This window comes from Streptomyces sp. NPDC043726 (assembly GCF_056436565.1).
Genome location: NZ_JBWKCI010000004.1, coordinates 113819 through 229161 on the forward strand (window position 1 = coordinate 113819; position 115343 = coordinate 229161).

The following is a 115343-nucleotide window of genomic DNA, read 5'->3' on the forward strand; positions in this document are numbered from 1 at the left end:
ACCCGGTCCTGGGGCCGCGGCCCTTCGTGGCCACCTTCTCGATCAGGGCCCGCGCCTCGGCCCGGTCGGCGTCCGAGGTGATGGCCGCCAGGCCCGGCTCGGTTCCGTCGGGGTTGTCCAGCGGACTGACGGCCCGGCCCTCCCCGGCCTCCGGGGCGGCACCCGAGGCGGCGTCGTCCAGGGGCAGATCGCCCATGTCGTCGCAGCCCGTGAGTACGAGCATCGTGCCGAGCACCGCGGCGCAGACCGCCGTCCCGCCCCTCAGACGCGTCACGATGCGCCCCTCCCCTGTGTGCCTGTCTTCTCGTCCCACGGTAGCGGCCGAGAGGTCCAGACCACATCGGCTGAAAATGCGCATTACACGCACAGCGGGCGTATCGTCGATTTGAGTCGCCTCGGAAGGAGCTCTGGATGGGCATCTTCGACAGGTTCAAGAGCCACCGCGGAATGCAGGACAAGTCCAAGGACATGTCCGACACCGCGGAAAAGAAGGTCAATGAGAGGACGGGCAACAAGTACGAGAGCCAGGTCGACGACGCGCAGCAGAGAGCTGAGGGCGCGCTCGGCATGGACCGTGACAGGCCCGACCAGCCATAGGACCGAAGACCGACGGAGGTCCTGAGGCCCGCCCCGCGGCCCACCCCTTCTGGGCCGCGCCGAGCGGGCCCCCTGAACCATCCTGGAAACAGAGGCCGTCCGCGGAGACCCACCACCCGCGGGCGGCTTCGTTTACCCAGCCGCCCAGGAGGGCCGCACCGCCTCCTCGGTGTTCAGACCTTGCCTATCCCCAGCGTCGTCTCCGAGGGCAGCAGCCCCGAGGAGAGCACCGCGACCCAGAACTCGCCCAGCAGTTGAGTGAGCCGGTCCAGGTCCTGGGGTGCGAGCGCGCGCCAGGGGTCGGCGGCGAGGCGGTCGGTGTGCTCCTCTATGCCACGGCGCAGGTCGCGGCCCGCATCCGTCGCCGTGCCGTCCGCTTCCACCAGTCCGCGCGCGACCAGGCGTTCGCGAGCCGCAGCCCACTCCCCCGCGCTCCACCCGCGGCTCTCGAAGCGCTGGACGGAGGCGGCGCCGATCGCGGCGAAGGAGACGAGCGACTCGACCGGGTCGAGGCCGGCCACGAGCAGGGCGGCGAGGTGTCCGTCGCCGCGGTGCTCGCGCAGGATCGTCGCCGCGTGCCACAGCTGGAGGTGGGGCGGTTCGGGCCAGGCCAGTTCGGCGTTGGCCGCGGCGAGCGGACGGCCCGCCGTGTTCGCCGCCTCGGCCGCGCGCCGAACGAGGGCGGCGGCCTCCGCCAGTTCCGCGCTGTCGGTACGGTCACCGAATATCGCGCGGTAGGTCCGGTCCATGCCGCGCAGTCTCGCCGCCAGGACGTCCTCGGCACGCGCGGTCCGCCATGCCGGGTCGATGTGCTCGGCGACCATGCGCGGGCTGAAGCTGTAGAAGGCGGAGGCCACGCGCTCGCCGCCGACCGCGCCCAAGGGCGCCGCGCGCAGCGGGAAGTAGCTCGGCCAGCGCTCCTTCGTGTCGTACCCAAGCGCGGCGGCCTCCTCGAAGACCTCCGGCGCGTAGTACAGCACCGCGTGCAGCGGCTCCAGCAGATGCCAGAGCTGACGGACGCGGCTCGGCTCGATGGCGTCCACGCCCTCCTCGTACATCGACATGCCGATTCCCCCTGTCACTCCAGGCCGTGCACGACGAAACCCGGCTCCGGCTCATAACTTGACACTGACAAGATTGCCCGAGCCGCCCGAACTTGTCAATGCCTAGATTCCGCGTACGCTGCTGGACATGACCCCCGCTCCGGCCAAGAAGTCCGCCGAACGCCCGTACCACCACGGCGATCTGCGGCGCGCCATCGTCACCGCCGCGCTCGACGCCATCGCCGCCGACGGGCCCTCCGGTCTGAGCCTGCGCGACCTGGCCCGCCGCGCCGGGGTCTCGCACGCGGCGCCGGCCCATCACTTCAAGGACCGCACCGGCCTGCTGACGGCGATCGCCGCGGAGGGCTTCGGACTGCTCGCGGCCACCCTCACCGAGGCCTCGGACCTGAAGGACGCGGGCGTGCGTTACGTACGCTTCGCCCGCGAGCACCCGGCGCACTTCCAGGTGATGTTCTCGCCGGACCTCCTGCGCCCCGACGACCTGGAACTCACCACCGCCCGCGCCCTCGCAGGCGACGCCCTGCGCGGAGCCGTCGCGACCGTACGCCCCGACGCACTCGGCCTCGACCCCCGCCTCGCCGGAGTCGCCGCCTGGTCCCTGGCGCACGGCTTCGCCACGCTGCTCCTCGGCCACAACCTGGACGGTCCCGTTGGCGACCAGGACCCCGAGGAGGTGTTCCGGACGCTGGCGGCGATGCTGTTCCGACGGGAGTCCTGAGCAGAAATACCGCCCCCTCCGACCCCAGGCCTCCGACCCCGGACCCCCGACCCCCGCCCTACGACCCCAGAATCGAAGCCAGGAACTCCCCCACCCACCCCAGCAGTTCCCGGCCGACCAGTGGCTTGCCGCCCACCTTCGCCGTCTTCGGGCGGGGCACCAGGAGTTGGTGGACCGCCGGCTTGATGACCGTCCCGGGGTACAGGCGCTTGACCCTCAGTTCCTGCGACTCGCGCAACTCCACCGGCGCGAAGCGGATGTTGTTGCCCTGGAGGACGATCTCGCCGACGCCGCACGCGCGTGCCAGCATGCGCAGGCCCGCCACCAGCAGGAGGTTCTCCACCGGCTCGGGCAACTTGCCGTAGCGGTCGACGAGTTCCTCGCGTACGGCCTTGATGTCCTCCTCCGTGTTGGCGGAGGCGATCGCGCGGTAGGCCTGCAGCCTGAGCCGCTCGCCCGGCGCGTAGTCGTGCGGGACGTGCGCGTCGACCGGGAGCTCGATCTTGACCTCCAGCGGCGGCTCCTCCTCCACGCCGCCTTCGAGGGAGGCGCGGTAGTCCGCGACCGCCTCGCCCACCATGCGGACGTACAGGTCGAAGCCGACGCCCGCGATGTGCCCGGACTGCTCGCCGCCCAGGAGGTTGCCCGCGCCGCGGATCTCCAGGTCCTTCATCGCCACGTACATGCCCGCGCCCATCTCCGTGTGCTGGGCGATCGTGGCGAGGCGTTCGTGGGCCGTCTCCGTCAGCGGCTTCTCCGGCGGGTACAGGAAGTAGGCGTAACCCCGTTCGCGGCCTCGGCCCACCCGGCCGCGCAGCTGGTGCAGCTGGGAGAGGCCGAAGTTGTCGCCGCGCTCCACGATCAGCGTGTTGGCGTTGGAGATGTCGATGCCGGACTCGACGATCGTCGTCGACACCAGGACGTCGAACTTCTTCTCCCAGAAGTCGACCACCACCTGCTCCAGTGTCGTCTCCGACATCTGGCCGTGGGCCGTGGCGATCCGCGCCTCGGGGACGATCTCGCGGAGTCTCGCGGCCGCGCGGTCGATCGACTCGACCCGGTTGTGGATGTAGAAGACCTGGCCCTCGCGCAGCAGTTCACGGCGGATCGCCGCGCCGATCTGCCTCTCCTCGTACGGGCCGACGAAGGTCAGCACCGGGTGCCGCTCCTCCGGGGGCGTGGTGATCGTGGACATCTCACGGATGCCCGTCACCGCCATCTCCAGCGTCCTCGGGATCGGCGTCGCCGACATCGTCAGGACGTCCACGTTGGCGCGCAGCTTCTTCAGCTGCTCCTTGTGCTCGACGCCGAAGCGCTGCTCCTCGTCGACGATGACCAGGCCGAGGTCCTTGAACTTCGTCTCCGAGGAGAACAGCCGGTGGGTGCCGATGACGACGTCCACGGAGCCCTCGCGAAGGCCCTCCAGAACCGCCTTCGCCTCGGTGTCCGTCTGGAAGCGGCTGAGCGCGCGCACGTTGACCGGGAACTGGGAGTAGCGCTCGGAGAACGTCCCGAAGTGCTGCTGCACCAGCAGCGTCGTCGGCACCAGCACCGCCACCTGCTTGCCGTCCTGTACGGCCTTGAAGGCGGCGCGGACCGCGATCTCCGTCTTGCCGTAGCCGACGTCTCCGCAGATCAGGCGGTCCATCGGGACCGACTTCTCCATGTCCTCCTTGACCTCGGCGATGGTGGTGAGCTGGTCCGGGGTCTCCGCGTAGGGGAAGGCGTCCTCCAGCTCGCGCTGCCAGGGGGTGTCGGGCGCGAAGGTGTGGCCGGGGGCGGCCATCCGGGCGCTGTACAGCTTGATCAGGTCGGCAGCGATCTCCTTGACGGCCTTCTTCGCGCGGGCCTTGGTCTTCGTCCAGTCCGCGCCGCCCAGCCGGTGCAGCGTGGGCGCCTCGCCGCCGACGTACTTGGTGATCTGCTCCAGCTGGTCGGTGGGGATGTAGAGCCGGTCCCCGGGCTGGCCGCGCTTGGCGGGGGCGTACTCGACGACCAGGTACTCGCGCGTGGCGCCCTGGACCGTGCGCTGCACCATCTCGATGTAGCGGCCGACGCCGTGCTGCTCGTGGACGATGTAGTCGCCGGATTCGAGGGTCAGCGGGTCGATGGTCTTGCGGCGCCGCGCGGGCATGCGGGCGCCGTCCTTGCCGGCCGCCTTCTGGCCGGACAGGTCGGTCTCGGTCAGCACGGCGAGCTTGAGCACCGGGTCGACGAAGCCGTAGTCGATGGATCCGCACGCCACATGCACGACGGACGGGCTCAGGGCGGCCAGGTCCGCGTCCAGGCGGGCGGCGATGCCCTCGCCGCCGAGCACCTCGACGGTGCGGGCGGCCGGGCCGTGGGCCTCGGTCACGAACACCGTGCGCCAGCCGTCGGCGAGCCAGCCCTTGGTGTCGGCGAGCGCCTTGGCGGTGTCGCCGCGGTAGGTCTCGGGCGCGTGCATGCCCAGCTGGAGGGTGTCCGCCTCCAGTTCGAGGTCCGCCGCGAACGGCGACACCGACCACCACATCATGTCGAGCTCGCGCGCGCGGTCGCGGACGTCCGCGATGGACCACAGGGAGGCCGCGCCGACGTCGATGGGCGCCTCGCCGCCGCCGGCGGTGGCGGCCCAGGACGCCTGGAGGAACTCCTGCGAGGTGGCCACGAGATCGGCGGCACGCGTGCGTACCCGCTCGGGATCGCACACGAGGGCCATGGCGCCCTTGGGCAGGACGTCGAGCAGCAGCTCCATGTCGTCGACCAGGACCGGCGCCAGGGACTCCATCCCTTCCACGGCGATCCCCTCGGCGATCTTGCCGAGCAGCTCGCCGAGCTCCGGGTGCTGTTCGGCGAGGGCACGCGCGCGTGCGCGGACGTCCTCGGTGAGCAGCAGCTCGCGGCAGGGCGGCGCCCACAGGCCGTGCTCGGCGACCTCCAGGGAGCGCTGGTCGGCGACCTTGAAGTAGCGGATCTCCTCGACGTCGTCGCCCCAGAACTCGATGCGCAGGGGGTGTTCCTCGGTGGGCGGGAACACGTCGAGGATGCCGCCTCGTACGGCGAACTCGCCGCGCTTCTCGACCAGCTCGACACGGGAGTACGCGGCCGCCGCGAGGGCCTCGACGATCTCGTTCAGGTCCGCGGTCTGGCCGGTGCGCAGGGCGACCGGTTCCAGGTCTCCGAGGCCCTTGACCTGGGGCTGGAGGACCGAGCGGACCGGTGCGACGACGACGGAGACCGGGCCGGTCTCGGGGTCGTCGGGGCGGGGGTGGGCGAGGCGGCGCAGGACGGCGAGACGGCGGCCGACGGTGTCGCTGCGAGGGCTGAGGCGCTCGTGCGGGAGGGTCTCCCACGAGGGGTACTCCACGACGCCCTCCGAGGGGAGGAGGGAGCGCAGGGCGGCCGCCAGGTCCTCGGCCTCCCGGCCCGTCGCCGTCACCGCGAGCACGGGGCGGGAGGCCTCGCGGGCCAGGGCGGCGATCGCGAAGGGGCGGGCCGCCGGGGGGCCGACGAGGTCGACGTGCATGCGGTTGCCGTCGGCGGCCGCGGTGATCGCTTCCGCGAGGGCGGTGTCCTTGACGACGGCGTCGAGCAGACCGTGCAGGCTCATGAAGGGCATCCATCCCGGAGGTAAGGGCAACGCGAAGGGCCCGACTCGTCGCACGGGCCGGGGGTCTCCAGCGTACGACGGGGCACCGACAGGCGCGGGGGCTGTGGACAACGCCGACAGGCCAGGACCCCTGCGCCGGAGTGGGAAACAGCCGGTGCCGGGAAGCCCCCCAAGGCTTCCCGGCACCGGTTCCCCCGCAACCCCCGTATGCGGTGGCTACTCCGTCGACCCCCGTCCGCGGTGGCTACTCCGTCGCGATGGCGTTCAGGACGTTCATCCGGCCCGCCCGGAACGCCGGGATCAGTGCGGCGAACAGGCCCACGAAGGCCGAGCCGATGAAGACGCCGCCGATGGTGACCCAGGGGATCTCCAGGACCTTCAGGCCCTCCAGGGCGAGCAGCTTCTGTGCGGTCGCGCCCCAGCCCATGCCGAGCCCCAGGCCGAGCAGGGCGCCGAAGAGGGCGATGACCACCGACTCCAGGCGGATCATGCGGCGCAGCTGCCGCCGCGAGAGGCCGATGGCGCGCATCAGGCCGATCTCCCGGGTCCGCTCCACCACCGACAGGGCGAGGGTGTTCACCACACCCAGGATCGCCACGATGATCGCGAGGGCGAGCAGGCCGTAGATCATGTTCAGGAGCTGGCCGATCTGGTCCTTCAGCGCCTCCTTGTAGTCGGTCTGGTCACGCACGGTGTACTGCGGGTAGTCGCGCAGCTCCGCCTTCAGCGCCTGGTACGCCGCGTCCTGCTGGTCGTCCTTCGCCGAGGCGAAGACCAGCTGGTCCAGCGGCATCTTGTCGGCCGGGACGTACTTGGCGAGCGTGGCGATCGAGGTGTACTTGGAGCCCGCGTCGATGACGACGTCACTGCTGGTGATGGCCCGGACGGTCAGCTCGGCCGTCTCGCCGCCCTTGAAGGCGACCTTGATCTTCGAGCCGAGCTCGATGTCGTGGTCCTTGGCGAACTTCTCGTGGACGGACATCGAGTCGGGCTGGTAGGCGTCGGCGAGGTTGCCCGCGACCGTCTTGGTGCGCAGGTCCTGCGCGTAGGTCGGATCGGCGGCCGTGATGTCGGTGTCCTTGAGCGTCTTGCCGTCGGGCGTGGTGTAGTCCGCCTCGGCGATCTTGTACTCGGTGACGTGGTCGAGACCCGGCGTCGCCTTGACCGCCGCGACCGCCTCCGGGGTGACCAGCTGCCCGCTGTCGGACTGGATGATGAAGTCCGTGCCGACGGTCTTGTCGAGCTGGTCCGTGGCCGAGGCGACCATGGAGGAGCCGACGACCGACAGACAGGCGACCAGCGCGAGGCCGATCATCAGGGCGGCGCCCGTGGCACCCGTACGGCGCGGGTTGCGCAGTGCGTTGCGCTCGGCCATGCGGCCGACGGGGCCGAAGATCCGCAGGATCAGGGCGCCCAGGACCCGCACCACCGCGCCGGCGAGCAGCGGGCCGATGACGACGAAGCCGATCAGGGAGAGCACGATGCCGAGGCCGAGCCAGAGCGAGCCCTCCTTGGCCTTGTCCGCCGACGCGGCCAGGTAGAGGCCGTAGCCGCCGCCCGCGGTGAGCAGCGTGCCCAGCACGGCCCGCACCACGCCCGCCTTGGCGTCCGCCGGGGCGCCCGCGTCGCGCAGGGCGGCCATCGGGGAGACCTTGCCCGCGCGGCGGGCCGGCAGATAGGCGGCGAGGACGGTGACGACCACGCCGAGCACCAGGCCGATCGCCGGGGTGGTCCAGGCGATCGTCAGGTCGGCGGTGGACAGCTCCATGCCCATGGAGCCCATGAGCTTCATCAGGCCGATCGCGAGGCCGACGCCCGCGCCGACGCCCAGCAGCGAGCCGACGACGCCGAGCAGCAGCGCCTCCACCAGCACCGACCGGTTGACCTGCTTGCGGCTGGAGCCGATGGCCCGCATCAGGCCGATCTCCCGGGTGCGCTGGGCGACCAGCATGGAGAAGGTGTTGATGATCAAGAAGATGCCGACGAGGAAGGCGATCCCGGCGAAGCCGAGCATCGCGTACTTCATGACGTTCATGAAGCCCTCGACGTCCTTCTGGTTGGCGTCGGCGGTCTCCTTGGCCGTCTGCACCTTGTAGTCGCCGCCGGTCGCGGCGAGCACGTTCTTCTTCAGTTGCTCGTCGGTGACCCCGCTCGCCGCCGTGACGTTGACGTTCGTGTAGACGTCCGGCTCGCCGACCAGCGTCTGCTGGGCCGTCCTGGTGTCGAGGAAGAAGATCGCCGCACCGGGGTTGGTGATCTCGAAGTCGGCGATGCCGGAGATCTTCGCCGTGTGCGTGCCGACGGCGCTGATCACGCCGATCTCGTCACCGAGCTTCAGGTCGTGCTTGTCCATGGTGTCCGCGTCCACCATGACCTGGTCGGGGCCCTTCGGCGCCGCACCGGAGGTGATCTTCATGGTGCGGGCGTCGTTGCTGTTCCAGCTGCCGACGATGGTCGGGGCGCCGCTGGAGGGCGAGAGGTTGTCCTTGTCGCCGTCGACGACGGTCACCGAGGTGGAGAAGACGGTCCCCTCCGCCGACTTCACGCCCTGCGCGCCCTTCACCTTCTCGACGACGGAGGCCGGCATGACCGGCGGCTTGCCGGTGTCGTCGGTGGTCTCGCCGGTGTCGGAGGCCGCCTTCGAGCTCACCGTCACATCGGAGGAGGTGGCGGCGAAGAGCTTGTCGAAGGTCGTGTTCATGGTGTCGGTGAACACCAGCGTCCCGCAGACGAAGGCCACCGACAGCAGCACGGCCACGGCCGAGAGGGCCATGCGCCCCTTGTGCGCGAAGAAGTTGCGCATCGAGGTCTTCAGGACGGTCATGACGTACGCCCCCGGGCGTCGAAGTCCTTCATGCGGTCCAGGACGGCCTCGGCGGTCGGCTTGTACATCTCATCGACGATGCGTCCGTCGGCGAGGTACAGCACGCGGTCCGCGTAGGAGGCGGCGACGGGGTCGTGGGTGACCATCACGATGGTCTGCCCGAGCTCGTCGACCGAACGGCGCAGGAAGCCCAGTACTTCGGCTCCCGCGCGGGAGTCGAGGTTTCCGGTCGGCTCGTCCCCGAAGATGATCTCCGGCCGGGCCGCCAGCGCGCGGGCCACGGCGACGCGCTGCTGCTGGCCGCCGGAGAGCTGGGTGGGCCGGTGCTTGAGTCGGTCCGAAAGTCCAACGGTGTCCACCACGCGGGAGAGCCACTGCTTGTCCGGCTTGCGGCCGGCGATGTCCATGGGCAGCGTGATGTTCTCGAGCGCGTTCAGCGTCGGCAGCAGGTTGAACGCCTGGAAGATGAACCCGATCCGGTCCCGGCGCAGTTGGGTGAGCTTCTTGTCCTTCAGACCGGTGATCTCGGTCTCGTCCAGGTAGATCTGTCCGCCGGTGACGGTGTCGAGACCGGCGAGGCAGTGCATGAGGGTGGACTTGCCGGAGCCCGAGGGACCCATGATCGCGGTGAACTGCCCGCGCGCGATGTCCACGTCCACATGGTCCAGGGCGACGACCCGGGTCTCCCCGGACCCGTACGCCTTGACGACCTGCCGCGCCCGCGCGGCAACGGCCGTACGCCCTCCAGTGCCCCCGTGCCTGGGAATGGTCACGGCCGATGTCATGGCATATCTCCTATGTCGGTCAACAAGTAAGTCGCGTGAAGTGGTACGACGTTGAGTCTGGCGTCGGGAGGGGGCTCGGCGCGCTGGTGCCCAGCGCAGTCTTTTGCGGGGGAAAACCCCACCCCCGTGAGGCCGGTTGGCCGCCCCCCAGCGGCGTAAAGCCAGGTTAAGGACGGCACCCCGGCCGTCTCGTCCTCCGCCGGTACGAACCCTCCCCGACCCCTGATACGGAGGTACCCCTAGGGGCAGTGCACCTTTCGGCGGAGTCCGTCTCGGGGTCGCCTCCTCCCTCAGCCTCATCCCTCCCGCCACGTGAGGTTCAAGTGGGATGCTGTCGGGCGGCAGATAGGTGCAAGGGGAAGGGATCCGGTGGGCGGCGACACGAGACCTGCGATACGCGACTCCGCACAGCGCACCGGGACCGGGCGCCGCGGTGCCGTCGTGGCCGCCCTGATGCTGTCGATGGCGCTGGCCGCGCTGGACTCCACGATCGTCTCCACCGCCGTCCCGCAGATCGTCGGGGACCTCGGCGGCTTCTCGTACTTCTCCTGGCTCTTCTCCGGCTATCTGCTGGCCGTGACGGTCACGCTCCCCGTCTACGGCAAGCTCTCCGACACCTTCGGCCGCAAGCCGGTGCTGGTGGCGGGCGCGGCGGTGTTCCTGCTGGGCTCGCTGCTGTGCGCGCTCGCGTGGAACATGGGGGCGCTGATCGCCTTCCGGATCGTGCAGGGCCTCGGCGGCGGCGCGCTCCAGGGCACGGTCCAGACGCTCGCCGCCGACCTGTACCCGCTGAAGGAGCGCCCCAGGATCCAGTCCAAGCTGTCCACGGTGTGGGCGGTGTCCGCGGTCGCGGGTCCCGGTGTGGGCGGCCTGCTGGCGGCGTACGCGGACTGGCGGTGGATCTTCCTCGTCAACCTGCCGGTCGGGGCGGTGGCGTTGTGGCTGATCGTGCGTCATCTGCACGAGCCGGAACGGAAAACGCCCCCCACGCGCGGGAGCGTCGACTGGACGGGCGCCCTCGCGGTGTTCGCCTGCGGCGGGGTCCTGCTGACGGCGCTGGTGCAGGGCGGGGTGGCCTGGCCCTGGCTGTCCGCGCCCTCGATCGCCCTGCTGGCCGCGGGGCTCGCCCTCGCGGCGGCGGTGGTGCTGGTGGAGCGCCGGGCGGCGGAGCCGATCATCCCGGGCTGGGTGTGGCGCCGCCGGACGATCGCCGCGGTGAACCTCGCGCTCGGCGCGCTGGGCCTCCTGATGGTCGCCCCGACCGTCTTCCTGCCCACCTACGCCCAGTCCGTGCTGGGCCTCGGCCCGGTGGCCGCCGGATTCGTGCTGTCCGTGTGGACGCTCAGCTGGCCGGTGTCGGCCGCGTTCAGCCAGCACGTGTACCGCAGGATCGGCTTCCGTGACACCGCGATGCTCGGCATGGGAATGGCGGCGCTGATCCTGTTCGCCTTCCCCTTCCTGCCGTATCCGGGGCAGGCGTGGCAGCCGACGCTGCTGATGCTGCTCCTGGGCGGGGCGCTCGGGCTCTTCCAGCTCCCGCTGATCGTGGGCGTGCAGTCGACGGTGGGCTGGTCGGAGCGCGGGACCACCACGGCGTCGGTGCTGTTCTGCCGGCAGACCGGGCAGACCATGGGCGCGGCGGTGTTCGGCGCCATCGCCAACGGCGTGCTCGCGGCGCGCCTCGGCGGGGCGGGCGACCTGGACTCGGTCACGCGCGCCCTCGACTCCGGTACGGCGGGCTCCGGTACGGCGGCTTCCGGTACGGCGGCCTCGAGTACGGCGGCGGAGGCGACCCGGCACGCCATCGCGGAGGCCGTGCACGCGGTGTATCTCGGCGCGGCCTGCGCGGCGGCGCTGGCGTTCCTGGTGCTGCTGTTCCTGGCGCCGCGGAAATTCCCGGTGCTGGCGGACTGAGCCTGCCTACCCTGGGCCGCATGGTGAGGCTGGAACGGCTGCGGGAGAACCACGCGCGCGTGCTGCTCGCTTTCGAGCGGGAGAACCGGGAGTACTTCGCCCGGTCGATCCCGGACCGCGGGGACGACTACTTCACCGACTTCGCCGCGCTGCACGCCGACCGGCTGGCCGAGCAGGCCACCGGAGCCTGCCATTTCCACGTCCTGCTCGACGACGAGGGCCGGCTGATCGGCCGTATCAACCTCGTGGACGTCGAGCACGGCAGCGCCGAACTCGGTTACCGCGTGGGGGAGAGCGCGGCGGGCCGGGGCGTGGCGACGGCGGCGGTCGGGCAGATGTGCCGGCTGGCGGCCACGGCGTACGGGCTCACGGCCCTCACCGCGCGCACCACGCTGGACAACCGCGCCTCGCGGACCGTCCTGGAGCGCAACGCCTTCACGCCGACCGGCGACCTCGTCGTCGGCGGACGGCCGGGCATCGCCTTTCACCGCGCGCTGGCGCCCTCTCCACAGGTGTGAAAAGTCTGAGTTAACGGGGGTAACACCCGAGGTCAGAGCGGGCGGACCGAAAGCAAGCGCATACCGACCACTCAGTTCGTCGAAACCCTCGCGCAGTTGGCTACCAACAAGTAACGTGCGTCACCCGCTCAACCGCCCCCCACCTCCCTGCGGTCCGTCACCGGACCCGAGCCGCCATGCAAGGAGCACGGGATGTCGCACCATCCGTCCCCCCACCATCCGTCCGCCCACGATCCGTTCACCTATCCCTGGCAGCCACCCGCGCCCGCCGAACCGCCCCCGCACCGCGCTCCGCGCCATCCCCCGCTCGGGCACCACAGCGATCTGCGGATCCTGCGCAGCGCCTACCGCTGGCAGCGGCGCACCGCCACGCTCACCGCGCTCGGCTACTTCGTGCTGTTCCTCGTCCTGTCGGCCACCGCGCCGTCCTTCATGACGAGCACGGTCACCGACGGCCTGCCCACCGGGCTGCTCCTCGCCCTGGTCCAGCTCCCCGTCACCTGGCTGGCGATCGCCCTGTACGAGCACACCGCGCGCCGTTACGTCGACCCACTCGCGGACCGCATCCGCCGGCAGGCCGAGGTCGACGCCCGGCGCGAGGAAGCGGCGGGCCGATGACCTCCCAGTTCAGCGGCGACACCCAGACCATGTCCCTGGTGGCGTTCTCCGCCGTCGTCACGATCACCCTGCTGCTGTGCGTGATGACCGGCCCCGACCGGGACGACCTGGACGAGTTCTACACCGGCTACGGGTCGCTGTCCCCCATGCGCAACGGCCTGGCCATAGGCGGCGACTACATATCCGCCGCGACCGTGCTCGGCACGACCGGCGTCATCGCCCTGTACGGCTACGACGGCGTCGTCCTCGCCCTCAGCACCGCCCTGTCACTGATGCTGCTGATGTTCCTGCTGGCCGAACCCCTGCGCAACGCGGGCCGGTTCACCATGGGCGACGCACTCGCCCGGCGCATGCCCGGCCGCGGCGTCAGGATCGCGGCCTGCGCGGTGACGATCGCCGCGCTGCTGCCGCTGATGCTCGTCCAGCTGGCCGGCACCGGACAGCTGATGGCCTTCCTGCTCGGCTTCTCCGGCGAGTCCCTGAAGACGGGCTGCATCATCGGGCTCGGCGCGCTGATGATCAGCTACGCGGCCATCGGCGGCATGAAGGGCACCGCGCTCATCCAGATCCTGAAGATGGTCATGCTGCTCGGCTCGGGCGCCGTCGTCGCCGCACTGGTGCTCAGCCGGTTCGACTGGAACCCGGGCGCCCTGTTCGACGCGGCCGCCGAACGCAGCGGGGTGGGCTCCGCCTTCCTCAACTCCGGGCTCCAGTTCTCCGGCGGCCCCCACGGCGGCCTGGACATGGTCAGCTCGCAGCTCGCCGTCGTCCTCGGCGGTGCCGTCCTGCCGCACGTCACCATGCGCACGTACACCGCCGCCAGCGCCCGCCAGGTGCGCCGCTCCATGTCCTGGGCGGTCTCCACGGTGGTGCTGTTCGTCCTGGTCATCACCGTCGTCGGCTTCGGCGCGACCGCGCTGATCGGGCGGGCGGTGATCGCCGAGGCCGACCCGCAGGGCAACACCGCCTATCTGCTCGGCTCGCAGGCCGCGTTCGGCACCGAGGTCTCCACGGCGGAGACCTTCCTGTTCACGACGGTCACCACGGCGATCTTCCTCACCGTGCTCGCCTCGGTCGCCGGGATGATCCTCGCCTGCGCCAACTCCCTCGCCCACGACGTGTTCGCCACGCGACTGCGAGAACTGTCGGGCCGCCGCGAGATGATGCTGGCGCGGCTGTGCGCGCTGGCGGTGGGAGCGCCGACGATCCTGCTGGCCACGATGGTCCAGCACCGCAGCCTGCAGCCCCTGGTGACGCTGTCGGTGTGCATCGGCGCCTCGGCCATCGCGCCCGCCCTCGTCTACAGCCTCTTCTGGCGCCGCTACACCCGAACCGGCCTGCTCAGCACGCTGATCGGCGGCACTCTGGTGGTGCTGCTGCTGATGCCGGGCACCAACCTGGTCTCCGGGTCGCCCTTCTCCGCCTTCCCCGAGGCGGACTTCAACTGGTTCCCGTTCACCACGACCGGGCTGGTCTCCATCCCGGCCGGGTTCCTGTTCGGCTGGCTCGGAACCGTCGCGTCGGGCCGCCGGAAGGCGGAGGAGCAGCGCCGGCAGTACGAGGCCGTGGAGGGGTGGATCCTGGCGGGGGCGGTACGGCGACGGGGGTGAGGAACCTCGAAGGGGCGCGCCCGGACTCGGGCGCACCCCTTCGGTCGGCCGGTCCGTCCGCTCGGACCGTTCGGCCTACTCCGCCGCCGCCCGTCCCGTCAGGGTGATGAGGCTGTTGCGCACGTGGTCCATATGGGCGCGTACGTCGTCCCAGCGCTCCCCGTGCTCGCGCAGCACGCGCTCGGTCTCGCGCGCGATCCGCTCCTCGTGCACGCGCGCCCCGGCGATCACCTCCGCGGCTCGCGCCCGCGCCTCCTCCTGGCGCCGCCGCGCGGCCACCTCGGCGTCGGCGAGTGCCTGCTTGGCGTCGGAGAGCGCTGCCTCCGCGCGGGCGACCTGTTCGGCGTGCCGGGCTTCGGCGGCGATCGCGCGCGCCTCGGCCTCGCGCTCGAACCCCTCCCATCGCTCGGCGTGCTCCTTGGCCTGCTCGGCGAGCATGCCCGTGGTGCGCTGGCGCATCTCGCGCAGGGCGGCGAGCGCTTCGCCGCGGCTCTCCTTGACCTCGCGGCGGGCCGCGATGCGGGTCTCGTCCGCCTCGGCGCGCGCCGCGAGGAGGCGCTGGCGGGCGCGTTCCTCCGCCTCGGCGCGTACCTCGTCGGCGTGCGCCCGTGCCGCGCCCTGCACGCCGTCCGCGTACGCCCGCGCCGCCTCCGCGAGGCACCGCGCCTCCTGGCGGGCACCCTCACGCAGGGCGGCCGCCTCCTCGACGCCGAGCTCGAAGATGCGCCGCGCGCGCTCCCCGAGCGCGTCGTACGACTGCGGCGCGAGCCCCGCCACGGTCTCGCGCAGCCGTACCGCCTCCGCCTCCATCTCCTTGGCGAGCACGGTCAGCCGGGCGGCGCGCTCCCAGGCGGCGTCCCGGTCCTGGGAGAGCGCTGCGGCGTACGCGTCGACCTGTTCGGGACGGTAGCCACGCCCTCGTACGGCCGTGAAGCCGTAGGGCGGGACCGGTGTGCCGCTCATGCGGGAACCCCTCTCCATCAGACGGACGCACAATCATGATTTTGCGGACATCTTGATGGATCGGAAAGAAAGGTTCATAACGCGACACTCCGGGCGAAGGTCACGGGCACCACCCTTCGGCGGTACCCGACGCGGCCATGTCCGCGCACGAAGAAGCCGGGCCCGGTCACCCGACCGAACCCGGCTCCACGCGCGCGTGCCCGCCGCTCAGCGGCGGTGCGTCACAGCAGTCCGTCCCACATCTGCTCCAGCAGGACCGACCACCAGCTCTCCGGCGAACCGAGCGCCGCCGGGTCGAGGGAGGCCAGCTGCGCCTGGAAGTCGACGGTCCAGCGGCCCGCCTGCTCCTGGTTCAGCCCGAACCTGAGCCGCCACATCCGGCCCAGCAGCGCCAGGCAGCGCTGGAACTCGGGCAGCCCGGTGTTCACGAACTGCGGCGGCACCGGAGCACCGCCCGGACCGGCCTCCACCGGTACGGCGACGATGTTCGCCGTCCCGTACTGCACACAGATCGCCCGGCCGAAGTCGCTGCCCATCACCAGGTACGAGCCCGCGTCCGGGGCCGGCTGCACCCCGCGCTCGGCCGCCAGCTCCGCCAGCGTCGGCACCGGCCGCCCCGGCTGCGCCTGCGCCCAGAAGAAGGGGCCCATGTCCATCGGCAGCCCCGCCGCGACCAGCGAGTGCGCCACGACCGGCGGGACGCCCTGCCGGGACACCGCGGCCTGCTCGAACCGGAAGATCCCCGGCCCGAACGCCCCCGCCAGCTCCTGCGCGATCCCCTCCGGCGGAAGCGGCGGCGCGGGCTGCACCGGCGGCAGCGGCGCCCGCACCGGCGCGGGCCGCGCGGGCCCGTCCGCCACCTGGTGCAGCTCACCCTGGTGCGCCAGCAGTTGGCTCATGCCCTGCTGCCGGCTCGCGTGGTCCGTGCCGTACGGCGCGATGCTCGCGAGCCGCGCCTGCGGCCACTGCTCCCGGATCATCCGTGCGCAGTAGGCGCCCGGCAGCTCGCACGACTCCAGCTCGGTGTGCAGCTCCAGGACCTGGTCCGGCGGCACGTTCATGGCGCGCAGCTCGTGGAAGATCTGCCACTCCGGGTGCGGCGTGCCCGGCGCGGAACGCCGGATCAGCTGCTGCTCGGAACCGTCCTGCGCGCGGTAGCGCAGCACGGCCTGGTAGCCCGGGCCCACGGTCGGCTGACCGGTGGGCTGCTGCGGATAGCCGTACGCCGGCGGCTGCTGACCGGGCATCGGCTGCCCGGGCATCGGCATCGCGCCGGGCGGCATCGGCGGCTGGGGAGCGCCCGGCGCCATACCGGGGGCACCCGGAACACCGGGGGCGCCCGGGGCGTGCGGCGCACCCGGGGCGTGCGGCGGCGGAGGCGCGCCGGGGCCGCCCACCGGGGGCGCGGACAGCACGGTCTCCGCGTGGTGCACGGCTCCGCGCCCCCCACCGGGAGCGCCGACCGCGCCGGGGGCACCCGGAACGCCCGGGGCGCCAGGGTGCTGCGGCGCGCCGGGGGCGCCAGGTGCACCGGGGGCGCCCGGAGCGTGTGGTGCGCCGGGCGGGTTCGGCATACCCGGGGCGCTCGGTACGCCCTGTGCGCCGGGCACGCCGGGCATTCCAGGGGCGCCCGGAGGCTGCGGCGCGCCTCCCAGTTGGCTCGGGTCCGCCAGCATCGTCGCGGCATGGTGGACACCGCCCGGAGGCGTTCCGCCAGGCGCACCCGGCGCACCGGGCGGCTGGGGGGCGCCCGGCGGAGTCGGTGCGCCGGGGGGCTGCGGCGCGCCCGGACCGGCAGGTCCCTCGGGCCCGTCGGGGCCGAGCGCGGATACGAGCTGCGTGGGCACGTATCCGCCCGCCGGAGTCCCCGGCGCACCCGGACCGGACGGCGCGGGCGGCGGCGTCGCACCACCCGGTCGCGCGCCCGGCGCTCCCGGGGCGCCCGGCGGAGGCGGCGGATTCGACCCGCCCCGACGCGGCGGAGGCGCCGCCTTGCTCGTCGCGGCGTCGGCGATGTCCCCGGCGTTCGGCGCGAGCGGCCGACCCGGCGCACCGTCGGCGGCACCCGGGCCGCCCGGGTGACCGTAGGAAGGCCCTGCCCCCGGAGGCGGAGGCGTGGCACCCTGCGCAGAGGCGCCCGGAGGGGGCGTGCCCGGCACACCCGCACCACCGGCGCCGCCCTGCGGGTACCCGTAAGCCGACGCACCCGGCGCGGGCGTACCGCCGACCACCCCGTGCGGCGCACCAGGAACCCCGGGCGCCGGAGTGGCCGTACCACCAGGCGCACCCGGCGCCCCGTGAACCCCCGGCACCGGCGTACCGGTCGACGCGCCCGGCGCACCCGGAACCCCGGGCGCCGGCGCACCAGCGGACGCACCCGGCCCACCCGGCGCGTTCGGATCGCCGAGCGCCGGAGCGACCGTCGTGCGCGGAAGCTGGCTGCCCCCCGACATCAGCGCCGTCTTCGCGTCCGGCGCGGCAGGCGGCGGCGTGCTGTCGTCGACCTCGCTCAACGGCGGCGCGAACACGGTCGCGGGCAACGGGACGGAACGGTCGTCACCGGCGTCCCCGTTGGTGTCCGTACCGGCCCAGGGCGTCGCCCCCGCCGGCGCCCCCGGCGCACCCGAGACACCGGACGCCCCCACAGAAGCCCCCGCGCCCCCCTGCGCTCCGGCACCATCGTGACCACTACCACCGTCACCACTACCCCCGGCGTCCGGCCAAGCCGTACTCCCTCCGGCGGCAACAGGCGCCCCCGGCACGGGAGTCGGCGCCCCCCGACCGGCCGCACCACCAGCACCGGCACCGGCACCGGCACCGGCAGCAGAAACCCCCGAACCCGGCACCCCGGCCTGCGTCTCCGGAAGAGCCCCGGCCGAAGAGCCCACCGAGCCCGAAGCCGCCGCAGAGCCCGCGGAACCCACCGAGCCCGAAGCCGCCGCACCCCCCGAGGTGTCCCCACCCCGGCGCCCGGGAATCCCCAGCTGATCCGCCGCCTCCTGCAACCACTCCGGCGGCGTCAGCAAGAACGACGTCTGGTTCAGATCCACCCGCGCCGGAGCCGCCGGCGCCGGCTCCGGCGCCGCGTCGGGCAGGCCGTACTCCTCCTCGTACCGGCGGATCACCTCGCCCACCGGCAGCGACGGCCACAGCGTCGCCTCGCCGCTGTCCCGGGCGATGACCAGCCGCTGCCCGCCACCGTCCGAACGCGGCCCGTCCAACCGGTCCTCGGCCCAGACCACGAAACCGAGCTCGAACTCCCGCACCCGCACCTCACGATGCTGGTACGACGGCACATCGCCGTTGACCCACTCCTCCGCGCGCTCCTGCGCCTGAGCGAACGTCACCATCGCGAAACTCACTCCCCCGACACGGAATCGGACACCGGCACGGCATGCGCGAAGCCGCCGTCGACCATCAGGTTCGCCACCGTCTCCAACTCCGGCGGAGAACCCGCCAGACGGGACAGGAACACGTCGAAGTCCTCGCCGCAGGGCAGCAACAGCCGCTCCACACGCTCCGCGGGAGCCCACGCCGGATCGACGTCCCGCGCGTCGTCGTACGCGCAGAACCACACCGAACCGATCCGCTCGCCCTTCACCTTCACGGCCAGCAGACCGCCCTGGACGAAACCGACGCCCAGATAGTCCTTGGTCAGATGGTCACGCAGGCACTTGTTGACGTAGACCAGGTCATTGACCGCCGCCTCGTCCCGCACCGTGAAGAACGGCTGGTCGATCAGCAGCCCCAACTCCGCGTCCAGCGCCGTCCCCACCGGCGCGCAACCACCCGCCGCCTTCAGGAACGACCGGTACGCCCCCGGCAACCGGTACCCGAGCTCCTCCTCGACCCCCAGCACCTGCGACTCGCTCACCGCCACACCCGACTTCGGCAGACCCACATGCGCCGGACGCGTCTCCTGCAACGGCCGCGTGCCCCGCTTGTTCTGGTCCACCGCCGACGTGGCGATCCCGCCGTGATGCCGCAACAACGCCTTCACCTCGACCGGAACCAGCTCCAGCCGCCGCGATCCCACCACGTGGTGCCAGGTCCAGCCGTGCGGCGTCGCCACCGACGGCACCGTGTCCCACAACTCGTGCCCGGTGGCCGCCAGCGCCGCGTTCGCCGACACATAGTCCGTCAGACGCAGTTCGTCGACACCGAACCCCTCCGGCGGCTCCGCGATCTCCGCGGCCGCCCGCGCGTACGGCGAGAACTCGGGATAGCCGTGCTCGTCGACCCGCACCCCCCTGGGGTGACGGGCGGCCCGGACCGGGTCCGGGAAATGCACGACCTGCCCGGCATAGGCCGCGTTCGGCGGCGCGGCTTGCTGCCCGAGCCGACCTGTCGTCATGGCGGTTGCCCCCTGCGGCGTTCTGGTACGGCACGCAATGACCCTCCTCGGCCCTTACGTCCCGTATCGACTTCTCTCCACGCGTCAACCGCATGGATCGCGGTGCCGACAGCCTATGCGGTACGACGACACCGGTCACCGGGCGGCGGTCAGGGCCCTTCCGCTTCCGTGACCAGCCGTCACCCTGCCGTGACAGGACGCCCAAACCCGGGCGTGTCGCACCGCCCCAGCTTCCGCACGAGCCACGCCGTTTGGCACTCTGTGTCGTCCGGGGGGATGCTCGGGAGGGGATGACGATCATGAACGTGACGCAGACGGGACCACACGGCGGCCCGAAATCCGGCCCGCCCGGAGCCGGCATGTCCGGCGACCCCCGCGTCGGCTGGAGCGCCACCGAGGCCCCGCCCGCCCCCACCCTGCGCCACCGCCGTGACGGCATACTCCCCACCGTCGCGGCCGCCCTCTCGGTCCGCGGCGCCACCCTCACCGGCACCGCAGCCCGCGGCGACCAGCCGCCCGCGCTGCACCCGCTCGTCCAGGACTTCCTGGACACGCTCACCAGCGCCCAGCGCGACCGCTTCACCGGCCGCTGCGCCGAGACGATCCTCATCTCCCGGCACCTCACCAACGCCGAGGCAGCCCGCAGCAAACGTGCCGCCCGCAAACCCATGACCAACGGCGAAGCCCGCAAGGCCCTCAAGCAGGCCAAGCTCACCGCCCGCCGCATCCGCGAGGACGGCGACCCGCTGCACGGCAGCTTCGCCACCCCCTGCCGCGCCTGCACCGCCCTCAGCGCGCACTTCGGCGTCCGGGTCGTCGACCCCGCCACCGCCGACGACTGACACCGGGCCGGCGGGCCGACGGCACACCACCCACCACCATCCAAGACCTACGGCGACCGCGCCCCCCAGACACCCGCACGAACGAGGGCAGATGCACCCGGACCGCACCTCCACCACCCGCTTCCCCGTGCCCGTCGACGCCGCCCTGCGCACCGCCGGCTGGCAGCCCGGACGCTGGGACATCAAGCAGGCCGAGATCTGGGCCGACACCCTGCGCGAGCACACCTCCCCCGCCGGCCACCGGCACACCGTCTTCCCCGCCGCCGTGGAAGCCTGGGCCGAGTTCGGCGGACTCCACATCACACCCCCCGGACCGGGCCGCCAGGTCGCCCCCGCCGCCGTCCACCTCGACCCGCTGCACGGCCTCCACATGGCCCGCACCCTCGGCGACCTCGGCCGCGCCCTCGACACCGAGGTCTGCCCCCTCGGCACCGAGACCGACAGCCACGCCCTGCTCGCCATCGACACCGACGGCCGCGTCTACACCCTCGACCACACCGGCGACTGGTACCTCGGCCACGACATCGACACGGCCCTCACCACCCTCGTCGCGGGCACGGCACCCGTACGCCTCACAGCGCCATGACCACAGCGCCGCAGAGGGACGCGCACGCTCACGCCGCCGGAATCACCGCCGACACCCGGAACCCCCCGGCATCCGTCGGCCCCGACACGAACACCCCGCCCAGCGCGGAGACCCGCTCCTTCATCCCCACCAGGCCATTGCCACCCGACGGCAACCGCGCCGAGGACGCCGACGCCACCTCCGGCGGCGGCTCGTTCTCCACCTGCATCGCGATCTCCGACACCCGATGAGCCAGCCGTACGTGCGTCTTGGCGCCCGCCGCGTGCTTGTGCACGTTCGTCAGCGCCTCCTGCACCACGCGATACGCCGTCTGCTCCACCTCGGGCGCATAACCGCGCACGTCACCCTCGACCGACAGATCCACCACCATGCCCGCCGCCGCGGACTGCCCGATCAACTCGTCCAGTTCCGAAAGACACGGACCCTCGCCGTCCTCCGCCGCCCGCGAGGCCGCCACCGCGGCCGCGACACCCACCGCCGCCAGCGGTACGGCGGGACGCCGCTCGGCCCGACCGTCCCCGGACCGCAGCACCCCGAGCATCTGCCGCAACTCGGTCAACGCCTGCCGTCCCATGTCACCGACCAGCGCGGCGTTCTTGACGGCCTTCTCCGGATCCTTGCGCGCCACCGCCTGCAGAGCCGCCGCGTGCACGACCATCAGACTCACCCGGTGCGCGACCACGTCATGCATCTCCCGCGCGATCCGCGTCCGCTCCTCGCCCCGCGCCCACTCGGCCCGCTCCTCCGCCCGCTCCGCGAGCAGCTGCAGCTCCCGCTCCAGACTGTCCGCCCGCTCCCTGAGCGACTCCATCAGCCGCCGCCGGGCCCCCACGTACAGCCCCAGCAGCAGCGGAGGCGCGGTCATCCCCAGCGAGATGGTGATCGCGCCGAACGGCACGAACCAGTCCCCGAACTGCAGATCACCCTGATCCACGCCCTGGCGCAGCCATACGAACGTCACGATCAGCATCCCGACCGTCGCCATGCCGGCCAGCGCCCCGATGATCCGCCGGGGCAGCTCCGAGGCGGCCAGCGTGTACAGGCCGACGACGATCATCAAAAAGCCCATCTGGGCCGGCATCACGGCGATCGACACGAGCACGACGGCGATGGGCCACCGCCGCCGCACCACCAGCACCGAACCGGCCAGCACCCCGAACAGCACACCCACGGCACGCGGGATCCCCGCGTCCGCCGCGAAGCCGAACCCTTTCGCCCCGCACTCCAGCGCGGAGACGACCGCCAGGCCTATGTCCAACGCCGCACTACGCCACCTCGCCCACCACCACGGCCCTGCCTGGGCCCCGGCGTGGTCTTCCCCCGTCGTGGTCATGCCTCCAGCCTACGGGCGGGGGGCGCGGCTTTTCCGTCGAGTTTCCGGGACTGGCCTACACCACCCCGTGTGACGGACCGGTTGCGAATCCACCCGAAATCCCTCGAACTGCTGAATCGCTCACTGTTCGACCCCGGAAGACCGGATTCCGCCCGGACGGTATGCCCATGGCACATCCACAGGGCAAATACGCCGACTTCGAGGGACTGCGGGAGCGGGCGGTGGCACTGCGGCGGGCGGGCTACAGCCTTCGGCAGATCCGCGACGAGCTGAAGATCTTCAACAACGACGTCCTCAACCAACTGGTGAAGGGGGAGCCACCACCGGCATGGACGAAACGACCGAACGCGAAGGACGACCTACGGGCCAAGGCCCGGGAGCTACGACTACAGGGCTGGACCTACGACCAGATCGAAGCGGAGCTGGGCTGCTCACGGAGTTCGGTCTCACTGTGGGTACGGGACCTGCCGAAGCCGGAGCCGCGGTACACCCCCGAGGAGCAACGAGCCCTCATGCAGGCCGGGCTGGCCCGTCTGCGAGACGCTCAGGCCGAGGAACGCCAGAAGATCAAGCTTGCGGCCTGCCAGGAAATCGGCGAATTGACCAACCGAGAGCTCCTCGTCCTGGGGATCGCGCTGTATTGGGCGGAAGGGGCGAAGAGCAAGCCGTACGACCGCCGGGAGCGCGCTGTCTTCGTCAACAGCGACCCTGGCGTCATCCAGACCTACCTCGCGTGGCTTGACCTGCTTGAGGTGAACCGGGAACGCCTGGGTTTCCGCGTGCTCATCCACGAGTCTGCGGATGTCGACGCCGCACACCGCTTCTGGGCGGAGATCGCCGGCATCGAGGCTTCGGTCTTCGCCAGGCCGACACTGAAGAAGCACAACCCGAAGACCGTACGGAAGAACACAGGCGACGACTATCACGGCTGCCTGGTCATCACCGTGGCCAGAAGCGCTGAACTTTACAACCGCATCGAGGGCTGGTGGAGCGGGATCGTTGCCCAAGCGCAAGCGCGTCTCCGGTAAGGTCTGAGGCGCTGTCCCCCGTGGTGTAACTGGCAGCACACTGGTTTTTGGTACCAGCAGGACAAGGTTCGAATCCTTGCGGGGGAGCCACAGCACACAGACCTTGGGTTCGGGCCCTGACAGCCAAGTCAGGGCCCGCTCTCATAACCCCCACGAAACGCCCCGGTATCCTGCGGATGTCCCCCCACCCCATCCCAAAAGCCGAAGGGCAACCCCGTGAGCGCCATTCGCCCGGCAGCCGTAGTCGTTCTCGCAGCGGGTGAGGGCACCCGTATGAAGTCGGCCACACCCAAGGTCCTGCACGAGATCTGCGGCCGCAGCCTCGTCGGTCATGTGCTCGCCGCCGCGCGAGAGTTGCGGCCCGAGCATCTCGTCGTGGTCGTCGGGCACGCCCGGGAGAAGGTCACCGCCCACCTGAACGCGATCGACCCCGACACCCGCACCGCCGTGCAGGCGCAGCAGAACGGCACCGGGCACGCCGTACGGATGGGCCTCGAGGAGCTCGGCGGTGGCGTCGACGGGACCGTGGTCGTCGTCTGCGGTGACACGCCCCTCCTCACCGGTGAGACGCTGCGCGACCTCACCGAGACCCACTCCGCCGACGGCAACGCCGTGACGGTGCTGACGGCCGAGGTGCCGGACGCGACCGGGTACGGGCGGATCGTGCGGGACGGCGTCTCCGGTGCCGTGACGGCGATCGTGGAGCACAAGGACGCGAGCGAGTCGCAGCGGGCGATCCGGGAGATCAACTCCGGGGTGTTCGCCTTCGACGGGGCGCTGTTGGCCGACGCCCTCAAGCGGGTCCGGACCGACAACAGCCAGGGCGAGGAGTACCTGACGGACGTGCTCGGGATCCTGCGGGAGGCGGGGCATCGGGTCGGGGCCTCGGTGGCGGGTGATCACCGGGAGATCGCCGGGATCAACAACCGCGTGCAGCTCGCCGAGGCGCGGCGGATTCTCAACGACCGGCTGCTGACGGAGGCGATGCTGGCGGGTGTCACTGTCGTGGACCCCGCCACCACCTGGGTGGATGTCACGGTCACGTTCGAGCAGGACGCCGTCGTGCTTCCGGGGACGCAGCTTCTGGGGGCGACGCATCTCGGTGAGGGCGCCGAGGTCGGGCCGAACAGCCGGCTGAGGGACACGGTGGTCGGTGCGGGGGCGCGCGTGGACAACACGGTTGCGGACGGTGCCCAGGTCGGTGCTGAGGCGACGGTCGGTCCGTTCGCCTATCTGCGGCCGGGGACGCGGCTGGGGGCGAAGGGCAAGATCGGGACGTACGTCGAGACGAAGAACGCCTCGATCGGCGAGGGGACGAAGATTCCGCATCTGTCGTACGTCGGTGACGCGACCATCGGTGAGTACACGAACATCGGTGCCGCGAGTGTCTTCGTGAACTATGACGGACAGGACAAACACCACACGACCGTCGGGTCGCACTGCCGGACGGGTTCGGACAACATGTTTGTGGCTCCTGTCACGATCGGGGACGGCGCGTACACCGCCGCCGGCTCCGTGATCACGAAGGACGTGCCGCCCGGTTCGCTGGCCGTGGCCCGCGGCCAGCAGCGGAATATCGAGGGCTGGGTGGCCCGTAAGCGTCCGGGGAGCGCCGCGGCGAAGGCGGCCGAGGTGGCGTCCCGGGAGCCGGAAGGCGAAAGCTGACTGGAAACAGGTGCGTCTGGGACGGCGTACCGTGATAAGTGCACATCCGCACCCACCAGTGAGCCGATCGGTCATGCCCAGTGGCCGGGTCGGTTCGGTGGCCAGCTGAGACACCTCTGAGGAGACAGTGCTGTGACCGGGATCAAGACGACCGGCGAGAAGAAGATGATGTTCTTCTCCGGCCGCGCCCACCCCGAGCTTGCCGAGGAGGTCGCCCAGCAGCTGGGTGTCGGGGTCGTCCCGACGAAGGCCTTCGACTTCGCCAATGGCGAGATCTATGTGCGGTATCAGGAGTCGGCCCGCGGTGCGGACTGCTTCGTGATCCAGAGCCACACGGCTCCGATCAACCAGTGGATCATGGAGCAGTTGATCATGATCGACGCCCTGAAGCGCGCGTCGGCCCGCTCCATCACGGTCATCGTGCCGTTCTACGGTTACGCGCGTCAGGACAAGAAGCACCGCGGGCGTGAACCGATCTCGGCGCGTCTGATCGCGGACCTGATGAAGACGGCCGGTGCCGACCGCATCCTCACGGTGGATCTGCACACGGACCAGATCCAGGGCTTCTTCGACGGTCCGGTGGACCACCTGTTCGCGCTGCCGCTGCTGGCGGACTACGTGGGCAAGAAGGTCGACCGCGAGAAGCTGACCGTGGTGTCGCCGGACGCGGGCCGGGTGCGGGTCGCCGACCGCTGGTGCGACCGGCTCGGTGCGCCGCTGGCGATCGTGCACAAGCGGCGTGACAAGGACGTGGCGAACCAGGTGACCGTCCACGAGGTCGTGGGTGAGGTCAAGGGCCGCGTGTGTGTGCTGGTGGACGACATGATCGACACCGGTGGCACGATCTGCGCCGCGGCGGACGCGCTGTTCGCGCACGGTGCGGAGGACGTCATCGTGACGGCCACGCACGGTGTGCTGTCGGGTCCGGCGGCGGACCGGCTGAAGAACTCGCGGGTGAGCGAGTTCGTGTTCACGAACACGCTGCCGACGCCGGGTGAGCTGGCGGACGACCTGGACAAGATCACGGTGCTGTCGATCGCGCCGACGATCGCGAGCGCGGTGCGTGAGGTGTTCGAGGACGGTTCGGTGACGAGCCTGTTCGACGAGCAGTAGGCGAGCCCGGTCGAGGGGCGGCGGGAGCCGCTCGAAGATCCTTTTGGTGCGGCCTCCCCTGCCGAGTAAACTGCTGAAGTTGCTCGGCGAGGGAGGCCGTACTTCTTTGGTACGGCGATCCGTTATCGACGCGCTCTTCGTAGCAGGCCGTTCGTGGCCGGGTGACCTTGTCCGTTTCTCACCCATACGAGGAGTGATCAATATGTCCGAGGTGAAGATCTCCGCCGAGACGCGCACCGAGTTCGGCAAGGGTGCCGCGCGCCGCATCCGTCGTGACAGCAAGGTTCCCGGTGTGCTCTACGGCCACGGCTCGGACCCGCTGCACCTGACCCTTCCGGGCCACGACCTGCTGCTCGCGCTGCGTACGCCGAACGTCCTGATCGCCCTGGACATCGACGGCAAGACCAACGAGCTGGCGATCCCGAAGGCCGTGCAGCGTGACCCGCTGAAGGGCTTCCTGGAGCACGTCGACCTGCTGCTGGTCAAGCGCGGCGAGAAGGTCACGGTCGAGGTTCCGGTCGTCGCCGAGGGCGAGCTGGCCGCGGGTGGCAACCTGCTCGAGCACGTGCTGAACGCGCTGCCGGTCGAGGCCGAGGCCACGCACATCCCCGAGTCCGTCACGGTGTCCGTCGAGGGCCTGGAGGCCGGTGCCTCCGTCCTCGCCAAGGACATCGAGCTGCCGAAGGGCACCACGCTGGCCGTCGAGGAGGACGCGGTGGTTCTCCAGGTCCTGGCCGCGCAGGCCGAGGAGGCCCCGGAGGGCGAGGAGACCCAGGCCGAAGAGGTCGCCGAGGCCTGAGCCTGAGCTGTCGGGGCGAGCGCCCCGGCGGTGGCCGTTTTCGACCCAGCCGCCGCTTCCTGTCCGGAAGCGGCGGCTGTGGCATATCAAGGAGACATGGACGTGACTTCCGATCCGAGTGCCCCCTGGCTCGTCGCCGGGCTCGGTAATCCCGGACCCGAGTACGCGATGAACCGGCACAACGTCGGGTTCATGGTGGTGGATCTGCTGGCCGAGCGGATCGGGGGGAGGTTCAAGCGGGCCGGCAAGGCGCAGGCGCAGGTCGTGGAGGGGCGGATCGGGCCGCCCGGGCCGTTGAACCGGCGGGTGATCCTCGTGAAGCCGATGTCGTTCATGAACCTGTCCGGTGGGCCGGTGAACGCGCTGCGGGACTTCTACAAGGTGCCGCTCGGCAACATCGTGGCCGTGCACGACGAGCTGGACATCGACTACGGCACGCTGCGGCTGAAGCTGGGCGGCGGGGACAACGGGCACAACGGTCTGAAGTCGATGACGAAGGCGATGGGCCAGGACTATCACCGGGTGCGGTTCGGGATCGGCCGGCCGCCCGGGCGGATGCCGGTGGCCGACTTCGTGCTGCGGGACTTCTCCGGCGCCGAGCGCAAGGAGCTGGACTACTTCGTGGACCGGGCGGCGGACGCGGTGGAGTGCCTGGTCATCGAGGGGTTGGAGCGGGCGCAGGGGACGTACAACTCGTAGCGCCGGGCCTTCGGTGCGGTGCGTGCTGTCCTGGAAGCAGGCCCGCATTGACTTTGCGCGAGGCAATGGCCAAAGATCTCCGCCATGCCTACTGCCGTCATGTCCACCCAGGGCGCCGTGACCGCACTGCGGTTCGGCCGCGTCGCGGCGATGGGTACGGTCGCGGCGCTGATCCTGATCGCCGGTGTCTGGGCGTCCTGGGGAACCGCCCAGCACGTGATGCTGACCAAGGGGCGCGAGAGCGGCACCGTCGAGGTGACCCGCTGCGCCGGGGACACCTGCACCGGCCCCTACACACCCCTCTCCCAGGGGTCGCAGCCCCGCGACCGCGTCACCATCGAGCACACGGCGGCGGTCCGCGAGGGCCGGACGTACACGGTCGTCATCAAGCCGGGCGGCGACGACGTGGTCCGCTCCGGACCCGCCGGGATTCTCTACGCCTGGGTGCCTCTGGGCGGCGCGCTGCTGCTGGCCTCGGTCGTGGTGGCGGGCGGACTCCGGCGCACGCGCCCCGCGTGGGCGCTGGCGGGCACCGGGTTCGCGCTGCTCACGGCCGCGTTCCTGACGATGTGACCGGGACGCTGTGAAGAAAAGATGGACTGCCCCTGCGTACGGAGGGCGGCTTCCTGCTGTACCGCCGCCGCAAGGCCTGGCCACGGCGATGACACGCGGATGCCCCCAAGCCGCAGTGAGGCTCGGGGGCATCTGCGTAGGAGAAACCGCCGTAGGAAGAACCGCGTAAGGCGGGAGCCCGTCAGCCCGTGTTCCGCAGGCCCGCCGCCACGCCGTTCACCGTCAGCAGCAGCGCACGGGACAGCAGCGGATCCGGCTGCCCGCCCGCGGCGGCCGCGTCGCGCTGGCGCTTGAGCAGGGCGACCTGGAGGTAGGAGATCGGGTCCAGGTAGGCGTCCCGGATGGAGAAGGTCTGCTTCAGCACCGGCGTGGCGTCCAGCAGCTCCGCCTCGCCCGTCACCTTCAGGACCTCGCGCACGGTCAGCTCGTGCTCGGCCTTGATGGTGTCGAACACGTGCTTGAGCTCGTCCGGGACGAGGGTGTCGACGTAGTGCTGGGCGATCCGCAGGTCCGTCTTGGCGAGCGTCATCTCGACGTTGGAGATGAAGTTGCGGAAGAAGTGCCACTGCTCGTGCATCTCGTCGAGCACGGTGTCCAGACCCGCCTCGCGCAGCGCCTTGAGACCGGAGCCGACGCCGAACCAGCCGGGGACGATCTGCCGCGACTGGGTCCAGCCGAACACCCACGGGATGGCGCGCAGGCCGTCGAGGGAGACACCCGAGCCGGGACGGCGGGAGGGCCGCGAGCCCAGGTGCAGGTCGGCGAGCTGGTCCACCGGGGTCGAGGCGAGGAAGTACGTCGGCAGGTCCGGGTCCTCGACCAGTCTGCGGTAGGCGGCGTGGGCGGCGTCCGAGACCACGTCCATCGCCGCGTCCCAGCGGGCCAGGGCCTCGTCGGACTGGCGCGGGGCGGTGTGCAGGGCGGAGGCCTGGAGCGTGGCCGCGACCGTCAGCTCCAGGTTCTCCCGGGCCAGCGACGGCACCAGGTACTTGTCGGAGATGACCTCGCCCTGCTCGGTCACCTTGATCTCGCCCTCCAGGGTGCCCCAGGGCTGGGCGAGGATCGCGTCGTGCGAGGGGCCGCCACCGCGGCCGACGGTGCCGCCGCGGCCGTGGAAGAGCCGCAGCCGCACGCCGTAGCGGTGCGCCACGTCGCGCAGCCGTCGCTGCGCCCGGTGGATCTCCCACTGGGAGGTGGTGATGCCGCCGAACTTGGAGGAGTCGGAGTAGCCGAGCATGACCTCCTGGACATCGCCCCGCAGCGCCACCAGGCGCCGGTAGGACGGGTCCGAGAGCATGTCCTCCAGGATCGTGTCGGCGGCCTTCAGCTCGTCCGTCGTCTCCAGCAGCGGCACGATGCCGATCTTCGCCCAGCCCGCGTGCAGGTCGATCAGACCCGCCTCGCGCGCCAGCACGGCGGCGGCGAACACGTCGTCGGCGCCCTGGCACATCGAGATGATGTACGACTCGATCACCTCGGGCCCGAACACCTCCAGAGCCCGCTTGACGGTCTGGAAGACCCCGAGGGTCTTCTCACCGGCCGCGTCCACCGGGGCCGGCGAAGGAGCCAGCGGCCGCCGGGAGCGCAGCTCCTTGGCGAGCAGCTTGCCCCGGTAGTCGCGGGGCATGTCGGCGTACCGCCACGACTCCTCGCCGAGCCGGTCGAAGAGCTGGCCGAGGGCGTGGTGGTGGGCGTCGGCGTGCTCGCGGACGTCCATGGTGGCGAGCTGGAGGCCGAAGGCGGCCAGTGTGCGGATGGTGCGGTTCATCCGGCCGTCGGCGAACAGCCCGCCCCGGTGCTCCCTGAGGGAGGTCTGGATCAGGGTGAGGTCGGCCAGCAGCTCGGAGGTGCCGAGGTAGTCGCGGCCGTCCTCGTGCGGGATGCCCTTGGCCAGCCGCGTCTTGGTGTTCTCCAGCTTCTGCCGGATGCAGGTGGCCTTGAGCCGGTAGGGCTCCTCGGCGTTGAGGCGCTTGTAGCGGGGGCTGATCTCGGGCAGCCGCTCCAGGTCCGCCTTCAGCGAGTCGAGCAGTTCCTCGGTCGCCCCCGTGTAGCGGATGGAGTTCGACAGGAAGCCGCGCAGCTCGTCGATCATCTCCAGGGCGTCGTTGATGCCGTGCTCGTGCTGGAGGATCAGCACGTCCCAGGTGACCTGCGGGGTGACGTTCGGGTTGCCGTCGCGGTCGCCGCCGATCCAGGTGCCGAAGGTGAGCGGACGGGTGTCGTCGGGCAGCTTGACGCCGACCCGCTCCAGCTCGGCGGTGAGGTCCTCCAGGACGTCACCGACGGCGCCCGCGTGCAGCTCGTCCAGGTAGTAGATGGCGTTGCGGGCCTCGTCGGCGGGCTCGGGGCGGACGACGCGCAGTTCGTCGGTCTGCCAGACGAGGTCGATGTTCTCCGCCAGACGGGTGTCGTAGCGCCGGCGGTCGGACTCGATGACCGGGGTCTCCAGAAGCGCGGCGATGCGCCGGAGCTTGTTCAGCACCGACCGGCGCGCGGCCTCGGTGGGGTGGGCGGTGAACACCGGGCGGACGTTGAGGTTCTTCACCGTCGCGCGCAGGTGCTCGGGGTCGGCGTCCTTCAGCCGGTCGGCCGTACGGGAGAGCAGACCCCCCTCGGCGGCGCGCTTGGCGCGCAGCTCGCGGCCTCGGTGCACCTGTTCGGTGACGTTGGCGAGGTGGAAGTAGGTGGAGAAGGCGCGGACCAGCTTGGCCGCGGTGTCGAGTTCGGTGCCGCGCAGCAGCTCGGCGGCGGCCTCACCGTCCTCGCGGGTGAGTCGACGCACCCTCTCGACCAGCTCGAGGAGCTCCGGCCCCTCCTGGCGGACGAGGGTCTCGCCGAGAAGGTCGCCCAGGCGCCTGATGTCGGCGCGCAGCTCACTGCTGGTCGACGTGGTGCTCGTGGTCAGGTCGTCGGCACTGCTCACAGGTGCGGCTCCTTGCAGTGTTGAAGCTCGTCCGGGAGGGAACCCGAAGGCACGTCTCGCGCGGCGGCTGCCGCATACGGGCCGGACATCCGGGAAGTATTCAGAGCGGACCGCGCTGTCCGACCGACACAAGGATAGGTGTCCGTGCGGACGCGCAGACTCACGGGCTCTTGCCGCCGGGCGACGCGCTGCCATACTTACGTCGCCGTAGGTTACGGAACCGTAGGGACCGTTGTAACGGAACCAGGGAACGGTTCCCCAAGCCACCCGGCACTCGTCTCACCACCCACGACCCCACAGGGGACGCCCATGACCACGAGCTCCGATGTGATCGAAGACGCCCCGCGGGCGAACGACGACACCACGACCCCCTCCGCCACGCTGGGCGGCGAGAAGAAGGGGACGCTCGAACAGTTCGCGCTGCTGCTCTTCATCGTCGTCCCGTTCGTGGCGCTCGCCGCCGCGGTGCCGCTGGCCTGGGGCTGGGGAGTGAGCTGGCTCGACCTCGGCCTGCTGGTCTTCTTCTACTTCTTCGCCTGCCACGGCGTCACGATCGGCTACCACCGCTACTTCACCCACGGCTCCTTCAAGGCGAAGCGCCCGCTGCGGATCGCGCTGGCGATCGCGGGCTCCATGGCGGTCGAGGGTCCGCTGGTCCGCTGGGTCGCCGACCACCGCAAGCACCACAAGTTCTCGGACGCGGAAGGCGACCCGCACTCCCCGTGGCGTTACGGGGAGAGCGTGCCGGCGCTGATGAAGGGCCTGTGGTGGGCGCACATCGGCTGGATGTTCGACGAGGAGCGCACCCCGCAGGACAAGTACGCGCCGGATCTGATCAAGGACAACGCGATCCGGACGATCTCCCGGCAGTTCATCTACTGGACGATGCTGTCGCTGGCGCTGCCCGCGCTGATCGGCGGTCTGGTGACGATGTCCTGGTGGGGCGCCATCACCGGCTTCTTCTGGGGCTCCCTGGTCCGGGTGGCCCTGCTGCACCACGTCACCTGGTCGATCAACTCCATCTGCCACGCCGTCGGCAAGCGCCCGTTCAAGTCGCGGGACATGTCGGGCAACGTGTGGTGGCTGGCGGTCCTGTCCTGCGGCGAGTCCTGGCACAACCTGCACCACGCCGACCCGACCTCGGCGCGGCACGGTGTGGAGCGCGGCCAGATCGACTCCTCGGCGCGCATCATTCGCTGGTGCGAGCAGCTCGGCTGGGCGTACGACGTGCGCTGGCCGTCACGCTCGCGTATCGATTCCCGCCGGAACACCGGGGAAGACGGCTCCCGGCGGGGGGCGAAGGCCGCGAAGGCGGCATGATTGACGCCGTGGCGACCGACTCCAGCAGTACCCCGAGCAACGAGAAGCCGCGGCGCGCGCGTCGCACCCGGATGACCGGTGCGGAGCGCCGCCAGCAGTTGCTGGAGATCGGTCGCACCCTCTTCGCCGCGAAGGGCTTCGAGGGCACGTCGGTGGAGGAGATCGCCGCGAAGGCGGGCGTCTCGAAGCCGGTGGTGTACGAGCACTTCGGCGGCAAGGAGGGCCTGTACGCGGTGGTGGTGGACCGCGAGATGCGGCGCCTGCTGGACATGGTGACGAGTTCCCTGACGGCGGGCCACCCCCGCGAGCTGTGCGAACAGGCCGCGTTCGCCCTCCTGGACTACATCGAGGAGAACACGGACGGCTTCCGGATCCTGGTCCGCGACTCCCCCATCCCCCAGTCCACGGGTTCCTTCGCCTCGCTGATCTCGGACATCGCCACCCAGGTGGAGGACATCCTGGGCCGGGAGTTCAAGAGCCGGGGCTTCGACCCCAAGCTGGCCCCGCTCTACGCCCAGGCCCTGGTCGGCATGGTCGCGCTGACCGGTCAGTGGTGGCTGGACGTCCGCAAGCCGAAGAAGGCCGAGGTCGCGGCCCATCTGGTGAACCTGGCCTGGCACGGCCTGGACGGCCTGGAGGCCAAGCCACACCTCATAGGGCGCCGCAAGGCCTGAACGGGCCTGGCGAGGTCCACTCCCGTTCGTCAAACGCCCCAAGGGGCGCGGGGAACTGCGCGACCAGCCACGACGGCGCCGCAGCCGACGGCAAAACCACCGAGCCCTTCCGACGGAGCGCGCTCAGCACCATCCTCTCGCGGCGAGCGTCGGCGGCTTGGGGATCTCGGTCATGCCGAGGACATCGACGTAGTACGTCCGCAGCCGGTCCTCTGAGCCGGGCGGTGCGGCGAGCTGGACGTGGTCGAGCGCGGTGATCATCAGGCCTCCTTGCGGGCCACGGCGAAGACGCGGCGGAAGGGGAACGGGGTGCCGTGCGCTCCGGCCGGGTAGGCGGCGCGCAGAGCCGCGCGGTACTCCTCCACGAACGCCTCCCTGGCCTCCGGGTCGTCCTCCAGCGCGGTCAGCACCGGCCGCAGTCCCGTGCCCTTCACCCAGTCCAGGACCGGATCCTCGCCGGTCAGCAGGTGGATGTATGTCGTCTCCCAGACGTCCGCCGCGCAGCCCAGGCCGGTCAGGCGTTCCAGATAGGCCTGCGGGGTGAGGATGGCGCCGTCGTGCCGGAGAGCGTCGGTGAGGCCGTGCGCCTGGGCGAGCTCGCGCATCAGGCGGTGGCTCGGGGAGTCGAAGTTGCCGGGCACCTGGAAGGCGAGGGTGCCGCCGGGGGCGAGGCCCTCGATCCAGGTCGCGAAGCGGTCCGCGTGGTCCGGGACCCAGTGCAGCGTGGCATTGCTGACGATCAGGTCGTACGGCTCCGCGGGCGCCCAGGTGCGGACGTCGGCGTGGGCGAAGTCGAGGTGGGGACCGGCGTGCGCCTCGGCGCGGGCGAGCATCTCGGGGGAGTTGTCGTAGCCCGTGACGCGTGCCGTGGGCCAGCGGTCCGCGAGGAGCGCGGTGGCGTTGCCGGGGCCGCAGCCCAGGTCGGCGATGCGGGGACGGTCGCCGGGGAGGTCGGGGATCCGGGCGAGGAGGTCGGTGAAGGGGCGGGCGCGGTGGCCGGCGTGACGCAGGTACTGGGCCGGGTCCCAGGTGGGAGTCGTCATGACCGCCACCTTCCCGCAGATTTACCTCCATATCAAGATGCTTGACATCAAGAGACTTCACGTCGACACAACCACTACACTGATCGTCATGGAGGACGAGGTCGATCGGCTGGTCGCGGCGTGGCGTCGGGAGCGCCCGGACCTCGACGTGGAACCACTGGAAGTACTCAGCCGCGTCAGCAGGCTGGCCCGGCACCTGGACCGCGCGCGTCGGCTCGCCTTCGCCGAGCACAGTCTGGAGCCCTGGGAGTTCGACGTGCTCACCGCGCTCCGGCGCGCGGGCACGCCGTATCAGCTCTCCCCGGGGCAGTTGCTGACCCAGACCCTGGTCACCTCCGGCACGATGACCAACCGCATCGACCGGCTGGCGAAGAAGGGCCTGGTGGAGCGGCTCCCCGACCCCAGCGACCGGCGGGGCGTACTCGTCCGCCTCACCGACGAGGGCCGCGACCGAGCCGACCAGGCCCTGGCCGGGCTGCTGGACCAGGAACGCGCGATCCTGGCGGAGCTGTCGCGGGGGCAGCGGGGTGAACTGGCCGGGTTGCTGCGGCAGTTGACGGCGCCGTTCGACAACATCCCGGGTTGAGAAGCGCCCCGAAGAGGCGCTACGCCAACTGCCCGCCCCGCTCCACCACATCCCCGGCCAGATCCACCGGCCCCACCCCCGCCCTGCGCGCCAGCGCCACCGCGGCCAGGGTGCTGTGAACGCCCAGTTTGCCGAGGACGTTCTGCATGTGGGTGCGGACGGTGTGCGGGGAGAGGTAGAGGCGCTCGGCGACCGCCTTGCGGCCCAGGCCCGCCACCATGCAGCGCAGGACCTCCCGCTCGCGCGGGGTGAGCGACTCCACGAGCCGCTCGCTCTCGGTGCGGTGCTTGCGTGCCGCGGTCAGCTCGCGCAGGACGCCCGTGAGCAGGGCCGGCGGCAGATGCGTCTCCTCGCGTAGCACCCCGCGGATGACGGTGAGCAGCCGGGACAGCGAGCAGTCCTTGGCCACCCAGCCCGACGCGCCGGCCTGCAACGCCAGTGCCGCCCGCCGCGGGTCGTCCTTCTCGGCGAGCACCACGATCCGCACCCCGGGCTGCGCCGAACGCACCCCGGCGACCAGGGAGATGCCGTCGACCAGGCCGTCCTCCCCCACTTCCTGCACCGGCACGGCCGGCCGTATGCCCGGCACCCCGCCTCCCAGGTCGGCGTCGACGAGCAGCACGTCGAACCGGCGCCCCTCGGCGGCCGCGCGCTCCAGGCTGCGCAGGGCAGCCGGGCCGCTGCCGGCGGCGGAGACGTCGACGTCGGGCTCGGCCGCCAGGGCGGCGGCGAGCGACTCGGCGAAGATGCGGTGGTCGTCGACGACCAGGACTCGGATGCGAACCACTGAAACCCCCACTGGTCCGGTGAACGACGACCTGCGCGGGTACGACGCCCAGGGGAGGCCGCCGCCGCACGGCCGCCGCCATGCAGGAACTGGTACCCCCACCGCGGGCGTCGTACCCGCTCTGTCTCGCCCCCTGATCAGCACCGGCCCCCACCGGCACTGCTCATCAGAGTACGGGCGGGGGCCCTGAGCGGAAGGCAATTTGCAGAACTGGCCCGTTGACGCGTTTATCGTGTGCCGCATGTTCCGAATGGAGACAGAAGTCGACAAAGAGCGGCGCGATCTTCTTCGCGCCCGGCTGCGGGACACCAACACCGCGGCCTCCCCCGTGCTCAGCGCGCTGCGCGGAACCCCCGGGGAACGCGAACTCCCGTTGCACGTCTGGATGCTGGACGCCTCGGGCGCTCTGGCGGGCGGGCTCGTCGGGTACACCTGGGCGACCTGGCTCCAGGTGACGTACCTCTGGGTCGACGAGCGCCACCGCGGCGCCGGGCTCGGCTCGCGGCTGCTCGGCGAGGCGGAGCGGGTGGCGCGCGAGGAACGCGGCTGTGCCGCCGTACGCCTGGAGACGTGGGACTTCCAGGCGCCGGAGTTCTATCAGCGGCAGGGGTACGACGTGGTGTGCGTGATCCCCGACTATCCGCCGGGGATCACGGAGTTCACACTGGTCAAGCGGTTCGGCTGACGCGGCGGGCACCCGGCGCCGGGACCGCCTCGAAGACGCGCGGCGCGGTGAAGCCGGCGGCGGCGAAGGCCTCCTGGACCGCCTTGGTGACGGTGTCCACGTCGGCCGCCTCCGCGAGCACGATCGCCGAGCCGCCGAAGCCGCCGCCGGTCATCCGGGCGCCCAGGGCGCCGGCGGCGAGGGCGGTGTCGACGACCAGGTCCAGTTCGGGGCAGGAGATCCGGAAGTCGTCGCGCAGGGAGGCGTGCCCCTCCACCAGGACCGGGCCGATCGCCCGCGTCTCGCCCGACTCCAGCAGGGCCACGACCCGTTCGACGCGCTGGTCCTCGGTGACGACGTGGCGCACCAGACGGCGCACCTCCTCCTCGTCCCCGAGCCGTTCGAGGGCGGCGTCCAGGTCGTCGTAGGCGATATCGCGCAGCGCGTCCACGCCCAGCAGGGCGGCGCCCTTCTCGCAGCCCGCGCGGCGCTTGCCGTACTCGCCCTCGCTGTGCGAGTGCTTGACCTGGGTGTCGACGACGAGCAGCCGCATGCCCTCGGCGGCGAGGTCGAAGGGGATCTGCTTCTGGGACAGGTCCCGGGTGTCGAGGAAGAGGGCGTGGCCCTCCTCGCAGCAGGCGGAGGCGGTCTGGTCCATGATGCCGACCGGCGCGCCGACGTAGACGTTCTCCGCGCGCTGGCACAGCCGGGCCAGCTGCCAGCGCTTCAGGCCCAGGTCGTACAGGTCGTTCAGGGCGAGGGCGACGACGACCTCCAGCGCGGCCGAGGAGGACAGGCCCGCGCCCGCCGGGACCGTCGAGGCCAGGTGGATGTCGGCGCCGGTGACCGTGTGCCCGGCCTCGCGCAGCGCCCACACCACGCCCGCCGGGTACGCCGTCCAGCCCTTGTCCGACTCGGGGGCCAGCTCGTCCAGGCGCAGTTCGACGACCCCTCCCTCGACGTCGGCCGAGTGCAGCCGCAGCACGCCGTCGGTGCGCCGCGCCACCGCGGCGACCGCGGTGTGCGGCAGCGCGAAGGGCATGACGAAGCCGTCGTTGTAGTCGGTGTGCTCACCGATGAGGTTGACCCGGCCGGGAGCCGCCCACACCCCGTCCGGCTCCGCCCCGTACAGCTCCTCGAACCGCTCGGCGACAGCCTCGCTCATCCCCTGACCCTGACCTTTCTGCGTGCTACTTGTCGCGCCGCTGCGCGAACTCCCAGGCGTCCGCGACGATCCCCGCGAGGTCGGCGCGCGACGGGTTCCAGCCCAGCTTCTCGCGGGCCGCGTCGGCGGAGGCCACCAGGACCGCCGGGTCGCCGCCCCGGCGCGGGGCCACGACCTCGGGGATCGGGTGCCCCGTCACCTCGCGGACCGTCTCGACGACCTCGCGCACCGAGAAGCCGTTGCCGTTGCCGAGGTTGCAGATCAGGTGCTCGCCCGGGGTGGCCGCCCGGACCGCGAGCAGGTGGGCCTCGGCCAGGTCCGCGACGTGGATGTAGTCGCGGACGCAGGTGCCGTCCGGCGTCGGGTAGTCGTCGCCGAAGACCGAGACGGCGTCCCGGCGGCCCTGCGCGACCTGGAGGACCAGCGGGATGAGGTGCGACTCGGGGTCGTGGCGCTCGCCGAACTCGCCGTAGGCGCCGGCCACGTTGAAGTAGCGCAGCGACACCGCGCCCAGGCCGTGGGCCTTCGCCTCACCGGTGATCATGTGGTCGACGGCGAGCTTGGAGGCGCCGTAGGGGTTGGTGGGCCGCGTCGGCGCGCTCTCCTCGATCGGGACCTGCTCGGGCTCGCCGTAGGTGGCCGCCGTGGAGGAGAAGACCAGCTTGCGCACGCCCGCCTCGCGCATGGCGGCGAGCAGGGCCATCGTGCCGCCGACGTTGTTGTCCCAGTACTTCTCGGGCCTGACCACCGACTCGCCGACCTGGGAGGAGGCGGCGAAGTGCAGCACGGCCTCGTAGGAGGAGTCCAGCCACTTCGCCGCGTCGCGGATGTCGCCCTCGACGAAGACCGCGCCCGCGGGGACGCCCTCCCGGAAGCCCGTGGAGAGGTTGTCGAGCACGGTGACCTCGTGCCCGGCCTCCAGCAGATGCTGGGCGACCACACTGCCGACGTAACCCGCCCCGCCTGTCACCAGGTACTTCATGAACTCGATACCTCTCGCAGTCGCTCGGCCGCGCGCTCCGGCGGCACGTCGTTGATGAACACGCTCATGCCGGACTCGGAACCCGCGAGAAACTTCAGCTTGCCGGAGGTGCGGCGAATGGTGAAAAGCTCGAGGTGAAGCGCGAAGTCGTCACGGACGACGCCGTCGAACTCCTCCAGCGCCCCGAACGGCGCCTGGTGCCAGGCGGCGATGTAGGGCGTCGGCGGTTCTCCTTCACCGAAGATCCGGTCGAAGCGCTTCAAGAGTTCCAGATAAACCTGGGGGAATTCTGAGCGCGCGTCCTCGTCGAGGGCGAGCAGATCCGGCACCCGGCGGCGCGGGTACAGGTGGACCTCGTACGGCCAGTGCGCGGCGTGGGGCACGAACGCGACCCAGTGTTCACTCGCGAGGACGACCCGCTCATCGTCGAGTTCACGCTCCAGGACGGCGTCGAAGAGGTTCTCGCCGCCGGCGGCCTCCTTGTGCTGCGCGAGTTGCCGCAGCATCAGCGCGGTGCGCGGGGTGGTGAAGGGGTAGGCGTAGATCTGCCCGTGCGGGTGTCCGAGGGTCACACCGATCTCGGCGCCGCGGTTCTCGAAGCAGAACACCTGCTCCACCGAGGGCAGATGGGAGAGCTCGGAAGTGCGGTCGGTCCAGGCGTCCAGCACCAGCCGGGCCTGTTCCTCGGTCAGATCGGCGAAGGAGGCGTCGTGGTCGGAGGTGAAGCAGACCACCTCGCAGCGCCCGGAGTCACCGGCCAGCGAGGGGAAACGGTTCTCGAAGACCACGACGTCGTACGAGGAGTCCGGGATCTCGCTCAGCCGCTCGCCCTGCGAGGGGCACAGCGGGCACTCGTCGGCCGGCGGGTGGTAGGTGCGCCCCTGCCGGTGCGAGGCGATGGCGACCGAGTCGCCGAGCAGCGGATCCCGACGGACCTCGGAGGTGGTGACGGTGGGCTCCAGCGGCCGCCGGTCGACCGCGTCCCGCACGCCGTCGTCGCGGAGGTCGAAGTAGATCAGCTCGCGACCGTCGGCCAGCCGGGTCGAGGTCTTCTTCACGCCAGGCTCCTTCACTCAAACATAACCAAACACAAGTAACCATAACTCGACAAGCAAGTCAACACCGGAATCCAACAAAGCCCATCACCAGAAGGGTTCAATGACGGAATGCAAACCCCCACGAACGGCGCATTCCTGGCCGCCGAGCTACGGCTCCCCACCAACTGGCTCGACTACACGATCCTGGGCATCTACTTCGTCGTCGTGCTGGGCATCGGCTTCGCCGCCCGCCGCTCGGTGAAGACGAGCCTCGACTTCTTCCTCTCGGGACGCTCGCTGCCGGCCTGGATCACCGGGCTCGCGTTCATCTCCGCCAACCTCGCCGCCACCGAGATCCTCGGCATGGCCGCCAACAGCGCGCAGTACGGCGTCTACACCGTGCACTGGTACTGGATCGGCGCCATCCCGGCGATGGTCTTCCTGGGCCTGGTGATGATGCCCTTCTACTACACGTCGAAGGTGCGCTCGGTCCCCGAGATGCTGCTGCTGCGCTTCGACAAGTGGGCGCATCTGCTGAGTTCGGCGCTGTTCGCCTTCGCCGCCATCCTGATCTCCGGGGTGAACCTGTACGCCCTCGCGATCGTCGTCGAGGCGCTGCTGGGCTGGCCGCAGTGGGTGGCGATCGTGGTGGCGGGCGCCTTCGTGCTGGCGTACATCACCCTCGGCGGTCTGTCCTCCGCGATCTACAACGAGGTCCTGCAGTTCTTCGTGATCCTCGCCGCCCTCATCCCGATCGTGGTGCTCGGCCTGAAGAAGGTCGGCGGCTGGGACGGCCTCACGGATTCGCTCACGAAGACACACGGCGCCGACTTCACCACCGCCTGGGGCGGCACGGGCATCGGCAGCGACAACCCGCTCGGCGCCAACTGGCTGACGATCGTGCTGGGCCTGGGCTTCGTGCTGTCCTTCGGGTACTGGACGACGAACTTCGCGGAGGTGCAGCGCGCGCTGTCGGCGAAGAACCTCAGCGCCGCCCAGCGCACCCCGCTGATCGCCGCGTACCCGAAGATCTTCATCGTCTTCCTGGTGATGATCCCGGGCCTGACGGCGGCGGCGCTGATCCCCGGCTTCGGCACCGAGAAGTCGGGCTACCAGTACAACGACGCCATCCCGTACCTGATGGAACAGCTGCTGCCCAACGGTGTCCTCGGCATCGCGGTCACCGGTCTGCTCGCGGCCTTCATGGCCGGCATGGCGGCCAACGTCTCGTCCTTCAACACGGTGTTCACCAACGACATCTGGGGGCGGTACGTCGTCAAGGGCCGCGAGGACGCGTACTACGTGCAGTTCGGCCGTCTGATCACCGTGATCGGCGTCTGCGCCTCCGTGGGCACCGCGTTCCTGGCGTCGAGCTTCTCGAACATCATGAGTTACCTCCAGACGCTGTTCTCCTTCTTCAACGTCCCGATGTTCGTCGTCTTCATCATCGGCATGTTCTGGAAGCGGGCCTCGGCCAGGTCCGGTTTCTGGGGTCTGCTCGCGGGCACGGTGGCCGCGATGCTCAACTACTTCTGGATCTACAAGCAGGGCATCGTCGACATCCCCACCGACCAGGGCGCCAACTTCGTCTCCGCGATCGTGGGGTTCGTGGCCGGCGCGGTCGTCATGTTCGCCGTGTCGATGTTCACCGCGCCGAAGCCGGCCGAGGAACTCCAGGGCCTGGTCTACGGCACCCGCTCCCCCGGCATGTCCGAGGCACCGGCCCCCGGCGACGAGGCCTGGTACCGCAAGCCCGCCCTGCTGGGCTGGGGCGCGATCATCCTGGCCGCCGCCTGCTACATCCCGTTCTCGTTCTGATCGCGGGAGGATGGAGAGACCATGTCTGAACACCACCGATACTCCGACGAGGACGTCCAGCGGGAAGTCAGCGAACTGCAGGCCCAGTCGGCCACCGCGGCCCGCATCTTCGACCTGCGGCGCATCATCGGAGCGTTGTTCGTCGTCTACGGCGTGATCGTCACGATCGCCGGCATCTCCCCCTCCGAGGAGGACCTGGACAAGGCGGAGGGCGTCTACATCAACCTGTGGACGGGCATCGGCATGCTGCTCCTCGGCATCTTCTTCCTGGTCTGGCTGAAGCTGCGGCCGACCCCGCCGCCCACGCCGCCCGCGGCGGAGGCCCCGGCGGAGGAGAAGCGGGGGGAGTGAACCCGGCCCCCGCACTGTGACCTGCCTCACAGCCGTTCATGCGGTGCGGGGGCACCTCGTCTCTCTTGTGAGCGCCGCACCGCGCGGCTCTCGAGGAAGGGAGACACCATGAAGATCTTCGTCGCCGGAGCGTCCGGCGCCATCGGCACCCACCTCGTCACCCAGCTCCTGGCCCACGGCCACGAGGTCGTCGGCACCACCCGCTCACCCGCCAAGGCCGACGCCCTGCGCGCCCTCGGCGCCGAGCCCGCCGTGGTCGACGCCCTCGACCCCGAGTCGGTGGCCGACGCGGTCGCCAAGGCCGCACCCGAGGTCGTCGTCCACCAGCTCACCGCGCTGAGCGGGCCGCTGAAGTTCAAGAACGTCAAGGCCATGGCCGCCGCCACCAACCGGCTGCGCACCGAGGGCACCGACCATCTCCTCGCCGCGGCCCGCGCGGTCGGCGTCCGCCGGTTCGTGGCGCAGAGCAACGCGCTGTGGATGGCACGCGGGGGCCCGATGGTCGTCGACGAGGGCCGCGGGCTCGAACCGAACCCTCCGAAGGACGTGGCGGACGGGGTGGCCGCGCTGCGGCACGTCGAGGACTCGGTCACCGGCATCACCTGGGCCGACGGCATCGTCCTGCGCTACGGCTGCTTCTACGGCCCCGGCACCGGCATCAGCTCCGCGCCGGACGCGGTGATGAGCGAGCAGATCCGGGGGCGGAAGTTCCCGGTCATCGGCAGCGGCGACGGCGTCTGGTCGATGATCCACATCGTCGACGCCGCCTCGGCCACGGTCGCGGCGATCGAGCGGGGCAGGCCCGGGATCTACCACGTCGGCGACGACGACCCCGCCCCCGTGCACGAGTGGCTGCCGTACCTGGCCCGCGCGCTCGGCGCGAAGCCGCCCCGGCGCGTCCCGGGCTGGCTGGTCGGGGCACTGGCCGGAAAGGCGGCGGTGAATATGATGACGCGGGCCCCGGGGATCTCCAGCGAGAAGGCCAGGCGCGAGCTGGACTGGACCCCTCGGTATCCGAGCTGGCGCACCGGTTTCACCGAGGGAATGGACTAGCCCGCGATGTCCGTGTCGGACCTGTACGGCGAGCTGCGCCCGCGCGCCTTCGCGATCGCCTACCGGATGCTCGGCAGCGTCAGCGAGGCCGAGGACGTGGTGCAGGAGGCGTTCCTGCGGATGCACCAGACCCTGGAGCGCCACGAGCCGATCACCTCGCCCCGGGCGTACCTCGCCACCCTGACCACCCGGCTCGCCATCGACCAGCTCCGCTCGGCGCGGGTACGACGGGAGAGCTACGTCGGTGAGTGGCTGCCCGAGCCCCTGGTCACCGGTCCGACCCCGGCCGAGGCGGCCGAGACCGCCGACTCCCTGTCGCTGGCCTTCCTGGTCCTGCTGGAGAGCCTGTCACCGCACCAGCGGGCCGCGTTCCTGCTGCGCGAGGTGTTCGACTACCCGTATCCGGAGGTCGCCGAGATCCTCGACACCGACGTGGACAGCGCCCGGCACCTGGTCTCCCGGGCCCGCGGCCGGCTCCACGACCGGCGCCCGCGCTATCACGCCTCCAGACGCCAACGGGACGAGCTCGCCCAGCGCTTCTTCGCCGCCGCCGAGCGGGGCGACCTCCCGGCCCTGGAAGCGCTGCTGACCGAGGACGTCACCCTGCACGGCGACGGCGGCGGCAGGGTGCCGGCCTGGGGCCGCGTGATCAGCGGCGCGGCACAGGTGGCCCGCACCTTCGCCCACGGCATGTCCACCACCGCCCGGCTCGGCGTACGGCTGCGGCCCACCGAGGTCAACGGCCAGCCCGGCGCCATGGCCTACGACGCCGAGGACCGCCTGGTCGGCGTCATGGCCCTCGACATCGTCGACGGCCGCGTCCGGGCCATCCACTCCGTCGTCAACCCCGACAAGCTCGGCCACGTGGACGAGGTCAGCGACCTCGGCCTCCGGCTGGCCGAGCGGGGCCGGCGCGGCGACGCCGGGGAGAGCGCGTGACCGGCGAGGAGGGGGACGCGGAGGAGCGGCCGCCGGGCAAGGGGTGCGCGTGGCCGCTCCTCACGATCGTGGTGCTCCTCTTCCTGCTCGTCGTGGCCGGGTTCACGGCCTTCGGCCTGCTCTTCTGGGCGGGCCTGGCCGTCCTGAGCTGACGCGGCTCAGGACTCCGGCCCGCGCGGCTCCTGCGGAACGGGTCCCGCCCGGTCCAGCAGGCCGGTGCGCGCCGCCAGGGCCGCCGCCTCCAGACGGGAGCCGACGCCCAGCTTCATGAGCACCCGCTGCACATGGGTCCGGGCCGTGGAGGGGGCGATGCCCATGCCGGCCGCGATCAGCCGGGTGTCCTCGCCGTCGGCGACCCGGACCAGGACCTCCACCTCCCGGGGCGTCAGCATGTGCAGCAGCCGCTGGCCCTCGTCGTCCGGCTGGGCCGCCGGGTTGAGCAACTCGCTGAAGGCCCCCTGGAGCAGTTGCGGGGCCACCGCCGCCTCGCCCGCCCGCGCCTTCATGATCGCTCGTTCCACCCCCTCGATGCGCTCGTCGTGCCGGACATAGCCGGACGCCCCCGCCGCGAACGCCGCCGCGATCCCCCGCGGGCTCGGCACGGGACCGAGGACCAGCACCGCCACCTGCGGACGCTCCCGCTTGATCTTCACGACCGGGTCGAACATCCCCGGCTCGGCCGGTGTCGCCGTCCCCAGCAGGCACACCTCCGGCGCCCGCGTGATCACCAGCTCGGCCGCCCCCGCGGCCGGTGCCGCCGCCGCCAGTACCCGGTGCCCCCTCAGTTTCAGCGCCGAGGCCAACGCCTCGGCCAGCAATCGGTGGTCGTCGACCACCATGAGCCGCACTCCCATCGAGCAACCCCCCAGTCCCCCCAATGGATCCCCACAACATCACCGAGGCGCACCCCGTGGATGCCCCCGGAAGCTACACGCTTGTTCGACGTTGCGCTCCCCCTACAGGAGAGAACTGCCCCGGATCGCCGAAAATCCTCTCATTCGAGGGTGATGAGCGGTAAGTGCACGGCCCCGCCCCTGAACAGGGACGGGGCCGTGGCCACAGGCGTTCGAGCGGCTACTTCGCGCCGAAGGCGATCACGAGGTACTCCTCCTCGCCGGTGCCGCCGAGCTCGCTGGCGTAGACGTCGGACATGAACAGCCGGCCCTGGCCGTACAGGATCTCCGCGTAGTCCGGCAGCATGCTCCGCTCCACGTCCATGACGGACTCGGTGGCGGGGTTCTCCATCAGCTTCGTCTCCTTGAAGGAGCTCCCGTCGATGGACACGACCTGGCCGCCCTTGTCGTAGGGCCCGCGCTTGTACGCGATCAGGTTCGGGCCGTCCATGCGCAGCGGCACGAGCTCGTAGTCGTCGCCCGCGTCGGCCCGCTGCCCGGTCTGCTTGCCGGTGGCCAGGTCGATGGCGACGATCTCGTTGGTGTCGCTGTACTCGCCGGTGCCCTCGTGCTTCTCGGTGGGCAGGTAGATCCGGTCGTTGCCCACCGCGATCTGCCGGCACTCCTCGACCTTGGTGATGCCGTCGCAGGTCGCGCCGTACTGCTCGCCCGGGGCGGAGATCCGGGTGCGCAGCTTGCCGGTCTTGTTGTCGATGGAGAAGAAGTCGGAGACCCCGCTGCCGTCCCCGGCGGAGTCACCGACGTCGGCGGCGACGACCAGCGGCTCGGTGGAGATCACGCTGGCGTACTCGATACCGCTGCCCATCTTGTACTCCGAGATCACCTTCCCGGACTTCGGGTCGATGGTCTGGATGTGCAGCTGGCGCTCGCCGTACTGACCGCACTTGCGCACCGCGACCAGCTTGGGGCCGCCGCCGTAGCCGGCGTCGTAGCAGGTGTCGGTCGGCTTCGGCGCCCACAGCTGCTTGCCGGAGGCGATGTCGAACGCGGCGCCGCCGCTGGTGCTGCCGACGGCCACGGTGTTCGCGCTGACGGTGACGTTGTCGAAGCTGATCGGCTGGGTGCCGCTCTCCACCGTCTTGGTCCACAGCTTCTTGCCGGTCGCGAGGTCGATCCCGGCGACCTGGCTGCAGCCGTAGGAGGGGTTGGCCTTCGTGGGCATCTTCGGCTGGTACGTGATCGCCGTCTTGCCGTCGGCGGTGGCGTGGTTGCTGCCCTGGCAGACCGGGCCGGGGAGCTTGACCGTCCACAGCTCGGTGCCCTTGTCGAGGTCGTAGCCGACGATCTCGGCGACGCCGGTCTTGGCGTACACCTCGTCCGTGAGCCAGGAGCCGACCGTGGGGACCGTCGTGCCGTCCTTCACCTTGGGCGCCGGGACCTGGAAGAGGACCTCGGAGTTGGGGTCGGCGGGCGCCTTCTCCACGGCCTTGCCGGAGGTGGTGCCGCCGGTGTCGCCACCGGTGCCCCCGGTGTCGCCTCCCTTGTCCCCGCCGGTGCCGCCGCTGGAGTTCGCGGTGTCGTCCTTGCCGCCGTCGTCACTGGAACCGGCGTACCAGATGCCGCCGCCGACGATCAGGGCGATGGCCACGACGGCGGCCACGATGATCGCCAGCTGCGCGTTGATCTTCCGGCCGCCGCCGGGCTGACCCGGCTGCGGCTGACCGGGGTACTGCGGCTGCTGCGGGTAGCCGTAGCCGGGCTGCTGGCCGTACGGCGGGGTGGGCGGCTGGCCCGGGTAGCCGTAGCCCTGCGGCGGCTGGGGCTGCTGCGGCGCCTGGGGGTAGCCGTAGCCCGCGGGCTGCTGCGGGGGCGTCTGCGGGTAGCCGTAGCCCTGCGGGGGCTGCGGGGGCTGGGCCGGGGGCTGCTGCGGTGCCTGGGGGGCGCCGAAACCTCCCTGCTGGCCGGGCTGTTGCGGGGCGCCGAAACCTCCCTGCTGGGCGGGCGGCTGGGGCGGGCCGAAGCCGGACTGCTGGGGCGGCTGCTGCGGCTGCCCCTGGGGCTGGTCCTGCGGCTGCCCCTGGGGCTGGTCCTGCGGCTGGCCCTGGGGCGGGCCGAAACCTCCCCCGGGCGGGGGCTGGTTGGGCGGAGGCGGAGGGGTGGTCATGGCGTGAATACCTCGGAGGGGGGACGGCTCGGGACGAACGGGACCGGGGAGTGGCTCACTTGCCCGGCTAGTTGCCGAAGGCGAGCATCAGCTTCTCCTTCGTCTCGTCGCTGCCGGACAGCCGCGTGGTCGACAGGTAGAAGCGGCCGTCGATCCAGTCGTAGGCCCCGGAGTAGAAGCTGTCCTCGATGTCGGCGGTGCCCGCCGGGTTCTGCAGGAGCTTCACCGGCTTGTGGTCGCTGCCCGTGGTCGCGATCGACACGACCTGGCCGCCCGTCTCCCAGCCCGGCTTGACGTAGGCGATGAGCTTTCCGCCCTCGACCTTCAGGGGCATCATCGACTCCTCGAGCGGCGACTTCACCCGCCACTTCTCCTTGCCGTTCGCCAGGCTGATCGCGACGATCTCGTTGGCGCCGGTGGTGGCCTCGGTGGGCAGGTAGAGCGTCTTGCCGTCGGAGGCCACGCCGGTGCAGCCCCGGAGGTCGCGCTGGAGGACGGCCCAGCCGCACTCGGGAGAGAAGCTCTCGTCGACGTCGACCTGCGAGGCGATGGTGCCGCCGGAGCCCAGCGTGGAGATGTTCCACGCGTTCTTGTCCTCGTTGGTGCTGTACACCACGACCGGGTTCAGGGAGTAGATCTTCCCGACCCGCCAGCCCTTGTCGGGCTTCCAGGTCCACTTGACCTTGCCGGTCTTCGGGTCGAGCTCCTGGACCTCGTCGTGCTCGTTGTTGCCGCCCGCGCCGCAGGACGACACGGCGACCAGCTTCTCGCCGCCCGCGAAGGCGGCCGGGAAGCAGGAGTCGCCGTACTTCTTCTTGTCCCACTTCTTCTTGCCGGTCGTGACGTCGTACGCCGTCCCGGACTGCGAGCGGCCCACCATCAGCGTGTCGCCCGTGATGGACAGCTCGATCTGGAGCGTGGAGTCGAAGAGTTCGCCGTCGGCGACCTCGGCCGTCCAGCCCTTCTCGCCCGTGTTCAGGTCGAGTTCCTGGAGCTGGTTGCACTCGGCGCGGTCGCTGCTGCCGCTCATGTACGCGATGACGACCTTGTCGTCGGCCGTCTTCTGCGGGGTGACCGCGCAGATCTTCTGCGGGAGCGTGAGCGCGTCCCAGGCCGGGGTGCCGTCGCCGACGCTGTAGGCGAAGACCTGCTTGTACGCCGCCTTCACCGCCGTCTTGTCGGTGATCCACATGCCGGGTGCGTCTGCGCCGGAACCGGGCGCGTCGGGCGCCGACTTGTACCAGAGCACCTTCGCCTCGCCGGCCTTGCGGCCCTCGTTGAGGTTCTCCGGGTCCTCGCCGCCGTCGCCGCTGCCGTCCCCGGGGTTCACCGGGTCGTCGGAGGCCTTGGGGTCGTCACTCTTCTGCGCGACCGGCTTCTTCTTCTTGCCGCCGCCGTCGTCACCGCCGGCCACCGCGAACACCGTGCCGCCTATGACGAGCAGTGCCGCCACGGCGGCGCCGATGACCAGCGCGGGCTTGCCCTTGAAGGGGTTGCGCGAACCGGACGGCGGGGTGGGCGCGCCCGGGTACTGGGGCTGGCCGGGGTACTGCGGCTGCTGCGGGTAGCCGTAACCGGGCTGCTGGCCGTACGGGCCGGGCTGCTGGGGCCGGCCGTAGGGGCCGGGGGCGGCCGGGGCGCCGTAGGGTCCGGGCTGTCCGCCGTACGGGCCGGGCTGGGCGTACGGGCCCGGCTGCTGCTGCGGGTAGCCGTACCCGGGCTGGGGGGCGCCGGACGGCGGCGTCTGCGGGGGCTGCGGGGGCGCCTGAGGCGGCTGGGCCGGGGGCTGTTGCGGCGGCTGTGGTGCGCCGAAACCTCCCTGCGGCGGCGGGTCCTGCGGCGCGCCGAAGCCGCCGTTCGGCGGCTGGCTGGGCGGCTGGCTCATCAGCGGTTCCCCCTTGTGACCGATGTGGCGCCGCGCTCTGTGGCGCTGCGTTTCCGCCACACCCGTTGTTCTCAGACGGTTCTCAGACGGCCCTTTCTATCACTCGGGGCCGACAACCCACCGGGCCGGTCAACCCCTGTTCCCAAGGGACGACCGGCCCGTGATACCGCTGTTACGCGCCTTCACGCGCCCTTCACCACCGCTTACGCGTCCTCCGCCAGTTCCAGCCAGCGCAGCTCCAGTTCCTCGCGCTGGCCCGACAACTCCCGCAGCTCCGCGTCCAGTTCCGCGACCTTCGCGAAGTCTGTTGCGTTCTCGGCGATTTGGGCGTGCAGCCTGGTCTCCTTCTCGGAGACCTTGTCGAGCTGACGCTCGATCTTCTGCAGCTCCTTCTTGGCGGCGCGCTGGTCGGCGGCGCTCTTCTCGGTCCGCTCGGAGGCCTTCTCGACGGCCGGGGCAGCGGCGGCGGCCGCCGCCTCCTCCATGCGGTGGCGCCGCTCGATGTACTCGTCGATCCCGCGCGGGAGCATCCGCAGCGTGGCGTCGCCGAGGAGCGCGAAGACCCGGTCGGTCGTCCGCTCCACGAAGAACCGGTCGTGGGAGATCACGATCATCGAGCCGGGCCAGCCGTCGAGCACGTCCTCCAGCTGGGTCAGGGTCTCGATGTCGAGGTCGTTGGTGGGCTCGTCGAGGAAGAGCACGTTCGGCTCGTCCATGAGCAGCCGCAGCAGCTGGAGCCGGCGCCGCTCACCACCGGACAGGTCGCCGACCGGCGTCCACTGCTTCTCCTTGTTGAAGCCGAACGTCTCGCACAGCTGTCCGGCCGTCATCTCGCGCCCCTTGCCGAGGTCGACGCGCTCCCGCACCCGCTGCACGGCCTCCAGGACCCGCAGGTTCGGGTCGAGTTCGCCGACCTCCTGGGAGAGATAGGCGAGCTTGACGGTCCTGCCCACGCCGATCCGGCCCCCCGCGGGCTGCGCCTCGCCCTCCGTGCGCGCCGCCTCGGCCATGGCCCGCAGCAGGGAGGTCTTGCCCGCGCCGTTGACGCCGACGAGGCCGATGCGGTCGCCCGGGCCGAGCTGCCAGGTGACGTGCTTGAGCAGCACCTTGGGGCCCGCCTGGACGGTCACGTCCTCCAGGTCGAAGACCGTCTTGCCGAGCCGGGAGGAGGCGAACTTCATCAGCTCGCTGCTGTCCCGGGGCGGCGGCACGTCCTTGATCAGCTCGTTCGCGGCCTCCACCCGGAAGCGCGGCTTCGACGTCCGCGCGGGGGCGCCGCGGCGCAGCCAGGCCAGCTCCTTGCGGACGAGGTTCTGCCGCTTGGTCTCCTCGGTGGCCGCGATCCGCTCCCGCTCCGCGCGGGCGAAGACGTAGTCCGAGTAGCCGCCCTCGTACTCGTACACATCGCCCTTCTGCACGTCCCACATGCGTGTGCAGACCTGGTCCAGGAACCAGCGGTCGTGGGTCACGCAGACCAGCGCGGAGCGCCGCTCGCGCAGGTGTTGGGCGAGCCAGGAGATGCCCTCCACGTCGAGGTGGTTGGTCGGCTCGTCGAGGACGATCAGGTCCTGTTCCTCGATGAGCAGCTTGGCGAGCGCGATACGGCGGCGCTCACCGCCGGAGAGCGGGGCGATGACGGTGTCCAGGCCCTGGGGGAAGCCGGGCAGGTCCAGGCCGCCGAAGAGCCCGGTCAGCACGTCCCTGACCTTGGCGTTGCCCGCCCACTCGTGGTCGGCCATGTCCCGGATGACCTCGTGCCGCACGGTGGCGTTCGGGTCGAGGGAGTCGTGCTGGGTGAGGACGCCGAGGCGCAGTCCGCCGGAGTGCGTGACCCGGCCGGTGTCGGCCTCCTCCTGCTTGGCGAGCATCCGGATCAGGGTGGTCTTGCCGTCGCCGTTGCGGCCGACGACCCCGATCCGATCCCCTTCGGAGACGCCGAGGGAGACACCGTCGAGCAGGGCACGGGTGCCGTACACCTTGCTGACGTTCTCGACATTGACCAGATTGACGGCCATTTCTCTCCTGCCCAGGGGGATCGATCGACCCTCCAGGGTAGTCCGCGCCGGTGCCGGCCCGGCCCCGGCGCCGGAATCAGCGGGCCGCTGCCTACGAGGACACCACCGTGGCGCCCGGCGCGGGGCCCGTCGCCACCCGCACCGCCCGGCAGGTGCCGGACGACCGCAGCGCCTCGGCCACCTTCGCTGCCGACTCCGGGTCCCGCGCCAGGAACGCCGTCGTCGGGCCGGAACCGGAGACCAGTCCGGCGAGCGCCCCGGCCGCCCGTCCGGCGGCGAGGGTGTCGGCCAGTTCGGGGAAGAGGGAGAGCGCGGCGGGCTGGAGGTCGTTGGAGACGGCCGCGGCGAGCGCGTCCGGGTCGCCCTCGGCCAGCGCGCCGAGGAGTTCCTCGGAGGCGACCGGCTCGGGGATGTCCAGCCCTTCGGCCAGCCGGTCGAACTCACGGAACACGGCCGGCGTCGACAGCCCGCGCGAGGCCATCGCGAACACCCAGTGGAAGGCCCCGCCGGTCTCCAGCGCGCGCAGCTTCTCGCCCCGCCCGGTGCCGAGCGCGGCCCCGCCCACCAGGCTGAACGGCACGTCGCTGCCCAGCTCGGCGCAGATGTCGAGCAGTTCCTCCCGGGAGGCCCGCGTGCCCCACAGCGTGTCGCAGGCGAGCAGGGCGCCGGCGCCGTCCGCGCTGCCGCCCGCCATGCCGCCGGCGACGGGGATGTCCTTGGTGATGTGCAGATGCACGTCCGGGCGGATGCCGTACCGCGCGGCGAGCGCCTCGGCGGCGCGCACGGCGAGGTTCGTGCCGTCGAGGGGGACCTGGGCGGCGTCGGGCCCCTCGCAGGTGACCCGGGGGCCGCCCGCCGACGTGGTCGCGGTGACCTCGTCGTACAGGCCGACCGCGAGGAAGACGTTGGCCAGGTCGTGGAAGCCGTCGGGGCGGGCCGCGCCCACCCCGAGCTGGACGTTGACCTTGGCGGGGACGCGTACGGTGACGCTCACTGACCGGGCTCCTTGTGCTCCGCGATCCGCGCGAACTCCTCGACCGTCAGGGACTCCCCGCGCGCCTGCGGCGAGACGCCCGCCGCGACGAGCGCCGCCTCGGCGGCCGGGGCGGAACCGGCCCACCCGGCGAGGGCGGCCCTGAGCGTCTTGCGCCGCTGCGCGAACGCGGCGTCGACGACGGCGAACACCTCCTGCTTGGAGGCGGTGGTGCTGACCGGCTCGGTCCGGCGGACCAGGGACACCAGGCCGCTGTCGACGTTCGGCGCCGGCCAGAAGACATTGCGGCCGATGGCGCCGGCCCGCTTGACCTCGGCGTACCAGTTCGCCTTCACCGACGGCACGCCGTACACCTTCGAACCGGGCGCCGCGGCGAGCCGGTCGGCGACCTCGGCCTGCACCATCACGAGCGTGCGCTCGATGCTGGGGAAGGTGGCGAGCATGTGCAGCAGCACCGGTACGGCGACGTTGTACGGCAGGTTCGCCACCAGGGCGGTCGGGGCGGGGCCCGGCAGCTCGGTGACGTGCATGGCGTCGGAGTGGACCAGCGCGAACCGCTCGGCGCGCTCCGGCATGCGGGCGGCGACGGTGGCGGGCAGGGCGCCGGCGAGGACGTCGTCGATCTCGACGGCGGTGACCCGGTCGGCCACCTCCAGCAGCGCGAGGGTGAGCGAGCCGAGCCCGGGGCCGACCTCCACGACGACGTCCTCGGGCCGCACGTCGGCGGTCCGGACGATGCGCCGCACGGTGTTCGCGTCGATCACGAAGTTCTGGCCGCGCTGCTTGGTGGGCCGTACACCGAGCACCTCCGCGAGCTCACGGACGTCGGCGGGGCCCAGAAGGGCGTCGGGGGCGGGGCTGGTGCTCACGGGACAAGGGTACGGGCCGCGGGCAGGCGCCCCTCACCCCCGCAGCCGGGCCCCGCAGTGCGGCCAGGGGCTCGCTCCCCGCTGCACGTACAGCTTCTTCGCGCGGAGGGTCTGTTCCGCGGGCGGGGCGTCCTGGGGGCGGCCGCTTCCGCCGAGGCTGCGCCAGGTCTGCGTGTCGAACTGGTACAGGCCGCCGTACGTCCCCGAGGGGTCCACCGCGCCGGGGCGGCCGCCCGACTCGCATGCCGCGAGCCCCTGCCAGTTCAGATGGTCGGCGCCCTGCACGGAGGCCGGCATGGGCTTCGTGCCCACCTTCACCACCTGGGTCCGCGGCTCGCGCACGACCTCCGTCCGGATCCGCCGCGGCTTCTGCCGGACGCCGTTGACGGTGACCAGGGAGTACGTGATCCGGCGCAGCCCGGACTGTCCGGCGCGCTCGACGACCTCAGTGCCCCGGAACAGCGACGGGTCCTCGGTGCGCGAGACGTCGAAGGGGATCTCCTCCTCGCGGACCTCCTTGGTACCGGTGATCCGCAGCACGGTGACCGTCTGTCCGTCGCGCGGGAAGCTCGCGGCCGGGACGGAGGTGGTGTCCTGGCCGCGCAGGGTGATCCCGGCCTCCTCGACCACCTCGCCCACGGTGGCCGCGTTGGTGCGCACGGTGCGGGCCCTGCCGTCCGCCGTGACCGTCACCGAGCGCTCGGTCCGCACGTCCAGGGCGATCCCGGCGCGCCCGATCCGCAGGGAGCGCGCGGCCGACAGGTACGCCCCCTCCGCACGCACGCCCCACTGCGCGAGCGCCTCCTCCACCGTGCGCCCCGTCGTCCACACCTCGTACCGCTGGCCGTCGAGCGTGAGCCGGACCGGGCGCCCGTAGCGCACCTCGATCTCGTCGCCGCTGGTGAGTTCCGTGCCGGGGGCGGGCGTGACCACGTCGTGGGTCCCCACCTCGACGCCTTCCTGCGCGAGCAGCTCGGTCACGTCGTCGGCGAAGGTGTGCAGGGTGCGCGGCCGGCCGTCGACGCTGAGCTCGATCGCCTTGTCCTTGGCCACGAAGGCGGAGGTGCCGCCCGCGAGGAACGCGACGACCAGCGCCTGCGGCAGCAGTCGGCGCACGGGGCGGTCCATGCCCCCGGCGTACCGCGCCTTCCTCCGGCGTGCGCCCCGCCGCCCTCCTCCGGCGCGCGCACCGGACGCGAGCGCCCCGTCTTCTCGCGCCGCCTCCTCGTACGCCGGCCGGTACGTGTCCGCGTACGGCTGCTCGAGGGCGCCGGCCCCGGCGGCCACCCCGTACCCCCACGTCTCCGCGCTGTGCAGATCACCGGGGGGCGCGTCGAGGCCGCCGTACGCCACAGGCGTGTCGTACGCCTCGTACGTCTCGTACTGCGAGTTGCTGCTCAACGTCGCCACGCTCCAGAGGGCCAGAGGGGTCCCGATCGGGCCCCCAGAACCTAGCGGAGCGAGTGTCACTCTCCAAAGCGACGCGACTACACGAGGTGACCGAGCGGGGTCCGGGCCCCGGGCGGGGAGCCCGGCCTCAGTAGCCGAAGGCGCGTGCCGTGTTCGCGCCGAGCGCCGTCGCCAGCGCGTCCTCGTCGATCCCGCGCACGGCGGCCATCGCGCGCACCGTGACCGGAATGAGATAGGGGGCGTTGGGCCGTCCGCGGTAGGGCGCCGGGGTCAGGAAGGGCGCGTCGGTCTCCACCAGGAGCAGTTCCAGCGGGGCCACGGCCACCGCGTCCCGCAGGTTCTGGGCGTTCTTGAAGGTGACGTTGCCGGCGAAGGACATGAAGTATCCGGCGCGGGCGCAGATCTCCGCCATCTCGGCGTCGCCGGAGTAGCAGTGGAAGACGGTCCGCTCGGGGGCGCCCTCCTCCTTCAGCACCCGCAGCACGTCCGCGTGGGCGTCGCGGTCGTGGATGACCAGCGCCTTGCCGTGCCGCTTGGCGATCTCGATGTGGGCGCGGAAGGAGCGCTCCTGCGCCTCCTTGCCCTCGTCGCCGGTGCGGAAGTAGTCCAGGCCCGTCTCGCCGACGGCCTTCACGTGCCCCAGCGCCGCCAGCCCGTCTATCTCCGCGAGCGCCGAATCGAGTCCGGCGTCCCCGCCCGGCTCGCGCGCCCCCTGCCGGGACCAGCCGTCGGGGTCGCCGTGGACGATGCGCGGGGCCTCGTTGGGGTGCAGGGCGACGGCCGCGTGGACGTTGTCGTGCGCCGCGGCCGTGTCCGCCGCCCACCGGGAGCCGCGCACGTCGCAGCCGACCTGCACCACGGTCGTCACGCCGACCGACGCCGCCTTCGCCAGCGCTTCCTCCACCGTCCCGGACTGCATGTCGAGGTGGGTGTGGGAGTCGGCGACCGGCACCCGCAGGGGCTCCGGGAGCGGCGGCGCCGCGTTCTTGTCGCGGTCGCTGGAGCTGGAGCTGGAGCTGGAGGAAGGCATGCCCCGATCCTACGAAAGGGGCACGCCCCGCATGTCAGCTCGCCCGGCGCTGGAAGGGGTGGAGGAGCCCGGACAGGTGCCAGTGGTGCCGTTCCCCGTCCGGCCCGTGCGCCCGCTGTGCTTCGCGCACCGACGAGACCTGGCCCGCGCGCAGGAGCCGTACGACAGTGCCGTCGCAGTTCTGGCAGGTGGGTCGGCCAAGCGGGGAGGGGACGACCCGGCCGTCCGCCACGTACAGGACGAACTCCTGCCCGTCGGCGTCCGTGTGGTGCTCGATCTCGTACGACTGTTCCCAGCCGTGCCCGCAGCGCATGCAGGCGAAGGAATACGACTCGTGGACGACGGGGGTCGCCGCGGTGCGGAGGCGGATCTGTCCTGCGGTGTCACTCATGCCGGCTCCAGTTGGTCCGCTGACGGGGCGGGTCGCGCCCCTGTCGTCAGTGGACTCCTCGGCCGGGACGAATGCACGCGAGCTGTGCACTGTTGGCATCGCCTTGGACGTTCCTTGCCGAAACACCCCGACCGCTTTACCCCGGCATGGCGAGCGGCCCCGGACAGGTCAGCGGCTCTTCGCCGCCACCACCGCGTCGAACACCACCCGTTTCGGCAGCCCCGCCTCCACCGCGACCGCCGCGATGGCCTCCTTGCGCCGCTCCCCCGCCTCCTCGCGCACCCGCACCCGGGCGACCAGCTCCTCGGGCCCGATCTCCTCGGGGCCCTTCTCCGGCGCGCCCTCGACGACGACGGTGATCTCCCCGCGCACGCCCTCGGCCGCCCACTCGGCCAGTTCGCCGAGCGGGCCGCGCTTGACCTCCTCGTACGTCTTGGTCAGCTCCCGGCACACCGCGGCCCGCCGCTCGGGCCCGAACGCCTCGGCCATGGCGGCGAGGGTGTCGTCGAGCCGGTGCGGGGCCTCGAAGTAGACGAGCGTGCGCCGCTCCCCGGCGACCTCCCGCAGCCGCGAGAGCCGCTCACCGGCCTTGCGCGGGAGGAACCCCTCGAAGCAGAACCGGTCCACGGGCAGCCCGGACAGCGCGAGCGCCGTCAGGACGGCGGAGGGGCCGGGTACGGCGGTGACCTTGATGTCCTTCTCGACGGCCGCGGCGACCAGCCGGTACCCGGGATCGGACACCGACGGCATGCCCGCGTCCGTGACGAGCAGCACGCGCGCGCCGCCGAGCAGCTCGTCGACGAGTTCGGGCGTACGGGCGGACTCGTTGCCCTCGAAGTACGACACCACCCGGCCCTTGGGCGTCACGCCCAGCGCCTGGGTCAGCCGGCGCAGCCGCCGGGTGTCCTCGGCGGCGATCACGTCCGCGCCGGCCAGCTCCTCGGCCAGCCTCGGCGGGGCGTCCGCGATGTCGCCGATCGGGGTGCCTGCCAAAACAAGGGTTCCTGTCACGTTTCCATCCTCGCAGGCGCCATGCGCGGGACTCCCACAGAAGGGTTCCCTACGATGGCGCGGTGACCAGTACAGCCTCGTCCATGGACTCCACGGACACCCGGCAGGGCAAGGCGCCGCAGGACCAGCGGCCCTCGTGGCAGCAGCGGCTGCGCCGCTTCGGATACCCGGCGGGGCCCAGAACCGACGTCCGCGACCGCCTGGTGCCCCCGTACGTACGGCCCGGCACGCGCGTGTGGACGCTGATCGGCCTGCCGCCGACGCTCGCCGAGCGGCTGGTGCGCTGGTCGGGCTGGGGCGGTCCGCTCCTGGTCACGCTGTTCGCGGGCGTGCTGCGGTTCTGGAACCTGGGCAGCCCCAAGGCGGTGATATTCGATGAGACGTACTACGCCAAGGACGCGTGGGCGCTCGTCCACCGCGGCTTCGAGGTCAACTGGGACAAGAACGCCAACGACCTGGTGCTGTCCCTGGGCGACAAGGTCGACATCCCCTCGGACGCGGCGTACGTCGTGCATCCGCCGGTCGGCAAGTACGTCATCGGGCTGGGCGAGCTGATCTTCGGGTTCGATCCGTTCGGCTGGCGGTTCATGACCGCGCTGCTCGGCACGCTGTCGGTGCTGATGCTGTGCCGGATCGGCCGCCGGATCTTCCGCTCGACCTTCCTCGGCTGTCTAGCGGGCGCGCTGATGGCGGTGGACGGACTGCACTTCGTGATGAGCCGGACCGCCCTGCTCGACGGCGTGCTGATGTTCTTCGTGCTGGCCGCGTTCTGCTGTCTCGTGATCGACCGCGACAAGGCGCGCGAGAGGCTGGCGGCGGCGCTGCCCGTGGACGCGGACGGCCGGGTCCGCCCCGACGCGCACATCGCCGAGACCCTGTCCCTGGGGTGGCGTCCATGGCGCTGGGCGGCGGGCCTGATGCTGGGCCTGGCCATCGGCACCAAGTGGAACGGCCTGTACTTCCTGGCCGCGTTCGGCCTGCTCACGGTCCTGTGGGACGTCGGCTCGCGCCGGGTGGCGGGCGCCCGCCACCCGCACCTCGCGGTGCTCAAGCACGACCTGGGCCTGGCCTTCGTCGCCACCGTGCCGGTGGCGATCGTCACCTACATCGCGTCCTGGACCGGCTGGATCCTCTCCGCCACCGACGGTTCCGGCGGCTACTACCGCGACTGGGCCGCCACCGACGGCAAGCACAGCGACTGGTCGTGGCTGTTCCCGGACTGGTGGCGCAGCCTGTGGCACTACGAGCACCAGGTGTACGACTTCCATGTCGGCCTCAGCTCCCCGCACACCTACGAGTCCAACCCCTGGAGCTGGATCGTCACCGGCCGCCCGGTGTCGTACTTCTACGAGTCCCCCGCGCCCGGCAAGGACGGCTGCCCCGCCGACGCGGGCGAGAAGTGCGCGCGCGAGGTGCTGGCGATCGGCACGCCCCTGCTGTGGTGGGTGGCCTGCTTCGCCCTGCTGTACGTGCTGTGGCGCTGGTTCTTCCGCCGCGACTGGCGCGCGGGCGCCATCGCCTGTGCCGTCGTGGCCGGCTATCTGCCCTGGTTCTTCTTCCAGGAGCGGACGATCTTCTTCTTCTACGCCGTCGTCTTCCTGCCCTTCCTGTGCCTGGCCGTCGCGATGCTGCTCGGCGCGATCGTCGGACCACCGGGATCCAGCGAGACCCGCCGGGTCGCGGGCGCGACCGGCGCGGGCGTCCTGGTGCTGCTGATCGCCTGGAACTTCATCTACTTCTGGCCCCTGTACACCGGCACGTCGATCCCGATGGACGACTGGCGTTCACGGATGTGGCTGGATACCTGGGTCTAACGATCGGGAAACTCCCGTCTCCCTTGTCACAGCCTCCCCTTACAGTGCGAAGGACCAATGGGGAAACGGGGAGGGGACAGCCCAATGGGCAAGGGGGTGAAGGCCGCCGTCATCGGCGGAGTGTTCGCGGTGATGGTGGGCGGTGCCGGGTACGGCGCCTACAACATCGTGTCCGCGGTCAGCGGTGACGGAGGCGGACCGGCGGAAGTGAAGACCGGGCCGCCCAGCGGGGACGAGGTCGAGGAGACCTCGGGGAAGTTCTTCGCGGCCTGGGAGAAGGGTCAGGCCGCTGAGGCGGCCTCGTACACGGACTTCGCGCAGTCCGCCGAGCCGCTGCTGACCGCGTACGGCGAGAACGCGCACATCACCGACGTGAGGATCACGCCGGGGAAGGCGAACGGCGGGGTCGTGCCCTTCTCGGTCGCGGCGAAGGTGTCGTACGACGGGAAGACGAAACCGCTGCGCTACGACAGCGAGCTGAAGGTGGTGCGCGGGAAGACCTCCGGGCGGGCGCTGGTCGACTGGGACCCGGCCGTGGTCCATCCGGAGCTGAAGAAGGACGACACCCTGGTCACCGGCGAGTCGGCGAGCCCGCCCATCGAGGCCGTGGACCGCGACGGGCAGGTGCTGACGAAGGCGAAGTACCCCTCGCTCGGGCCGGTCCTGGACACCCTGCGCGACCGGTACGGCGACAAGGCCGGGGGCTCTCCCGGCGTCGAGCTGGTGATCCGGCACGCGGCCGAGGGCGCCGCCGACACCCCGCTGCTCACGCTCGCCGAGGGCGAGCCGGGCAAGCTGCGCACCACGCTGAGCGCGGGCGTGCAGGCGGCGGCCGAGCAGGCGGTCAAGCAGTACGCCGAGTCCTCCGTCGTCGCCGTCAAGCCGAGCACGGGCGAGGTGCTGGCGGTCGCCAACCACCGCGAGGACGCGTTCAACGCCGCCTTCGAGGGGCGGGTCGCGCCCGGCTCCACGATGAAGATCGTCACCGCGGCCATGCTCATCGACAACGGTGTCGCCTCGATGAACAGCCCCGCGCCCTGCCCGGACACCGCCACCTGGCAGAGCCAGACCTTCAAGAACCTGCCGGGCCTGGTCGCCAACGAGAGCGCCACCCTGGCGGACACGTTCATGCGGTCCTGCAACACCGGGTTCATCAAGCTCGTCGACGAGAAGCCGCTGACCGACGCCTCGCTCATGGCGGAGGCGCAGGAGCGGTTCGGGCTCGGCAAGGACGACTGGAAGACCGGCATCATCTCCTTCGACGGCAGCGTGCCCGCCTCCGCGGGCCCGGACCGCGCGGCCAACGCCATCGGCCAGGGCCAGGTCCAGATGAGCCCGCTGAACATGGCGTCCGTCACGGCCACCGCGATCACGGGAACCTTCCGCCAGCCCTATCTCGTCTCCCCCGACCTGGACGGCCGCGAACTGGCCACCGCCCAGGGCCTGTCGGCGAACACCGCGTCCCAGCTCAAGCAGATGATGCGGCTCACCGCGACCCAGGGCACGGCCCAGCAGGTGATGTCCGGGCTCGGCGGCGACATAGGCGCCAAGACCGGCTCCGCCGAGGTCGACGGCAAGGCCGCCAACAGCTGGTTCACGGGCTTCCGGAACGACGTCGCCGCCTCGGCGATGAGCGTCTCGGGCGGCCGCGGCGGCGAGGCGGCGGGCCCGATCGTACGGGCCGTACTGGCGGCGGGCGGCTGACGCGCTCCGCGCGGGAGGTACGGCCCGTGCGCGCGGTCGGTGACTGACGGCGTCCCCGCGCGGGACGTACGGCCCGTGCGCGCGGTCGGTGGCTGACGGCGCCGCGCTCGGGAGGTGCGGCCCGTACGCCGCGGGTGGCTGAAGTCACGCGCTCAGGACGGGACTCTAGGGTGGTGCCGTCGTTGGATGGTCGAGGGCAACGGGGACCCTGGGGAATTCGCGGAGGAGCGAAGGCTGTGGGCAAGAGAAGGCGCGTCGCCGAGCGACGGAGGACGAGTCCCGCCGTACTGGTCGGCGGGGCGGTCGCCGTGGTCGTCGTCGCGGGCGCCGGGATCGCCGGCTGGGCGCTGTACGGCGACGAGGACCGCACGCAGAACGCGGCCGCCAACGAGAAGGCGGACACGGTCAAGACCGGCCCGCTCTCCGCGAAGGAGGTCGCCGGCGCGTCCCGGGCCTTCCTCACCGCCTGGCAGCAGGGCGACACCGCCGGGGCGGCGGCGGCCACGGACGACGCGGCGGCCGCGAAGAAGCTGCTCACCGGCTACACCAAGGACGCCCACGTCAAAGGCGTCACCCTGGCCGCGGGCACCCCGGCCGGCGCCAAGGTCCCCTTCGCCGTCAAGGGCACGGTGACGTACGAGAAGCTGAGCGAGCCGCTGGCCTACGACAGCGCGCTGACCGTCGTACGGCGCGAGGGCGACGGCGAGCCGGTCGTCCAGTGGGCCCCCTCCGTCGTCCACCCCGACCTCAAGGACGGCGACACCCTGGTCACCGGCGAGTCCGGGACCCCGCCGGTGAAGGCGCTCGACCGGGACGGCGGCGAGTTGACGGCCGCGAAGTACCCCTCGCTGGGCACGGTCCTGGACGGACTGCGCGAGAAGTACGGCAAGACGGCCGGCGGCAAGGCGGGCATCGAGCTGCGCGTGGTGCGCGGCAAGGGCTCCAAGTCGGCGGACAAGACGCTGCTGGAGCTGAGCGAGGGCACCCCGGGCACGGTGAAGACGACGCTGAACCCGACCCTCCAGGCCGCCGCCGAGGAGCAGGTCGCCAAGAAGGCGCGCTCCTCCGTGGTGGTGCTGCGTCCCTCGACCGGCGAGATCCTGGCCGTGGCCAACGCGTCCAAGGGCTTCAACACCGCCTTCCAGGGCTCCCTCGCGCCCGGCTCCACGATGAAGGTCATCACCTCCTCGCTGCTGATCGAGAAGGGGCTCGCGTCGGCGAACGAGGCGCACCCGTGCCCGAAGTACTTCACCTACGGCGGCTGGAAGTTCCAGAACGACGACAAGTTCCTGATCAAGGGCGGCACCTTCAAGGCGAGCTTCGCCCGCTCCTGCAACACCGCCTTCATCAGCCAGGCGCCCGAGCTCGACGACGACAGCCTGACCGAGCAGGCCCAGCAGGTGTTCGGACTCGGCCTGAACAACTGGTCCGTGGGCGTCTCCACCTTCGACGGCGCGGTCCCGGTGCAGTCGCAGGCGCAGATGGCGGCCGAGCTGATCGGGCAGGGCGGGGTGCGGATGAACCCGCTGAACATGGCGTCGGTCTCGGCGACCGTGAAGTCGGGCGTCTTCCACCAGCCCTACCTGGTCTCGCCCGACGTGGACGGCCGCGAGCTGGCGACCGCCGCGCGCACGATGTCCGCCGGCACGCTGTCCCAGCTGCGCGAGCTGATGGCCTACACGGCGGCCTACGGTACGGCGGCCGAGGCGATGTCCGGGGTGGGTGGGGACGTCGGCGCGAAGACCGGCTCGGCGGAGGTCGACGGGCAGAAGAAGCCGAACGGCTGGTTCACCGCGTACCGGGGCGACCTCGCCGCGGCCGGGGTCGTCCAGGCGGGCGGCCACGGCGGCGAGACGGCGGGGCCGATCGTGGCGGCACTGCTGAAGGTGGGGGGCTGAGGCCGGGCGCTCGGTCCCGGGCGGGTTCAGCCGCGTACGGGTTCGGCGGCGGCTATGTAGGTACGGCGCAGGAAGCGCAGCAGTGCCTTGCTGTCGAACTGCACGACCGAGACGCCCTGCGCGGAGTGGAACTCCACCACCGCCTGGACCCGGCCGCACGGCCAGACCCGTACCTCACCGCTGCCGGCCGGGGCGCGCAGTCCCTGTTCCAGCAGCGACCGGTCGCACGTCCACTCGTGCGCCCCGGGCAGCCCGAACCGCACCGCGCGGGGATCCAGATCGGGGTCGTAGCGAAGGACCACGGGGACGGCGTCGCGGTCTTCCTGTACGCGGACGTCGGTGTCCGTGACGATGTGGGCTCGTGCGTACTGCTCGACTACGGACATCGGAAGGCCCCTTACGCTCAGCGACCTGTATGAAAGCTGTAAATCCGCTTTCCCTCCAATGTCGCATATTTCGCGCCGGGCGCTTCTCGGGCCGGAGACCCTGCGCCGGTTCTTTTCGGTCACACGCTCTTGCAAACCGTTCGCAACAAGCCACTATGATCGAACGGTGCATGTGCCTGACGGATTCATAGACGCCCCCACCTCGGTCGCGACCGGAGCGGTCGCCGCGGCCGCGGTCGCCGTGAGCCTGCGCGGCGCGCGCCGCGAGCTCGACGAACGCACCGCCCCGCTGGCCGGCCTGGTGGCCGCGTTCATCTTCGCGGTGCAGATGCTGAACTTCCCCGTCGCGGCGGGGACCAGCGGCCATCTGCTCGGCGGCGCCCTCGCCGCGATCCTTGTCGGCCCCTATACCGGCGTGCTGTGCGTGTCGGTGGTCCTGCTGATGCAGGGCATCCTCTTCGCCGACGGCGGTCTGACCGCGCTCGGCGTGAACATCACCAACATGGCGGTCGTGACGACGGTCGTCGCCTACGGCCTCTTCCGCGGCCTGGTGAAGATCCTGCCGCGCACCCGCCGCTCGGTGACCGTCGCGTCCTTCGTCGCCGCGCTGTTCTCGGTGCCGGCGGCAGCCCTCGCCTTCACGCTCATGTACGCCATCGGCGGCACCACCGACGTCTCGATCGGCAAGGTCGCCGGCGCGATGGTCGGCGTGCACATCCTGATCGGCATCGGCGAGGCGGCGATCACGGCGCTGACGGTGGGCGCGGTGATCGCGGTGCGCCCGGATCTCGTGTACGGCGCGCGCGACCTGCGTCAGCGCCTGCGGCTGCGCGTGAACGGCGAGCTGGTCGACGCACCGGCGCGGGACGACGAGCCCGAGGGGGCGCGCACGGCGCCCGTCGCGGCGCGCACCTCCCGCCGCGGGCTGTGGATCACCGGCCTGGTCACCTCGCTCGTCCTCGCCGGCTTCGTCAGCTTCTACGCCTCCGCCGACCCGGACGGCCTGGAGAAGGTCGCGACCGACAACGGCATCGACAAGAAGGCCGAGGAGCACGCCTACGCCGATTCGCCGCTGGCGGACTACGGCGTGAAGGACGTGGACGACGCCCGCCTGTCCGGGGGGCTGGCGGGCGTCATCGGCGTCGGGGTCACGGTCGTCGCGGGAAGCGCGGTGTTCTGGGCCGTGCGCCGTCGGCGTACGCCGGAGGACGCCTCGTCGGGCTCGTCCGCCTCGCCCGCCAACACGAGTATCTGACGTGGGCGCGGGGCACGCGCACCGGCTGTACCGGCACGGGCACTCGCCCGTGCACGGTCTGCCGCCGCACACCAAGCTCGCCGCCACGTTCGCGTTCGTGGTGGTCGTGGTGTCGACCCCGCGCGAGGCGATGTGGGCGTTCGGGCTGTACGCCGTCCTGCTCGCGGTCGTCGCCTCCGTCGCGCGCGTGCCCGCCGGTTTCCTGCTCAAGCGACTGTTGATCGAGGTGCCGTTCGTCGCGTTCGCGGTGCTGATGCCGTTCGTGGCGGAGGGCGAACGGGTCGACGTCCTCGGCATGTCCCTGAGCGTCAGCGGCCTGTGGGGCGCGTGGAACGTGCTCGCCAAGGGCACCCTCGGCGTCGCCGCCTCCGTGCTGCTGGCCTCCACGACCGAACTGCGGGAACTCCTGCTGGGCCTCCAGCGCCTGAAGCTCCCGCCGCTGCTGGTGCAGATCGCGTCCTTCATGATCCGCTACGGCGATGTCATCACCGACGAGATGCGGCGCATGCGGATCGCGCGCGAGTCACGCGGGTTCGAGGCGCGGGGCGTACGGCACTGGGGGGTGCTCGCGAAGTCGGCGGGCGCGCTGTTCATCCGCTCCTACGAACGCGGCGAGCGCGTCCACCTGGCGATGGTCAGCCGCGGGTACGCCGGTGCCATGCCGGTCATCGACGAGGTGACCGCGTCCCGGGCGCAGTGGACGTACGCCCTCGCCCTCCCCTTCGCCGCCCTCGTCGTATGTCTGCTGGGATGGACGCTGTGACTGCTTCTCTGGAGGTCTCCGGCCTCGCCTTCGCCTACCCCGACGGCCACCAGGCCCTGTTCGGCGTGGACTTCTCCGTCGGGCGCGGCGAGCGCGTCGCGCTGCTCGGCCCGAACGGCGCCGGCAAGACGACGCTCGTGCTGCACCTCAACGGCATCCTCACCGGCGGCACCGGCACGGTGAAGGTCGCGGGACTGCCCGTGGGGCGCGCGCACATGGCGGAGATCCGGCGCAAGGTCGGCATCGTCTTCCAGGACCCCGACGACCAGCTCTTCATGCCGACGGTCCGCGAGGACGTGGCGTTCGGTCCGGCGGCGGCCGGGCTGAAGGGGGCCGAGCTGGAGGAGCGGGTGGACCGGGCGCTGGCCCGGGTCGGCATGGCGGAGTTCAAGGAACGGCCGCCGCACCATCTGTCGTTCGGGCAGCGCCGCCGGGTGGCGGTGGCGACCGTGCTGGCCATGGAGCCGGAGATCCTGGTCCTGGACGAGCCGTCCTCCAACCTGGACCCCGCCTCACGCCGTGAACTGGCCGACATCCTGCGCTCCTTGGACGTGACCGTCCTGATGGTCACGCACGATCTGCCCTACGCCCTGGAGCTGTGCCCGCGGTCGCTGGTCCTCAGCGAGGGCGTGATCGCCGCGGACGGCAGGACGGGCGAACTGCTCGCGGACGAGGAGCTGATGCGCGCGCACCGGCTCGAGCTGCCCTTCGGCTTCGACCCGCGTTCGGTGCCGGCGGCTCCGGGCCGTCCGTGACAATGGGCGCGTGAGAGACGACGAGAACGGTCGCGCCGCCGGGTCCCCGCTGCTCGACGAGCAGCTGTGCTTCGCGCTGTACGCCGCCCAGCGCGCGGTGACGGCCGCGTACCGGCCGCTGCTCGACGAACTCGGTCTCACGTATCCGCAGTACCTGGTCCTGCTGGTGCTGTGGGAGCGGGGCGAGACGACGGTGAAGGAGCTGGCGGGGGCGCTGCGGCTGGACTACGGCACGGTGTCGCCGTTGCTCAAGCGGCTGGAGGGCGCGGGGCTCGTACGCCGGGAGCGCGCGACGGGCGACGAGCGCTCGGTGCTCGTGGCGTGCACGGGGCGCGCGGAGGAACTGAGGGAGCGCGCGGCGCGTGTACCCGGCGCCCTGCTCGCGGCCACGGAGCTCGACGGGCCTGAGGTCGCGCGGTTGCGCGAGGAGCTGTGGCGGCTCACGGAGAGGGCGCAGGCTGCGGCAGACCGCGCACGCTGATCTTCACGGGCCCGAACCCACTCCCCGCGCCGGGCTTGCCCCGCGGTTGCCACCGGGGGTTACCCGCGGTTGCCACCCCTGCCCGCACCCTCACCCCTACCGGCCAGTACCTTGTGCACGATGTACTCGTGCGCAAGCAAATCCGGGGGAGGCCGACCATGACCGACGACACCGCTGTCGACACCCGTCCCACAAAGATCATGTACGTCGCGGAGGCCACCGCGCACGGCGGCCGGGACGGCTATGTGACCAGCCAGGACGGGCAGATCGAGCTGAAGGTGGCGATGCCGCCGGAGCTCGGCGGCGACGGCAACGGCACCAACCCCGAACAGCTCTTCGCGGCCGGGTACAGCTCCTGCTTCCACAACGCCCTGATCCTCGTCGGCAACCGCGAGGGCTACGACCTGACCGGCTCCACGGTCGCGGCGAAGGTCGGCATCGGCCCCAACAAGCACCGCGGCTACGGCCTCGCGGTGGCGCTGAGCGTGTCCCTGCCGGTCCTCGACGCGGACCTCGCGGCGAAGCTGGTGGACGCGGCGCACGACGTCTGCCCGTACTCGAACGCCACCCGCGGGAACATCGATGTGACGATCCTGCTTGGGTGAAGGGGAGGCACCAGCACCGAGCGGGGCGTAGAGGAGTACGGGCGTGGACGTGAACGGCACAGTGGCCGAGGGCTTCGAGCCGGTCAGGGAGGCGTTCCGGCGGAACTTCGAGGCGCTCGGGGACCGGGGTGCCTCGGTCGCCGTCTACCGGGACGGCCACCGGGTCGTAAACCTGTGGGGCGGCACCCGGGACGTCGACGGAACGGCGCCGTGGGAGCGCGGCACCGCGCAGATCGTGCGCTCGGCGACCAAGGGCGTGGCCGCCGCCGTACTCCTGTTGCTTCATCAGCGCGGGGAGCTGGACCTCGACGCGCCGGTCGGCCGGTGGTGGCCGGAGTTCAAGGCGGCCGGCAAGGAGCACACGCTCGTCCGGCACGTCCTCGCGCACCGGGCCGGGGTGCCGGTGCTGGACCGGCCGCTCACGCCCGAGCAGGCGGCCGATCCCGTACTCGGCGCGGAGGCGGTCGCCGCGCAGGCGCCCGCGTGGGAGCCGGGCACCGCGCACGGCTATCACGCGCAGACGTACAGCTGGCTGACCGCGGAACTGGTGCGCCGGGTCACCGGGCGGACGATCGGTGAGTGGATCGCCGAGGAGATCGCCGGGCCCGTGGGCGCCGACTTCTGGCTGGGACTCCCGGACGCCGTGGCACCGCGGGTGGGCCGGGTGGGCAAGGTCGAGGGACCTGAGGCCGCCGGCGGCCTGCGCACCCGCCCCAAGCGGGCCGTCTCCGACGCCTACGCCGACCCGGACTCCCTGACCCGCCGCGCCTTCGCCGCGATCACGCCGCTGCCCGACGAGAACGACCCGGCGTACCGCGCCGCGGCCCTGCCCGCCTCCAACGGCATCGCCACCGCGGACGGCCTGGCCCGCGTCTACGCCTCGCTGATCGGCGAAGTCGACGGCGGACGGCGGCTGTTCACCCCCGGGACGGTCGAACTGGCCCGGGGCGAGCAGTCCGCGGGTCCGGACCGGGTGCTGGTCGTGGGCACGCGCTTCGGGCTCGGCTACATGCTGCACGGCAGCGCGTCCCCGCTGTTCTCCCCCACCTCCTTCGGCCACCCCGGCCGCGGCGGCGCGCTCGGCTTCGCCGACCCCGACTCGGGCATCGCCTTCGGCTACGTCACCAACGGCTTCCGCAAGAGCGTGACGGCGGACCCGCGCGCGCAGGCGCTGGTACGGGCGGTACGAGAGGCGCTCACGCGGGGCGCGTAGACACGTCCACGCGCCCCGCGTCTCGGCGTGCGCTACTTACACGTGGATCGGGTGCGACGTGCGCCCCGAGGCCTGGTCGATCTCGCTGTGCGCCTTGGTCAGCATCTGCATGGCGAGTTCGTTCAAGGCCCGCGCCGCCGCTATCTCCTCCCCGACCCGTGGCTGATTCGCGTCGGTGTGGTGGCGGCTCGCGTGACCCTGAGCCCGTACCTCGGTGCCGTCGGGCAGCCGTACCATCGCCGCTGCCCGCGTGTGTGTCTGGTCCTCCTGGAACTCGAGCTCGACGTGCCATCCCACTGCGGTGTGCATCATGACGATCACCTCCGGAACACCTCCTTCCAGGGTGCTCCTCCAGCCATGCTCCGCACCACCGCTGTGCCCTACCCCGCTCGCAGCATCAGCCCGATGCCCAGCACCAGCAGCGCCGCGGCCACGACGCGCGGCGCTCCGAACCGCTCCTTGAAGAACACCGCACCGATCACCGCGCCCACGATGATCGAGGACTCCCTCAGCGCGGCGATCGGTGCCAGGGCCGCCCGGGTCTGGGCCCACAGAACGAGGGCGTACGCGAGCACCGACAGCAGTCCGCCGAGCAGGCCGAGCGTGGCGAAGGGCCGTAGCCGCGCCAGAGTCTCGCCCCGCCACCGGTACAGCGCGTACAGCGGGAGCACCGACCCCTGAGCCGCCATCAGCCACGCGATGTAGCCCAGGGAGGTGCCCGCCGCGCGGACGCCGAGGCCGTCGACGACCGTGTACGCGGCTATGGTCAGGCCGGTCGCGAGGGCCGCGGCGATCGCCGCCCAGTTCGGCCGGTGCCCGCGCAGCCCCCACAGCGCGACCCCGGTGAGGCCGGCGCAGGACACCGCGATCCCGGCGGCGGCCCAGCCGTCGGGCACCTCGTGCGCGAAGAGCGCGGCGAGGACCGTCACCACCAGGGGTGCCGTGCCGCGCGCGATCGGATACGCCTGGCCGAAGTCGCCGAGCCGGAACGACCGCATCAGCAGGGCGTAGTACGCGATGTGAACGGCCGCCGAGGCGAGCAGGTACGGCCACGCCCCGGCCGCCGGGAAGGCGGTGAACGGCACGGCGGCGAGGCCGATCAGCATTCCGCCGCCCGAGATCAGGGCGAAACCGACGAGCTTGTCGGGGATGCGGTGCGCGAGGGCGTTCCAGCCGGCGTGGGTGACCGCGGCGAGCAGGACGGCCGTGGCGACCAGCGGCGTCACGCGGTGCGTTCGCGCACGTCCACCACGGTGGCGCCGGCATGGGCGATCAGGGCCTTGGGCTCCATCGGGAAGACGGTGTACGGCGTCCCCGCCGCGGCCCACACCACGTCGTGGTCGAGCAGCGACCGGTCGGCCAGCACCCGCGTCCTCGTACGGTGCCCGAAGGGCGGCACGCCGCCGATGGCGTACCCGGTGGTCTCCCGTACGACGTCCGCCTTGGGCCGGGTCACCTTCTCGGCGCCGAGTTCCGCGCGGACCCGTTCCATGTCGACGCGGGAGGCGCCGTCCATGAGGACCAGCACCGGCTCGCCGTCCGCGGCGAAGATCAGGGACTTGCAGATCTGGCTCAGCTCGCAGCCGATCGCCGCGGCGGCCTCCTCGGCCGTGCGGGTCGCCTCCGGGAAGCGGCGGATCCCGGCGTTCAGCTCGTCCAGGCCCAGCTCGGTGAGGGCCGCGGCGAAGCGGGGGTGGGCTGCGGACTCGGTAGAGGTCATGCACCGCACGCTAGCGGTGGGTGTACCGCGCACGCGAACGGCTTTCGGGACAGGGAACAGCCGGTGAGGGCGCCACCGTCCCCACGTTGGCCCTCACCGGCTGGTCTTGTCGGAAGCGGTACGTCAGGCGCGTACCAGCTCCTTGTCCCCGTCTTCCTCCTCCTTCGCCGCCCGCGCCTCGGACGCGGCGCGCAGGCCCTCGCCCTCGACGTCGACGTTGGGCAGCGCGCGGTCCAGCCACCTCGGCAGCCACCAGGCCTTCTTGCCGAGCAGCGCCAGCACCGCCGGAACGATGGCCATGCGGACCACGAAGGCGTCGAAGAAGACGGCGACCGCGAGGCCGAAGCCGATCATCTTGACCATCGATTCGGAGGAGCCGATGAAGCCGGCGAAGACCGCCATCATGATCACGGCGGCCGCGGTGACCACCCGCGCGCCGTGCTTGAAGCCGGTGACCACGGCCTGGCCGGGCGTCTCGCCGTGGACGTACGCCTCGCGCATCCGGGTCACGAGGAAGACCTCGTAGTCCATCGCGAGACCGAAGACCACGCCGACCATGAAGATCGGCATCATCGACATGATCGGGCCGGTCTCCTCCACACCCATCAGGCCGGACAGCCAGCCCCACTGGAAGACCGCGACCACGGCGCCGAGCGCGGCGAGCACGCTGAGCAGGAAGCCGAGGGCCGCCTTCAGCGGGACCAGGATCGAGCGGAACACCGCGATCAGCAGCAGGAAGGCGAGGCCCACCACGAGCGCCAGATACGGGATCAGCGCGTCGTTCATCTTCTGCGAGAAGTCGATGTTCATCGCCGTGGTGCCGCTGACCAGCACCTCGGTGTCCGTGCCGGCCTTGATGTCCGCACCGGCGTCACGGATGGCGTGGACCAGGTCCTCGGTCTGGGTCGAGGAGGGCTTGGAGTCGGGGATCACGGTGATGGTGAAGGTGTCCCCGGCCTTGTTGAAGGTCGCGGGCGTGACCGTCACGACGCCCTTGAGGCCCTCGATCTCGTCGGCCACCTCGGTCGCGGCGCCCTTGGGGTCGTCGCTGCCCTTGGCGTCGCCGACCACCATCAGGGGGCCGTTGAAGCCGGGCCCGAAGCCCTCGGAGAGCAGGTCGTAGGCGCGGCGCTGGGTGGTGGAGGTGGGCTGGGAGCCGTCGTCGGGCAGGCCCAGTTCCAGCGAGGTGACCGGGACGGCGGCGGCGCCGAGGCCGATGACGCCGAAGAGCAGCACGGCCACCGGGCGGCGGACCACGAAGCTGGCCCAGCGGGTGCCCATGTTGGGCTTCTGCGGCGAGGCGTCGGCGGACTTCCCGCCCCGGCCGAACAGCTTGCTCTTCCCGCCCGCCGGCTGGACCTTGCGGCCCGCGTACCCGAGCAGCGCCGGGATCATGGTGAGGGCGATCAGGACCGCGATGACGACCGTGCCGGCCGCCGCGATGCCCATCTTCGTCAGCATCGGGATGTTGACGACCGACAGGCCCACCAGCGCGATGACGACGGTGAGGCCGGCGAAGACCACCGCGGAGCCCGCCGTGCCGACGGCCCGGCCGACGGCCTCCTCGCGGTCCCGGCCCTCGGCCAGTTCGGCGCGGTAGCGGGAGACGATGAAGAGGGCGTAGTCGATGCCGACCGCGAGGCCGATCATCATCGCGAGCGTGGAGGTGGTGGAGCCCAGGTCCAGCGCGTTGGCGAGGGCGGTGATCGTCGAGACGCCGATGCCCACGCCGATGATGGCCGTCAGCAGTGGCAGTCCGGCCGCGACCAGGGAGCCCAGGGTGATGACGAGGACGACGGCGGCGACCGCGATGCCGATGATCTCGGTGGACCCGGTCTCGGGCGTGGCCTGGAGCGCGTCACCGCCGATCTCGACGGTCAGACCGCTCTCGCGGGCCTCGTCGGCGGTGTGCTCCAGGGCCTCCTTGGAGGAGTCCTCGAGCTCCATGCCGGAGACCTCGTAGCGGACCTGGGCGTAGCCCACGGTGCCGTCCTTCGAGACGGAGTTCGTCTTGAAGGGGTCAGTCACGGAGACGACCTCGGAGCCGGTGCCCAGTTCCTTCACGGCCTGCTCGACGGCGGCCTTGTTGTCGGCGGCCTTGAGCTTCTGTCCGTCGGGCGCCTGGAAGACGACCCGGGCGGTCGCGCCGTCGGCACTGGAACCGGGGAATCGTTCCTCCAGGAGGTCGAAGGCCTTCTGGGCCTCGGTCCCGGGGATGGAGAAGGAGCTGTTGCCCGCGGCGGGCGCGGAGGCGGCGCCGACGCCGGCGAGCGTCAGCAGGGCCACCCAGATCAGGGCGACGAAGTGGCGTCGCCGGAAGGCCAGACGGCCCAGGCGATAGAGAAACGTGGCCACGGAGGCGTACTCCCGGTCATGTCGGTGGGGTGTTCAGGGCAGGGGGGATCAGCCCGGCGACGTGAGCGGTGACGTCAGGTGGGGGCTTGCTGGGGAGGTTGTTCAGCTTGCGGGCACGCCGAGGGCGGGGAGGACCACGGCGTCCATGTACGAACGGAGGAAGGCCTGGGTGGGCGGCCGGTCCTCGATGAGACCTCGGGTGACGAACGCCCCGATCATCATGTGCACCACGTAGTCGAGGGCGGGGCAGTCCTCGCGGATCTCACCCCGGTCGATCGCACGCTGCAGCACACGACGGAGCTCCGACATCTCCGGCTCGATGAGCTGTTCCCGGAACTCCCGCAGGAGGTCGGGGTTGTTGTGCACCGCCATGGCCAGACCCCGCATCAGCGCGGCGTTCTGTTCCATCTGGCAGTCGTCCGAGTGCTCCAGGTGGGCGTGCAGGTCGCCCCGGAGCGTTCCGGTGTCGGCGTCGGCGAAGGAGCCGCCGGGCTTGCTCGCCCGGATCGCCTTGACGACGAGCTGCGGCTTGCCGCCCCACTGGCGGTAGAGCGTGGCCTTGCTGGACTTGGTGCGCGCCGCGACCGCGTCCATGGTGAGGGCGTCGTAGCCGACTTCGCGCAGCAGGTCGAGGACGGCCTCGTAGAGCTCGGCCTCACGCTCGGGGGTGATACGACTGCGACGCGCCGTTGCGACCTCAGCCATGACTCCCACCTTCTCCCGCTCACTGCGAACGACACGGTTTCGTACATGACGAATGTAGCGCAGAGACTGAGCGAAACGAAACCGTTTCGTACGTGTCGTGGGTCACGCGGGTGCGCTTACTGATGGTTTTGTACGAGTTGCCCCGGCCCATCCACGGGAAAAGCATGGGGAGGTGAGCTATCTGCGCATGCCCCACATCAACGGTGACCTGCTGTGCTTCGTGGCCGAGGACGACCTCTGGCTGGCCCCTCTGGACGGACCCGGCAGAGCCTGGCGGCTCACCGTGGACCGTACGAAGGTGGGGCACCCCCGCTTCTCGCCCGACGGCGCCCTCGTCGCGTACACGAGCTGGCGCAGCCTGGTCCCCGAGATCCACCTGGTCCCGGCGGACGGCGGCCCGGAACGGCGACTGACCCACTGGGGCAGCCCGGACACCCAGGTGACCGGGTGGACACCGCCCGACAAGGAGGGGGCGAGCGACATCCTGGCGGTCGCCTCGCACGGCGAGCCCTTCTCCTACTTCACCTGGGCCTACAAGGTCACCCCCGACGGCTCCCCCGGCCGGAAACTGCCCTGGGGCCCGGTCTCCGACCTCCAGGTCGCCGACCTGGACGGCGAGCGCAGGACCCTGCTCCTCACCGGCACCCCGCCGCACGAACCGGCCGCCTGGAAGCGGTACCGGGGCGGCGCCATGGGCCGCCTGTGGCTGCACGGCGAACGGCTGCTGGCCGACCTCGAAGGACATCTCGCCTGTCCCATGTTCGTCGGCGGACGGATCGCCTTCCTCTCCGACCACGAGGGCGTCGGCAACCTCTACTCCTGCGCCCACGACGGCTCCGACCTGCGCCGGCACACCGACCACGACGCCTTCTACGCCCGGCACGCGGCCAGCGACGGCACCCGGGTGGTCTACCAGTGCGCGGGCGAACTGTGGCTGGTGGACGACCTCCTGAGCGAGCCTCGGAAACTGGACGTCCGGATCGGCGGCCCGCGCCCGGGGCGGCGCCGGTACATGGTCCCGGCCGCCCACCACGTCGACGGCGTCTCCGTGGACGAGACGGGCCGCGCGAGCGCCGTCGTCGTCCGCGGCAGCCTGTACTGGCTCACCCACCGCGACGGCCCGGCCCGGACCATCACCGACACCCCGGGCGTACGGGTACGGCTCCCGGAGATGCTCGGCTCGGGCGGCCAGGTCGCCTATGTCACCGACGCCGAGGGCGAGGACGCGATCGAGATCGCCTATCTGCCCCGGGCGACCGGCGACCGCGAGCCGCGCCGGATGGCCTCGGGCGAGGTCGGGCGGGTGCTGGAGCTGGTCTCCGATCCCGACGGAGAGCGCCTGGCCATGGCCGCGCACGACGGACGGCTGCTGCTGCTCGACGCCACCGAGGACTCCAACGGCGAGGTGACCGAGCTGATCCGGTCGATCAACGGCCCGGTCCGGGACCTGGCGTTCTCCCCGGACGGGACCTGGCTGACCTGGTCGCACCCGGGCATCGGCCGCTCCCTGCGCCAGATCAAGATGGCCCGGATCAAGGACCGGCTGATCGTCGACGTCACCAACGGCCGCTTCGAGGACGAGAACCCGGTCTTCACCAGCGACGGCCGCTATCTGGCCTTCCTGTCCTGGCGCGGCTTCGATCCGGTCTACGACGTCCACACCGGCGACCTTTCCTTCCCGCTCGGCTGCCGCCCCTACCTGGTGCCGCTGTCGTCGGCGACGCCGAGCCCGTTCGCGCTCACCCCCGAGGGCCGCCCGGCCGCGGGGGGCCTGGACCCGGTGGAGGACGAGGGCGGTGAGGGCGGCGCGGTCACCGTGGAGATCGAGGGCCTGGAGAACCGGGTGACGCCGTTCCCGGTCGCCGCCTCCAAGTACTCGGCGCTGTACCCGGTGGCGGGCGGCGGTCTGGTCTGGCTGCGCTGGCCGATCTCGGGGGCGCTCGGCGAGACCTTCGCCAACCCCGACGACACGACCGGCCGCCCGACCCTGGAGCACTTCAACATCACCAAGGCCAAGAAGTCCGAACTCGTCGGCCACCTCGACTGGTTCGCGGTCAGCGGCGACGGCAGCAGGCTGGTCGTGGTCGACGAGGGCGACCTGCGGGCCGTACCCGCCACGGAGAGCGGGGACAGCGACTCGACGGTGTGGATCGACGCCCGCCGCATCCTGCACGAGGTCGACCCGCCCGCCGAGTGGCGCCAGTCCTACGAGGAGGCCGGCCGGCTGATCCGCGCCTACTTCTGGGACCCCGGGATGTGCGGGATCGACTGGGACGCGGTGCTGGCGCAGTACCGGCCGCTGGTCGAACGGGTCGCCTCTCCCGACGAGTTCGCCGATCTGCTCCGGGAGGTCCTGGGCGAGCTGGGCACCTCCCACGCCTACGTCTCCCCCGCCCGCCGCAACGAGGGCCCGCCGCACTACCAGCGCCGCCAGGGCCTGCTCGGCGCCAACTTCGTGCTGCGCGAGTCCGGTTGGACGGTACGGCGGATCCTGCCCGGCGACTCCTCCGACTCCAAGGCCCGTTCGCCGCTGGCGGGGACGGGGATCCGCGAGGGCGCGGTGCTGACGCATGTGGACGGCCGGGAGGTGGATCCGGTGACGGGTCCGTATCCGCTGCTGGCCGGGGCGGGCGGTACGACGGTGGAGCTGACCTTCACCCCGGCCGAGGGCGAGGGCCGCTCCCGCCGGGTCGCGGTGGTCCCGCTGGTCGACGAACGGCCCCTGCGCTACCAGGACTGGGTGGCCAAACGCCGCTCGGTCGTACGGGAGTTGAGCGGCGGGCGGTGCGGCTATCTGCACATCCCCGACATGGGCGGCTCGGGCTGGGCGCAGTTCAACCGGGACCTGCGGATGGAGGTGTCCCGGCCCGCGCTCATCGTGGACGTACGGGGCAACGCGGGCGGCCACATCAGCGAACTGGTCGTGGAGAAGCTGACCCGCACGATCCTCGGCTGGGACCTCACCCGCGACGCCCAGCCGGTGTCGTACGCCTCCAACGCCCCGCGCGGTCCCGTGGTGGCCCTGGCGGACGAGGCCACCTCGTCGGACGGCGACATGATCACGGCGGCCTTCAAGCTGCTGAAGCTGGGCCCGGTGGTGGGACAGCGCACCTGGGGCGGGGTCGTCGGCATGACCGGCCGCCACCGGCTCGGCGACGGCACGGTGATCACGGTGCCGATGAACGCGGCCTGGTTCGACGCGTACGGCTGGTCCGTCGAGAACCGGGGCGTCACACCCGACCTGGACGTCCTGCGCACCCCCCTGGACTGGGCGGAGGGCCGCTACGCCCAACTCGACGACGCGGTACGCCTGGCGCTGGACCTGCTGGAGACGAACCCCCCGGCGACCCCGCCGGACCACTCGCACGTGCCGGACAGGTCCCGCCCGAAACTGCCGCCGCGGAGCTGAGCCCCCGCGGAAGGGGGGAAAGGGGGAAAGGGTGCCCCTGGTCGGGGGCACCCTTTCCGCTCAGCGCGCAGCGTCAGACGTCGTAGTCCTGATCGAAGCGCTCCTGCTCCTCGCGCCGGGAGCGCTCCGAGTGCTCCGGGCGCTCCGTGCGCTCCGAGCGCTCCGGCTCCTCGTCGCGGTCACGGGGCTGCCGGCCGCGCTGCGAGGCCGCCTTGTCGCGCGCCTCGTGCATCTTGTCCTTGGCCTGCTGCTGCCACTGCTCGGTCTTGTCCTGGAACTGGTCCTTCATACCCATGTGGGTTCACTCCCGTGGGGGTGAGGGGAAGAGCCCCTGTCCGGGGCCTCGACCAGATTCACACGGCCCGTGACGCTGCGCATGTCGATCAGTCACGGCGCGTAATACGCTCCTGCTCATCGGCCTCGCCGCCCGCCCCCACCAGCCCGATCCGCATGCCGTCGAGACGGTCCGCGAACCGTCGCATCTCCCGCTGTCCGACGGTCCCGATGAGCGCCGGCAGATACCCCCGCACGCCCTGCATCCCGCGCAGCCACCACTGCCCGTACACATGGCTGGACCGCCGTTCGATCCCGGCGACGATCCGGTCGACCGCGGGCCCCAGCGGATACGTCTTGTTCGACGGCCACGGCAGCCGCTGCCGCAACTCCCGCATGACGTCGTCCTGGTCGGCCCCGCGCACCATGTCGGTGTCGGTCCAGGACAGATACCCGACGCCCACCCGGACGCCCTTGTAGCCGACTTCGGCGCGCAGGCTGTGCGCGTACGCCTCCACGCCCGACTTGGAGGCGCAGTACGCCGTCATCATCGGCGCCGGGGTGATCGCGGCGAGGGAGGCGATCTGGAGCAGATAGCCGCGGCTCTCCATCAGCACCGGCAGGAAGGCCCGCGCGGTGACCGCGGAGCCGATGAGGTTGACCTCGATGACCCGCCGCCAGGCGTCCGGATCGGAGTCCACGAAGGGCCCTCCGGAGGCGACACCGGCGTTCGCCACCACGATGTCGACCTTCCCGAACCGTTCCTTGACCTCCCGCGCGACCTGGGCCATCGCCTCGTGGTCGGTGACGTCGGCGAACCAGTGGCCGCTCTCGCCGTGCAGCCGCTCGGAGACCTGCTTGAGGGCGTCCGCTTCCAGACCGACCAGGGCCACCTTCGCCCCGCGCGCGGAGAGCTTGCGGGCGAGCAGCTCGCCCACGCCCCGCGCCGCTCCGGTGACGACGGCGACCTGTCCCTCGAGGCTCACCCTGCTCATGCGCCCTCCTTGATCTGTGCGTGCCCGCCGTGTGCGTGGGCGGTGACGAGTTCCCGGATCCGGCCGCTGACCAGCTCGGGTGCCTCGACGGGGGTCATGTGCCCGAGCCCGGCCAGCTCGGTGACGCCGAGGCAGTTCGGCAGCGCGGCGGCCAATGAGCGGGCGTGCACCGGCGGGGTGAGCCGGTCGGCCGTGCCCACGACGACCGCGGTCGGCACCGTCAACTCCCTCACCCCGTGGTCGAGGTCGAGCAGGTCCAGCACCTGCGACCAGGAGTACCGCACCCGGCGCGGACAGGCGTGCACGATCCGCGCGCACGCCTCGACCATGTGCGGCGCCGAACCCGGGCCCATGGTCGCGTACTTGAGGATCCGCCGGGCGAGGGGCGTGACCGGTCCGAGCGGCGCCCGCGACCCGAGGACGCGCTTGGTCAGCCACGTCCGTGCCCGCCCCGGCCGCATCGGCACGACGGTGGACTCGGCGACCAGCCGCGACGCCCCGGTGCTGCACAGCAGCACGGCGGCCGCGTGCTCCCGGAACGCGGGCCGCGTGGCGGCGGCCAGCACCGTCATCCCGCCCATGGAGTGTCCGGCGATCACCGCCTTCTCGCCCGGCGCGAGCGTCGCCTTCAGTACGGCTTCCAGGTCGTCGGCGAGCGCGTCGGTGCCGCAGGCCCGGCTCGCCGGACTGCGGCCGTGGCCGCGCTGGTCGTAGGCGATGACCCGGTGGTCGGTGGCGAGTTCGCGGATCTGCGCCGCCCAGAAGGCCGTGGAGCAGGTCCAGCCGTGCGCGAGGACGACGGGGGGCGCGTCCTCGGGTCCGTGCACCTCGACGTGCAGGCGGGCGCCGTCCGCGGAGATCGCGGTGAGTTCACGGGCGGGGGCGGGCGGGGCGTAGGGCCCGGAGCTCACGTGCGTCAGCCGGCTCATGCGTCCACCTCCGGGCGCGTGTCGGTGGAAGTGCGCCCCTCATCAGGGTTCGCGCCGACCTGCGCGCCTCCGCTCACCTCGGCGCCGCCCTCCGCGCCGCCCTCCGCGCCCGCGGCGCGCACCACCGCGTACTCCCCGAGATCCACCCGCCGGGTCGCGCGCCGGAACTCGCTCGTCGTGCCCGGCCAGATCGTGGTGTTGCGGCCGCTCGCGTCGAGGTACCAGCTCGTGCAGCCGCCCGTGTTCCACACCGTGCGCTTCATGCGCTCCTGCACCCGGCGCGTCCAGGCGTTCACGGCGCTCGGGCGGGCGTCCAGGGCGACGCGTCCGCCGAGGACGTCCAACTGCCGTACGTAGTCGGCCAGATAGTTGAGCTGGCTCTCGATCATCAGGATCATCGAGGAGTTCCCGAGCCCGGTGTTGGGCCCGATGATCGTCATCCAGTTCGGGAACCCGGCGGCGGACGCGCCCCGCAGCGCCTCCATCCCGCCCTTCCACGCCTCGGCGAGCGTCCGCCCGTCCGCGCCGACGACCCGGTCCGCGATCGGCATGTCGGTGACGTGGAAGCCGGTGCCGAAGACGATCGCGTCGACCTCGGCCTCGGTGCCGTCGGCGGCGATCACCGTCGAGCCCCGGATCTCGGTGAGCCCGCTCGCGACGACGTCCACATTGGGGCGGGCTATCGCCGGGTAGTACTCGCTGCTCAGCAGGATCCGCTTGCAGCCGATCCGGTAGTCGGGGGTGAGCTTGGCGCGCAGGGCCGGGTCCTTGATGGCCCGGGCCATGTTCTGCTTGGCCAGCTTCTCGATCAGCCCCAGTTCGTTCGGGTGCTTGGTGAAGGCCTGGACCTGGAGTTCCCGGATGCCCCACAGCAGCCCGCGCCGGGCCTGGGTGGTGAAGGGGAGCCGCCGGTGCAGCCAGCGTTCGGCGCCGCTGATCGCGCGGTCCATGCGCGGCATCACCCACGGTGGGGTGCGCTGGAAGAGGGTGAGCCGGGAGACCTCCGGCTGGATCGCCGGCACGATCTGGATGGCGGAGGCGCCGGTGCCGACCATGGCGACGCGCTTGCCGCGCAGGTCGTAGTCGTGGTCCCAGCGGGCGGAGTGGAACACCTCGCCGGGGAAGGAGTCGAGGCCGGGGATGTCCGGGACCTTCGGGTCGGACAGCGGGCCGGTGGCGGAGACGACCAGGTCGGCCGAGAGGTTCCCGCCGGTGGTCTCGATGTCCCAGCACAGCCGCTCGGCGTTCCACGTCATCCGCTTCACCTCCGAGTCGAAGCGGATGTGCGGGCGCAGCCGGAAGACGTCCGTGACGTGCTCCAGGTAGGCGCGGATGTGTTCCTGCCCGGAGAAGGTGCGCGGCCAGTCCGGGTTGGGCGCGAAGGAGAAGGAGTACAGGTGCGACGGGACGTCGCAGGCGCACCCGGGGTAGCTGTTGTCCCGCCAGGTGCCGCCGACGCTCGACGCCCGTTCCAGGACGACGAAGTCGGTGACGCCCTCGCGCCGCAACCGCACCGCGGCTCCGAGTCCCCCGAACCCGGATCCGATCACCGCCACCCGTACATGCTCGTGTTCGGTCATCCCGAAGCCCTCCACAGACGTACGACTCCGCACAGCGTGCGACTCTGCCAGTGAACACTGGCGCAATGGGAGCGTAGAGCAGCTCCGTACTCATGGGTAGGGGTCGGGACGAGGAAAGTTACCGCGGGTACGACATAGGCTGCGGGCGTGGCAGAAAAGCGTGAGTACCGCATGGAGGAGCTGGCCAGGGTGGCCGGCATCACGGTGCGCACCCTGCGCTTCTACCGCGAGCGCAAACTGATCCCGCCACCTCGCCGCGAGGGCCGCATCGCCTGGTACGACGACCACCACCTGGCCCGGCTGCGCACCATCGCCGCCCTGCTGGAGCGCGGCCACACCCTCAGCGGCATCGCGGAACTGGCCGAGGCCCTCGACAACGGCCGGGACGTCGCCGACCTGCTCGGCGTCACCGCCCCCACGGAGGAGGAGCCGGTCCGGCTGACCCCCGAGGAGCTGGCCGCCCGCTTCGAGGGCCAGGTCACCGCCGAGAACCTCGCGGCCGCCCTCGATCTCGGCTACCTCGGCACCGACGGCGACGAGATCGTCCACATCAGCCGCCGCCTGCTGGACGTGTCGGCGGCCCTGGTCCGCGAGGGCATCCCGCTCGCGGACGTCCTGGCGGCGGGCAAACAGGTCCGCGAACACGCCGACGCCCTCGCCGGACTCTTCGCCGAGGTCATCCTGCGCCACGCCCCCGAGGAGGACCTCCAGCGCCTGCGCCCGCTGGCCCGCAGCGTGGTCGACGCGGAGCTGTCCCTGGCGCTGGACCGGCGGCTGCGCAAGCGGCCCTAGCGGGCCCCGGAGCGTTTCAGAGGTCGTAGACCACCGTGACCGGCGCATGGTCCGACCAGCGCTCGGCGTGGGTCGCCGCGCGCTCGACGTAGGCCTTGACCGCCTTGCCCGCGAGTCCCGGCGTCGAGATCTCGTAGTCGATGCGCCAGCCTGAGTCGTTGTCGAAGGCCCGGCCCCGGTACGACCACCAGGTGTACGGGCCCTCGACCTCGGGGTGCAGGGCGCGGACGACGTCGACGTAGCCGCCGTCCGCCGGGTCGAGGACCTGGGTGAGCCAGGCGCGCTCCTCGGGCAGGAAGCCGGAGCTCTTCTGGTTGGCGCGCCAGTTCTTCAGGTCCGCCGGCTGGTGGGCGATGTTCCAGTCGCCGCAGACGACGACCTCACGGCCGTCGGCGGCGGCCTTCTGCCGCAGCTCCTTCAGGTACGCGAGGAACTCGTCCATGAAGCGGACCTTCTCGTCCTGGCGTTCGGTGCCGACCTCGCCGGAGGGGAGGTAGAGGGAGGCGACCGTCACACCGGGCAGGTCGGCCTCGACGTAGCGGCCACTGGTGTCGAACTCGCTCGAACCGAAGCCGACCCGGACGCGGTCGGGCTCGCGGCGGGTGTAGAGGGAGACGCCCGCGCGGCCCTTGGCGGCGGCGGGGGCGTGCACGACGTGCCAGCCGTCAGGGGTGCGCACGTTCTCCGGCAGCTGCTGCGGCTCGGCGCGCACCTCCTGGAGGCACAGCACATCGGCGGAGGTGTCGGCGAGCCACTCCACGAAACCCTTCTTCGCGGCGGCGCGCAGACCGTTCACATTCACGGAGGTCACAGTGAGCACCCGGGCACGATACCGGCACACTGGACCAAGTCTAAACTTGGCATCAACGGCGACATCGAATGGATGTACGGTTTCCGGTATGGACATACGCCCCGTTCCCTACGACCACCCCGACGCCCTCAAGCTCGACGCCGAGGTCCAGGCCGAGTACCACGAGCGGTACGGCGACGGCGGCGACGCCACCGTCCTCGCGCCGGAGGACTTCGAGCCGCCGAACGGCGTGTACCTGATCGCCTACGACGCGCTGGACCGGCCCGTCGCCACCGGCGGCTGGCGCCGGCAGGACGCGAACGGCGAGGGGAACGAGGACGGCGACGCGGAGCTGAAGCGGATGTACGTCGTCCGGGAGATGCGCGGGGTGGGGCTGGCCCGCCGGATCCTGGCCGCGCTGGAGGCGGACGCCCGGGCGGCGGGCCGTACCCGCATGGTGCTGGAGACCGGCACGCAGCAGCCGGAGGCGATCGCTCTGTACACCTCCAGCGGCTACGAGCCGTGCGTGAAGTTCGGCTACTACCGCTTCCACGAGCTGAGCCGCTGCTACGCCAAGGCGCTGGTCTAGCCGAGCTTGTCGACCGCCTGGTAGTAGGTCCAGGCGGACGCGTCGCAGGAGGTCTTCTTCAGGCCGGAGTAGGCGGCGCACACCCGCTTGAGGTCGGCGTAGAAAGCATCGTCGAGGCGGGCCTTGTTGGCGTCGAAGGTCCCGGCCGCGGTGTAGTTGCGGTAGCCGAAGTCATGGCGGACGCAGGCGTTGGCGAACGGGAAGCCGAAGGGGTTGTCCGGCGAGGTCGTGCAGTAGTCCGTGGACCAGTCGAAGCCGTACGCGCTCCAGGCGCCCTGGTTCGCCTTGGCCGCGAAGAAGGCGTTGTAGCTGCTCGCGCTGGTCTGGGTCCAGCCGCTGAGCACCGCGTTCTTGTCGGCGGGTGCGGCCGCCGCCTCGGTGGCGGGCAGCAGGGCGGCGGTCAGCGCGAGCGTGGCGGTGGCCAGGGACGCGGCTGCGGTACGACGGCGCATGTGGGGTCCTCCGTGGGAGCGCTGCACGCTCCGACGTCCGTCGCCGGAGCGGCGTCAGCGTTCGCCGCGGGGTTACGGCGGATGTATGCGCCGCCTATAGGGCCAGGTCAGGGCCGCGTCGTACGGCCGGGTCAGGCCCGCAGGTAGGCGAGGACCGCGAGGACCCTGCGGTGGGTCTCCTCCGCCGGGGGCAGATCGAGCTTGGTGAGGATGGAGCCGATGTGCTTGCCCACCGCCGCCTCGGACACCACCAAGGCCTTCGCGATCGCGCCGTTGGACTTGCCCTCCGCGATCAGCGCCAGCACCTCCCGCTCGCGGGGGGTGAGCCGCTCCAGCGGGTCGCGGCGCCGGCGCAGCAACTGCCGTACGACCTCGGGGTCGACGACCGTGCCGCCCTCGGCTACCTCGCTCAGGGCGTCCACGAACTCCTCGACCTGGCCGACCCGGTCCTTCAGGAGGTAGCCGACGCCGGAGCCGTCGCCGGAGTCGAGGAGGTCGGAGGCGTAGGTGCGCTGGACGTACTGGCTGAGGACGAGCACGGGCAGGGCGGGCCGCTTCTCCCGGAGGGTCACCGCCGCGTGCAGCCCCTCGTCCTGGAAGCCGGGCGGCATGCGCACATCGGTGACGACGATGTCCGGCTCGTGCTCGGCGACGGCCGCGACGAGGGCCGGCGCGTCGCCGACGGCCGCGACCACCTCGTGGCCGCAGCGGCTGAGCAGGCCGATCAGGCCCTCGCGCAGCAGCACGCTGTCCTCGGCCAGAACTACCCGGAGCGATCGGCGCGTTCGGCCGTCTCGGTCCACTCGCAAGGAATCTCCACACGCAACAGGGTCGGTCCGCCCGGCGGACTGGACAGGGAGAGTCTGCCATCGAGGACGGACACCCGGTCGGCGAGACCGGTCAGTCCGGTGCCGAGTCCGGCGTCCGCGCCACCGCGCCCGTCGTCGCGGACCTGGAGCACCAGCCGTCCGTCGGCGTGCCCGCCGCTGACGCCCGCGCGCTCCGCGCCGCTGTGCTTGGCGACGTTGGCGAGGGCCTCGCAGACGACGAAGTAGGCGGCGCTCTCCACCGCTTGGGGCAGCCGTCCGGGCAGGTCGAGGTCGACGTCGACGGGGACGGCGCTGCGGTCGGCCGCGTCGGCGACGGCGGCGTCGAGGCCGTAGTCGGCGAGCACCTTGGGGTGGATGCCGTGGATTAGCTCGCGCAGTTCCGCGAGGGCCTTGCCGGCCTCGTCGTGGGCCTTGGCGAGCTGGTCGGCGAGCGGGCCCGGCGGGGCGTCGAGGCGGGCGAGGCCGAGGGTCATGGTGAGGGCGACCAGGCGTTGCTGGGCGCCGTCGTGCAAGTCCCGTTCGATACGGCGGCGTTCGGCCTCGAAGGCGTCGACGATCCGGACCCGGGAGCGGGTGAGCTCGACGACCTTCTCGCCGAGGTCGGCGTCGCGGGGGGCGATCAGCAGCCGGGTGAGCTCGGCGCGGGCCCCGGCGGTGAGGCCGAGGACGTAGGCGCCGGCGGCCAGCAGCAGCACGCCGAGGACGGCGACCCCGAAGGCGGTGGGCCAGTCGGTGACCGTCCAGGTCTTGAGCACCTTGGTCTCCTCGCCGCCGCCGACCGTGGCCATCAGCAGCGGGGTGGCCACCATCGACACCGGGAAGAGCAGCGCGCCGGTGACGACGAAGGCCTCGGCGGGCCAGAGCAGACAGGCGAAGAGCAGGGCGTAGCCGAGCTCCCGCCAGGTCAGCTGCTCGCGCACCCGGGTGGTGAACCAGCTCCACGGTCCCGGCTCGGCGGGCTCGGGGTGGCTGCCGTGCGCGGGGTCGAGGTCGATCAGCCGCAGCCGGCGCCGCTCGACGGTCGCCACGGGCAGTCCGGCGAGGGCCGTGACGGCGAGCAGGGGCAGGCCGACCAGGGCTATGGCGAGGACACCGCCGACCGCCAGCAGGGTCACCAGGGACACGAGCGCGGCGAGCCCGGCCAGCACGCCCGTCAGCAGGTACGCGACGGAGCGCCAGGGCCACGGCGACAGCAGGAAGCCCGGGCGGGACATGGCCTGCCACACATTGCGAGGGTGCATGGGGGTCACCGTAGAAGGCGTGGCCATGGGTGTGCCATCGGTCCAGGGGGCGGACCGGGGGTATGGCCAGCCCTACCTCGGGAGGTCCGGGGGTCACGGGTGCCGGGGTGCAAGCTCCTGCCATCGCAGGCTGCTGCCAAATCGAAGGCTGAATTCCGGCCGGGAGTGGCGCAAACAATGGCCACGGGTCAACGCTCCGCGCGTTGCGATCCGGCCCTGACCGTACGGCCGGGGCTCTCAAGAGTGGGGGACTCACATGGAATTCCAGCTTCTCGGGCCGGTGGAGGCACGGCACACGGCGCGGCGCGTGGCTCTGTCCGGTTCCAAGGTGCACACGGTGCTGGCGGCGCTGCTGCTGGCCCGGGGCCGGGTCGTGGGGGACGGCAGGCTCAGCGAACTGCTGTGGGGGTGGGAGCCGCCGGCCACCATGAACGCGCAGATCTACACCTACATCTCGCGGCTGCGCAAACTCCTCGGCCCGGAGGTGGAGTTGGTCCGCCGCCAGCCGGGATACCAGCTGCTGGCCGAGGGGGCGCGGCTGGACGTGGTGGAGTTCGAGGAGCTGGACCGGCGGGGGCGGCGGGCGCTGGAGGAGCGGCGGTTCGGGGACGCGGCGGACTTACTGCGCCGGGCGCTCGATCTGTGGCAGGGGCCGGCGCTGGCCGGGGTGACGCCGTATCTGGCCGAGGCGGAGGTGCCGCGGCTGGAGGAGGCCCGGGTGACGGCGCTGGAGCACCGGGCCGAGGCGGATCTGGCGCTCGGCCGGCATCAGCGGCTGGTGCCCGAACTGACCGGGCTGGTCAGTGAGTTCCCGGTACGGGAGCGGCTGCGGGCGCAGTTGATGACGGCGCTGTACCGCAGCGGGCGGCAGGCGGACGCGCTGCACGTCTACCACGAGGGGCGGACGGTCCTGGCCGAGGAGCTGGGGGTGGATCCGGGGCCCGATCTGACGGCTGCCTATCAGGGTGCGCTCAGTGGGGAGTTGGGGCGGCTGCCGGAGCCCGCGTCCCGGGGGGCGGTCCTCGTCGGGTCGGGGGCCGTCGTCGGCGCCGGGGCCGTTGCGGAGCGGACGCCGCCGATGCTGCTGCCGCCGGATCTGGCGGACTTCACCGGGCGGCGGCGGGAGTTCGAGGAGCTGTGCGCGGCCCTGGTGCCGGGGCCGGCGGAGCGGCGGCTGCCGTTCCGGCCGCGGCGGCTGCTGATCAACGGGATGGCGGGGGTCGGCAAGACGGCGCTCGCGGTGCGGGTCGCGCACGCGGTGGCCGGGGACTTCCCGGACGGGCTGCTGTACGCGCGGCTGCGGCACGAGGACGGGACGGTCAAGGACTGCGGCACGGTGCTCGCGCAGTTGCTGCGCACGCTGGGTGAGCGGCCGGAGGAGGTGGCCGTGCCGGGTGGGGAGCCGGGGCGGCTCGACGAGCTGGTGCACCGGTGGCGTACGGCGACGGCGGGGCGGCGGCTGCTGATCGTGCTGGACGACGCGGCGAACGAGCTGCAGCTGGACGCGCTGTTGCCGGCGACGACGGACGCGGCGGTGCTGGTGACGAGCCGGGGGCGGCTGTCCACGGTGCCCGGGGCGCGGAGCATGACGCTCGAGCCGCTCGGGGAGCGGGATGCGCTGGCGCTGCTGGGGGCGGTGGCCGGGGCCTCGCGGATCGGGGTGGAGCCGGAGGCGGCTCGGCTGATCGTGCGGGCGTGTGCGGGGCTGCCGTTGGCGCTGCGGGTGGCGGGCACGCGGCTCACGGCTCGGCCGCACCGGCCCGCGGCGCGGCTGGCGCGGCGGTTGGCGGATCCGGCGTGCCGGGCGGATGAGCTGCGGGTGGGGGAGCTGGACGTACGGCGCACGCTGCTCGCGGCGCTGTCGCAACGGCCGCGGGACGAGCGGGAGTTCGCGATGTCCTTCGCCGCGCACGGGACGGAGGCGTTCACGACGGGTCGGGCCGCCTGCTTCCTCGATGTCCCGGAGGAGGTGGCGGAGGAGTTGCTGGAGCGGCTGGTGGAGGCGGCACTGCTGGAGATGGCGGGCATCGACGCGTCCGGTGAGCCCCGGTACCGCTTCCACGAACTGGTACGGCTGGTGGCGGCGGGCCAGTCCGACCGGGACGGCGACCTGACGCTGACGGGGGCGTGAACGGGGGTGCGGGTGCGTTGTCCTGGGGCCGAGGTGGAGGTGGCTTCAGCACACCCGCGCCGGCGGTGCCGCTGCGCTGGAGCCCAGGTGGAGGTGGGTTCGGCTCGCCCGCGCCGACGGGGTGCCGCTGCGCTGGAGCCCAGGTGGAGGTGGGTTCGGCTCGCCCGCGCCGGCGGGGTGCCGCTGCGCCCACCCGTGCCGCCCCAGCGGCACGACTGCCCGCAGCTGCGCGGGATTGGCGGTGCCGCTGCTCGGGTGGGCGCCGCCCTCCGCTACGACTGCCCGCAGCTCAGCGAGTTTGGCGGTGCAGCTGCCCGGGTGGGCGCCGCCCTCCAGCACGACTGGACGCAGGTAGGCGAGTTCGGCGGTGCTGCCCGCAGCTCTGCGAGTTTGGCGGTGCAGCCGCGCAGGGCGGGCGGCGCCGCTACCCCGCGAGGTATGTCTGGCCCTACCCCAAGTCTCCGTTCTGCCGCACTGCGTCGGGGCCCTCGCCCGGGGTTTCGTAGAGGGGTCGGGATGGTGTGAGGGACGGGGGAACCGGATGTTGGCCTGGATGGGGGAGCGGGTGCTCGCCTATGGGAGCTTCGGGATTCTGGTCACCGTTCTGCTGCTGCCCGCTCTCGAGGCCGCGCTGCCGGTGATCGGGGTGCTCCTGCCGGGGCAGACCGCTGTGGTGCTCGGCGGGGTGTTCGCCTGGCACGGGCACATCAGCGTGGAGGCCGCGCTGCTGACCGCCATGGCCGGCGCGCTGCTCGGCAACGCCGTCGGGTACGCCGTGGGGCGGCGCTGGCGGCGCCGGTTGCTGGAGCGGATCCCCGGCGCGGGACGCCGGCGCCGGTACACCGAGCGGGCGCTCGGGCTCATCGAGCGCCGGGGCGGCGGGGCCGTGTTCGTCGGCCGGTTCACCGCCGTACTGCGCACCCTCGTCCCCACCCTCTGCGGAGCCGTCCGGATGCCGTTGCCCCGCTACCTCGCATGGTCGCTGGTCAGCAGCGCGGTGTGGGCGCCGTCCTTCGTGCTGATCGGGTACGTCCTGGGCCCCGCCGGGCCCGGCTGAGCCGCCCCTGACCGCCTGCCACGCAGGTTCCTGCCAGGACAGTCTCCTGCCATCCGAGCCGCCCCCGCCGGCCCCCCGCCCGCTTCGACAATGGCTTCGCCGGCGCCTCTTCATCCCCACCGACCGCTACTTCCGTCCCGCCGTGGTGCGCGGGAGGACCGACTCCGACACCAACGAACAGGGACTTAGGGACAGATGACCAACAACGCGATCCAACTGCGCTCCGTGAGCCGGGAGTACGGATCGGGCGCCGGCCGTGTCACCGCGCTCGACCAGGTCTCCCTGGCCTTCCCCCGGGGCACCTTCACCGCCGTCATGGGCCCCTCCGGCTCCGGCAAGTCCACCCTGCTCCAGTGCGCCGCGGGCCTGGACCGTCCCACCTCGGGCTCGGTCACCGTCGGCGACACCGAGCTGACCAAGCTGAACGAGACCAAGCTGACGCTGCTGCGCCGGGAGCGCATCGGCTTCGTGTTCCAGGCGTTCAACCTGCTGCCCTCGCTGACCGCCGAGCAGAACGTGGCCCTGCCGCTGCGGCTGGCGGGCCGCCGGCCGAAGAAGGCCCGGGTCCGCGAGGTGCTGGCCCAGGTCGGCCTCGGCGACCGCGCCGGGCACCGCCCGTCGGAGATGTCCGGCGGCCAGCAGCAGCGCGTCGCCCTGGCCCGCGCCCTGATCACCCGCCCCGAGGTGCTGTTCGGCGACGAGCCGACCGGCGCCCTGGACTCGCAGACCAGCCGTGAGGTGCTGACGCTGCTGCGCGGCATGGTCGACGCCGAGGGCCAGACGATCATCATGGTGACCCACGACCCGGTGGCCGCCTCCTACGCGGACCGCGTGGTCTTCCTGGTCGACGGGCACGTCAACGGCGAGCTGATCGGCGCCTCGGCGGGCGAGATCGCCGCCCGCATGACCAAGCTGGAGGCCGTGCCGTGCTGAGCGTCGCCCTGCGCACCCTGCGCACGCGCTGGGTCACCTTCGTCGGCAGCTTCGTCGCGCTGTCGCTCGGTGTCGCGCTGATCGCCGTGATGGGCCTCGCCCTCGCCTCCTCCCTGAACGCGCCCGAGCGGCAGCCGGAGCGGTTCGCCGCGGCCCCGGTCGTCGTCCAGGGCGAGGACACCCTGATCGTGCCGACCTCGATCGGCGACCGGAAGCAGAAGCTGGAGCAGCCCAACCCGGTCCCGGAGAAGACGGTCACCGCGCTGAAGGGGCTCGGCACCGTCACCGAGGACCGCTCCTTCGCCGTACGGGCCGAGGGCGCGCCCGGCGATCTGGTGGGCCACCCCTGGTCGACGGCGGCGTTCGCGCCGTACGAGCTGACGGACGGCCGGGCGCCCTCCGGCGCGGGTGAGGTCGTCGTCACCGGCGACTGGGCCGCCGTAGGAAAGCAACTGCGCACCGGCTTCGGCACCGTGACGGTGGTCGGGACCGTCGGCGGGCTCGGCTTCGAGGACGCCGTCTTCTACACCGACGAGCGGGCCGCCCAACTCGCCCCGGTCAGCACACAGCTGGTCGTGGACGCCGATCCGGCGGCCGTACGCCAGGCCGTCGGCGCCGGCGCTGAGGTGCTGACCGGGAACGACCGGCGGCTCGCGGACGCCGACCCGGACCGTGACAGCGAGGCCCTGACCGCGATGAACGCGATGTTCGGCACCGCCGGCGGGGTCAGCGGCTTCGTGTCGGTGTTCGTGGTGGCCTCCACCTTCGCCTTCGCCGTCGCCCAGCGGCGCCGGGAGTTCGGGCTGCTGCGCACCGCGGGCGCCACTCCGGGCCAGATCCGCCGGATGGTGTTCGCCGAGGCGCTGCTCGTGGGCGTCCTGGCCTCGGCGGCGGGCTGTGTGCTCGGCGCGTACGCGGCGCCGTACCTCGCCGAGTGGGTGGTGGACGGCGGGCTCGCGCCCGCGTGGTTCACCATCGGCGACCACACCTGGCCGTACCACATGGCCTTCTGGACGGGTCTGCTCGTGGCGCTGTGCGGTGTCGTCGCCGCGTCCTGGCGGGCCGGGAAGACCGGGCCGACGCAGGCGCTGCGCGAGGCGTCCGTGGACAGCCGGACCATGACCTGGGGCCGCTGGCTGTTCGGCGCGGGCCTGCTGCTCGCCGCCGCCGTGACGCTGGTGCTGGCGCTGGTGACCCAGCCGGGCGACCTGCTGCACCGCAAGACGTACACCAGCCGCCCGATGCTGCTGATCACCGCGATCGCGCTGCTGTCGCCGGTGCTGGTGCGCCCGCTGACCCGGCTGATCGCCTGGCTGCCGGCCCAACTGCCGGGCGCGGGCGGCATGCTGGTGCGCGAGAACGCCGCCGCAGGAGTCCGCCGTACGGCCGCCATCGCGGCGCCCGTGCTGGTCACGGTCGCGCTGGCCGGTTCGCTGCTCGGCGCCACGGCCACGCTGAACGAGGCGAAGGCGACGGAGACGCGGGAGCAGACCTCCGCCGACTTCGTGCTCTCCCCGGCCGGGGAGGGTTTCGACGCGGCGACCGTGGAGCGGCTGCGGAAGGTGCCCGGCGCCGAGGTCTCCGCGACCTCGGCGAGCGCGGTGTACGTCCTGGAGGAGGGCGTCGCGCTGATCCGCTCCGACGCCCGCGCCGCCGAGCCGAAGGCGCTCGCGGACACCGTGCGGCTGCCGGTCTCGGCCGGCCGGGTCACCGACCTCGACGACGACTCGATCATCGTCAACGAGGAGTGGGAGCAGCACGCGGTCGGCGACACGGTGAGCGTGTGGCTCGGCGACGGCACGAGGAAGTCGCTGCGGATCGCCGCGGTGATGTCCATCGGCACCGGCAACAACGGCGTGTACGTCACCCCGGCGAACGCCCCGAGGGCCCCGGTCGACCGGGTCGACGTGAAGGTCGCGGACGGCGCCGACGCCTCGGCGGTGGCGGCGGCCCTGCGCACCGCGGTCCGGGCGGACGGCGGTGAGGTGTTCACCAAGTCCCAGTGGGTGCAGGCCAGTTACCCGGAGACCAACGAGACCACCCGGCTCGGATATCTGCTGGTCCTCGGCATCGCCCTGCTCTACACGGGCATCTCGCTGGCCAACACCCTGGTGATGGCGACCTCCGACCGGGTGCGGGACCTGGCGGTGCTGCGGCTCGCCGGGGCCACCACCGGGCAGGTGCTGCGCCTGGTCGCCGCCGAGGCCCTGATGGTCGTGGTGGTCGGCGGGGTGCTGGGGCTGCTGGTGGCCGCGCTCAACCTGCTCGGGATGTGGAGCGCGCTGGGCCTGCTGTCGGTGTGGACGCCGATCGCCATCCCGTGGACGGCGATCGGCTCGGCGGTGGGCGCGTGCGCGGTGCTCGCCGTGGTCTCCGCGGTGGCCCCGGCCGGGATCTCCATGCGGCGCCGGGCCGTGGAACTGGCGGGCATGCGGGAGTGACCGCCCGATGACCGTCGCGCCGGGTGGTCCACTCCCCCGTCCCGCTCGGCGCGACACCCAAGAGGGCCGGCTGCCGGTTCCGTACGTCATGAGTACGGAACCGGCGGCCGGCCCTCGCTTCGTGCGCGCGCCGGAGAAGGCGCCAAAAAAGGGGTCGGGAAAAGGGGTCGGGAAGAGAGGTCAGACCGCGACCGGGGAACGTGAGGGCTCCGCCATCGCCACCGCGATCTTCCGCGGACCGGTGAACGGCTCACGGCCGTGCGCGGCCAGCATGTTGTCGACGATGAGGACGTCGTCGCGCTCCCAGTCGAAGCGGGTGGACGCCTTGCGGTAGGCGGCCCGCAGATGCGCCACCGTCTCGTCGGGGATACGGCCGCCGTCGCCGAAGTAGGTGTTGGTGGGCAGGTCCTCGTCGTCGAAGATCTCCCGCAGCCCTTCCTGCACCTCCGGCGCGAGCGAGGTGACGTGCCAGAACGTGGCGTGGTTGAACCAGACCTCCTCGCCGGAGACCGGGTGCGTGTGCACCGCCTCGCGGACGGTGGTGGTGCGCAGCCCGCCGTCGGAGCGCCACTCGGCGGTGATGCCCTTGCCCCGGCAGTACTCCACGATCGCGTCCCGGTCCTCGGTGCCGAACGCCTCCTGCCACGGCACCCCGAAGTCGGCGTGGAAGTTGCGCACCACGCGCCAGCCGCCGCGCCGCACGAACTCCTCGCGCACCGCCGGGTCGATCGCCGCGTACACCTCGCGGATGTCGGCGAGCGGGGTCGCGCCCTGGGTGAGCGCCGGCTCGATGCAGTAGAAGTACAGGGTGTGCGGCCAGACGGCCTGGTAGGAGTTCTCGTTGTGCAGGAAGATCTCCTCGTCGGCCGGGTAGTCCGTCGAGGTGTACACCTGCCCCTTGATGGTGGAGCGCGGCGAGGAGCGCTCGGCGTAGTCCAGCGGCGCGCTGCCGGAGAAGGCCCGCACCACTCCGTCGAAGCCGTCGACGCCGCCGACCTCGAAGCCGCGCAGCAGGATCGCCCCGCGGGTGCCGAGGACCTCCCTCAGCTCGGCGCGGTGCTCGGCGATCCACTCGTGCACCGCGGTGCCGGGCGCGGCCGTGTACGTGATCGCGGTCATGGGACCAGGACCCCTCTCGTCGTCTCGCCCTGGCTCTCCAGGGACTCGTAGCGGCGCGGTACGACCGGGCCGAGTGCGGTGCCCGCCTGCCGGGCCAGTGCGGCGAACACGCCGTCGACCACCGGCAGGTCCTCCACCAGCCAGGTGTCGGGCCCGGTGGGCAGCGCGTGGCCGACCAGCACCGGGCCGTCGTCGGCCGGTTGTACGTCGACCTCGCGCAGGTTGGTGATGATGCCGACGCCGCTCGCCTTCACCACGGCCTCCTTGCGGGTCCAGCAGCGGAAGAAGGCGTGCAGCTTCTCGGTCTCGCCCGCGCGGGAGTCCACGTGGGCGAGTTCGGAGGCGCTCATCACCAGCCGGGAGGCGCCCTCCACGTCCAGGTCGCGGCCGTCCTCCAGGTCGACGCCGACCTGCCGGCCGACCAGGACGGCGAGCAGCCAGTGCGGCCCGGACCTCGACAGGTTGAAGTCGAGGTCCGTGGCGGGCCGGTCGATCCTCGGCCGGCCGTGCCGGGGGTGCGCGCAGCGCGGGCACGGGCGGCGGCCGAGGACCACCTCGCGCGGGGGCACGCCGAGGTACTCGGAGAGGATCCGGCGCAGGGCCGCGTGCGCGGACGCGTAGCGGGTGGCGGCCGGGTCGCCCAGCCGCCGCACCTGCGCCAGTTCCTCCTCGGACAGCAGATCGAGGTCGCCCGGCGCGAGGGTGTCCGGTGCCCTGCCCCGCCAGACGTGGACCGCGTCGTGGTCCCTCAGATACTCGTATGCGGCGGTCATCGCCTCAGTCCGTTCTGTTTCGTCGGTGCGCCGAGGGGTCAGTCGGACATGGCGACCAGCACCCGGCGGTCCCCGGTGAAGGGGCGGCGGCCGTGGGCCAGCAGGACGTTGTCGATCAGCAGCAGGTCTCCGGTGCGCCAGTCGACGTCCACGGCGTGCTCCAGGCCGCGGTCGCGGATCTGTTCCACGTACTCGGCGGGGATGGGGCTGCCGTCGGCGAAGGTGACGTTCTGCGGCAGCTCGTCCTCGGGCAGGATCTGCGCCAGGGCGGCGGCGGTGTCGTCGCCGAGGCCCGCGGGGTGCCACTGGTCGGCCTGGTTGAACCACACCTCGGCGCCGGTGACCGGGTGCCGGGTGGTGGCGGGGCGCAGCGAGGAGACGCGGATGCCGCCGTCGGCCTTCCACTCCCAGTCGGCGCCGGTGGGGGCGAGGAACGCCTCGACGTCCTCGCGGCTGGTGGTCTCGAAGGTGTCCTGCCAGCTCTTGCCGAGGCCGAAGCCGTCGTGCAGGTTCTGCACGTAGCGCACGCCGCCGGCGAAGGACTCGCGCACCTTGTCATCGAGGGACCGCAGCCACAGGGCGGCGTCGACCACGGGGGTGGCGCCGCGGCTGCCGGGCTGGACCTCGCAGTAGAACGCCAGGCGGGCCGGCCAGGCGTGGGCGTAGCTCATCTCGTTGTGCATCGAGATGGTGAACTCCTGCGGGTACTCGGTCGAGGTGTAGACGTTGCTGCCGACCTTGGTGCGCGGGGAGTTGCCGTGCACGTAGGCGAGCCGGTTGGGCAGCAGCGCGTCGAGCACCCGGTCGAGTTCGGCGGGGGTGACGCCGAAGCCGCGGAAGACCAGGCCCTTCTCGGCGACGAGCAGCTTGCCGAACTGCTCGCCCATGCCGATGACCCGCTCCACGAGTTCGTCGGCGCCGCCCGTCCCCTCGGCCTCGATCTCCAGGGGGGTCCAGATGTCCGTCTGAGTCATGTCAAACCTCCAGGTCATGAGTGATGTCCGCGAGCAGCTCGGCTTCGCGCGGCGCGAGGTAGAAGTGGTCGCCGGGGTAGGTGCGCAACCGGAAGCCGGCGGTGGTCAGTTCGGCCCAGGCGGCGACCGCGTCCGGGTCGCAGCCGGGGTCGCCGCTGCCGAGGCAGGCGGTGATCGGGGCGTGCACGGGCTGGGGCGGCTCGGCGGGCCGGTAGGCCTCGATGAGCCGGTAGTCGGCGCGCAGCGCGGGCAGCAGCAGCTCGCGCAGCTCGGGGACGTCGTAGGCCTCCGAGCCGAGGTCGCCGAGGCGGCGCACCCCGGCGACGAGGTCGTCGTCGGAGCGGTGGTGCAGTCCGGTGGGGCGGGCGCGGTGCGGGGCGGAGCGGGCGGAGACCACCAGGCGGCGCGGGACGACGCCGTGCCGCGTCTGCAGCCGCAGGGCGGTCTCGTAGGCCACGGAGGAGCCCATGCTGTGCCCGAACAGGGCGACGGGCCGGTCGAGGCACGGCAGCAGCGCGGCCGTCACGGCGTCGGCGAGGGTGGCCATGTCCTCCACGCACGGCTCACTGAGCCGCTCCTGCCGCCCGGGGTAGCGGACGGCGAGCAGCTCCACGTCGGCCGGCAGCCGGGCGGCCCAGCCGCGGAACAGCTGTGCGTTGCCGCCGGCGTGCGGGAAGCAGACGAGCCGGAGCCGGGGCGCCCGCCCGGACGCGGCGGGATAGGCCCGCAACCAGGGCATGTCCTGCACGACGGTCATGAGGCCGCGTCTCCTTTCGTGGGGGTCAGGGGCTCTTCGGGGGTCACAGGCACGCCGCGACGCGAGGGTGCCGCCGGCCCGCCGGGGTGCGTGGAAGCCGCGGGCACATCGCGCTGCGTAGGGGCCGCGGACGCGTCGGGCGCGGGAGACGCGGACGCGCCGGGCGCAGGAGGCGCGGACGCCCCGGGCGCAGGAGACGCGGACGCGTCGGGACGCGAGGGAGGCGCGGGCACGTCGCGCTGCGTAGGGGCCGCGGGTGCGTCGGGACTCGTAGGAGGCGCGGGCTCGTCCGGCGCGTCCGGGAGTTCTCGTCTCAAGTCCGGTGCCAGTACGGCCAGTACCGCCAGCACGGCCATCGCGGCGGCGATCGCGCGGACCGTGGACTGCGCTCCCCACGCCGCCAGGAGCAGGCCGCCCGCGAAGGAGCCGAGGGCGTTCGTGCCGGAGCCGATCAGCGCGGCGGTCGCGGCGACGCGGCCCTGGAGGGCGTCCGGGGTGGTGCGGACCTGGTAGACGGCGGCGGAGACGTTGAAGACCGCGCCGACGAAGCCGATCCCGGCGTAGAGCGCTCCGAGCAGCACCGGTTCCGCGGTGAAGCCCATGGCGCCGATCAGCAGGGTCCAGGCCACCGCCCCGGCGATCAGCAGGGCGCGGCGGCTGGTCCGGCGCTCCAGCCGCCCGCCGGCCAGCGCCCCGCACAGGCCGCCGATCCCGCCGACGCCCACGACGACCGCGAGCGCCGAGGGCGACAGGCCCTCCTCCTTGATCCGCAGGATCAGGGCCAGCGCGAGCATCTGGAAGAGCACGTTGGTCCCGGCGACATAGCCGAGCGCCGCCCGCAGGAACCGCTGCCGCCACAGCCAGCGCATGCCCTCGGCGACTTCGGCGGCGGGCCGGCGGGGTGCCGCGGTGCGCCGCTGCTGGAAGTCCTTGCGGATCAGCAGCAGGCTCACGAAGGAACAGGCGTAGGCGAGGGCGCCGAAGCCGAAGGGCAGGCCGCGTGCCGCCGTGTAGAGCAGCGCACCGCCCGGCTGGCCGAGCAGCCCGGCCGCCCGCCCGCGCGCCTCGTTCTGCGCGAGGGCGGCCGACAGATGCGCGGGGTGCACGAGGTTGCGGACGGCACCCCGCTCGGCCAGCCGGTAGAACACCGCCAGCGCCGACTCCGCGAACGCCACCGCCGCCAGATGCGCCACCGACATCCGGCCCGCCGCCAGGGCGAGCGCCACGCTGCCCACCGCCAGCAGCCGCCCCGCCTCGCAGACCAGCATCAGCCGGCGCCGGTCGAAGCGGTCCACGACCACCCCGGCCGGCAGTTGCACCAGCAGCAGCGGCAGCAGGGCCGCGGTGGTGACGACCGACATGGCGACCGGCGAGCCGGTGTGCCAGAGCACGATCAGCGGATAGGCGACCGAGGTGACCCGGGCGGCCAGGAACGACAGGCTCGCCCCGGACCACAGCAGCAGGAACTCCCGGTTGCGGCGCAGCGGAGCCGGGGCGGCGGGGGCCTCGGCGACGGGCGAGGTCATGTCCTGCACCACTCCAGGACCGCCATCGCGCTGTGCATCTTGTTCTCGGCCTGGGCGAAGGCGATGGACTCGGGGCCGTCCAGCACCTCGGCGGTGACCTCCTCGCCTCGGTGGGCGGGCAGGTCGTGCATGAACACCGCCTTGGGGCTGTCCTCCCACAGCGCCTTCGTGACCTGGAACGGCGCGAAGATCTCCCGCCAGTCCGGGTCCGGCTTGGCGGTGCCGGTGGTCTGCCAGCGGGTGGTGTAGACGACGTCGAACCCGGCGGGTACGGCGTCCATGTCGTGGCTCTCCGCGAACCGGGCCCCGCTGCGGGCGGCCTGTGCGGCGGCCCGCTCCCGGAAGGCGGGGGCGAGGCCGTAGCCGGGCGGGGTGCGCAGCTCGAACTCGACCTCGGGGAACCGGGTCAGGGCGAGGGCGAGCGCGGAGGCGGTGTTGTTGCCCTCGCCGACGTAGAGGACCTTCAGTCCGTCCACCCGCCCGAACCGCCCCTGGAGCGTGGTCAGATCGGTCAGCGCCTGGGTGGGGTGCTCGTCGGCGCTCATGGCGTTGATCACCGCCATCCGCTCCTGCGCGGCCCAGGCCCGCATCTCGGCGGGGTCGCCCGCGGTCCGGGCGACCAGCACGTCGAGCATCCGGGACATGACCCGCCCGGTGTCCTCGCTGGTCTCCCCCGTGTTGAGCTGGAGGTCGCCGGGCCCGTAGGCGATGATCTGCGCGCCGAGCCGGAGGGCGCCGCTGGAGAAGGCGGTGCGGGTGCGGGTGGAGGTCTTGCTGAAGTAGATGCCCACGACGTCCCCGGCCAGCGGCGCCGGGCGGCCCGCCGCGCGGGCCGAGAACTCGGCGCCGCGCGCGACGAGCGAGCGCAGGTCGGTGTCGTCGAGGTCGTCGATGGAGATCAGGTGCCGTACGGATGCCACGGTGTCCTCCAGGAGGTCGGGATGCGGGCCGGGACGGTCATGCGCGGTCCTCGTCGGTGACGACCGGGGCCAGTACGGCGGGGAGTTCGCCGGCGTCGCCCTCGCCGCGCCAGTCGGCGGCGAGCCGTCCGCTGCCGAACCGGGCGTCGTCCCGGCCGAGTTCGGCGGTGAGGTGCTTGACCACGGCCTTGCCGGAGTCGGCGTTGGTCAGGGCCACGAAACCGGTGCCGGCGTGCAGCCTGCTGATCGCCATGTTCCAGTAGCCGGAGGGCTCGCCCCCGTGGCCGAACTCCAGGTCGTCGCCGCTGTCGTCGACGATGGTGCCGAGCCCGTAGAAGGTCCCGGACTCCCCCGCCAGCAGCTCCCGCGCGCTCGCCTGGCCGACGAGCGCGCCCTCGGTGCCGAGCAGGGCGTCCCGTACGGCGAGGACCAGCCGGGCGGTGTCCCCTGCCGTGGTCCACAGGCCCGCGGCGGCCAGGTGGGCGCGGCCCCGCCAGCCGCCCGCCAGCGGGGTGCCGTGGGCGTCGTGCCCGTGCGCCACGGGCAGCCCGGAGGTCTCCGGGAACCGCTGGTCGAAGCTGGTGTCGGCGAGGCCCAGCGGGTCCAGGACCAGGCGTCGCATCAGCGTCTCGAAGTCCTCGCCGGTGACGTCCTCCAGTACCTGCTGGAGCACCCAGTAGTGCGTGCTGCTCTTGCGGAACACCTCACCGGGCGGCAGTTCCCGTCGCACGCGCGGGGTGCTGACCGGCGGGCGGCCCTCCAACAGGTCCAGCAGGGTGGGAAGTTGCTCGCCGGGCTTGAAGCCGACACTGCGGTGCCGGGCGAGTCCGGCCCGGTGGCCGAGCAGGTGGCGCACGGTGACCGGCCCCGGCGCGGCCGGGTCGTCGGCCAGCTTCCAGGAGGTCAGCAGGGAGTTGACGTCCGCGTCCAGGTCGAGCACGCCCTGGTCCGCCAGCCGTACGGCGGCGAAGGCGGTGACGTGCTTGCTGATCGAGCCGACCTGGAACAGGGTCCGGCCGGTGACCGGCGCCTCCCCGTCCGCGGCGAGCACGCCGTGTCCGCGTACGTCGGCCAGGGCGCCGTCCCGCAGCACCGCGAGGGCGACTCCGGGGACGTGGTGGTCGGCCATGACGGCGGTGAGTCCGTCGGCGAACTCCCGCTCGGCGGAGAAGTGCGGGGTGGTGGCGGCCGGGCCGAGCAACGCTGCCGCCCGGGCGAGAGCGGCGGGGTCCGCCGCTCCGGCCTGGGCCTGCTTCAGCAGGGTGGCGAGGAGTTCGGCGGGCACCTGGACGGTGTCCGTGGCGGAAGCCTCGGGCTCCTGCGGTACGGCCTCCCGCACGGCTGGTGCTGCCTCAGCCACGGCCGGTGCGGCCTCCGCCACGGCCGGCGCGGCGTCCGCCATGTCCTCGTCGATCGCCCCCGCCAGGTCGATCAGGGTGTCGTGCTGGTACATGCGGTAGATCGAGACCGTGAGGCCGGCCGCGCGGGCCGCCGCCAGCACCTTGATCATCAGCAGTGAGTGGCCGCCGAGGTCGAAGAACCGGTCGTGGACGCCGATCTGCTCGACGCCGAGGACGTCGGACCAGATGCCCGCGAGGGTCAGCTCGGTGGGCGTGCGCGGCGGCACGTGGTCGGTGCCGGTGCGCAGGGCGCCGCGGTCCACGGCGGGCAGGGCGCGCCGGTCGACCTTGCCGTTGGCGTTCAGCGGCAGGGCGTCCAGGGCGACGAAGGCCGACGGGACCATGTAGTCCGGCAGGCGCAGGGCGCAGTGGGCGGCGAGAGCCTCGGCGTCCGGAGCGGCGGACGCGGCCGGCGTCCAGTACGCGACCAGGCGGCGGTCCCCCGGCACCGGCTCGTGCACGGTGACGAAGGCGTCGCGGACGTCCGGGTGGGCGGCCAGCACGGCCTGGACCTCGCCGAGTTCGACGCGGTAGCCGCGGATCTTGGCCTGGTCGTCGATCCGGCCGAGGAACTCCACGTTCCCGTCGTCGAGTTGGCGCACCAGGTCCCCGGTGCGGTACAGCCGGGCGCCCGGCACCGAGCCGTACGGGTCCGGCACGAACCGCTCGGCGGTCAGGTCAGGACGGCCCGCGTACCCACGCGCCACCCCGGTACCGCCCACGTACAGCTCGCCCGTCACCCCGACCGGCACCGGACGCATCGCCGTGTCCAGCACGTACGTCGTCATGTTCGGCAGCGGACGGCCGATCGGGACGACGTCCCGTGCGACGGGTCCGACGACCGGGAAGACGGTGGAGCCGACGGAGGCCTCCGTGGGCCCGTACTCGTTGATGAGCCGGCCCGGGCCGAGGATGTCCAGGGAGCGGTCCGCGGTCGCGCCGGGCAGCGCCTCGCCCGCGACGACCATGACCCCGGCGAGCTCCTGCGCCTGCTCGGTGGTGAGCTGTTCGGCGAGCAGGTCCAGATGTCCCGGCGTGAGCTTGACGAAGGCGTACGGCGCACCCGCGAGCAGCGCCCGGCCCAGCGTCCCGGGCTCGGTGTCCTGGGCGACGGTGAACACCCGCTGCCCGGTGACCAGCGGCCCCCACAGGTTGGGGACGATCAGGTCGAAGGCGACCGAAGAGAACATCGGCGCGCCGCCGTCGCCCTGGGAGGCCAGCTCCCGCGCCGCCCAGGCGACGTGGTTGACCAGGCCCCGGTGCGGCACCTCCACGCCCTTGGGCGTGCCGGTCGAGCCGGAGGTGAAGATGACGTAGGCGAGCCGGTCGAGGTCGTCGGTGCGGGCGGGGGGTGTCGACGGCAGGGCGTTCCCGGCCTCCGCCGGCAGGACGTCCGTACCGTCGAAGCGGTCCGCGTACTCCGCCTGTGTGAGCGCCACCGCGGCGCCCGAGGTGCGGACGATCGCGGCGACCCGCTCGGCCGGGTAGGACGGGTCGATCGGCACATAGGCGCCGCCCGCCTTCCACACCGCGAGCAGCGCGGCGATCAGGTCCGGGCCCCGGTCGAGCTGGACGGCCACCCGTGCCTCGGCGTCGACGCCGCGCGAACGCAGGGCGTGGGCGAGGCGGTTGGCGCGGGCGTCGAGCTCGGCGTAGGTGACCGTCTCGTCCCCGAGGGTGACGGCCGGGGCGTCCGGGACGCGGGCCGCCTGCTCCTCGAAGCGCTGGAGCACGGTGGCGGTCTCGGCCTCGTGCGCGGTGTCGTTCCACTCCACCAGCTGGCGGTGCAGTTCTTCCGCGGGCAGCGGGACGAGCCGGGCGTCGCCGGTGGGGTCGGTCGCCATGGCGGCCAGGACGCCCGCGTAGAGGGCGGTGAGCCGGTCGGCGTGCTCCCTCGACAGGGCGTGGGTGTGGGTGGTCATCAGCAGGTAGCCGGAGACCGCGGAGACGGCCAGGTCGAACTCGGTCGCCCCTTCGCCGGAGCTGTCGCCGACGTCGACGCGCTCGGTGTCGACGTGGTCGAAGTCCTGGTAGCTGAACCGGACGTCGAGCAGCCGCTCCAGGCCCGCGTCGCGCTGGATGGCCGGCATCGGGTAGCGGCGGTGCTCCCACATGCCCGCCTCGTGCGCGAAGACCTCGCGGACCAGCTCCTCCCAGGTGCGGTCGCGGTCGGCGTCGAAGGCGAACGGCAGGGTGTTGAGGTACATGCCGTAGACGCGGTCGGCGCCGGGGGCCTCGGGGCGGGCGCTGAAGACGAGCCCGGAGTGGAAGCGGTCCTCCTCGGTGAGCAGGCTGAGCGCCTTGAGGTGGGCGGCGAGCAGCACGCTCTTGAGGGAGACCCGGGCCCGCGTGGCGAGCGCCCGCAGCCCCTGCTCGTACGGCCTGAGCTCGACGGCGACCCGGAACCGCTCGCGCGGGGCGGTGCGGTCGCCCGCCCAGGCGGACGGCAGGGCGAAGCGCGCGTACCGGCCGGTGACGTCCTGCCAGTGGCCGCGGTCCGACTCCAAGTCCAGGGAGCGCAGTTCGGCGGCGACGAAGTCGGCGTAGCGGACGGCGGGCGCCGGCAGGTCGGCCGGGGCGGCCTCGTCGCGGGCGCGGCGGTACTCGTCGAGGAGCTCCATGAGGAGCGCCCGGTGGCTCCAGCCCTCGGTGATGGCGTGGCAGACGGTGAGGCCGAGACGCCAGGCGCCGTCGCCCTCGACGTGCGCGGTCATCCGCAGCAGCGGGGCCCGCTCCAGGTCGAACAGGTCGGCGCGCTCGGCGGCGATGAACTCCTGGACGGCGTCCCGGCGGGCGGTCTCGTCGAGGCCGGTCAGGTCGTGGACGGCGACCGGGACGGCCGCCTCGGCGTGCACGACCTGGAGCGGCTCGGTGTACCCGTCCAGGTGGAAGGAGGTGCGCAGCAGCTCGTGCCGGGCGGTGACGGTGTCCGCGGCGGTGCGCAGGGCGGCGGCCGAGAACGGGCGGTCGTCGTCGGTGATCCGGAACGAGGAGACGTTGTGGTAGGCGGCCTGGGTCCGGTCGGCGAGCATCTCCAGGACCATGCCGAGCTGGACCTGGGTGAGGGGGTAGGCGTCCACCGCGTCGGCGGGCAGCTTCTGTTCGTCCTCGTCGGAGATCAGGGCGAACCGCTCGACGGGCGTGTCCACCTCGGTGCGCGCGGGGCGTCCGGTGAGGAACTCGCTCAGCTCGGCGACCGTGCGGTGCTCGAAGACGTCGCGGACGCCGATGTCGAAGCCGGCCTGGCGCAGCGCGCCGACGAGGGCGACGGCGCGGATGGAGTGGCCGCCGATCTCGAAGAAGCCGTCCTCGACGCCGACCCGGTCCAGGCCGAGGACCTGCGCCCAGACCTGGGCGATGCGCTCCTCGGTGACGGTGCGCGGGGCGACGTAGCCGTCGTGCACGGCGGCCGCCGGGTCCACGGCGGGCAGGGCGCGCCGGTCGACCTTGCCGTTGGCGTTCAACGGCAGGGCGTCCAGGGCGACGAACGCGGCCGGGACCATGTACTCGGGCAGCCGGTCCGCCAGGTGCGCGCGCAGGGAGTCGGCGGTGACCGTCGCGGGGGTGCAGTAGGCGACGAGCTCGCCGTCGGCCGTGGTGACGAAGGCGTCGCGGACGTCCGGGTGAGCGCCGAGGACGGCCTGGACCTCGCCGAGCTCGACGCGGTAGCCGCGGATCTTGACCTGGTCGTCGATCCGGCCGAGGAACTCCACGTTCCCGTCGTCGAGTTGGCGCACCAGGTCCCCGGTGCGGTACAGCCGGGCGCCCGGCACCGAGCCGTACGGGTCCGGCACGAACCGCTCGGCGGTCAGGTCCGGACGGCCCGCGTACCCACGCGCCACCCCGGTACCACCCACGTACAGCTCACCCGTCACCCCGACCGGCACCGGACGCATCGCCGTGTCCAGCACGTACGTCGTCATGTTCGGCAGCGGACGGCCGATCGGCAGGACGTCCGTGTCCGGGTCGGCCGGCACCGGGTGGATCGTGGTGCCGACGGAGGCCTCGGTCGGCCCGTACTCGTTGATCAGCGTCACGTCCGGGGCGAGCGCCCGCCAGCGCTTCAGCGTGGCCCGGGTGAACGCCTCACCGGCGACCACCAGCACCGGCGCCAGCCCGGCCGCCTGCCCGGCGGTGAGCTGCTGGGCCAGCACGTCCAGGTGACCGGGCGTCAGCTTGATGAAGCTGTACGGCGCCGAGGCCGCGAGCGTCTCGCCGAGGTCCGCCATGTCGACGTCCCCCGCGACCGTGTGCACGGCCTGCCCGGTGACCAGCGGCGCCCACAGGTTGGGGACGACGAGGTCGAAGGCGACCGAGGAGAACAGCGGGGCGCCGCCCTCGCCGCGTGAGGCCAGCTCGCGGGCCGCCCAGGCGACGTGGTTGACCAGGCCCCGGTGGTGCACCTCGACGCCCTTGGGGGTGCCGGTGGAGCCGGAGGTGAAGATGACGTACGCCAGCCGGTCCAGGTCGTCCGTCCGCTCCGGGGCGTGCACGGGCCGGTTGACGAGGGCGTCGGCCGGCAGCGCGGTCAGGGTGAGCGCGGCGCCCGAGAGCGCGCGCATGGCCTCGACCCGGTCGGCCGGGTAGGACGGGTCCACGGGCACGTAGGCGCCGCCCGCCTTCCACACCGCCAGCAGCGCGGTCAGCAGGTCGGGGCCGCGGTCCAGTTGGACCAGGACCCGGGACTCGGCGCCGACGCCCTCGGCGCGCAGGTGGTGGGCCACCTGGTTGGCGCGGGCGTCGAGTTCGCCGTAGGAGAGCGTGCCGCTCGCGTGGCGGACGGCGACGGCGCCCGGGGTGCGGGCGGCCTGCTCCTCGAAGCGCTGGAGGACGGTCCGGGTCTCGGCGGGGTGGGCGGTGGCGTTCCACTCGACCAGCTGCCGGTGCCGCTCGCCCTCGGGCAGGAAGGTGGCGCGGGCGTCGCCCTCGGGGTCGGCGGCCATGGCCTCCAGGACCTGGCGGAGCATGGCGGCGAGGCGGTCGGTGCCGGTGCGGCCGAGGGCGCGCGGGGCGGTGGTCAGGACGAGGTGGCCGACGCGGGCGGAGACGCCGAGCGGGAACTCGGTGGGGCTGTCGTCGATGCTCGCCAGGTAGTCGACCTGCTCGCGGTCGACCTGGTCGAAGTCGTGGTAGCTGAAGCGCATGTCGATCAGCCGCTCGCCGTCGGCGAGGTCGCGCTGGATGACCGGCATCGGGAAGGCGCGGTGCGGCCACAGTTCTATCTCGCGGGCGAACACGGCGGCGACCAGCTCGCGCCAGGTGTCGTGGTCGCGGTCGTGGGCGAACGGCAGGGTGTTGAGGTGCATGCCGTAGACGCGGTCGGCGCCGAGGATCTCCGGCCGGGCGTTGCACACCAGGCCGGAGAAGAAGCGCTGCTCCTCGGTGAGCATGCTCAGCGTCTTCAGGTGGGCCGCGTGCAGGACGCTCTTGAGGGAGGCGCCGGCCTTGGCGGCCAGGGAGCGCAGCCGCTCCTCCAGGTCGTGGAAGGGCACGGCCACCCGGTAGGGGGCGCCGGTGTCGTCCGGGTCGCCGCGCCAGGGGGCGGGGACGGTGAGCCGGGCGTGGCCGTCGACGATCCCCTGCCAGTAGGCGCGGGAGTCGGCGGAGTCCAGGACGTCCAGTTCGGCGGCGATGAAGTCGGCGAAGCGGACGGCCGGGACGGGGGCCTCGGAGGGCTCCTGGCCGTCGCGGATCCGGTCGTACTCGGTCAGGACCTCCATCAGCAGGGAGTGGTGGCTCCAGCCGTCGAGGATCGCGTGGCACTCGGTGTTGGTGATCCACCAGCTGCCGTCGGCGGCCGTGTGCGCGTACAGGCGCAGCAGCGGAGGCGTGGCCAGGTCGAACAGACGGGCCCGTTCGACGACGGTGAACTCGCGCAGAGAGGCCTGGAGTTCGTCGTCGGTGAGGTGGGACAGGTCGCGGGCGCCGACCGGCATCCCGGCGTCGGCGTGCACCAGTTGCAGCGGCACCGAGTAGCCGGTGAGGGCGACGGAGGTGCGCAGCACCTCGTGCCGGGCGACGACGACCGCGGCGGCCTCCCGCAGCGCGTCGAGGGCGAAGGGGCGCTCGTCGCGGATCCGGAAGGACGTGACGTTGTGGTACGGGTGCTTGCCGTCGTCGGTGAGCATCTCGACGACCATGCCGAGCTGCACCTGCGACAGCGGGTAGGCGTCGGCGAGGCCCTCGGGCAGCAGCGCCCGGTCCGCCTCGGGGACGAGGGCGAACGGCTCCACGGTACGGACCGCCTCGGCGGGCGCCGGGCGGCCGGTGACCAGCTCGGCGATCCGGGCGACCGTGCGGTGCTCGAAGACGTCACGGACGGCGAGGTCGTAGCCGAGGGCGCGCAGCCGGCCGACGAGGCTGACGGCGCGGATGGAGTGGCCGCCCAGCTCGAAGAAGCCGTCCTCGACACCGACCCGTTCCAGGCCCAGCACCTCGGCCCACACCTCGGCGATGCGCTCCTCGGCGACGGTGCGCGGGGCGACGTACCCCGAGGCGCCGAGGGCGTCCTGGCCCGGGGCGGGCAGGGCGCGCTTGTCGAGCTTGCCGTTGGTGGTCAGCGGCAGCGCGTCGAGGGCCACGAAGGCGGCCGGGACCATGTACTCGGGCAGCTGCCCGGCCAGGTGGGAGCGCAGCTCGGCCGGGGTGGGGGCGGGGTCGCCCGCCGGGGTGACCCAGGCGGTCAGGCGCTTGTCGCCGGGGGTGTCCTCGCGGACCAGGACGACGGCGTCACGGACCCGCGGGTGCGCGGCGAGGGCGGTCTCGATCTCGCCGAGCTCGATGCGGAAGCCGCGGATCTTGACCTGGTCGTCGATGCGGCCGAGGAACTCCAGGCTGCCGTCGGGCAGTCGGCGTGCCAGGTCGCCGCTCCTGTAGAGCCGGGAGCCGGGCGGGCCGTAGGGGTTGGGCACGAACCGCTCGGCGGTCAGCCGCGGCCGGTTGAGGTAGCCGCGGGCCACGCCGGGGCCGCCGACGTGGATCTCGCCGGGCACGCCGACCGGGACGAGCAGCCCGTCGCCGTCCAGCAGGTAGACCCGCAGGTCGGCCAGCGGGTGGCCGACGGGGTTGCCGGCCTGCGGGTCGAGGTCGGCCCCGGTGAGGCGGTGGTAGGTGGTGTGGACGGTCGTCTCGGTGATCCCGTACATGTTGACCAGGGCGATCCGGTCCAGCCCGAACCGGTCGGTCCACGGCCGCAGTTCGGAGACCTCCAGCTTCTCACCCGCGAACACCACGGCCCGCAGGGAGAGTTCGGCGTCGGTGCCGATCAGCGAGCGGAACGCGGTCGGCGTCTGGTTGAGGACCGTGACCTTCTCGCGCACCAGCAGGTCGAGGAACTCCTCCGGCGAGCGGGTCACCGCGTACGGCACCACGACGAGCCGCCCGCCGAACAGCAGGGCGCCCCACATCTCCCACACGGACACGTCGAAGGCGTACGAGTGGAACAGCGGCCAGACGTCGGTCTCGGAGAACGCGTAGTGCTCGTGGCCGCGCTCCATGAGCCGTACGACGTTGGCGTGGGTGAGCGCGACGCCCTTGGGCTTTCCGGTCGAGCCGGAGGTGTAGATCGTGTAGATCAGGTTCTCGGGGCTGCCCGCGACACCCGGGTTCGTCTCCGGCTGCTCCCCCTCCTGGCCGACGAACAGCACGTCCACGTCGAACAGATGGGCGTGCTCGGGGGTGGTGACCACCACCGGCGCCTGCGCGTCCTGGACGATGTAGGCGATGCGGTCGGCCGGGTTGGCGGGGTCCAGCGGAAGGTAGGCGGCACCGGACTTGAGGATGCCGAGCAGCGCCGGGATCAGCTCGGCGCCGCGTTCCAGGCTCAGCCCGACCAGCGTCTCGGGGCCGGCACCGCGGGCGATCAGGGCGTGCGCGACGCGGTTGGCGCGGGCGTTGAGCTCGGCGTAGGTGAGATCGGCGCCCTCGAAGGACACGGCCACCGCGTCGGGCGTGCGCGCCGCCTGCTCCTCGAACAGCTCGTGCACGCGCCGGACCACCGGCTCGGGCACCTCCGGGGAGCCGACCAGCACGGCCCGCTCCTCGGCGCCGAGGATGTCGTACGACGACAGGGGCGCGGCCGGGTCGGCGGCGACGGCGTCGAGCAGCCGCAGCAGATGTCCGGCGAAGCGCTGGACCGTGGTCTCGTCGAACAGGGCGGTGGCGTACTCCAGGTGGCCGCCGAGGGAGCCGTCGGCACCCTCGCGGACCTGGAGGTCGAGGTCGAACTTGGCGACACCGCCGGAGCCCTCGAACGGGGAGACCTCCACGCCGGGGAAGGCGAAGGCGGCGCCGCGGTCGCCGTGCATGGTGAACGCGACCTGGAACAGCGGGGTGCGGGACAGATCGCGCTCCGGGCCGACGGCCTCGACGACCTGGGCGAAGGCGACGTCCTGGTGGTCGTAGGCGTCGAGGACCGTGGACCGGGTGCGGGCCAGCAGCTCGCCGAAGGCGGGGTCGCCGGCCAGGTCGCCGCGCATCACCAGGCTGTTGATGCCGTAGCCGATGAGCTGCTGCAGCTCGGGACGGCCACGGCCGGAGACCACGGTGCCGACCGCGATGTCCGTGATGCCGGTCCAGCGGGCCAGCAGGGACTGGTAGGCGGTCAGGAACAGCATGAACAGGGTGGCGTCGTGACCGGCGGCCAGCTCGCGCAGCCGGGCCGCGAGGGTGTCCGGGACCTGGAAGGCGACGGACGCGCCCGCGCCGTCGCGCACCGCGGGACGCGGCCGGTCGGCGGGCAGGTCCAGCGGGGTCAGGCCGTCCAACTGGCGCCGCCAGTAGCCGAGGTGGCGCTCGATGACCTCACCGGTCAGCTCGGCGCGCTGCCAGGCGGCGTAGTCGGCGTACTGCACGGCGAGCGGGGCCGGGGTGGCGCCGGTGTACAGCTCGCCGAGCTCCTGGCCGAAGACGCCGGTGGACCAGGCGTCGCAGGCGATGTGGTGGAAGACGACGGCGAGGAGGTGCTCGTCGGCGGCGAGGCGGATCAGCCGCCCGCGCACCGGCCAGTCTTGTCCGAGGTCGAAGGGGCAGGCCAGGTCGGCCTCGACGACGGCACGGGCCGCGGAGTCGTCGGCCGCCGCGGAGTGCTCAAGGGGCGCGAGTCGGGGCTCGTCGATCACCTGGACGGGCTCGTCGCCGTCGAGGACGTACCGCGTACGCAGGATCTCGTGCCGATCCAGCAGCCCCTGCCAGGCCCGTCCGAGCGCGTCGGTGTCAAGCTCCCCGCGCAGCCTGAGGACCAGCGGCACCAGGTACTCGGGGCTGTCCGGCTCGAGTCGGCTGAGGAACCACATCTGCTGCTGCCCGTACGACAGCGGCAGCGGCCGCGACCGGTCGGCGCGGGTGATCTCCGCCCGCCGCGACACCCCGCCCCGCCGCCCCGCGAGCCGCCGCCGCAGCAACTCGGCCCGCAGCGCCTCGGGATCGGCATCCGGGACCGTGCCGTGGCCGGACTCCCCGGGGCCCGGGACCGTGCGGTACTCGGACCCGTCGGCGCCCGAGACCGTGCTCTGCTCGATTTCCCCGGTGCTCATGCCTGGTGCTCCTTCAGCGATGCGTGGGTCGAAAGGTCCGTGGTGGCGTCCCGCGCCTCCGCCGGCTGCGTGGCGTCCCGCAGCAGGTCGGCGTCGGACAGCGCGTCGATCTGCGCCAGGACGCGCTCCTCGACGGCGGCGGCGAGCCGGGCGATGGTCGGTCCCTCGAAGACCGTGCGGACGGCGAAGTCGATCTCGTACTCCTGCTGGAGGTGCGAGATGAGGCGGATGGCGAGGATGGAATTGCCGCCGATGTGGAAGAAGTTGTCGTGTGCTCCGGCCTGGACGCCGAGCAGCTCGGTCCAGATCTCGGCGACGCGCTCCTCGACCGGACCGCTCGGCGGCACGTGCCCCGCGTCCTCGGCGGCCCGGCCCGGCGCGGGCAGCGCCCGCCGGTCGATCTTGCCGTTGGCGTTGACGGGGAGGGCGTCGAGGCCGGTGAAGGTCGCCGGGATCATGTACTCCGGCAGCCGCTCCGCCAGGTGCTCGCGCAGCGCGTCGACCGGGACCGCGGCCGGGGTGCAGTAGGCGGCGAGTTCGCCGTCGACGGTCGTCACGTACGCCTCGCGCACCTCCGCGTGGGCGGCCAGCGCCGCCTGGACCTCGCCGAGTTCGACGCGGTGGCCGCGGATCTTGACCTGGTCGTCGACGCGGCCGAGGAAGGCCACGTCACCGTCCGGCAGCCGGCGCACCAGGTCGCCGGTGCGGTAGAGGCGGGCGCCCGGAGTGCCGTAGGGGTCGGGCAGGAAGCGCTCGGCGGTCAGGTCGGGGCGGTTCGCGTAGCCGCGGGCCACGCCGGTGCCGCCGACGTACAGCTCGCCCGTCACGCCGACCGGGACCGGCTGGAGCGCCGCGTCCAGGACGTACATGGTCATGTTGGGCAGCGGGCGGCCGATCGGCAGGACGTCCGCGATGCCCTCCGTGCCGTCGGCCGGGACCGGGTGGACCGAGGTGCCGACGGAGGCCTCGGTCGGCCCGTACTCGTTGATCAGCCGCATGTCCGGGGCGAGTTCGCGCCAGCGCTCCAGCGTGGCCCGGGTGAAGGCCTCTCCCGCCACCACCATCACCGGGGTGAGGGCACCGGCCTGCGAGGGACTCAGCTGGTGGGCCAGGATGTCGAGGTGACCGGGCGTCAGCTTGAGGAAGCTGAACGGCTCGGCCTCCGCCAGGCGCTTGCCCAGCTCGGACATGTCGGTGTCCTGCGGCAGCAGGAACAGCCGCTGCCCGGTGACCAGCGGCGCCCACAGGTTGGGCACGACCAGGTCGAAGGCGACCGAGGAGAACAGGGCGCCGCCGCCGTAGTCCTCCCCCGCCAGCTCCCGCGCCGCCCAGGCGACGTGGTTGGCGAGACCCCGGTGGTGCACCTCGACACCCTTCGGGGTGCCCGTGGAGCCGGAGGTGAAGATGACGTACGCGAGCCGGTCCAGGTCCGTGTCCCGGCTCCGCGCGGGGATCGTCGAGGGACGGGCGGCGATGTCGGCGGCGTCCTCGTCGACCAGCAGCGGCCGGGCGCCGGAGTCCTGGAAGCGGTGGGCGTAGGCGGCGGAGGTGACCGCCGTCCGGGCGCCCGCCGCCGTGCACATCGCGGTGATCCGGTCGGCCGGGTAGGAGGGGTCCACCGGCACGTAGGCGCCGCCGGCCTTCCACACCGCGAGCAGCGCGGTCACCAGTTCCGGACCCCGGTCCAGCAGCACCGCGACCCGCGACTCGCAGCCCGCGCCCCGGGTGCGCAGATGGTGCGCGAGCCGGTTGGCGGCGGCGTCCAGCTCGCCGTAGGTCGTCGTGCGGGTGCCGCAGGTCAGCGCGGTGCGCTCGGGGGTCTCGGCGGCCCGCTCCTCGAAGAGCTCGAAGACGGCCTTGTCCGCGAAGGGGAACGCGGTGTCGTTCCACTCGGTCAGCAGCCGGCCGCGCTCCTCGGCGGAGAGCAGGTCGACGGTGCCGAGCGGGGTGTCCGGCGCGGCGGCGACCCGCTCCAGCAGGGTGAGGAAGTGGCCGGTCATCCGCTCGGCGGTGGCCCGGTCGAACAGCGAGGTGGCGTACTCCAGGACGCCGTCGAGCGCGCCGTCGGGGGTCTGCCGCATGAACAGCGACAGATCGGTCTTGGCGACCTGCCAGGCCTCGGTGAACGCGGCGAGGTCGGCGTCGGCGGTGACGACGCTGGTGACGCCCTCGCTGTGCAGGTCGAAGGCGACCTGGTAGAGCGGGGTGCGGGACAGGTCGCGCTCGGGCTGGAGCTCGTCGACCAGCCGCTCGAACGGCAGCTCCTGGTGGACGAGGGCGGCGCGGGCCGCGTCCCGGACCCGGCCGAGGGCCTCGGTGAAGCCGACCTCGGGGCCGAGTCCGCAGCGCACGATCAGCGAGTTGAGGAAGAAGCCGACCATGTTCTCGGTCTCGGGCCGGGTGCGGCCCGCGACCGGGGTGCCGACCGGCACGTCCCACTGGCCGCTGTAGCGGGCGACGAGCGTCGCGTAGGCGGTGAGCAGCGTCATGAACGGCGTGGCGCCGTTCTCGCGGCCCAACTCGGTGAGCCTTCCCGCGACTTCGGGGCTGATGCGGAACGGTACGACCGCACCGCGCGGGTCGCGGACCGGCGGACGGGGCCGGTCGGTGGGCAGGTCCAGCGGGGCGATGCCGTCGAGGGCGGTGCGCCAGTGCGCCAGCTCCCGCTCGACGACCTCCTCGGTGAGCCGGGCGTGCTGCCAGGAGCCGTAGTCGGCGTACTGGAGGGCGGGCGCGGGCAGTTCGGCCCCCGCGCACAGCGCGCGCAGCTCCCGCTCCAGCAGAACGGTCGACCAGCCGTCGCAGGTGATGTGGTGCAGGGTGAGCAGCAGCAGGTGGTCCTCGCCCGGGATCCGGACCAGCAGCGCCCGCCACAGCGGGCCCTCGGCGAGGTCGAAGCCGCGCGCGAACTGCTCGCCGAACAGGGCGGCGACACCGTCGGCGGTCGAGTCCTCGACGCGCAGCTCCGTGCGGTGGGCGAAAGGTGCGTCGACGACTTGGCGCGGCTCGCCGCCCTCGCTGACGTACCGGGTGCGCAGCGGCTCGTGCCGGGCGGCCAGCGCGTCGAGCGCGGACCGTACGTCGTCGGCGGCGAGGGCGCCGGGCAGGCGCAGGAAGAGGGGGGCGACCCACTCGGGGCTGCCGGGGTGCATCCGGTCCAGGAACCACAGCCGGCGCTGGCCGGAGGACAGCGGCAGCTCGCCGGTGCGCGGGACGGCGACGATCGCGTCCCCGTCCGCGGCGGGCCTGCCGATCAGGCGGGCCTGCGCCTCGACCGTCGTGGCCGCGAACAGGCCGCGCAGGGAGACCTTCTCGCCGGACGCGGCGCGCAGCCGCGAGGCGAGCCGGGTCAGCTGCAGGGAGGTGCCGCCGAGGGCGAAGAAGTCGTCGTGGGCGCCGACCCGGTCCTGCCCGAGCAGCTCCGCCCAGACCCCGGCCACCAGTTCCTCGGCGGTGTCGCGCGGGGCGGTGAAGGCGGGCTGGCCCGCGGCGGTGATCTCCTCGGCGGAGGGCAGGCGCGAGCGGTCGACCTTGCCGCTGGGCAGCAGCGGGAAGGCGTCCAGCACGTGGAAGAGGGCGGGCACATGGCTGTCGGGAAGCCGCTCGGCGAGGAAGGCGCGCAGCTCGGCGGGGTCGACGGAGCCGGTGAGATGGGCGGCCAGGCGCTTGCCGCCGTCCTCGGCCGGGTACGGCACGACGACCGCGCCGGTGACCTCGGGGTGCGCGGTGAGCGCGGCCTCGACCTCGCCGGGCTCGATGCGGACGCCGTTGACCTTGACCTGGTGGTCGAGGCGGCCGAGGTACTCCAGGGTGCGGTCGGCCCGCCAGCGGACCTGGTCGCCGGTGCGGTAGAGGCGGGCGCCGGGCTCGGCGGCGTACGGGTCGGGCACGAACCGCTCGGCGGTCAGGTCGGGGCGGCCGACGTAGCCGCGGGCGACGCCGACACCGCCCGCGTACAGCTCGCCGGGGACGCCGACGGGCACGGGGGCGAGGTTGGCGTCGAGGACGAGGACGCGCAGGCCGGGCAGCGGGCGGCCGATCGGGACCGGGCCGGTGGTGAGCTCGGGGTCGACGAGCTGGGCGGTGACGTCGATGGAGCACTCGGTGGGGCCGTAGGTGTTCCACACCTCGAGGGCGTTCCCGGCGCGTTCGCGCAGCCGCGTGACCAGCTCGGCGTGCAGGGCCTCGCCGGCCGAGAACAGCAGCCGCAGCGAGCCGCAGCCGGTGAAGTCGCCCTCCTCGACGAGGAGCCGGAGCACCGACGGCACGACCTGGAGGACCGTGACATCGTGCGCGGCGACCGCGCGCAGCAGGGCCGCCGGATCGCGTTCGGCACCCGCCGGGGCGAGCACGACGGTGCCGCCGCCGACGAGCGGGGCGAAGATCTCCCACACGGCGGCGTCGAAGCCGATGGTGGTCTTGTGCAGCACCCGGTCACCGGCGCCGAGCGCATGCCGCTCGACGGTCCAGCCGACCCGGTTGGCGATGCCCGCGTGCGTGACGGCGACGGCCTTGGGCTTGCCGGTGGAACCGGAGGTGAAGACGGCGTAGGCGACACCGGCGGGGTCGGCGGCGGGCAGCTCGGGGGCGTCGGCCGTCCCGGATGCGGATGCGAATGCGGAGTCGGAGTCGGAGCCGGAGCCGGAGTCGGAGCCGGAGTCGGATTCGGAGCCGGAGTCGGATTCGGAGCCGGAGTCCACGGACGCCGGGACGTGCCGCGCACCGGCCTGCGCGGCCAGGGCGGACAGCCCGGGGCCGGAGACGAGCAGTCCCGCCCCGGCCTCGCGGACCAGCTCCGTCAGGCGGGCGGGCGGCTGGGCCGGGTCGAGCGGGACGTAGCCCGCCCCGGCCCGCCAGACGCCCAGCAGCGCGACGACCAGGTCTACGCTCCGGGGCAGGGCCACCCCGACGAGCGTCTCCGGGCCGGCGCCCAGGTCCCGCAGACGGGCGGCCAGGCGCAGCGACGCACGGTCCAGCTCCTCGTACGTCACCACCCGGGTGCCGTCCACGACGGCGGCCGCGCTCGGGGTACGGAACGCCTGCTCGGCGAAGCGTTCCGACAGCAGTTCGGCGTTCACGGTTACTCCTGTCACAGACCTGGGCGTGGGTGGGCGGGGTATCAGGCCGCGGACGACTCGTGCATCCGGCGGCGCAGGCTCGCCGGGCGCATGTCGGTCCACACCTCGGAGATCCGGGCCAGGCACTCCTCGCGGGTGCCCTCGGTGCCCTCCGCGTGCCAGCCGGCGGGCAGCTCGCGGCCGGCGGGCCACAGCGAGTACTGCTCCTCGTCGTTGAACACCACGCGCTGGCGGGGGCCCTCGTTCTGGACGTCGCTCATCACAACTCCTTGCGGGTAAAGGTGGTTTGACTGGTGTCTGAATCAGGCGGTGAGGAAGTCCTCGACCCGGGTGCCGAGCCCGAGCCGCCCGGCCTCCTCGCGCACGAACTCGGCGAGGGCGAGGTCCAGCACGCCCAGGCCGAACGGCGAGAAGACGACCGGGGTGCCGGCCTCGCGGCGCAGCTGGGCGGTGCCGCGCAGCAGCGCGCCGATCGGGGCGGCGACGAAGTCCCGGTGGCCGACGGCCTGCTGGGCGAGGTCGAGGGAGGTGCGCTCGCGGCAGACGTGGTCGGTGTCGTCGACGACGTTGACCGCGCCGAGGATCGTCTGCGCCGTCAGGTCCCGCAGCGAGACGTGCAGCACCGTGGTGTCGGGGCCGCAGTCCGCCAGGTCCATGTGCGGGGTGGCGGCGGTGGTGGCGAGCGAGACCAGGCGGTGCGCGCCGAGCGCGGCGGCGAGGTCGGTCACCGGGTACGCCTTGATGTCCGGCGCGACCTCGCGGCACTGCTCGGCGAAGGCCTCGGCGCGGGCCGGGTCGGTGTCGTACAGGGCGGCCTCGGTGAGGCCGGGCAGGGCGGCGGTCAGGAAGCGCAGGATCTCCCGGTTGATCACCCCGCAGCCGATGAGCAGCACGGACGCGGGCGGGTGGCCGGCGGTCAGCTCCCGGGCGGCGAGCGCGGCGCTGGCGGCGGTCCGCTTCGCCGAGATCACCGAGCCCTCGACGAAGGCCACGGGGTGGCCGGTGTCGAGGGAGTTGAGCACGACGGCGGCGCTGGCCCGCTCGATCCCGGCGCTCACGTTGCCCGGGAAGGAGGAGATCCACTTCATCCCGGCGACGGGCCGCTCCCCGCCCCGGTAGGCGGGCAGGCCGATGATCCGGTCCCGGGCGTGCCGCTCCTCGGGGAAGCGGAGGAAGGTGGAGTGCGGCAGGGACGTGAGCCCCTCGTCGTGCAGCCGGTAGGTCTCGGCGACGAGGTCGATGATCTCCGTCTCCCGGCCGGACAGCACGTCCGTCACATCGGCACGCCGGAGAATCAGCATGGGGTTCCCTCTCTCAGGGGCGGATCGGATGCCTCGATGCTCCGACCGGCCGCTATATGGGGCCTATACGCCGCGTTCGGCCTCTAGGTCGTACAGCGCGGTGCCCGCGAGCAGGGGGTCCTGCGTCACCCGTACGTCGAAGCCGTGGCCGTGCAGCAGCCGTCGTACGGCGTCCAGCCGGCCGTCCTCGTCGTGCACCTCGGCGACGACGGCGCGCACCCGCGGCCAGTGCGCGGCGTCGAGGCCGTGCAGCACGTCCAGCTCGGCGCGCTCCACGTCGACCTTCAGCAGGTCCACGCGGTCGAGGCCATGGCGTTCGACGAGCGTGGAGGCGGTGACGGCGGGCACGGTGAACTCGACCCCGTCGTGCAGGCCTTCCAGCAGCTCACCGGCGTCCTCGGGGCCGATCCCGCTGTTGTGCAGGAAGGCCCGGGTGATGTCGTCGTCGGCGGCCCGGTCGGCGTACAGGCCGGAGTTGCCTGGGGCTTCGGGGTAGTAGGTGAAGCGCAGCGAGCCGGGGCGGTCGGAGACGGCGGCGCACTCGGTGTGCCAGTCGCCGTCCGCGTGCTCGGCGAGATTGCGGCGCAGACAGGCGTGCAGGGCGGGGGCGGGTTCGGCGGCGACGATGCGCAGGCCCGGCGCGGTGCGGGCGCAGAGCACCGACATCAGGCCGACGTTGGCGCCGATGTCGAGGAGCGTGTCGCCGGGGCGCAGCCGCCGGGCGGCGCGGTCGTAGCAGCCGGGTGGCAGCATCTCCCGCCACATCGCCACGGCGGCCGGGCCGTTCACGCACCACACCGCGGGCCCCTCGGGCAGTTCCTGGCGCAGCGGAACGGCGGCGTCGGTCATGGCGCCCCCGCCCCGAGAGCCAGCAGGAAGTCCAGGTCGGCCGCGGCGGCCAGCGGAACCTCGACGGCCCGGGCGTCCGGGGTGTCCAGGGACGCCTCCAGCAGGCGCAGCCAGGTGTCGCGGAACCGTTCGACGGTCGCCGCGTCGAAGAGGTCGGTGTTGTAGCGCAGGACGGCCCGGAAGCCCCGGCTGTCCTGGAGGACCTCGGCGGTGAGGTCGAGCTGGCCCTCCTGCTGCGGTACGTCGCACAGTTCGGCGCGCAGCCCGCCGAGCCGGACGGGACCCTCGTACAGACCCGGTACCGGCAGCCGGTCGGCGGCGACCAGCGTGCAGGAGATCCGGAACAACGGGCCTCCGGCGTCGATGAGTTCGACGGGCAGCCGGGCGTGCGCGAGACCGGACCTGAGCTGCGCCTGGGCCTCCTCCACGGCCGTGAAGAGGGTCGTGGCGGCGGTGAACCGGGCGGCCATGGGCAGGGCGTTGACGTAGTAGCCGACGGCCTGGCGGCTGCGCGGGGTGAAGCGGGTGGTGGCCGGGCAGCCGATGAGGAAGCCGTCGCCGGCGCCGAGCCGGTGCAGGGCCGTCTGGAACATGCCGAGCAGCCAGGCGAACGGCGTCACCGCGCGCCCGGCGGCCGCCTCGAAGAGCCGTGCCGCCGTGTCCTCGGGCACGTCGAGCTCGACGGTCGCGCCGTTGAGGGTGCGCTGCTCGGGCCGGGGCCGGTCGGTGGGCAGTTCGGCGGGTCCGAGCCCGGCGCACACCCGGCGCCAGTGCTCGGCGGCCCGCCGCCCGCGCGGGGAGGCGATGAACTCCGCTTCCTCCAGGACGTGTTGATCCCAGTCGACGGGTTCGTCCGGCTT

Annotated in this window: 90 protein-coding genes, 1 tRNA gene and 1 pseudogene (2 of these 92 running past the window's edge); 40 read left to right on the forward strand and 52 right to left on the reverse strand. The window is 72.3% G+C overall.

Annotation, left to right across the window (positions count from 1 at the left end; genetic code table 11):
* Positions 1–223: the 5' end (the start) of an HNH endonuclease family protein gene (locus tag AC068Z_RS12830; RefSeq protein ID WP_478555358.1), read on the reverse strand. The gene continues 500 nt to the left of window position 1, outside the view; only the first 223 of its 723 coding nucleotides appear in the window; its start codon is at positions 221–223; the stop codon falls past the left edge of the window.
* Between the two features lie 188 nt (positions 224–411).
* Between AC068Z_RS12830 and AC068Z_RS12835 the strand changes: the two genes are divergently transcribed.
* Positions 412–597 (forward strand): antitoxin, encoded by a 186-nt coding sequence (locus AC068Z_RS12835; RefSeq protein WP_478554639.1) that lies wholly within the window; start codon positions 412–414, stop codon positions 595–597.
* Positions 598–770: 173 nt separating this feature from the next.
* On the opposite strand, the gene AC068Z_RS12840 is transcribed toward AC068Z_RS12835, so the two are convergent.
* Complete coding sequence (locus tag AC068Z_RS12840; RefSeq protein WP_478554640.1) at positions 771–1661, reverse strand: SCO6745 family protein; 891 nt, start codon at positions 1659–1661, stop codon at positions 771–773.
* 127 nt (positions 1662–1788) lie between these two features.
* On the opposite strand from AC068Z_RS12840, the gene AC068Z_RS12845 reads away from it, so the two are divergent.
* On the forward strand, positions 1789–2379 hold the full coding sequence (locus AC068Z_RS12845) for a TetR/AcrR family transcriptional regulator (protein ID WP_478554641.1): 591 nt from the start codon (positions 1789–1791) through the stop codon (positions 2377–2379).
* A gap of 58 nt (positions 2380–2437) precedes the next feature.
* Here AC068Z_RS12845 and mfd read toward each other — a convergent pair whose 3' ends face one another.
* From mfd to AC068Z_RS12860, 3 genes are all read right to left on the reverse strand, one after another.
* Positions 2438–5968, reverse strand: coding sequence for a transcription-repair coupling factor (gene mfd / locus AC068Z_RS12850; protein WP_478554642.1), 3531 nt, complete (start codon positions 5966–5968; stop codon positions 2438–2440).
* 244 nt (positions 5969–6212) lie between these two features.
* On the reverse strand, positions 6213–8792 hold the full coding sequence (locus AC068Z_RS12855) for an ABC transporter permease (RefSeq protein ID WP_478554643.1): 2580 nt from the start codon (positions 8790–8792) through the stop codon (positions 6213–6215).
* On the reverse strand, positions 8789–9577 hold the full coding sequence (locus AC068Z_RS12860; protein ID WP_478554644.1) for an ABC transporter ATP-binding protein: 789 nt from the start codon (positions 9575–9577) through the stop codon (positions 8789–8791). The genes AC068Z_RS12855 and AC068Z_RS12860 overlap by 4 nt, the downstream gene beginning before the upstream one ends.
* Before the next feature lie 369 nt (positions 9578–9946).
* Between AC068Z_RS12860 and AC068Z_RS12865 the strand changes: the two genes are divergently transcribed.
* The 4 genes from AC068Z_RS12865 to AC068Z_RS12880 all read left to right on the forward strand — a co-directional run bounded on the left by AC068Z_RS12865 (position 9947) and on the right by AC068Z_RS12880 (position 14237).
* Positions 9947–11491, forward strand: a complete 1545-nt coding sequence (locus AC068Z_RS12865; protein ID WP_478554645.1) for an MFS transporter — start codon at positions 9947–9949, stop codon at positions 11489–11491.
* 20 nt (positions 11492–11511) lie between these two features.
* A complete protein-coding gene (locus AC068Z_RS12870; protein WP_478554646.1) occupies positions 11512–12009 on the forward strand; it encodes a GNAT family N-acetyltransferase in 498 nt (165 codons plus the stop codon).
* A gap of 192 nt (positions 12010–12201) precedes the next feature.
* On the forward strand, positions 12202–12627 hold the full coding sequence (locus AC068Z_RS12875) for a DUF485 domain-containing protein (RefSeq protein WP_478554647.1): 426 nt from the start codon (positions 12202–12204) through the stop codon (positions 12625–12627).
* Complete coding sequence (locus tag AC068Z_RS12880) at positions 12624–14237, forward strand: sodium/solute symporter (protein WP_478554648.1); 1614 nt, start codon at positions 12624–12626, stop codon at positions 14235–14237. The genes AC068Z_RS12875 and AC068Z_RS12880 overlap by 4 nt, the downstream gene beginning before the upstream one ends.
* Before the next feature lie 75 nt (positions 14238–14312).
* On the opposite strand, the gene AC068Z_RS12885 is transcribed toward AC068Z_RS12880, so the two are convergent.
* From AC068Z_RS12885 to AC068Z_RS12895, 3 genes are all read right to left on the reverse strand, one after another.
* Complete coding sequence (locus AC068Z_RS12885; protein WP_478554649.1) at positions 14313–15200, reverse strand: cellulose-binding protein; 888 nt, start codon at positions 15198–15200, stop codon at positions 14313–14315.
* Positions 15201–15421: 221 nt separating this feature from the next.
* Entirely contained in the window at positions 15422–18550 is a 3129-nt protein-coding gene (locus AC068Z_RS12890) for an SUKH-4 family immunity protein (protein ID WP_478554650.1), read from the reverse strand.
* A gap of 8 nt (positions 18551–18558) precedes the next feature.
* Positions 18559–19554 carry an SMI1/KNR4 family protein gene (locus AC068Z_RS12895; protein WP_478554651.1) on the reverse strand — a complete coding sequence of 332 codons (996 nt, stop codon included), beginning with the start codon at positions 19552–19554 and terminating at the stop codon, positions 18559–18561.
* A gap of 290 nt (positions 19555–19844) precedes the next feature.
* Here AC068Z_RS12895 and AC068Z_RS12900 point away from each other — a divergent pair, with 290 nt between their 5' ends.
* Entirely contained in the window at positions 19845–20396 is a 552-nt protein-coding gene (locus tag AC068Z_RS12900; protein WP_478554652.1) for a YwqJ-related putative deaminase, read from the forward strand.
* 91 nt (positions 20397–20487) lie between these two features.
* Complete coding sequence (locus AC068Z_RS12905) at positions 20488–20982, forward strand: SUKH-3 domain-containing protein (protein ID WP_451722235.1); 495 nt, start codon at positions 20488–20490, stop codon at positions 20980–20982.
* A gap of 28 nt (positions 20983–21010) precedes the next feature.
* On the opposite strand, the gene AC068Z_RS12910 is transcribed toward AC068Z_RS12905, so the two are convergent.
* The gene (locus AC068Z_RS12910) at positions 21011–22315 is read right to left on the reverse strand and encodes a sensor histidine kinase (protein WP_478554653.1); all 1305 of its coding nucleotides are present in this window, start codon (positions 22313–22315) and stop codon (positions 21011–21013) included.
* A 167-nt stretch (positions 22316–22482) separates the two neighbouring features.
* Between AC068Z_RS12910 and AC068Z_RS12915 the strand changes: the two genes are divergently transcribed.
* From AC068Z_RS12915 to AC068Z_RS12945, 7 genes are all read left to right on the forward strand, one after another.
* A complete protein-coding gene (locus AC068Z_RS12915) occupies positions 22483–23343 on the forward strand; it encodes a helix-turn-helix domain-containing protein (RefSeq protein WP_478554654.1) in 861 nt (286 codons plus the stop codon).
* A gap of 14 nt (positions 23344–23357) precedes the next feature.
* Positions 23358–23433 (forward strand) — tRNA-Gln (locus tag AC068Z_RS12920).
* A gap of 126 nt (positions 23434–23559) precedes the next feature.
* A complete protein-coding gene (glmU, locus tag AC068Z_RS12925) occupies positions 23560–25008 on the forward strand; it encodes a bifunctional UDP-N-acetylglucosamine diphosphorylase/glucosamine-1-phosphate N-acetyltransferase GlmU (protein ID WP_478554655.1) in 1449 nt (482 codons plus the stop codon).
* Positions 25009–25140: 132 nt separating this feature from the next.
* The gene (locus tag AC068Z_RS12930) at positions 25141–26121 is read left to right on the forward strand and encodes a ribose-phosphate diphosphokinase (protein WP_478554656.1); all 981 of its coding nucleotides are present in this window, start codon (positions 25141–25143) and stop codon (positions 26119–26121) included.
* A 202-nt stretch (positions 26122–26323) separates the two neighbouring features.
* A complete protein-coding gene (locus tag AC068Z_RS12935) occupies positions 26324–26920 on the forward strand; it encodes a 50S ribosomal protein L25/general stress protein Ctc (protein WP_478554657.1) in 597 nt (198 codons plus the stop codon).
* Between the two features lie 96 nt (positions 26921–27016).
* Positions 27017–27619 carry an aminoacyl-tRNA hydrolase gene (gene pth / locus AC068Z_RS12940; protein ID WP_451722244.1) on the forward strand — a complete coding sequence of 201 codons (603 nt, stop codon included), beginning with the start codon at positions 27017–27019 and terminating at the stop codon, positions 27617–27619.
* Between the two features lie 84 nt (positions 27620–27703).
* Complete coding sequence (locus AC068Z_RS12945) at positions 27704–28192, forward strand: hypothetical protein (protein WP_478554658.1); 489 nt, start codon at positions 27704–27706, stop codon at positions 28190–28192.
* Between the two features lie 181 nt (positions 28193–28373).
* Here the strand turns inward: AC068Z_RS12945 and ppc are convergent, their stop codons facing one another.
* A complete protein-coding gene (gene ppc / locus AC068Z_RS12950) occupies positions 28374–31115 on the reverse strand; it encodes a phosphoenolpyruvate carboxylase (RefSeq protein ID WP_478554659.1) in 2742 nt (913 codons plus the stop codon).
* 309 nt (positions 31116–31424) lie between these two features.
* Between ppc and AC068Z_RS12955 the strand changes: the two genes are divergently transcribed.
* Positions 31425–32435: an acyl-CoA desaturase gene (locus AC068Z_RS12955; RefSeq protein WP_478554660.1), complete on the forward strand. Its 1011-nt coding sequence runs from the start codon at positions 31425–31427 to the stop codon at positions 32433–32435.
* Positions 32432–33109 carry a TetR family transcriptional regulator gene (locus tag AC068Z_RS12960; RefSeq protein WP_478554661.1) on the forward strand — a complete coding sequence of 226 codons (678 nt, stop codon included), beginning with the start codon at positions 32432–32434 and terminating at the stop codon, positions 33107–33109. Before AC068Z_RS12955 ends, AC068Z_RS12960 begins: the two co-directional genes overlap by 4 nt.
* 126 nt (positions 33110–33235) lie before the next feature.
* On the opposite strand, the pseudogene AC068Z_RS12965 reads toward AC068Z_RS12960, so the two are convergent.
* Together AC068Z_RS12965 and AC068Z_RS12970 are read right to left on the reverse strand one after the other, a co-directional pair.
* Positions 33236–33370, reverse strand: a pseudogene (locus AC068Z_RS12965) (glyoxalase); the annotation flags it as partial.
* Complete coding sequence (locus AC068Z_RS12970; protein ID WP_478554662.1) at positions 33370–34152, reverse strand: trans-aconitate 2-methyltransferase; 783 nt, start codon at positions 34150–34152, stop codon at positions 33370–33372. The pseudogene AC068Z_RS12965 and the gene AC068Z_RS12970, both read right to left, overlap by 1 nt.
* Positions 34153–34240: 88 nt before the next feature.
* On the opposite strand from AC068Z_RS12970, the gene tamR reads away from it, so the two are divergent.
* On the forward strand, positions 34241–34738 hold the full coding sequence (gene tamR, locus AC068Z_RS12975) for a MarR family transcriptional regulator TamR (RefSeq protein WP_478554663.1): 498 nt from the start codon (positions 34241–34243) through the stop codon (positions 34736–34738).
* A 19-nt stretch (positions 34739–34757) separates the two neighbouring features.
* On the opposite strand, the gene AC068Z_RS12980 is transcribed toward tamR, so the two are convergent.
* Positions 34758–35525: a LuxR C-terminal-related transcriptional regulator gene (locus AC068Z_RS12980; RefSeq protein ID WP_478554664.1), complete on the reverse strand. Its 768-nt coding sequence runs from the start codon at positions 35523–35525 to the stop codon at positions 34758–34760.
* Positions 35526–35754: 229 nt separating this feature from the next.
* On the opposite strand from AC068Z_RS12980, the gene AC068Z_RS12985 reads away from it, so the two are divergent.
* Positions 35755–36210, forward strand: a complete 456-nt coding sequence (locus AC068Z_RS12985; protein WP_478555360.1) for a GNAT family N-acetyltransferase — start codon at positions 35755–35757, stop codon at positions 36208–36210.
* On the opposite strand, the gene galK is transcribed toward AC068Z_RS12985, so the two are convergent.
* The 3 genes from galK to galT are packed head-to-tail and all read right to left on the reverse strand — an operon-like array spanning position 36194 to position 39394.
* Complete coding sequence (galK, locus tag AC068Z_RS12990) at positions 36194–37354, reverse strand: galactokinase (RefSeq protein WP_478554665.1); 1161 nt, start codon at positions 37352–37354, stop codon at positions 36194–36196. The two genes, AC068Z_RS12985 and galK, sit on opposite strands and share 17 nt — an antisense overlap.
* Before the next feature lie 25 nt (positions 37355–37379).
* Positions 37380–38336 (reverse strand): UDP-glucose 4-epimerase GalE, encoded by a 957-nt coding sequence (gene galE, locus AC068Z_RS12995; RefSeq protein WP_478554666.1) that lies wholly within the window; start codon positions 38334–38336, stop codon positions 37380–37382.
* Positions 38333–39394, reverse strand: coding sequence for a galactose-1-phosphate uridylyltransferase (gene galT, locus AC068Z_RS13000; RefSeq protein ID WP_478554667.1), 1062 nt, complete (start codon positions 39392–39394; stop codon positions 38333–38335). Before galT ends, galE begins: the two co-directional genes overlap by 4 nt.
* A 108-nt stretch (positions 39395–39502) precedes the next feature.
* On the opposite strand from galT, the gene AC068Z_RS13005 reads away from it, so the two are divergent.
* The 5 genes from AC068Z_RS13005 to AC068Z_RS13025 all read left to right on the forward strand — a co-directional run bounded on the left by AC068Z_RS13005 (position 39503) and on the right by AC068Z_RS13025 (position 43686).
* Positions 39503–41191, forward strand: coding sequence for a sodium:solute symporter family protein (locus AC068Z_RS13005; protein ID WP_478554668.1), 1689 nt, complete (start codon positions 39503–39505; stop codon positions 41189–41191).
* A 21-nt stretch (positions 41192–41212) separates the two neighbouring features.
* On the forward strand, positions 41213–41542 hold the full coding sequence (locus AC068Z_RS13010) for a hypothetical protein (protein WP_478554669.1): 330 nt from the start codon (positions 41213–41215) through the stop codon (positions 41540–41542).
* Between the two features lie 108 nt (positions 41543–41650).
* Entirely contained in the window at positions 41651–42595 is a 945-nt protein-coding gene (locus tag AC068Z_RS13015; RefSeq protein ID WP_478554670.1) for an NAD-dependent epimerase/dehydratase family protein, read from the forward strand.
* Between the two features lie 6 nt (positions 42596–42601).
* The gene (locus tag AC068Z_RS13020) at positions 42602–43534 is read left to right on the forward strand and encodes an RNA polymerase sigma-70 factor (RefSeq protein WP_478554671.1); all 933 of its coding nucleotides are present in this window, start codon (positions 42602–42604) and stop codon (positions 43532–43534) included.
* A complete protein-coding gene (locus AC068Z_RS13025) occupies positions 43531–43686 on the forward strand; it encodes a hypothetical protein (RefSeq protein ID WP_478554672.1) in 156 nt (51 codons plus the stop codon). The genes AC068Z_RS13020 and AC068Z_RS13025 overlap by 4 nt, the downstream gene beginning before the upstream one ends.
* Before the next feature lie 6 nt (positions 43687–43692).
* Here AC068Z_RS13025 and AC068Z_RS13030 read toward each other — a convergent pair whose 3' ends face one another.
* The 10 genes from AC068Z_RS13030 to rsmI all read right to left on the reverse strand — a co-directional run bounded on the left by AC068Z_RS13030 (position 43693) and on the right by rsmI (position 56157).
* On the reverse strand, positions 43693–44388 hold the full coding sequence (locus AC068Z_RS13030; protein WP_451722270.1) for a helix-turn-helix transcriptional regulator: 696 nt from the start codon (positions 44386–44388) through the stop codon (positions 43693–43695).
* Positions 44389–44608: 220 nt separating this feature from the next.
* Positions 44609–46552: an outer membrane protein assembly factor BamB family protein gene (locus AC068Z_RS13035; protein WP_478554673.1), complete on the reverse strand. Its 1944-nt coding sequence runs from the start codon at positions 46550–46552 to the stop codon at positions 44609–44611.
* A 67-nt stretch (positions 46553–46619) separates the two neighbouring features.
* A complete protein-coding gene (locus AC068Z_RS13040; protein ID WP_478554674.1) occupies positions 46620–48437 on the reverse strand; it encodes an outer membrane protein assembly factor BamB family protein in 1818 nt (605 codons plus the stop codon).
* A gap of 203 nt (positions 48438–48640) precedes the next feature.
* Complete coding sequence (locus AC068Z_RS13045; protein ID WP_478554675.1) at positions 48641–50452, reverse strand: ABC-F family ATP-binding cassette domain-containing protein; 1812 nt, start codon at positions 50450–50452, stop codon at positions 48641–48643.
* A gap of 91 nt (positions 50453–50543) precedes the next feature.
* Positions 50544–51446 (reverse strand): 4-(cytidine 5'-diphospho)-2-C-methyl-D-erythritol kinase, encoded by a 903-nt coding sequence (locus tag AC068Z_RS13050; RefSeq protein WP_478554676.1) that lies wholly within the window; start codon positions 51444–51446, stop codon positions 50544–50546.
* Positions 51443–52315 carry a 16S rRNA (adenine(1518)-N(6)/adenine(1519)-N(6))-dimethyltransferase RsmA gene (gene rsmA, locus AC068Z_RS13055; RefSeq protein WP_478554677.1) on the reverse strand — a complete coding sequence of 291 codons (873 nt, stop codon included), beginning with the start codon at positions 52313–52315 and terminating at the stop codon, positions 51443–51445. Before rsmA ends, AC068Z_RS13050 begins: the two co-directional genes overlap by 4 nt.
* A gap of 33 nt (positions 52316–52348) precedes the next feature.
* Positions 52349–53716 carry a ubiquitin-like domain-containing protein gene (locus tag AC068Z_RS13060; protein WP_478554678.1) on the reverse strand — a complete coding sequence of 456 codons (1368 nt, stop codon included), beginning with the start codon at positions 53714–53716 and terminating at the stop codon, positions 52349–52351.
* 136 nt (positions 53717–53852) lie between these two features.
* On the reverse strand, positions 53853–54755 hold the full coding sequence (locus AC068Z_RS13065; protein ID WP_478554679.1) for a TatD family hydrolase: 903 nt from the start codon (positions 54753–54755) through the stop codon (positions 53853–53855).
* 34 nt (positions 54756–54789) lie between these two features.
* Positions 54790–55146 carry a hypothetical protein gene (locus AC068Z_RS13070; protein WP_478554680.1) on the reverse strand — a complete coding sequence of 119 codons (357 nt, stop codon included), beginning with the start codon at positions 55144–55146 and terminating at the stop codon, positions 54790–54792.
* A gap of 168 nt (positions 55147–55314) precedes the next feature.
* Positions 55315–56157 (reverse strand): 16S rRNA (cytidine(1402)-2'-O)-methyltransferase, encoded by an 843-nt coding sequence (gene rsmI / locus AC068Z_RS13075; protein ID WP_478554681.1) that lies wholly within the window; start codon positions 56155–56157, stop codon positions 55315–55317.
* A gap of 62 nt (positions 56158–56219) precedes the next feature.
* On the opposite strand from rsmI, the gene AC068Z_RS13080 reads away from it, so the two are divergent.
* From AC068Z_RS13080 to AC068Z_RS13090, 3 genes are all read left to right on the forward strand, one after another.
* Positions 56220–57971, forward strand: a complete 1752-nt coding sequence (locus AC068Z_RS13080; protein ID WP_478554682.1) for a dolichyl-phosphate-mannose--protein mannosyltransferase — start codon at positions 56220–56222, stop codon at positions 57969–57971.
* 84 nt (positions 57972–58055) lie between these two features.
* Positions 58056–59675, forward strand: coding sequence for a penicillin-binding transpeptidase domain-containing protein (locus tag AC068Z_RS13085; RefSeq protein WP_478554683.1), 1620 nt, complete (start codon positions 58056–58058; stop codon positions 59673–59675).
* Positions 59676–59911: 236 nt separating this feature from the next.
* Positions 59912–61573, forward strand: a complete 1662-nt coding sequence (locus AC068Z_RS13090) for a penicillin-binding transpeptidase domain-containing protein (RefSeq protein ID WP_478554684.1) — start codon at positions 59912–59914, stop codon at positions 61571–61573.
* A gap of 26 nt (positions 61574–61599) precedes the next feature.
* On the opposite strand, the gene AC068Z_RS13095 is transcribed toward AC068Z_RS13090, so the two are convergent.
* Complete coding sequence (locus AC068Z_RS13095) at positions 61600–61959, reverse strand: SsgA family sporulation/cell division regulator (protein ID WP_478554685.1); 360 nt, start codon at positions 61957–61959, stop codon at positions 61600–61602.
* A 166-nt stretch (positions 61960–62125) separates the two neighbouring features.
* On the opposite strand from AC068Z_RS13095, the gene AC068Z_RS13100 reads away from it, so the two are divergent.
* The 6 genes from AC068Z_RS13100 to AC068Z_RS13125 all read left to right on the forward strand — a co-directional run bounded on the left by AC068Z_RS13100 (position 62126) and on the right by AC068Z_RS13125 (position 67031).
* Entirely contained in the window at positions 62126–63214 is a 1089-nt protein-coding gene (locus AC068Z_RS13100) for an energy-coupling factor ABC transporter permease (RefSeq protein WP_478554686.1), read from the forward strand.
* Between the two features lies 1 nt (position 63215).
* Entirely contained in the window at positions 63216–63977 is a 762-nt protein-coding gene (cbiQ, locus tag AC068Z_RS13105; protein WP_478554687.1) for a cobalt ECF transporter T component CbiQ, read from the forward strand.
* Entirely contained in the window at positions 63965–64732 is a 768-nt protein-coding gene (locus AC068Z_RS13110; RefSeq protein ID WP_478554688.1) for an energy-coupling factor ABC transporter ATP-binding protein, read from the forward strand. The genes cbiQ and AC068Z_RS13110 overlap by 13 nt, the downstream gene beginning before the upstream one ends.
* 10 nt (positions 64733–64742) lie before the next feature.
* Positions 64743–65213: a MarR family winged helix-turn-helix transcriptional regulator gene (locus AC068Z_RS13115; RefSeq protein WP_478554689.1), complete on the forward strand. Its 471-nt coding sequence runs from the start codon at positions 64743–64745 to the stop codon at positions 65211–65213.
* Positions 65214–65371: 158 nt separating this feature from the next.
* Positions 65372–65818: an organic hydroperoxide resistance protein gene (locus tag AC068Z_RS13120; protein WP_478554690.1), complete on the forward strand. Its 447-nt coding sequence runs from the start codon at positions 65372–65374 to the stop codon at positions 65816–65818.
* Between the two features lie 43 nt (positions 65819–65861).
* Complete coding sequence (locus AC068Z_RS13125) at positions 65862–67031, forward strand: serine hydrolase domain-containing protein (protein ID WP_478554691.1); 1170 nt, start codon at positions 65862–65864, stop codon at positions 67029–67031.
* 36 nt (positions 67032–67067) lie between these two features.
* Here the strand turns inward: AC068Z_RS13125 and AC068Z_RS13130 are convergent, their stop codons facing one another.
* The 5 genes from AC068Z_RS13130 to AC068Z_RS13150 all read right to left on the reverse strand — a co-directional run bounded on the left by AC068Z_RS13130 (position 67068) and on the right by AC068Z_RS13150 (position 71811).
* On the reverse strand, positions 67068–67343 hold the full coding sequence (locus AC068Z_RS13130; protein WP_478554692.1) for a DUF1876 domain-containing protein: 276 nt from the start codon (positions 67341–67343) through the stop codon (positions 67068–67070).
* 68 nt (positions 67344–67411) lie between these two features.
* On the reverse strand, positions 67412–68257 hold the full coding sequence (locus AC068Z_RS13135; RefSeq protein ID WP_478554693.1) for an EamA family transporter: 846 nt from the start codon (positions 68255–68257) through the stop codon (positions 67412–67414).
* The gene (locus AC068Z_RS13140) at positions 68254–68751 is read right to left on the reverse strand and encodes a YbaK/EbsC family protein (RefSeq protein ID WP_478554694.1); all 498 of its coding nucleotides are present in this window, start codon (positions 68749–68751) and stop codon (positions 68254–68256) included. Before AC068Z_RS13140 ends, AC068Z_RS13135 begins: the two co-directional genes overlap by 4 nt.
* 123 nt (positions 68752–68874) lie before the next feature.
* Entirely contained in the window at positions 68875–71106 is a 2232-nt protein-coding gene (locus AC068Z_RS13145) for an MMPL family transporter (RefSeq protein WP_478554695.1), read from the reverse strand.
* 102 nt (positions 71107–71208) lie between these two features.
* Complete coding sequence (locus AC068Z_RS13150; protein WP_478554696.1) at positions 71209–71811, reverse strand: TetR/AcrR family transcriptional regulator; 603 nt, start codon at positions 71809–71811, stop codon at positions 71209–71211.
* 172 nt (positions 71812–71983) lie between these two features.
* Here AC068Z_RS13150 and AC068Z_RS13155 point away from each other — a divergent pair, with 172 nt between their 5' ends.
* Positions 71984–75220: a S41 family peptidase gene (locus AC068Z_RS13155; RefSeq protein WP_478554697.1), complete on the forward strand. Its 3237-nt coding sequence runs from the start codon at positions 71984–71986 to the stop codon at positions 75218–75220.
* 73 nt (positions 75221–75293) lie between these two features.
* On the opposite strand, the gene AC068Z_RS13160 is transcribed toward AC068Z_RS13155, so the two are convergent.
* The 4 genes from AC068Z_RS13160 to AC068Z_RS13175 form a co-directional block, all read right to left on the reverse strand.
* Entirely contained in the window at positions 75294–75515 is a 222-nt protein-coding gene (locus AC068Z_RS13160) for a hypothetical protein (protein ID WP_478554698.1), read from the reverse strand.
* 88 nt (positions 75516–75603) lie between these two features.
* Positions 75604–76488 carry an SDR family oxidoreductase gene (locus AC068Z_RS13165; protein WP_478554699.1) on the reverse strand — a complete coding sequence of 295 codons (885 nt, stop codon included), beginning with the start codon at positions 76486–76488 and terminating at the stop codon, positions 75604–75606.
* Positions 76485–77417, reverse strand: coding sequence for an alpha/beta fold hydrolase (locus AC068Z_RS13170; protein WP_478554700.1), 933 nt, complete (start codon positions 77415–77417; stop codon positions 76485–76487). Before AC068Z_RS13170 ends, AC068Z_RS13165 begins: the two co-directional genes overlap by 4 nt.
* Complete coding sequence (locus AC068Z_RS13175; protein ID WP_478554701.1) at positions 77414–78997, reverse strand: flavin-containing monooxygenase; 1584 nt, start codon at positions 78995–78997, stop codon at positions 77414–77416. The genes AC068Z_RS13170 and AC068Z_RS13175 overlap by 4 nt, the downstream gene beginning before the upstream one ends.
* Before the next feature lie 171 nt (positions 78998–79168).
* Between AC068Z_RS13175 and AC068Z_RS13180 the strand changes: the two genes are divergently transcribed.
* Positions 79169–79789, forward strand: coding sequence for a MerR family transcriptional regulator (locus AC068Z_RS13180; protein ID WP_478555362.1), 621 nt, complete (start codon positions 79169–79171; stop codon positions 79787–79789).
* Positions 79790–79805: 16 nt separating this feature from the next.
* Here AC068Z_RS13180 and AC068Z_RS13185 read toward each other — a convergent pair whose 3' ends face one another.
* Entirely contained in the window at positions 79806–80609 is an 804-nt protein-coding gene (locus AC068Z_RS13185) for an exodeoxyribonuclease III (protein WP_478554702.1), read from the reverse strand.
* Positions 80610–80688: 79 nt separating this feature from the next.
* On the opposite strand from AC068Z_RS13185, the gene AC068Z_RS13190 reads away from it, so the two are divergent.
* On the forward strand, positions 80689–81168 hold the full coding sequence (locus tag AC068Z_RS13190) for a GNAT family N-acetyltransferase (protein WP_478554703.1): 480 nt from the start codon (positions 80689–80691) through the stop codon (positions 81166–81168).
* Here the strand turns inward: AC068Z_RS13190 and AC068Z_RS13195 are convergent.
* The 3 genes from AC068Z_RS13195 to AC068Z_RS13205 all read right to left on the reverse strand — a co-directional run bounded on the left by AC068Z_RS13195 (position 81165) and on the right by AC068Z_RS13205 (position 83691).
* A complete protein-coding gene (locus AC068Z_RS13195) occupies positions 81165–81620 on the reverse strand; it encodes a phospholipase (RefSeq protein WP_478554704.1) in 456 nt (151 codons plus the stop codon). The two genes, AC068Z_RS13190 and AC068Z_RS13195, sit on opposite strands and share 4 nt — an antisense overlap.
* 131 nt (positions 81621–81751) lie before the next feature.
* Positions 81752–82366 (reverse strand): LuxR C-terminal-related transcriptional regulator, encoded by a 615-nt coding sequence (locus AC068Z_RS13200; RefSeq protein WP_478554705.1) that lies wholly within the window; start codon positions 82364–82366, stop codon positions 81752–81754.
* Between the two features lie 17 nt (positions 82367–82383).
* Positions 82384–83691 (reverse strand): sensor histidine kinase, encoded by a 1308-nt coding sequence (locus AC068Z_RS13205; RefSeq protein WP_478554706.1) that lies wholly within the window; start codon positions 83689–83691, stop codon positions 82384–82386.
* A gap of 256 nt (positions 83692–83947) precedes the next feature.
* Here AC068Z_RS13205 and AC068Z_RS13210 point away from each other — a divergent pair, with 256 nt between their 5' ends.
* The 4 genes from AC068Z_RS13210 to AC068Z_RS13225 all read left to right on the forward strand — a co-directional run bounded on the left by AC068Z_RS13210 (position 83948) and on the right by AC068Z_RS13225 (position 90253).
* A complete protein-coding gene (locus tag AC068Z_RS13210; RefSeq protein ID WP_478554707.1) occupies positions 83948–85822 on the forward strand; it encodes an AfsR/SARP family transcriptional regulator in 1875 nt (624 codons plus the stop codon).
* Positions 85823–86363: 541 nt separating this feature from the next.
* Complete coding sequence (locus AC068Z_RS13215; RefSeq protein ID WP_478554708.1) at positions 86364–86879, forward strand: DedA family protein; 516 nt, start codon at positions 86364–86366, stop codon at positions 86877–86879.
* A 195-nt stretch (positions 86880–87074) separates the two neighbouring features.
* The gene (locus tag AC068Z_RS13220; RefSeq protein ID WP_478554709.1) at positions 87075–87812 is read left to right on the forward strand and encodes an ABC transporter ATP-binding protein; all 738 of its coding nucleotides are present in this window, start codon (positions 87075–87077) and stop codon (positions 87810–87812) included.
* Positions 87806–90253: an FtsX-like permease family protein gene (locus AC068Z_RS13225; protein ID WP_478554710.1), complete on the forward strand. Its 2448-nt coding sequence runs from the start codon at positions 87806–87808 to the stop codon at positions 90251–90253. The genes AC068Z_RS13220 and AC068Z_RS13225 overlap by 7 nt, the downstream gene beginning before the upstream one ends.
* A 180-nt stretch (positions 90254–90433) precedes the next feature.
* Here AC068Z_RS13225 and AC068Z_RS13230 read toward each other — a convergent pair whose 3' ends face one another.
* From AC068Z_RS13230 to AC068Z_RS13285, 12 genes are all read right to left on the reverse strand, one after another.
* Positions 90434–91372, reverse strand: a complete 939-nt coding sequence (locus AC068Z_RS13230; protein ID WP_478554711.1) for a TauD/TfdA family dioxygenase — start codon at positions 91370–91372, stop codon at positions 90434–90436.
* Positions 91369–92145 carry a 4'-phosphopantetheinyl transferase family protein gene (locus tag AC068Z_RS13235; protein WP_478554712.1) on the reverse strand — a complete coding sequence of 259 codons (777 nt, stop codon included), beginning with the start codon at positions 92143–92145 and terminating at the stop codon, positions 91369–91371. The genes AC068Z_RS13230 and AC068Z_RS13235 overlap by 4 nt, the downstream gene beginning before the upstream one ends.
* A gap of 38 nt (positions 92146–92183) precedes the next feature.
* On the reverse strand, positions 92184–93119 hold the full coding sequence (locus AC068Z_RS13240; RefSeq protein WP_478554713.1) for a TauD/TfdA family dioxygenase: 936 nt from the start codon (positions 93117–93119) through the stop codon (positions 92184–92186).
* Between the two features lies 1 nt (position 93120).
* Entirely contained in the window at positions 93121–93876 is a 756-nt protein-coding gene (locus AC068Z_RS13245; RefSeq protein ID WP_478554714.1) for a thioesterase II family protein, read from the reverse strand.
* A complete protein-coding gene (locus AC068Z_RS13250; RefSeq protein ID WP_478554715.1) occupies positions 93873–95402 on the reverse strand; it encodes an MFS transporter in 1530 nt (509 codons plus the stop codon). Before AC068Z_RS13250 ends, AC068Z_RS13245 begins: the two co-directional genes overlap by 4 nt.
* Positions 95399–96322, reverse strand: coding sequence for an ornithine carbamoyltransferase (locus AC068Z_RS13255; RefSeq protein ID WP_478554716.1), 924 nt, complete (start codon positions 96320–96322; stop codon positions 95399–95401). The genes AC068Z_RS13250 and AC068Z_RS13255 overlap by 4 nt, the downstream gene beginning before the upstream one ends.
* A gap of 37 nt (positions 96323–96359) precedes the next feature.
* Entirely contained in the window at positions 96360–107255 is a 10896-nt protein-coding gene (locus tag AC068Z_RS13260; protein WP_478554717.1) for a non-ribosomal peptide synthetase, read from the reverse strand.
* The gene (locus tag AC068Z_RS13265; protein WP_478554718.1) at positions 107252–112333 is read right to left on the reverse strand and encodes an amino acid adenylation domain-containing protein; all 5082 of its coding nucleotides are present in this window, start codon (positions 112331–112333) and stop codon (positions 107252–107254) included. The genes AC068Z_RS13260 and AC068Z_RS13265 overlap by 4 nt, the downstream gene beginning before the upstream one ends.
* Before the next feature lie 41 nt (positions 112334–112374).
* A complete protein-coding gene (locus AC068Z_RS13270) occupies positions 112375–112593 on the reverse strand; it encodes an MbtH family protein (protein WP_451722338.1) in 219 nt (72 codons plus the stop codon).
* 42 nt (positions 112594–112635) lie between these two features.
* A complete protein-coding gene (sbnB, locus tag AC068Z_RS13275) occupies positions 112636–113634 on the reverse strand; it encodes a 2,3-diaminopropionate biosynthesis protein SbnB (RefSeq protein WP_478554719.1) in 999 nt (332 codons plus the stop codon).
* Between the two features lie 63 nt (positions 113635–113697).
* Positions 113698–114483, reverse strand: coding sequence for an FkbM family methyltransferase (locus tag AC068Z_RS13280; RefSeq protein ID WP_478554720.1), 786 nt, complete (start codon positions 114481–114483; stop codon positions 113698–113700).
* A protein-coding gene (locus AC068Z_RS13285; protein WP_478554721.1) for a condensation domain-containing protein crosses the window boundary here: on the reverse strand, positions 114480–115343 show its 3' portion. Its footprint extends 462 nt past the window's final position; only the last 864 of its 1326 coding nucleotides appear in the window; its start codon lies off the right edge, out of view; its stop codon occupies positions 114480–114482. The genes AC068Z_RS13280 and AC068Z_RS13285 overlap by 4 nt, the downstream gene beginning before the upstream one ends.

Excerpts from the sequence above, each read along its gene's own strand:
- AC068Z_RS13190 (WP_478554703.1), top strand. The coding sequence starts at position 80,689 with ATGGACATACGCCCCGTTCCCTACGACCACCCCGACGCCCTCAAGCTC.
- AC068Z_RS13085 (WP_478554683.1), top strand. The coding sequence starts at position 58,056 with ATGGGCAAGGGGGTGAAGGCCGCCGTCATCGGCGGAGTGTTCGCGGTG.
- AC068Z_RS12855 (WP_478554643.1), bottom strand. The coding sequence starts at position 8,792 with ATGACCGTCCTGAAGACCTCGATGCGCAACTTCTTCGCGCACAAGGGG.
- AC068Z_RS13175 (WP_478554701.1), bottom strand. The coding sequence starts at position 78,997 with ATGACCGAACACGAGCATGTACGGGTGGCGGTGATCGGATCCGGGTTC.
- AC068Z_RS12870 (WP_478554646.1), top strand. The coding sequence starts at position 11,512 with ATGGTGAGGCTGGAACGGCTGCGGGAGAACCACGCGCGCGTGCTGCTC.
- AC068Z_RS12890 (WP_478554650.1), bottom strand. The coding sequence starts at position 18,550 with ATGGTGACGTTCGCTCAGGCGCAGGAGCGCGCGGAGGAGTGGGTCAAC.
- AC068Z_RS13210 (WP_478554707.1), top strand. The coding sequence starts at position 83,948 with ATGGAATTCCAGCTTCTCGGGCCGGTGGAGGCACGGCACACGGCGCGG.
- AC068Z_RS12955 (WP_478554660.1), top strand. The coding sequence starts at position 31,425 with ATGACCACGAGCTCCGATGTGATCGAAGACGCCCCGCGGGCGAACGAC.
- AC068Z_RS13280 (WP_478554720.1), bottom strand. The coding sequence starts at position 114,483 with ATGACCGACGCCGCCGTTCCGCTGCGCCAGGAACTGCCCGAGGGGCCC.
- AC068Z_RS13070 (WP_478554680.1), bottom strand. The coding sequence starts at position 55,146 with ATGAGTGACACCGCAGGACAGATCCGCCTCCGCACCGCGGCGACCCCC.
- AC068Z_RS13095 (WP_478554685.1), bottom strand. The coding sequence starts at position 61,959 with ATGTCCGTAGTCGAGCAGTACGCACGAGCCCACATCGTCACGGACACC.
- AC068Z_RS12970 (WP_478554662.1), bottom strand. The coding sequence starts at position 34,152 with ATGACGACTCCCACCTGGGACCCGGCCCAGTACCTGCGTCACGCCGGC.
- AC068Z_RS13015 (WP_478554670.1), top strand. The coding sequence starts at position 41,651 with ATGAAGATCTTCGTCGCCGGAGCGTCCGGCGCCATCGGCACCCACCTC.
- AC068Z_RS13110 (WP_478554688.1), top strand. The coding sequence starts at position 63,965 with ATGGACGCTGTGACTGCTTCTCTGGAGGTCTCCGGCCTCGCCTTCGCC.
- AC068Z_RS12905 (WP_451722235.1), top strand. The coding sequence starts at position 20,488 with ATGCACCCGGACCGCACCTCCACCACCCGCTTCCCCGTGCCCGTCGAC.
- galK (WP_478554665.1), bottom strand. The coding sequence starts at position 37,354 with ATGAGCGAGGCTGTCGCCGAGCGGTTCGAGGAGCTGTACGGGGCGGAG.
- AC068Z_RS13180 (WP_478555362.1), top strand. The coding sequence starts at position 79,169 with ATGGAGGAGCTGGCCAGGGTGGCCGGCATCACGGTGCGCACCCTGCGC.
- AC068Z_RS13165 (WP_478554699.1), bottom strand. The coding sequence starts at position 76,488 with ATGAGCAGGGTGAGCCTCGAGGGACAGGTCGCCGTCGTCACCGGAGCG.
- tamR (WP_478554663.1), top strand. The coding sequence starts at position 34,241 with ATGGAGGACGAGGTCGATCGGCTGGTCGCGGCGTGGCGTCGGGAGCGC.
- AC068Z_RS13215 (WP_478554708.1), top strand. The coding sequence starts at position 86,364 with ATGTTGGCCTGGATGGGGGAGCGGGTGCTCGCCTATGGGAGCTTCGGG.
- AC068Z_RS13020 (WP_478554671.1), top strand. The coding sequence starts at position 42,602 with ATGTCCGTGTCGGACCTGTACGGCGAGCTGCGCCCGCGCGCCTTCGCG.
- AC068Z_RS13045 (WP_478554675.1), bottom strand. The coding sequence starts at position 50,452 with ATGGCCGTCAATCTGGTCAATGTCGAGAACGTCAGCAAGGTGTACGGC.
- AC068Z_RS13240 (WP_478554713.1), bottom strand. The coding sequence starts at position 93,119 with ATGACTCAGACGGACATCTGGACCCCCCTGGAGATCGAGGCCGAGGGG.
- AC068Z_RS13205 (WP_478554706.1), bottom strand. The coding sequence starts at position 83,691 with ATGCACCCTCGCAATGTGTGGCAGGCCATGTCCCGCCCGGGCTTCCTG.
- AC068Z_RS13140 (WP_478554694.1), bottom strand. The coding sequence starts at position 68,751 with ATGACCTCTACCGAGTCCGCAGCCCACCCCCGCTTCGCCGCGGCCCTC.
- AC068Z_RS12860 (WP_478554644.1), bottom strand. The coding sequence starts at position 9,577 with ATGACATCGGCCGTGACCATTCCCAGGCACGGGGGCACTGGAGGGCGT.
- AC068Z_RS12895 (WP_478554651.1), bottom strand. The coding sequence starts at position 19,554 with ATGACGACAGGTCGGCTCGGGCAGCAAGCCGCGCCGCCGAACGCGGCC.
- AC068Z_RS12840 (WP_478554640.1), bottom strand. The coding sequence starts at position 1,661 with ATGTCGATGTACGAGGAGGGCGTGGACGCCATCGAGCCGAGCCGCGTC.
- galE (WP_478554666.1), bottom strand. The coding sequence starts at position 38,336 with ATGAAGTACCTGGTGACAGGCGGGGCGGGTTACGTCGGCAGTGTGGTC.
- AC068Z_RS13005 (WP_478554668.1), top strand. The coding sequence starts at position 39,503 with ATGCAAACCCCCACGAACGGCGCATTCCTGGCCGCCGAGCTACGGCTC.
- AC068Z_RS12915 (WP_478554654.1), top strand. The coding sequence starts at position 22,483 with ATGGCACATCCACAGGGCAAATACGCCGACTTCGAGGGACTGCGGGAG.
- sbnB (WP_478554719.1), bottom strand. The coding sequence starts at position 113,634 with ATGCTGATTCTCCGGCGTGCCGATGTGACGGACGTGCTGTCCGGCCGG.
- AC068Z_RS12910 (WP_478554653.1), bottom strand. The coding sequence starts at position 22,315 with ATGACCACGACGGGGGAAGACCACGCCGGGGCCCAGGCAGGGCCGTGG.
- AC068Z_RS13130 (WP_478554692.1), bottom strand. The coding sequence starts at position 67,343 with ATGATGCACACCGCAGTGGGATGGCACGTCGAGCTCGAGTTCCAGGAG.
- AC068Z_RS13270 (WP_451722338.1), bottom strand. The coding sequence starts at position 112,593 with ATGAGCGACGTCCAGAACGAGGGCCCCCGCCAGCGCGTGGTGTTCAAC.
- AC068Z_RS12885 (WP_478554649.1), bottom strand. The coding sequence starts at position 15,200 with ATGAGCGGCACACCGGTCCCGCCCTACGGCTTCACGGCCGTACGAGGG.
- AC068Z_RS12960 (WP_478554661.1), top strand. The coding sequence starts at position 32,432 with ATGATTGACGCCGTGGCGACCGACTCCAGCAGTACCCCGAGCAACGAG.
- AC068Z_RS12835 (WP_478554639.1), top strand. The coding sequence starts at position 412 with ATGGGCATCTTCGACAGGTTCAAGAGCCACCGCGGAATGCAGGACAAG.
- AC068Z_RS12935 (WP_478554657.1), top strand. The coding sequence starts at position 26,324 with ATGTCCGAGGTGAAGATCTCCGCCGAGACGCGCACCGAGTTCGGCAAG.
- AC068Z_RS13250 (WP_478554715.1), bottom strand. The coding sequence starts at position 95,402 with ATGACCTCGCCCGTCGCCGAGGCCCCCGCCGCCCCGGCTCCGCTGCGC.
- AC068Z_RS13245 (WP_478554714.1), bottom strand. The coding sequence starts at position 93,876 with ATGACCGTCGTGCAGGACATGCCCTGGTTGCGGGCCTATCCCGCCGCG.
- AC068Z_RS13195 (WP_478554704.1), bottom strand. The coding sequence starts at position 81,620 with ATGCGCCGTCGTACCGCAGCCGCGTCCCTGGCCACCGCCACGCTCGCG.
- AC068Z_RS13120 (WP_478554690.1), top strand. The coding sequence starts at position 65,372 with ATGACCGACGACACCGCTGTCGACACCCGTCCCACAAAGATCATGTAC.
- AC068Z_RS13040 (WP_478554674.1), bottom strand. The coding sequence starts at position 48,437 with ATGAGCCAGCCGCCCAGCCAGCCGCCGAACGGCGGCTTCGGCGCGCCG.
- AC068Z_RS13030 (WP_451722270.1), bottom strand. The coding sequence starts at position 44,388 with ATGGGAGTGCGGCTCATGGTGGTCGACGACCACCGATTGCTGGCCGAG.
- AC068Z_RS13035 (WP_478554673.1), bottom strand. The coding sequence starts at position 46,552 with ATGACCACCCCTCCGCCTCCGCCCAACCAGCCCCCGCCCGGGGGAGGT.
- AC068Z_RS12875 (WP_478554647.1), top strand. The coding sequence starts at position 12,202 with ATGTCGCACCATCCGTCCCCCCACCATCCGTCCGCCCACGATCCGTTC.
- AC068Z_RS13220 (WP_478554709.1), top strand. The coding sequence starts at position 87,075 with ATGACCAACAACGCGATCCAACTGCGCTCCGTGAGCCGGGAGTACGGA.
- AC068Z_RS12900 (WP_478554652.1), top strand. The coding sequence starts at position 19,845 with ATGACGATCATGAACGTGACGCAGACGGGACCACACGGCGGCCCGAAA.
- AC068Z_RS13170 (WP_478554700.1), bottom strand. The coding sequence starts at position 77,417 with ATGAGCCGGCTGACGCACGTGAGCTCCGGGCCCTACGCCCCGCCCGCC.
- AC068Z_RS13010 (WP_478554669.1), top strand. The coding sequence starts at position 41,213 with ATGTCTGAACACCACCGATACTCCGACGAGGACGTCCAGCGGGAAGTC.
- AC068Z_RS13065 (WP_478554679.1), bottom strand. The coding sequence starts at position 54,755 with ATGCCTTCCTCCAGCTCCAGCTCCAGCTCCAGCGACCGCGACAAGAAC.
- AC068Z_RS13260 (WP_478554717.1), bottom strand. The coding sequence starts at position 107,255 with ATGAGCACCGGGGAAATCGAGCAGAGCACGGTCTCGGGCGCCGACGGG.
- AC068Z_RS12845 (WP_478554641.1), top strand. The coding sequence starts at position 1,789 with ATGACCCCCGCTCCGGCCAAGAAGTCCGCCGAACGCCCGTACCACCAC.
- AC068Z_RS12880 (WP_478554648.1), top strand. The coding sequence starts at position 12,624 with ATGACCTCCCAGTTCAGCGGCGACACCCAGACCATGTCCCTGGTGGCG.
- AC068Z_RS12945 (WP_478554658.1), top strand. The coding sequence starts at position 27,704 with ATGCCTACTGCCGTCATGTCCACCCAGGGCGCCGTGACCGCACTGCGG.
- AC068Z_RS13150 (WP_478554696.1), bottom strand. The coding sequence starts at position 71,811 with ATGGCTGAGGTCGCAACGGCGCGTCGCAGTCGTATCACCCCCGAGCGT.
- pth (WP_451722244.1), top strand. The coding sequence starts at position 27,017 with ATGGACGTGACTTCCGATCCGAGTGCCCCCTGGCTCGTCGCCGGGCTC.
- AC068Z_RS13160 (WP_478554698.1), bottom strand. The coding sequence starts at position 75,515 with ATGGGTATGAAGGACCAGTTCCAGGACAAGACCGAGCAGTGGCAGCAG.
- mfd (WP_478554642.1), bottom strand. The coding sequence starts at position 5,968 with ATGAGCCTGCACGGTCTGCTCGACGCCGTCGTCAAGGACACCGCCCTC.
- AC068Z_RS13235 (WP_478554712.1), bottom strand. The coding sequence starts at position 92,145 with ATGACCGCCGCATACGAGTATCTGAGGGACCACGACGCGGTCCACGTC.
- AC068Z_RS13230 (WP_478554711.1), bottom strand. The coding sequence starts at position 91,372 with ATGACCGCGATCACGTACACGGCCGCGCCCGGCACCGCGGTGCACGAG.